Consider the following 104315-nt stretch of genomic DNA (forward strand, 5'->3'; position numbering starts at 1 on the left):
CCGCGGCCCCGCGCCCCCCCCCCCCCCCCCCCGCCCCCCCCGCCGGGGGCGGGGCGGCCCCGGCGTGGTGCCGGGGCCGCCCGGGCTTACGGGGTGCGGCGGGCCGGTGCGGAGTGCGAGGGGGGACTGGCGGGCGCCGGTTGCTGCGGGGCGGGTCGGGCCGCGCGCGCCTGGAGGCGGTGCACGGCCTGCTGGTAGAGGGCCTCGTCGAAGACTTCGGGGTCGCAGTTGACCGTGTATCCGGCCAGGAGCAGGGCGGGGATGGCGCGGTTCGCCAGGTGTTTCTGCTCCTCGGCACCGAGGTGGTCGGGCACGGTGTGCCAGATGTAGAGCGGCTCGCCTGTGGGGTATTCGTGGCGTTCGAGGCCGAGCTGTTCCAGCAGGTCGTGGAGGCCGGCGGGGGCGCCGGTGGGGGTGTCGGCGTGGATGGTGGTCGTCAGGGCCTTGATGTAGATCTCGACGTCTGTGCCGTACTCGTCGGCCAGATTGGCCATACGTTTCTTCTCCGGGGTCAGCGGCGGCGGGAAACCGGGGGCTGTGCACGGCCCGCTGCCGGTGTCGGGGCCGGTGCGGTCGCTGGCGGCTGCGCCGGGCGGGCGGCGTGGTTGCGGGCGCGCAGGATGACGCGGGCGGCTTCGCTCAGGGAGTTGGCCGTGCTACCGAGCCGTGCGATGGGCTCGGGTTCGTCGCCGAGCGCGGCGCCGTGGAGATCGCTGGCGGAGATCCAGGCGCGGACGATCACTTCTCTGGTCAGGGGCAGCAGCCCGTGCACGGGGGCCGCGACCTCGGTCAGGACCTCGGCCACCTCGCTGCTGGTCTCGGCGGCCGAGGCCCGCTCGGCGAGTTGGGTGAGGTAGCGCAGGGCTGCGTCACGGTCGCCGTCGGGGGTGGCCAGCATGTTCAGGGCGGGGTCGAGGTGGACGCTGTGGCCGGCGGCGAGCAGGGCGTGCGAGGCGGTGGTCGCCTTCAGGCGCTGCTGCTCGATGGGCAGGCCGTGCGGAAGACGGTGGTAGTCCCCGCGGGGTCCGGGAGAGGTGAGGAAGCCGCCGGTCCGCTGAAGGATGTCTGCTGCCTGCTCGGTGCCGCCGATGGCCACGACCAGTCCGGTACGGGGGTCCTTGGTGATGGTGACGTACTCCAGGACCCAGAAGTCGGGCTCCGTCTGGTTCATCGCGTCCTGGCGGTGGGTGTGCGGGTGCCGGTGGGGGCCGGCGGCATGGAGGCCGGGGCAGAGGTGGGCGCGTGGCGTCCGGCGGGGTGCTGGAGGGCGGTGCCGATGCCGAGCGCGTCGAGCTGCGGGCCGATCTCGCGCAGGGCGCGGGCCTGGGCCTGGGTGTCGTCGCCACTCAGGCGGTAGATGCCGCTGCGCGGGTCCTGGATGAAGCCGTGGGCGGCGAGGATGGTGCCGGCCCGGTCGTCGGCGGGGGCGGTGGCGACGCTGCCGTCCGGCTGCCAGGTCAGGACGACCCGGTCCGGCTGGGAGGGCTGGATGCCGTCCAGGGCGTTGTGCCTCACCTGGGCGAGCGCACGGTCGTAGCGGACGAGCAGATCATTTGCGACCTGCTCGGCGCCGAGGAACGGGTCGTCGGTCAGGGCGATGCCGTTGGGCTCGGGGACGCCGCGGTACGCCTCGTCCGGCAGGGCGTGCGGGGCGACGGCGGCGAGGAGGAAGCCGTCGCGTTCGTCGTGCCGGTCGATCAGGACGAGCTGGGCGCCGTCGGGGCGGCTGAGGACGGCTGCCTGCTGCAGGGGGTGTCCGGCCAGGGAGGCGGCGACCAGGTTCAGGTCCCAGATGCGGTCGGTGAGTTCGGCGAGGTCGTCCTTGTCGTCGCCCGTCAGGTGGGTGCTGGTCCAGGTGTCGGGGAGTTCGCCGGCGAGGACGTCGGCGTAAGAGGCAAGGCGCTCGGAGTTGACGTGGTCGTGCATGGTGTCCTTGGGCAGTTGAAGGGGCTCAGCGGCGCAGGCGGGTGGCACCGACGGGTGGCGGTGCCGGGGCCGGCAGGGCACGCGGCGGGGGCGGGCAGGCGCACACCGCGGAGCGTTCGGTCTCGTGGTCGGGAACCTGCTCTGAGCAGGCGCGGCGGCCGGGGTGAGGGGCGTGCCGGTCGGCCAGCCGTCCGCGGGTGTGCGCGAGGTCGGAGCGGATGACGCGGACGTATGCGTCGGCGAGGTAGCGCAGGCGCCCGGCGGTGTACGGATCGCTCGCGTCGCCGAGGCCGTCGAAGAACTCCGCCAGTGCGCCGAGGGTTTCCTCGAACCCGGCGAGGATGCCGTCGTGGGGCGCGGTGAGTTCGGTGAGGATGTCGGCTGCCTCGGTGGTGTCGGTGGCCTCGCGGAGGCGTTCGGCGAGGTGGGAGACCGAGGCGCCGAGCGTGGGATAGGCCGCGGGGCGGGCTTCGGTGTCGAAGGGCTCGTCGCAGTCGACGTGGTACCCGACGGCCCGCAGGCGCCCTACGGCATCGGTGGCGAGACGGGACTCCTCGTCCTCGGTCAGGCCGGCGGGGGCGCGGTGGTAGTTCTCGTGGAGGCGGACGACAGCGACGAATCCCGCGCGCTGGAGGATGCTGTGTGCCTCAGCGTCGCCCCCGCGGGCGAGGAGTTCGCCGGAGTGCGGGTCACGGCGGATGTCCAGGAAGCGGCCGGTGGTGCGGGGCAAAGAGACGTTTCTCCTACGGAGATCGGTGGGTGGTGCGCCGGGCCGCGGCCGGTGCGGCGGCGGTCCGGGGCTGGGCCAGATGGGCCGCAGTGGCGTCCAGGTCCTGCTGAATCGCATGGAGGCGGCGGGCGATCAGCTCCAGACGGTGTGCCGTGTCCGTGCCGGCAACCCCCGGTTGGCGGGCGATCCGGTAAGCGGTGTGCTCGACCAGTCCGCGGACCGTGGCCAGCGGGCCGGCCTGTTCGTCGGCGAGCTGCGTGAGGACGCCGGCGAGCTGCGCCGATGCGGTCGGGACCGTACGGGCAGCGGACCACTGCGTGGTGCCGGTGCGGACGGGGATCAGGTTCAGGTCCTGCTCTATGCGGCGCGCTTCATCCGCAAGCCGTCGCAGGATGTCGGCGGGAGGGATGCGCCAGGTACCGTCGAGGTGGATCAGGTTGGCGATCAGATCCAGACGTCCGGGCTGGCCCTGGACAGCGATCCACCGCCAGCCGTGCTCTGCGGCGCCAGGTACCTCGATACCAGCGGCCCGTGCGAACCGGTGGGCGGTTTCGGACCACTCGGGGCCGGTCAGCTCCCGGTCGTCCGGATGGAGCCGGACGTCGAGATGGAGGATCGCGTGCCGGTCATCGTCCGGGCTGGCAGCGAACGGATGCTCCAGGTACGGATCTTCGAGGTGCTCGGCCCACTCAACGGACGTCCAGGTCCTCTGCTCGTCGTCCGGGGTGTAGTAGTCCAGGCCCGGCCAGTGGGCGACCACGGTGTACTCCGTCAGACCCTCGTTCGGGGAAAGGGGCCGCCCGAGCGCCTCGGCCAGCGGCTCGCGCGGCGAGTGGGCCCTTGCATGCAGGCGGGGGATCACGACGGCACCCCACTCGACGCGCGGGTGGGTGACCGGTGCTGATAAAGGTCGCGGGCTGCACAGAGCAGCGAGCGCTCGCGCACCAGGTCGGCGTGAACCGAAATGTCTCCTGGCGGAAGACAGTCGATCGCCCTGTCGATGGCGCTCAGCCCCTCGTCGTACCGGCCCAGCCGGCGCAGGGCACCCGCCGTGCGGAAGAGGACGATCGGATCGGTGCCGGTGGCGAGGGCGGGCCGCAAGCTGAGGGCCAGGAGACGCTCCGCACCCTCGTCCAGGTCCTGGCCGAGCCACAGCCCGTGCAGCAGGACGTGCAGGGTCTTGGGGTGCTCCTCGGCCATGGCGAGGACCTCGTCCATGACCATCAGGCCCTCGGGGCGGGACTGGCCCAGCAGCGCGAAGGCATACAGGGCGCGGGTGTAGCAGTCCAGCGGCTGACGCGCGGTCTGCGCGAGCTGTTCGACGAGGCGCTGGAGGGTGGGGCAGCGGAAGTCGAACCGCAGGGCGCTCAGGTACAGATGCGCCAAGGTGCGGGTGGTGATCGGATCGCGGTTCGTTGCGAGGACATCCTCGGGGGACAGCAGGCCCAGGACGCTGCGGCCGGTTGACCGTGCCGCCCAGGCGGCGTCCGCGCACACCTCGGATGAGGTCTTCCAGTCGGCCCGGATGCCGTGGAGGTCTTCGGCCAGGTGCAGCGGCCAGGAAGGATCGTCCGCAGTTGCGGTGGCTCGGGCCCTGGCCTTGTGGAGCGCAGCGGCACGGTCGGGGCGGTTCGTGGGGGGAGTCACCGGCCGCCCCTGGTGTCTGCGGTGTGCACGAGCTGGCCCAGGGCGGTGGTGGTGTACCAGCCGCAGTCGATCAGCTCGTCGCGGCCGGCGAACCGCGTAAGGAGGGCGTCTTCCATGGCCCGCAGGTAGATCAGGCAGTCCGGGCAGCGGCGCGAGAGGTGCACGAGGTAGCGGGGGTGAGCGGTGACGTAGGACTGGGCACCCCCGGTGGGGTCACGCAGTCGCCATCCGTCCTCGTCGGTGGGGGTGTGCCAGGAGGGGGCGACGATGCGCATGGAGTCTCCCCACAGTTCTCCGCCGGCCACCCCCTTGAGGACGACGACGGTGTCCCCGGCCTGAAAGTGGGCGTGAGTGATATCTCGGGTGGGAGTGAGCGGGTCGGGGGTGAGGGCGGTGACGGGGGTGGGCTGATGGTCCCAGGACGGAGGGAGCACGCGGTTCCTTCCACGCGATGGCTGTCGGGGTGGGAGCATCAATAGTCCGGAGGAACGCCGGTTTGGCTAACCGGCGTTTCCCGGCTATGTTGCTCCGCCGTCAGCGGAACGGGTTCTCCGTCCCGCGGTCCGTCTCGGTGGCTGCGTCGAGGAGTTCGAGCAGGTCAGTGCCTTCGGAGTCGCGCTGGTCGATCCACCATCCGGCACGGGTTATGGAGCGGGCCTTTTCCTCCAGCTCCGCCCAGTCCGCCTCGTCCCAACTGCCCTCGATGACCAGGGCGGTGTGCGCGGCCATCATCAGCTGATGGCGGGAGCGCTCACCCCAGTCCAGGGCCTTGGCCGGGCCCTCCAGTTGCGGCATGTCGAACTGCTTGGCCCAGGTGGCGGCTGCCTCCTGCTCCTCGGCGCGCTTCTCCGCGAGCCACTTTTCCTTGGACGCGGAGTCGGCGTCGCGCGTCGCCTTCCAGCAGTCGGTGCAGTCCTTCGACGCGAGCCAACGGGCGAAGCCGGCCCGCTTGTCGGCGGGGCGGTTGGACAGGTCGTGATCTACCCGGTGGGAGCAGGCGTGCTCCACGGTCCAGTGCGTACTCACCCCCGGGGTACTCCGTTTGATGGGCGTTACGTTCGAGGTCGGGCTGCTGGTCTGGGGCTTCAAATCGAGTGCCTTTCGTTGACGGTTGGGGTTGCACGAGTCATGCGGCGGACGGGGGTGGTCTGGAGTGCTTGGCGGTGGTCTCGGGGACGCTTCCGCCTTCTGCCGCGTCGTCTCAGCGGGTCCTGCGGATGGCGTCTGTGGCCGCCTTGGCGATGGCGGCGGGAGCGCTGGAGGGCTGGGGCAGGTGCAGCAAGGTGGTCCCCGGCAAGTGGCGGGATTCCGCGGTGAGGGTGAGCTGGAGTACGGCGCAGCCGGCGGTCGTGAGCTGCTTGACGCGGGTGACGGCTTGAGCGGTTTCGTCGCTGCCGTAGTGGGCGTCGGTGACGATCACGAGGAGGCGGCCGGCGCCGGGCCGGCTGAGTTCGAGGCCGTGGTCGAGTGCGTCGATGGCGTTGGCGAGGTTGTGGTGGCCGCCGGTGGCATCGAACGTCGTCACGCGCTCTGGTGCTCGGTGGGTGGGGCGGGTCAGTGCGGTCAGGTGCCTGTCGTAGGCGATGGTGGCGGTACGGGAGTCGGGGTCGGTCAGGGCTGCTGCGCGTGCCACGATCCAGGCAGCGGAGGCGACGGGCTTGCAGGCGGCACGCATGGAGCCGGAGACGTCGACGGCGATCCCCACACGCAGTGGTGGGGTGGGGGAGTTCCGGCGGCGGGTGTGGGTGAACGGTTCCGCTGTGGGGACCGACCCGGCCGCGCGCTGAGCGTCGCGGGCGAGGGCCGCGCGCATGTTGAGGCGGCCGGGCGGGGTGGGGCTGGTGGTCCGCTCCTCGGTCCGCTCGCGGTAGGCGGCGGCACGCAGGGCGCGGCTCAGGCGCGCGGCGGCACTCTGCTCGGCGGCGGTGGGCCTGCGGGTGCCGGTGACCGGGTTGCCGGAGGGTGCCGGTGTGCCGTCGGGGTGGACGGTGGTGCTACGGGCGTTGAAGACCGACTTGGCGGTGGCGGCGGCTTTGCGTCGCTGGCGGGCCCGCTGGGCGCGGTCCTGAGCCTGCGCCTTGGAGCGCGACGCCATGGCGTTGGCCGCTGCGTCCTGTGCCGCGAGGTCGGCCGCGTCGGTGGCTGCCGCGTGGTCCATGACGACCTTCACGGCGCCGGACAGCAGATCGGAGAGGCCCTCCGGCACGGGCAGGGCGGGGGCCGCGGCGTCCAGAGCGTCGCACCACTGTTGACCGTGCGCGAGCATGGTCGTGGCGTCGTGGTCGGCGCACTGGTGAGCTGCGGTCCAGATGCGGGTGAGGGTGGCCAGCAGGTCTTGGCCCAGAACCTTTTCGCACAGATCGGCGACGGCCCGGGTCTCGCCGGCGTCCAGGATGCCGACGTCACGGCGGCCAAGGATCAGGGCCGCCGCGGCGGCGGCCTGTCCGATGCCCTGGAGGGTGGGGTGGGCGATGTCGGGCATGACCAGGGTTCGGGCACTGGTGCGCAGGTACGTGCGGTCCGTGGGCCGCGTGATCAGGTGCGCGCCTTCGACGCGGCTCTCCTCCAGCAGGAGCGCGGCCTCGACGACACGGGGGTCGGCTCCGGCAGGCTGTGTCCACACGGAGTGGGCGGCGTGCGCGGCCTCGTGGACGAACACTCCCCAGGCGGCGGGATACCGCTCCTCGTCGCCCACGATCCGCGGATGGATCTCGTGGGGCTGGAGGGGTGCGAACAGGCGGGCGTCGAACTCGACCTCGCCCAGCGTGGGGAAGTAGGCGGCCGGTGCGCCGCTGCGCGTGCCGGGGCGGCAGGTGACGAGGAGGTCCTGGCGGCCGGAGAGGGCGACCAGCCGGTCGCCGAGTTCGGCTCCCACGCGCAGCCACGCGGCCGGGGAGGAGCGGGGTTGGGCGGGCGGGGCGCCGTCGTCGTCCCAGCGCGCGAGGTCGGCGTCGTCTTCCGGCGTGGACTGGATGTGGTGGTGGGCGCTCATCGCGGGCGGCCCCGGTGTGCGGAGCCGGTGCTGCCCGGAGGCTGCCGGGCGGCTGAGGCGGGGAGCTGCTTGCCGAGGGTGAGAGGTGCGATCTTCTTGATGCCGACAGCCTTCGTGACGGCGTCGGCGACGGCGTCGCGATCCTCCACAGGAGCGATGCCGACGAGGTTCGCGAGCGCGGCTTTGGTGCCGAGGACGGCCTCGGTCTTCTGGTAGCTGAGCAGTTCTCGCAGTTGGGGGGCCCAGCCCAGCTCGCCGAGTTCGACCTGCTGGGCGAGGTGTCGGGCGACCCGGACCACCCGGGCATCGATCCTCAAGGCCAGGGCGAGGTCGTAGTCCGTGCCGATCTGGATCTGCACGCTGAACCGGCTCGCGAGCGCCTCCGTCAACACCGCCCCGTGGACGCCGGGATTGTGGCCCGCCACCACGTAGAAGCCCGGCTCAGCCTTGATGGTCTCGCCCTTGTGGGCCTTGACCTGGATCTGCCTGCGCCCGTCCATCGCGGGATACAGCGCCGCCAGGACCTTCGGTGAGATCAAGGTGGCATCGTCGATCAGCAGGGCGCGGCCCTCGGTCATTGCGGTGACCAGCGGACCGTACTGGAAGACGTAGGCTCCCGCGTCGTCCTGTGTGTACTCGCCGATCAAGTCGCCGACCGTGGTGTCGCCGTCACCGGCGACGGTGAGCAGGTCCGGGAACGCCGCCTCGACCAGACTCGTCTTGCCGGTGCCCGGAGGGCCGTAGAGCAGTACCGGCACGTCGGCGTCGCGCAAGCGGTTCAACGCCTCGACGTCGGGCAGATCGGCCAGCTCGCGGGGGTGGTAGAGCTGGCCCCCCGCGCGGCGGATCGGGCCGGTCTGCCTGGGCGCGGCTGCTGCGGTGTAGGTCGTACGGGCTGTGGCTGCCTGGGCGCGGGGAGAGTGGGTGCCCGGTGGGCTGATCACAGCCCTCTGCGCGGCTTCGGCGGTTTTCGCGTTCGCGCGGAACTGCGGTTGTCCGGTTCCGCTTTGGTCGGCCTCGCCGCGTCGCACCAGGGTGAGGGCGGCGTTGCGGACGGCGCCGTGGGAGTGGCCCAGCTGCCTGGCCATGTCCCCTATGGTGAGCTTGTCCGCCGGCCGGTCGGCCAGCAGTCGGGCCACCTTGGCCCGTAGTTCGCCGCCCTTGGTGCGCGCTGGTCTGGTAGGCCCGGGTGTGGTCAAAACGAGAACCCTTCAACAGGTGTGGGTGGGGGCGGGGTGGGCGATGCGCTAAAGAGGCCGGCCGCTCTCGGAGGAGATCACGGGCTGTGCCGACATCGGCGACCGGGCCAACCGGGGCGTACCGTGGGCGCTCACCGGCCGGCCGAGTGCTCGGTCCAGGTGCACGGGACGGCCGGCGACGAGCAGCTGGCTGGTTGCCGGGCAGCCCCGTGCGCCTGCTCCGTACCGGGTTCCGTCGCTCGGCAGGCGCAGCCGGGCGTTTCTTCGAAGCCGTCCTGGAGCAGGATCCGCCGGGCGGCGGCGTTGTAGCCGGTGGTGGTGATCTCGCCGGTGATGGTGTGTCGGATCGGAATGAACGGCTCTGCTGGTGCTTCGGGCAAAGCGGATGTCCTATCGGTGGCGGGCGGTCGTGCTGGCGCGGGGCGGCGGCGCGGGCGGTGTGGTGTCCACGGCCGGGCGCGGGCGGGTGCGCGGCACGGGGGTGCGGTGCGGGGGCAGGACGGCGACGGTCGCACCGAGGTCCTCGGCTGCCTCTTCGACTTCGCGGGTGAGGAACTCGATCTGCCGGCCCAGCGCTGAGAGGCGGGCGGCGATCTGGCGGCCCTGCGCGGTTTCCAGGGCGCTGGCGAACTGGCTGGTCGTCTCCAGAAGTTCTTGCAGGCGGACCATCGGGCCGGCGGCGTAGCCGCGCTGGACAGCTCCCAGGAGAGCATTCGAGGCGTCACCGGCACTGTGGCCTTCGACGACGTCGCGGATGAGGTCCTGCAGGGACAGCTCCGGTGCCGGTGTCGGGCGGTTGAACTGGGAGATGTCCGAGCGCAGCACGCCGGGCGGGACCGGAGCGGGCAGGGCCTTGCCCGCCTCGTACTCGTGGGCGAAGTGCCCGATCACCTGCCAGCCCGGCACGCCCGGGTCGCCGCGCAGCGCGACCACGGTGGAGTCGTCGTCCTCGACCAGGTAAGCGAGGGTGATCGGCTGTCCGTCGGCGGCATACCACGACTCGGTCAGCTCCAGCGCACCACGTATCTGTGCGGCCCGGGCCCTGTCGGTCCACAGCTGCCGTTCCTCGTCGGTCAGCGGAGCCTGGTGGTGCCGGCCGTCGCGCTGGTCGGCGAGGTTGCTGGCGATCGGGCTGTGGTCCGCCCAGGCAGTGAGGTGCGGCCACAGAGCCGCGTGCTGAGCACGTTCGGCTGGAGAGCCGGGCGCGGCCGGCCGGTCGAGGGCCCGGCGGATCTCGGCGGCGGACGATGCCAGGCCGTCCAGGACGGCCCGCCACCCGGTCAGGTGCCGGGCGGGCGGCAAATCGTCGAGCGCGAGTCGGGCGGCATCGAGGAGAGCCTCGGCGTGCGGGGCGAGGTGGGTGGCGTACGCCTCCACCGCCGCCTTGTCACGGTGGGCTCGTGCGGCTGCGGCGGCGTCTGCGTGGACGGTGCGGCCGTGGCGGTCGCGTGTCATGTCGAGGGCGGCATCGGTCTCGCAGTCGATGACGGCCATCCGCCGCCGGAAGTCGCCTGCCTTGCTGGCCAGTTCGGACGCCGTCGGCAAAGGACTGTCGGGGGCCGGGCTGTTCGTGGGTGTCATCGAGACCGCCCGTCGGCTGCGGCCGTCAGGTGGACGGTGGGAGCGTAGGTGGGCTTCGGCGGGATCGGCCGGGCCGACGGAGGGGAGGTGGTGGGCGGGGTGGAGCGCTGCGTCGTTCGGCCGGCGGCGGCCTGGGCGAGCCTGCTGCGGCGCTCCTGGAGCCCGTGGGGCCGGACAGGGCGCGGCGGACCGGCGGAGAGGGCCGGATTGAGGCGGATGTCGGCCTGCACGGTGTAACCGTGGCGGCGCAGGTCGTGGACGGCCTGGCGGGTGCGGCGGACTCCGTCGCGCTCGGGCTCGCTGAGGCGGTACAGCCCGGGTTCACCGGGAACGGGCTCGAACTGCTCGCGCTCCAGGAACCAGTGGGCGAGGTGCTGGGGAATCGAGGAAGTGAAGGAGGCGACGAAGCCGTGTTCCTTGTGGTCGCCGAAGGAGAAGTGGGTGCCGGGTTGCAAGGGGGCGAAAGTCTCCAGACTTGTCGGGGGGAACGGTCAGTGGCTGCGGTACGCCGGCCGGGCCGCAGCGAGGGGGCGGGCCGGGGCTGTGACGGGGAGGGCCGGGCGGCGGTGGGGTGCGCTCAGGCGGGCCTGGCGCAAGAACGCGTCGCCGTCGGTGAGCCACGTCTCGATCGCCGGCCACGCGCGTGCTCGGCGCTCCTGCTCCGGTACGGCATCACCGTGGATCTCGTCGAGCAGGGCTTCGGCATCGCTCACGGCGTCGGCCAGACGGGCGAGGGCTGTAGCGTCGTCGGGCCACGGGCTGTTCGCGGGCCGGCACCGGTCGAGCAGCGTCGGGGCGTGGTCGACGACGGTCAGGAAACGGCGCCAGGCGTGGTCGAGGAACAGCTCCGTCGAGGCGCCGAGGGCGGCGGCGCTCAGCGGGGTGGCGTCGCTGTAGCGGCCGGAGGCGTTCAGGGTCTGCCAGGTGTCGTGCTCGGAGCGGATGTCTGCGAGCACGGCGGCGATGGCCGCCGTCTGGCGGGCATGGACGGCCTGCTCGTAGGCGGGGAGGTACCGGTCGGTGAGGGCCTGGGCAGCCCGTCCGGGGAACGGTGGCAGGACGATGCTGCGCGGGGCGTGGGGATCGCCGTAGCCTCCTTCGAGCCCTTCCGGTGAGAAGGCGCCTACCAAGTAGTCGAGTTGCCGGCCGGGCCGCTCGATGAACAACAACGTGGTTCCCTGCGCCGCGTCGGTGAGGACCGCGGCGTAAGGGACCCGCTCGCTTCGGACGGCGCGACCGAGTTCGCCGCCGTCCCAGATCCACGGGACCAGGTCTTCCTGCCAGGCCGGGTGCGCATAGACCTCGACCGAGGCGTGCCACTGGCCGGGCAGCAGGCGTGCGAGATCACGGGCGGCGTCGCCGATGTACCGCCGGCTGCTCGTGTGCACGCTGGCGCGGTGCTGCTTCGCGCAGGTGACCAGATCGACCACGGTGGTCTGGGTGCCGTCCGCGGGCAGGTGCCAGACGCCGTCGTCGTCCCGCTGGAAGCCGCTCTCGGTGAGGGCTGTGTGCGCCCGCGGGTACTGCTCGCCGGCGGCGATGGCGACGATTCCGGACTCCCGGCTGTGCGACAGGATGATTTGGGCCTCAGCCACGGTCCAGGTCCTCGCCGCCGCGCAGGCTGCGGCCGTAGGCCCAGGCGTGTTCCCGGGCCGCCGTCTCCAGCTGGTCGTATCCGTTTTGGGCCGTCATCTGCCCGGGGTGCTTGCGGTAGCGGTACACAGGGACCGGCAGCAGGATTCCGGGTGCGAGCGTGGTGACGCCGAGGGCCGCGCAGTAGTCCTCGCCCTGGACGAGGCCGCCCATCGGCGCTGCGCGCACGAGGTCGGTGCGGGCGAGGATCGTGGTCGGCCCGATGGGGATCGTGTCCGTCGGCGTCTTCCAATAGGTCCACACGTCGCCGGCCTCGTGCCGGCCGGGCGGGGTCGGGCAGCGCCACAGACGGGTCGAGCCATCGGGGTGCTGGTCCTCGCTCCAGCCCGCGCACCAGCCGACTCCGGTGGATTCCAGGATGTCCAGCCGTACGGACATGGCGTCATCGGTGAACTGGTCGTCATCATCGGCCCAGTTGACGTAGGGGGTGCGCACGTGAGTGAGGGCCAGATTCCTGGCGCAGGCGGCGCCGACCGGCCGGGGCAGCGTCAGTGTGCGGATGCGGGAGTCCTGCGCGAGCGCGGTCGGCAGGCGCTCTGGTGTGGTGCCGTCGAGCGCGATCACGGCCTCCCACGGCACGGACTGCCGGGTGAGGCTGGCGTGCATGGCGGTCAGGTAGTCGAGGCGGTCGTCGCGCAGGCGGGTGGCGATGACGACCGTAATCAGGGGAGCGGGCAGGGAAGTCTCCGGCAATGAGGGGCGGTGCGGGTCAGCGGCGGGCAGCCGTGCGGGGCCCGGTCGGCGCTGCACCGGCAGCGGGCCGCGGTGGGCGCGCGGTGCGCGAGGTGGTGGGCGTCCGGCGTGTGGTGATGGCGGGCCAGTGCGCCGGGTGGTCGCTGAAGGGGGTGTTGGGGTCGGTGTCCCAGGCCACGAGGGGGCCCGTGCCTGTGTGAGCCATGCTGATCACTTCGATGCCCTGCGGATGCAGGATGTAGCCCCACGGCATGCCCAGGTCGCTGGCGGTGGTGTCGGTGACCGTCATACGCACCGGGGGCGAGCCGTCCGGAGTGATCAGGTGATCGAGGGTCCGGCTGGGCCAGTGTTCGCCGCCGGTCAGCGTGGCCACGAGCGTGGGCGGGGCGTCGTCGAGGAGATCGGTGCCGAGTTCGTCCCAGCCGACGGCGATGTCGTCGATGAGGTGCTGGGCCATGGCCTCGACGTCGCGTCCGAACTTGTACTGGTAGGCGGCCAGGAGGAGCGGGAGGTGGTTGCTGGGCACGCCGTCGAGCTGGACGTGGATGCCGCTGTACCCCGTGCCGGCGGTGGGGCGGGCGATGAAGGAGTGTGTGGACAGGGAGTTCTCCGGAGCGAGCAGGGGGCGGGGGATGTCCTCGGTGCCGTCGAAGTGGCGGGCGGGTGCGGCTACGCGCGGTGTGACCAGGAGGGGACCGGGGGGCCGGAGGCGTCGGTGCGGGCGCAGGTGTAGCCGATCAGGCGGGAGGGCTCGGCCTTCGCGGGGACGGTGGCGGCGTCGTTGCACACGAACGTGTACCGGATGGACATGCGGGGCACGTCGTGGAGCCAGGCCCGGTCTTCCTTGCCGGGGTTGATCTGCAGGCCGGAGTGCGCGACGGCGTCGGTCTGGGTGTGCGTGTGGGAGAAGAGGACCAGCGCGCCGCCGTCTTCCGTCTTGAGGGCGTAGGCGTCCGTGAAGCGGTTGTCGGCTCCGTCGAAGACGCTGGTGCCCTGGTCGCCGAAGCGTGTTGCGGCATCGCTGTTGACCTTGACCTGCCGCTTGCTGGCCTTGGTCGGCGCGAATACCTTGCTTCCGGTGTTCGTGCCTCCGGTGGTGAAGTTGTCCAGCACGGCAGTACGCAGCAGGTCGGCGTCGGCGGCCAGCTGCTTGTTGTCGTTGGCGGCCACGGCCGTCGCGTATCCCTCGCGGTCCAGGGCGACGTCGGGCAGCTTCTGGCTGTCGAGGTCGACGACGGACACCATCTCCCAACGCTTGTGCTGGGGCTGTTCGGCGAACACGGCCAGGCGAGAGGGGGCCTTGCCCTTCTCGCTGGAGAGGGCGGCAGCGAACCAGCGGTCCTGTCCGTCGGCCATGCGGGGGATGTACAGCTTGGCGCTGGCGAGGTCGTAGGACCAGCGCTCGTACGGCTCGCGGTCCTTGGCGGGGAGTCCTTCGGTCTCGGTGTAGTCCGAGACGGACATCGCGTACAGGGGTCCGTCCTCGACGGTGTCGAGGAGGCGCCGGTCGCGGTCCGCGTTGGCCTCGTTGTTGATCTTGGAATAGCGGGTGATGACGTCGCGGGCCTGAGCAGCGCTGAGAGCGGGCGCGGGCTTCGGGGCGGTGCTGGCGCTGGGCGTCTGCCGGGCCTGGGCTGGGCCGTCTTCGTCGGAGCAGCCAGTGAGGGCCAGGGTGAGGCAGGCGGCGCCGATGATCAGCGGCAGAGTACGGCGGGCGGTGCGGATGGAGGCTCCAAGGGTTCGCAAGGGGAAGAAGTCAGGGCGTGCGTCTGGTCGGTGGGGCGGCTTTCGGCGATGCCGGCGGGAGGACCCGTGGCGGGAGGGGTGACGGCTGGGCTGGGGGAACGTGTGAGTTTTCGTGGGGCAAGGCGGGGTGCGGTAGCAGCCTGAGCTGGGCGAGGCGGTGGTCGATCGCCTCGATCAGGGGTTGGGTGCTGCCGCCGTGGCGGGCTTCGGGCCGTTGGGGAGCACTGGGGTCGTTGGAGGGCGCCGAGTCGTAGATGACCTCGAACAGCGTCGGGTCGTCGGGGTGCTCGCGAGTGGCGATCCAGCCCTCCGGGTCTCCGGGCGGTCGCTCGGAGGGCGGGTCGTGCGGCGGACTGATGACCAGGTAGCTGTCGTCGGGGAGCGAGACGCGCACGTTGTAGGTGCTGAGGCCGAATTCGATGTCGCACTGCAGCCCGCGTGCCCGAAGCGGCGTGATGACGTGTGCGTGGCGACGCCACAGCTCCTGCCACCACGGCGTGTGCACGTTGCGGTGGTCGGGCAGCGGTGCGAGCGGTACCTGGCCGGGTTCTGGAGTGGTCGTTTCGTCAGCGGCCATGGTTCCTCCTGCGGCGGGGGCGGGGGCCGGGTCATAGGCGGCGCGCAGCCTGTTCAGACCGGCTTCGTCGGCGAGAGCGAGGGCGGACAGCGCCCGGCTGGCCGCTGTCATCAGCAGGTGCGAAGGCGATCCCTTGGCCGCGTCGCGGTTCTCCTGCTTCCACCGTGCTGCGGCGACGAGGTAGTCACTCAGGGCGCGCAGTGCGGGTTCGGCGGCGTCCAGGACGTGGTCGGTGACCGCGTCGATCTCCGCCGGGGTCCGGGCTGCGGCGAGGGCGTCCAGGTACGGGGTGAGGTCGGGCGCTGGCCAGGGCTGGTCGGGTAGGGGGTACGCGGCGCGGAAGGGCTGTGCGTCGCGTTGTGCCCACCGCTTCAAGTCGCCGCGGGTGGCGAGGTTGTACCGGGCGGCTTGGATCTGGTCGGCGTCGCGGCCGACGTTGTCGTAGAGCTCGAAGTCTGGGTCGCGGGGGATGATGCAGGAGTCCTTCGGGGCTGGTGCGGGCTGCGGGTCGTTGCGGGCGGACTGCACCGGGGTGGCGATCTGTTGCACGAGCAGCTCACGGCTCTGGTGCGGTCAGCGGTGGAGACCGCCAGGCCGGGACGGCGGTGGTTCCGGCGGTCCCTCCCGGCGGGTCAGAGGCGCAAGGAAGCGCTGGACGCCGAGGTGGTCGTCGAGTTCCTTGGCTGCGTCGCGGAGGGATTCCGAGGCACGCCGCAGAAAGGCTCGCGCTGAGGCGTGGTCGATGACCATGCGATTCGTGAGGTAGTGCCGGTCGGTGGGGTTGGTGGTCCGGGGCAGGGACAGGGCGGCCTCTGCGGTCTCGGTGAAGTGCGGGGCTGCGTGGCTGGAGATGGTCGCGGCCGTGGCGAGTTGCTTCAGGACGGTCCGGCCGGTCCGGGTGGTGTGGTGAGGGCTCCGGGCGAAGGCGTCGGCCAGGCGGAGGACCTCGCGTGAGAGGTCCTGCGCATCGGTGGCGTGCTGGAGCAGCGCGGTGTAGGACGGCGCGGCCGGAACGTGCCCGTTCTCGTCGAGCAGCTCCCACCGCTGGGCGGCGTCGTGCAGTTTGTCCTTCATGGCGTTGAGTGCGCCGATAAGGTGGAGCGCGTCGTCGCGCGGTATCAGGTCGCGTTGGAAATCGGGCTTCACGGGCCTTTTGCTCCTCAGTGCATACGGGCGTCGGTATCGAAGAGCGCCAATTCGTGGCTGTGCAGGAGGTGCTGCACGATGAAGCTCCGACCTGCGACTTTCCACAATCCGCGCCCTCGGTTGAGGTGGGCGATGGCGTCCATCTCGACGGAGGTCAGGCCGAGCAGGGAGGCTGCGGCGTGGAGCTGGTCGGTCTCCTGGCGGTAGATGATCCGGGTGGAGCAGTCCGCCAGGAGACCCTCGGCCAGGGCGCGGCCCTGTGATCCGGCGTCGCCAGCGGTGAGCAGGTCGGACAGCCGATGGATCACCATGAGGTTGGCGATGCCGAGGCCGCGGGAGAGCTTCCACTGGGCCTGCATGCGCTGGAGGAGGCCGACGTGCCGCATCAGGCGCCATGCCTCGTCGTACACGATCCAGCGCCGGCCGCCGCCGGGGTCGGACAGGGCGGATTCCATCCAGGCGCTCGCGCAGGTCATCGCGAGGACGAGGGCGGTGTCGTCCCCGGAGCCGCCGAGGCGGGACAGGTCGATGGTGAGCATCGGCGCATTCGGATCGAAGGCGACGGTGGAGGGGGCGTCGAACATGCCGGCCAGGTCGCCGTGGACCAGGCGCCGCATGGCGTGGGCCAGGTCGCGGGCTGCGTCGCCGAGTTGGCCCGACATCATCCCGGCGGACTCATCGAGGTCGGTCGGGTTGTTGAGGGTGGCGGCGATGTCGCCGAGAAGCGGGGTGCGGTGTGTGTCGGCGGCGCGGGTGACGACGGCGTCGAGGGCTACGTCCAGGGCGGTGTGCTCCATGGGCATCAGGTCCCGGCCCAGGACGGTCCGGGCCAGGGAGCCGAGCAGGAGCAGGCGCCGCTTGCGGATCTCGCCCACCCAGTCGGCCTCGGCCACGCTGTCCGGGCGCGGGGCTGCGTCCAGGGGGTTCAGGCGTCCGGGCAGTCCGGGACCGAGGGCGACGGACCGGCCGCCGAGGGCTTCCGCGACCGGCGTCCACTCGCCCTTCGGGTCGCACGGGACGTAGACGCGGTACCCGAAGGCGACCGACCGCAGCGCGAAGGACTTGGCCAGCGCGCTCTTGCCCTGGCCGATCACGCCGGCGAGCAGCAGGTTCGGGTTGGTGAACCCTTCGACCTTGCCGTACAGAGCGAACGGATCGAAGACGAATGACGCCTCGGCGTGGACGTCGCGTCCGATGTAGATGCCCTCGGCGCCGAGTCCGCCTTCGGCGAGGAAGGGATAGGCGCCGGCCGCGACGGCGGTGGTCATGCGGTGGGCGGGAAGTTTTAGCCGGTTCCCGCGAGCGGAGGCGGGCCCGGGACGTCCGCTCGGTGGGTAGAGCGGGGCGGGCATCTGCTGCTCGGGGCGGGTGCTTTCGCTCTGGTGGGCGCTGGCTTCCGCGCGGGCTTTTGCGGCGGCCTCGGCGAGCTGGCGGCGGGCGGCCTTGCGGCTGGCGCGGTCGGTGCCGTGGGGGGTGAACAGCGGGCTGGCGGACGCGCGGCGGGCGCGGCGGGCGGGCCGGTGGCTCATCGGGGGCCCCTCGATTCTGCGGGTGGTGCTCATCGCACGCAGGCCGTGGCGTGCGGGCGGAGGTCGGTGGGGGTGGTCTTGCGGCGGACGACGTGTCCGGCGGCGAGGTGGCGCTGGCAGATCGTCAGCACGGGCAGGCCCTCGGGAAGCCGCTCTGGATGGCAGGCGCTTGTCTCGGCGTCGGCCTGGGGTGTGCCGGGCAGCAGGTGGAAGGCGGCGTGGACTTCGGTGGTGGCCTGCCAGAGCCTGGTGTGGGCGGTGGCCAGGTGACGTCCGGCGGCCGGGTGCGGGGGCCGGGTGTGGTCGGCGAGCCGGTCCAGAAGCTGGAGCAGAGCGGTGAGGTGGGCGTGCAGTACATCGAGGTGCAGACGGTCCACGGGCCTGGGCGGGTCTGCGTCCGAGGGCGTGAGGGCGCGTGTGTGGTGGCGGATGCCGGCGCTCGCGGCGCGGAGGTAGGGGTGCGCGTCGTCGGGGCGCGGGGGAGAGGTCAAAGGTAGTGGTCCTTCCTGCCGGTCGGCAGGGTGGTGAAGGGGCGTCCCGTCGCGGGTGATCCGGAGTGCAGTGGGTCAGGGCGTGCACGGGCGCTGCTGGTTCACAGGGCGGTGCGGGCGAGCGGAAGCGCGGAGAGGGCGAAGGCGTCCGGCTGCTGGTAGTTGAGCCTGCGAAGATCGACGCCGGAGGTGACGGCGTGGGTCTCGATCTGTGCGCAGGCGGCGTCCAGGAGGGCGTCGGTCTCGGCGGTGACGGTGACCAGGCCGGTCAGGGCCACGTCCGCGTGCCCGGCGATGAGCTGGCGTTCGCGGGTCTTGACGTCGGCGTACTCGACGGAATCCTCTTCGGAGTCGACCTGCCCGCGGCGGGCGCGCTCGTTGGCGTCGGCGATGATCGCGGCCTTCTTGCGCTGGACGTCCCGCAGTGCGGACTCGAGCCCCTGCGGCACGTAGACAAGGGACAGGGTGCGGCGCACGCCGGCCGTGAACATGATCCCGTGCAGGAACCCTGCCCCCATCTCGGTGCGCGGCCAGTTCTCCACCCAGTACGTCGCGTGCCGCGCGCTGTCGGTGGCGAGGCGGTCGTACTCCTCGAACTGCACGACGGGACCGGCGGCTGCGGGGTCGGCCTCAGCGCGGCCGGTCTCGGACCACTGCTGGAGCGCGGCGAGCGCCTTGGGGTCGTAGGCAGTGCGGATGACGGCGGCGATCTCCCGCGCGCTCAGCCATCCGGTGACCATCAGGCCGGCGTTGCGGGCGGCCTGGGCGATGGAGGCGGTGGTCTGCTCCATGACGGTGAATGCCCCGGGCAGCCCTCCGCCGGCCTGGTTGATCAGGCGCCGGGCGGCCTTGAGGTCGAGGGAGATGGCGAGGTAGGTCTCGTGCGGAGCGGCGGCCGGGCCGGCCGAGGCGACCAGTTCGGAGTAGATCTGTCCGGCGACGGGGGTCTGGGGCTGCCCGTTCTGGGTCCAGTGGCGGGTGAGCGTGTCACCGCTGTCGGGCACGGTGCGCTCCAGGACCTGCACGGTGGCGACGTGCCCGGTGCGGGCGATACCTGCCAGCGCGCGCCCCCAGCTGCTCACGTTGTGGTTCTGGGTGGCTGGGTCGAGGAGGGCGAAGGCACGGCTGGTGACGCGGGCGATGGCGGTCAGGGTCTGCTGGTGCGGGTCGTGGACGGCGGCGGCTCCGTTGGCGGAATCGCCGGGGGTGACGACTTTGAGGGAAGCGGCGGTGCCGGGCAGATGGAGGAGGCCGTCCTGCCGGGGCCTGGTGACAGGTCGGGCGAGCCAGAGGGTCTGGCCGGTGCGGCGGCGGTGCGCGTACCGGGTGACGATCGGTGCCCAGTCGATGAGGGAGCGGCCGTGGCGGCGGATGGCGACGAGTGCGCCGGATGCCGCCCACAGCGGTGCCAGGGCAACGGCGCCGAGTAGCCCGGTGGAGATCACCGTCAGCAGCAGCAGGGCCAGTGTGCAGGAGACGAGAACGAGTTGGGGCAGGGAGAGGCCGAGGAGGATGCCGCGGCGGCTCCGGTGGGGGAACTTCACCGTGACCGGAGCAACAAAGAGGTCAGTCATGGGGGCGGGTCCTGGAGGCGCGGGTGGAGGCCGGGGGCGGGAGGTGGTGTGCACGTCCCGCCCCCGGGCGTCGGGCAGGGATCAGAGGCCGGTCGGAGGCGGCGGCGGTGCCGACCCGCTCGACGCGGCGTCCTGTGAGCCGGAGGACGGGGGTGCGCCCTGCGGAGGCGGTGTCGTTGTCGGCGGAGTGGTCTGCCATCCGCCGCCCTGGCCGGACGCGGCATGCGCGCCGGATCCGCCGGGTCCAGGGCTGCCTCCCACCTGGCCGCTGGTGTCGTCGGACACGCTGGTCGGCGCGGGCTGGACGGCTTTCTCCAGGCCGGACTTGACGGCATCGCCGCCGGGCGAGCCTCCCGTACCACCGCCCTGCGAACCGTCCTTGCCTTCGCCGCCGGTCGGGTCGGTGGCGATGTCGCCGGGGAATCCGCCGCCGTCGGGGCCTTGCGGTGCGGCACTCCCCATGGCGGCAGCGCCACCTGCTCCGGCTGCGGCGCCACCGGTTCCGGCGGTGGCTGCGGCTGCGGCGGCCTTGCGGGCGGCCTTCTCGGCGTGGGCCTTGGCGATCTGGGCCCCGGCGCCACCGGCACGGTGGATGGACTCGCCGTCGGTGCCGTCGGCCGCCCAGTGCACGAATTTGAAGACGGCGTACGGGCACAGCAGCACCAGGACCATGATCACGATGCCGGACATGACGTCGGCGAGCGCGGCGATGCCGTCATTGGCTTCGGTCTTGCCCATGGCGGCGATACCGAGGACGAAGATGACGGTCATCAGGAGCTTGGAGACGACGAGGGTGGCGGTGGCTTCGATCCAGCCCTTGCGCCAGCGCCGGGCGACTTCCCAGCCGCCGCCGGCGGAGGCGAAGACCGCGAGGGTGACCATGACGAGGATGCCGACCTTGCGGACCATCATCACGCACCAGTAGAGGAAGGCGCCGATGGCGGCGCCGAGTCCGGTGACGACCGGGACGAGCCAGCCGAGACCGGACAGCGCCCCGATTTGGCTGACCTTCACCACGCGGCGCACGGCCGATTCGATGTTCAGGTGTGCGGCTTTGAACAGGCCGTCGCTGACGGCGTCCACGACCTCGATGGCGACTGTGGTCAGGGCGATGGCGCAGAAGGCGAACAGGACTCCGGACGCGGTGCCCGTGAATGCTTGGGTAAGGGCTTGCCCGTCGCGTCTGATGGCGGCCCGGACCAGTTGCGCGCAGAAGGTGGCGACCAGCAGGACCAGGCCCAGCGGCAACAGCATTTCGTAGTTGTCGCGGAACCACCCGGCGTTCAGATCGACCTTGGTGGTGGTGTTGACGGCTTCGGCGGCCAGGTCGGCTGCGGCGGCTGCCAGTTCACCGGCGGACTTCGCCATCCAGTCACCGATGGCCTTGCCCGGGTCCGAGGCGAAGTCCACCGCGTCGCCGACGGCGCACAGTTTGTCCGCCAGGGGGAAATCACAGAAACCCACGAGGAGTTACTCCTTCTTTCGTGTCTCAGACGCGGGTCACTGCGTGACGCTCGGTGCGATGGCGGCCAGGGTGCAGTCGTGGTTCGGGCGGCACTGGACGGCCAGGGTCACGGCGCGTTCCTCGGCTCCGCCGCCGCCCTTCTTCCAGCTGAGGGTCTGCTTGCCGTTGACGGTGACGACGTAGATGTACGCCTCGGTGATCGCGGACGGATCCTCGGCCAGGGCCTGTTTGAACGCGCCGGGGTAGTGGCCTTCGGTGATGTGGGCGGTGGCGTGCTGGTCCTGGTCGGCCATCCGTGACCACAGCACGGGGTCGGGGACCTGGCCTGCGACCGAGGTCCAGTCGGCGTACTTGGTCTCGGTGGTCATCCAGGCGCGCATGCCGGCGAGTTGCTGGTCGCGGCTGGTGTCGCGGGTGTCGTAGGACCAGAGCATCTGGGCCGCTGCCTTGGCGTAGGCGACCGGCTCGGCGATCTGCGGCGGCTTGGGCACCGACCCGGACCCGGAGGAAGGCTTGGGAGCAGCCTCGGAGTGGGACGGGCCGCCCGTGGGAGCCGGTGGCGCGGCATCGGGAGTCTGCTGGCTGTTGCCACCGCCGGTCAGCAGGGCAACGACCCCGGCGAGGGCAAGTAGAACGGCGACAACGGTGGCGCCGATCGCGATGCGCTGGTTCGTCGACCAGCCCGAGCCGTACGAGGACAGCGAAGAGGAGGGGAAGCGTTTCCGCATCAGTGGACCTGCGATCCCAGGCCGGAGAAGAAGGCCACGATGCCGTTCGCGGCACCCAGACCGAGGGCGGCGCCGGCGGCGACGACGGCGCCCTTCTTCCCGTTGGCCTCGGCCTGGTGTCCACCGGTGTGGTGGCCCCAGGCCCATACGCCTAGCGAGACGGCGAGGGCGCCGACGACGGCGATGATCCCGAACATGTTGATGCTGTTGACCACGTTCTTCAGCACGGCGAGGCCAGGCAGCCCGCCGCCTTTGGGCGTGATTCCTGGGTCGTAGGCGAGCTGGATGACGCGGTCTGCGAGAGGGACGGACATAGGTGGTGCGAGGCTCCTTGCATACGCGGGCCCGGCGAGGCCCAACGGGAAGGTGAAAGCGGAGGGAGAGGCGAGCGAAGGGCACGGAAGTGGCCGCGTCAGCCCGGCCCGCCCGGGCTGACACCGGGCGGGGCGGCGTCAGAGGACGCGGCGGACGGCGAGAATGTCCCAGTCCTTGATCGGGGTGATCCGCACCGGCTTGGTGGTGCGTGGCGCCTCAATCACGAGGCCCTCGCCCATGTACATGCCGACGTGCTCAGGCCGTGCGGCGGTACCGCGGCTGAAGATCAGGTCGCCGGGCTTGAGGTGAGCGGGCGAGACAGCCTTGCCTTCGTTGACCTGCGTGTATGTGGTGCGGGTGAGCGTGATGCCAGCATGGGCGTACGCCTGCTGCATCAGGCTGGAGCAGTCGCAGCGGCCCATGGGGTCGGGGCCGTGTGCGTTGGTGCAGGATCCGCCCCACTGGTAGAGCGTGCCGAGCTGGTGCATCGCCCACTCGATGGCCTTACGGGCCTTCGGGTCGGCGTCCTTGGGGATCGAGTAGCCCTTGGGGACGCTCCCTTCGGGGATGCGGCCGAAGCCGGAACCGTCCTGGCCCGGCGCGCAGCCGGTCGTACTGGTCGACGGCTTCTCGTCCTTGTCATCCGTGGCATCCCCGGCGCCAGGGAAGGTCTTGACGATGGCGGCCTGCAACGCGGTGGCCAGGTTCTCCCACTGCGCGTACGCGTCCGGCAGGCCGGATTTCTGCACGGCTTGCGCGGCCTGGGTGACGGTCATCTGCTGCCAGCCGTCCACCTTGAGCAGGTGCTTGTAGAACTGCTCGCTCGCGTAGGTTGGGTCGCGGATCTGCTGGGCGCGGCCCCACCCCTGGGACGGACGCTGCTGGAAGAGACCGAGGGAGTCGCGGTCCCCGTAGCCCAGGTTGCGCAGCCGGCTCTCCTGCATCGCCGTGGCGAGCGCGATGATCTGTCCCTTCTTGGGAACGTCGAGCGAGAGGCCGGCGGCCACGATCGTCGCCGCGTTGGGGACCTGCTCGGCGGGCAGGTCCAGGCCCTCAATGTCAACGTCCCTGCCGGACGCGCCGTCGAGAATCTTGGTGACCTGCTCGGCGACCTTGTCGCTGTCGATGTCGGTCAGGCAGTTGCTGAAGGAGCTGCTGCTCTGTACGGCTTCGGCGGAGGAGGCGAGCATCATGCCGGCGCCGGCGAGCAGGATCGGGGAGAGGAAGACGACGCCGATGCCGGCGGCGAGTGCCTTCAACCCGAGCGGACCGCTCGCCGGTCAGCGGGTTCGGGCATGGATGGGTGGTCAGACGTCATGAACGAGTCCTTCGGGATGTGGTGTCCGGCGTGCCGCGTTCGCGAGGCGTGGTGGAAGGGCGCGGCAGCCGGGGTGGGCGATCGGAGGCGGGCCGGTGCGGGGGAGTTGCCGCTCGCTCCGCGCGGCCGGCTGTGAGCTAGGTGTGCCGGGGCAGGGGTATCTCCATGAGGTGTGGCGAGGATGTAGCCAGCGGCGGTGTGCGCCGGGCGGTTCAAAAACAGTAGGTGCGGATCGGCGGTTGACCAAAAAGCTCGGCGTGAGGTGCCGAAAACCGGTACATCGGTAAGGGTTTCTTGGTCGTCGGCGGATTCGCCTCTACAGTTTTTTGACTCCCCCTCGCCCTCCTCGGTCTGCGGCCACGGGCTTCTGCATGCCCGGTTCCGGCCCGCGAGGACGCTTGTGCGAGGCGGTGTTTCCCTCCGCGATTTCCGCACCCGAATAGGGGTTCCTCTTTGCCTTTTTCCCTGCACCAGGGCGACGCTCTGGCCGTTCTCTCCGGCCTACCGGACGGCTGCGTCGACTCCGTCATCACCGACCCGCCGTACAACAGCGGCGGCCGGACCGCGAAGGAGCGCACCACCCGCTCCGCGAAGCAGAAGTACACCTCCGCCGATTCCAAGAACGACCTTGCCGACTTCACCGGCGAGAACATGGACCAGCGCTCCTATGGCTTCTGGCTGACGCAGATCATGACCGAATCGCACCGGCTGACGAAGACCGGCGGGACCGCGCTGCTGTTCACCGACTGGCGCCAGCTCCCCACGACGACGGACGCGATCCAGGCGGCCGGGTGGCTGTGGCGGGGTGTGCTGGCCTGGCACAAGCCGCAGGCCAGGCCCCAGAAGGGCCGGTTCACCCAGAACTGCGAATTCATCGTCTGGGCGTCCAAGGGGCCGATCGACGGCTCCCGGAACCCGGTCTACCTACCGGGTATGTACTCGGCTTCGCAGCCCTCGGGGTCCAAGCGCCAGCACATCACGCAGAAGCCGGTCGAGGTGATGCGCGAGCTGGTCAAGATCAGCCCCGAAGGCGGCACGGTCCTCGACTTCTGCGCCGGCTCCGGCTCCACGGGCGTCGCCGCCCTGCTGGAAGGCCGGGACTTCATCGGCGTGGAGAAGACCGAGCACTACGCGGCGATCGCGGCCGACCGGCTCACCGAGACGATCCGCGCCACCCTCACCAAGGACGACGTGGTCCTCGCCACCTGAGCCGCGTCCTCTCCTGCCGCCAACGCAACCGGCTCCCTGCTGAGCCGCCGGCGGAGCACCGCCGGAGCGGACGTGCAATTTCACTGCCCGGTCCGTGCAAGGACGCCTTCGCCTTTCTCCCAACCCGTGTCTCGTAGGAGGCTGAACTTTCAATGTCCGAATCCGCAAGGCCGTCTGACGATGGGGAGCTGGAGCCGGTTCGTATTCCGGATCCGCAGTTGGAGGGAATCGAGGCGAGCGTGCGGCGGCTCATGGAGCAGTCGGCGCAACAGGCTCAGCAGCTCGACCACCTCGCATCCGCGCCGGCGCCGAGCGGGTCACCGTTCGCCGCGTTCGGTATGCCGGGACTCGGCGGGCCTCCGGCCGCCGTTCCGCCGGAGCCTCGCCCGATCCTGGAACTCGACGGGGAGGAACGGGAAGACGAACTCGACGCCCTCTCGGACTGGGTCGACGACTTCTTCCTCCCGGTCTACGGAGCGGAGGTCACCACCGCGGCACCTTGGTGCCTGCAGTGGCAGGAGCACGACGACGTCGTGGCCTGGCTCCACGCCCTGTGGCTCGCCTACCAGCAGCACAAGGACCCCGAAGCCGGGCTCTCCGGCCTGTTCGTGTGGCACCGCGACTTCCTCACCCACGCCGTCGCCACGATTCGCGCGCCGGGCGGACCGCTGTCGGCCTGCATGACCTCCCCCGACCGGCCCGCTCACCGTCTCCTGCCCGGCCCGCCGCCGTCCGTGCGCACCGAGACCGCGGCCACGGCGGATGGCGCCGGCACTGCCGAGCCGGGCGAGCCGACGCCATGACCGCGGGAGCGGGACAGCCCGCCTTCGGACTGAGCTTCGACCCTCGCGCGCTGACCGATCTCCTTCAGGCCCCCAGCGATATCCGCGACCTCACCCTCGCCTACCTGCAGGAAGTCGTGAACGCCCAGCGCTTCGGACAGCGCCTCGACGGCGACCTGGAGGGATTCCGGAAGCTGTTCGTGGACCGCCGCAAGGACTGGCGCGTCGTCTACGGCGTCCGCCCGGCGCCCGCGGAATCCGCCCACCCCAAGGAGATCCACGTCGTCGCGGTACGGCCGCGTGCGGGCAACGACGTCTACGACGAGGTCGGCCGCCGCCTGGGGATGACCCGCCGGCCGCTGAGCGCTCGGACGCACGCGGCCCGCTCGCGTTCCCCGCAGCTGACCACCCGTCCTCCCAAGCCCCGGCCTGGTCCGCCGCCTGCCGCACTGCCGGGCCTGCCCCGCCCCGCACCCAACCCCGCGCACCATCCCACCCGCTGAACGCACGGAGCGCCGCCCATGCCCCCTCAACCCGCGCCGACACCCACCCGGCGTGCGGTCACGCAGCTCGACCACCGCCTCGAAGCGGTCACCGGCCACGACATCGACACCCTGTGGACCTACCGCGACCGCGGCGCCCTCGACGACCCGCACGCCCAGCTGGTCGACCGGCACCGCACGCTGGCCAGCGCCCAGATCGGCGTCACCTTCTACCTCAAGCTGCTCAACCGTCTCACGAGCGGTGAGTTCCCTGTCGACGGTGCCCTCTTCGTACGCATCGACCGCACCGTGGACCAGCTGGAGGAAGCCGCCAACGCGCGCGACGCCGCCGCCCAAGAGGTGCTCGCCGCCCTGGAGCCCATCGAGGCCGCCGCCGCAGCATCGACGCCCGACGAAGGACGACTCTCGACCGACGACCGGGCGGCACTGCTCGCCATCGCCGGCGGTGCCAAGCTCCACGAACACCTGCTGACAGGCCGACTGTCCGTGACCGCCTCCTCCGGCACCCGCATCCCCTATCCCCAGATGCAGCAGCTGGAACGCGCCGGCCTCACCGTCCGGGACACCAGCCACCCTGTGCACGCCGGCCAGCCCGTCTCCCTCACCGACGCCGGGCGAGCCGCACTGCTGGACGCCCGCCGGACTCCTGCAACGCATGCGCCGACGAGCCCGGCTCGCCCCGGTGCCCCGCCGTCCACTCCAGCGAAGCGGCGCTGAACTGCACCGATCCACCGAAAGGCTCTTGTTGTCCCCCACCGAACCGGCGCCGGCCCGGAAGACCATCCCCCACGTCGACTTCGAGCTGGACGACCTCGACTCCGACGAGGAGAGGTACCTCGACTTCTACCGCAAGGTCGCTGTCCACGAGGACATGCTCGTCCCCCTCGCCGAACACCACGACGGCCCGAACAGCTACTACTTGCTGTTCGACCGAACCGCCACCTGGGGACGCCCCGGCATGCCCCAGGTGCTCGCCGTGCATCTGCAACGGGACCACGAGAAGCGCATGTTCAGCTTCGAGCACGCTCAGCTGCCGCTGCCCGCGATGGCGCAGTCCTGGCTCATCCACCGCGGCTGCCCGCCCGAAGCCATCGGCCTCCACCCCGAACTGGGCCCGCCACCGGCGGACGAGGCCACGCGAGCACTAGAGCGACGCCTCGTCGGCGACGGCGACCACTACGCCATGGGCTACTCCTACACCAGCGACGACCCGGACGACATGGTCATCGTCGTGGTACTGCGTGCACAGGACGAGCAAGTCCCCAGCCCGTTCCGCGTGGTGGTCGAGGAGGTCGATACCGAGACGTGGACGCACACCCTGCGGGAGGGCGGCTTCGACACGGCCGGAGAGGCCCTGCAGTGGTGCGACGACCGCCTCACCGGCAAGGCCGGGCCGCTCCCGCCGGTCCGCCCGGCAGTCACCCCCAGCCGCCCGGCAGGTGTAGCGAAGGCCCCTGCCCCGCATCCGCCCGGCCGCTCTCGCTGAGCGCTGTTCCAGTCGCGGGCGGCGCAACATAGCCGACGATCGCCGGTTAGCCAAACCGCCGATTCTCCGGACTCTTATACAGCCGCCGGGGACAACTCCCGCGGCCACTTCCCCGCATTCCCTGCGCCTTCACGGAGGTTTCTTCCGCATGCGCTCCACCCGAATCGCCATATCCGCGGCGATGCTCGGCACGCTCGCGCTGCCGGCGCTGTCCGCCACTCCCGCCAGCGCCGCGACCGAACCCACCGCAGCAACCGCCACCCCTGCCGTTAGCTGCCACAACCTGCCGCCGCTCCCGTACACGGTGCACACCAACGCCGTGACCATCCGGTCCAAGGCCAGCTCGAAGTCCACCGCGCTCGGCGTGCTCTACAAGAGCCACAAGTTCAGCGTGTCCAAGAAGAGCGGCAACTGGCTCTACATCACGGACAAGACGACCGGCGTCAAGGGCTGGGTCTCCGGCACCTACGTCTACCGCGACGTCCGCATGTGTCTGGACTGACTGGATCCAGCACGTCCCGCCCAGCGGCGGGGGCATCGAGTACAGCCGCCCCTCACATTCCGCAGGCACCGGCCTTTCCAGAACAGGAGATCCCTTTTGACCGACGGCATATCCGAGGAGTCTGCGGATGTCGTGGGCGTGCTCACCGAACGGATCGAGGCCCGCTTCGGCATGGGCATGGACCAGTTGAAGGCCGCGGTCGCCGCCGCTCCGACCGCGAACCCCGACGCCACCGACGTCGTCAAGTGGCACGGCCTTCTCGTCGAGGCCCAGTCCGTGCTGGAGCGCGCAGAGGACGACCTCCTCGCCGCCCTTGAGACCCAGCCCAGCGAGGTCGACGACCCGACGATGGGCCTCGCCCATCGGGTGAACGCCGCCGTCACCACCCGCGACGGCCGGGCCATGGTCGTGCGGTGGCTCCTCGACCCGGACGCCCCGGGAAAGAAGGACCTCGCCGCAGAGCGCCTGGCCCGCATCCGGCCCCGAAGCGGCCCGGCAGTGCAGACCAGCGCTCCCCATCGTCCCGCAGGGACACCCGCGCCGGCGTCGGCGTGGCGGCCGGCAAGGTTCGCCCGATGAGCCGGGACAAGGCCAGCACCATGGACACCGACCTGCAGAAGGTCTTCGGGAACCCGGTACCCGAGCTGTACGAGGCTGCTGCCGGCCACGATGCCTCACCCGAGCTAGCCCGTGCCCTGGAGCTGCGCTCGTTCCTGGCGCTCACCGAGGAGCAGGTCGCCCGCGTCCGCGACCGCGTCCATGCCGACATGGACCCCGAGCGGGACATGGGCGAACTGTCGGCGGACAAGCTCCGCTTCGACGCGCAGTGGCTGGAAGCAGCACTGGAGGCCCGCGACGGCTACCGCGCAGCCCTCGGCGAGCTGCTGCGCACCATGCCCCCGCCTGCAAAGCAAACCCGGCCCGCTCGCACGGCACAGCTCAAGGCCACCGCCACCCTGCCCCCGTCTGCCGCCCCGGCACCCCAGCGTGCCGGGGCGGCCCGGGCCCGCCGACCGTGAAAGCCCCCGATTGCCCCACCTCACGTCCACCGACATAGCCGACCGGATCGAGGACCTGTACGGCGCACCGCTCGCCGACCTCGAAGCCCATGCACAGGACCAGCCCCCCGGCATGCTGTCCGCCCTGCTCGGCATGCACGGCGCCCTCGCCCTGGCCGAGCGCAGCATCGACTTCCACCGCGACCAGCTGGCCCGGCTCGTCCACCCCGAGCGGCAGATCGGCCTGCACGAGGTGTCCCACCTCCTCGACGGCACCCGCCGGCTCGCCGAAGCCGTCGCCGTCCGCGAGGCCCAGGCCACATCGGTCGCAGCCGTCCTGCAGAGCCTGGCCCGCGTCCCGGCCCCGACGTCTGCCTCTCCGACTCCCGCGCCGCCTGCTCCGGCCGCGCCCCTTATGGCGCAGAGCGCGGCGCACAGCCGCTGACCCGACCCCCAGGCGATTCCCCCTTCTTTCACCCAGGAGTTCCTCCCTTGGCCATCACCGCTCTGCCCCCCGATGCCGACGCCGACATCGCCCGGGTCACCGAGGCCCTCGCCATGATCACCCCGCGCTGGAACGTGAGGATCCTGCTGGCCCTCTCCGGCCCGCCGCTGCGCTACAGCGAGTTGGCGGCCAAGGTGTCCTGGCTGCAGAACGGCCAGCTCCACCCCAAGTTGAAGTCGTTGTGCGACGCCGGTCTCGTCGAGCGCACCGAACACACCGCACGGCACGTCACCTACGGCCACACCGAGCGAGCCACTGCCCTGCTGCCGATCCTGCCGATGATCGTCACCTGGGCCGAAGAGCACCTGGAGAAGGCGGAGCGCCCGCTGGCCGCGATCGAGCAGATCGAGGACAGCCTCACCCTGCTCACCCGGCGCCATGCTGCCGCCATCCTGTGGGTGCTCAAGTCGCGTAAGGAGGTCAGTGGCCGGGTTCTGGCCCGGATCGTGATGCCCAGCAGCGACTGGACCAACATCTATCCGCCGTTGCGCCTGCTCGTTGCCGACGGTCTGGCCGATACCGAGGGAAACGGCCGGCCCTACCGGCTGTCCGCCGCCGGCGACGCCCTGGGCCCCGTCCTCGGCACGCTGTCCGCCTGGTCCGCCGGGCAACCCCTCGACCAGGCAGCCAGCCACCCCGTCTGGGGGCAGCCGCAGGCCAAGAGCGCGCCGAGGCCGTGGGTCAGCAGCCCGTCACGGCCGGCGCCCGTGGCGCTTCCACCTGCTCGGGCGGTTGGGTCGTCCCCGGTGTGGCACCACCGCGACCTCTTCTCGCACGCTGCCACCGGCCGCCCGACGGCAGCCATCCCGGCGGGAGGCCCGCGCCGATGAGCACTTCCTTCCCCCCTGCCGAAGCGCGCCAGGTCATCGACCTGCTGGCCTCACGCTCCTTGATCCGTCTGATCACCGAGATCGACGACAACGGCGCCATACCGCCGCGACGGCTCGCCGGCACCCTGCCCGACCTTTCCGCGCACCAACTGCGCAGTGCATCCGACACGGCCCGTGCCCACGGCCTCGTCCGGGTCGCGTCCGGCGCCGGTCTGGAACTCACGGACTCCGGGATGGAACTGGCCGACTTGTACGACGCGCTAGCCCGGTGGGCGCGGCGTCACTCGGCCCCCGCCGCCGTCTGCGAGTTCAGCAGCCGCATCCAGCACGTTCTCGGCCTGCTGGCACCCTCACTCACCCCCGGGAACGCCGACCGCCCCGCACCCCTGCCCGACGCGCACCCGATCAGCGCGGAGGCTGAGGCGGACCTAGCGCGCGTCCGCACGCACCTGATCCAGTGGCTGGCCGGCAACCCCCAGGTGACCAGGGCCGAGCCCGAGCGGGCCGCGTGAGCGCAGCGGTCACACCCCGGCACGCACGCCACACGGCAGGGCTGATGAGCAGCATTTACCTGCCGCGCACGGCGGACGCGTTGGCATTCGCGATGTCCACCTACGGCATCCCGTTGCTCGTTCTGGCCACGACTGGATCCGCCGTACTGACAGGGGCCGCCTTCGCCCTGGAGTGGATCCCGCGCCTGGCAGCGTTCGGGTGGGCCGGGCCGATCGTCGACCGACGCGGCGCCTCGGTGGTCTTCCACCTCGCCTCCCTGGGACGGGCGCTGGCTCTCGCCGCCGGCGCTGTCCTGCTGTACCTCTACCCGTCCGGTGCTGCGGCGAGCGTGACGGTGATGGTGCTGGCGGCGGCGACCGGTGTGCTCACTGAGTTCAGCTACATCGCCGTCGAGACTGCAGGTGCCGCCGCCGGCCGCCGAGCGGGACCTCGGGCTCACCGTGTCCAGGCTGCCCTGCTCGGCATCGACCAGACGGCGACCTTGGCCGGACCGGCGCTCGCCGGCGTGCTGCTGCTCGCCGGGCCGCCGTCGATGCTCGCGGTGGTCACCGTGCTCTCGCTGCTTGCCGCGCTGCTCGCCCTGCGCACACCGCCCTCACCCGTGGCCCCGGCCCGCGCGCCGAAGGGACGGCCCGGCGCCGGGCTCGTCACCGGGTGGCGCACCATCCGCGCGCTCCCCGCGCTCGGCTGGTTGGTGGCCGGGCTGACCCTGTCCAACCTGTCTATCGGCCTTCTCCAGGCAGCCGGTCCGGTGATCGTCGTCCAGCACTTCGGGCAGTCCACCACGGCCGTCGGCCTGGTGTGGTCCGCCGCAGCGGCGGCCACTTTGGTGGCCGTCACCGTCTGTCGGTTCGCGTTGGACCGCCTGGGCCTGTGGCCGGTGGGAGTCGCCTGCTCCGTCATCGCTTCGCTCGCCTGTCTCGCAGCCGCCCTGGCCCCCGACTACCTGTCCTACCTGGTCATGGTCGCAGTCCTGATGGCAGCCGATGGCGGCTTGGCGGTCGTCCTGCGCACCCTGCGCTCCCGCCTGATCCCCCCGGAGGCATTCGGCAGCACCCTGTCGGCCACCATCCTCATCCTCCTGCTGCCCTTCCCCCTCGCCGGCGTGCTCACCGCGCTCACCCCGCCCGACGCGCTGGGCCACGTCATCACCGCCTGTGCCGCCCTGCAAACCCTCGGCCTGTTCTGCGCCTTCGCCCGCCTGCGCACCGACCCTGCCCTGCGCGCCTGACCCGGCTGTCCCGCCCGTGGAGGACCCCTATGACCATCGCCGCCCTCGGGTCGCACCGAGCGACCGGCCGCACCATCACCGAGCAGTTCCACGCCTTCGACGCCCGCAACCCGCACGTGTACCGATCCCTCGAACGCATGGCCGCCCGCCGCCTGGCCGCCGGCGCCACCCGGATCAGCCTCAAGGACCTCTTCGAAGACCTGCGACGTCAACTCCCGTACGGCGTCGCCGGGCTGAACAACAACTTCACCGCTCTCTACGCCCGTCGCCTCATCGACGACCACCCCCACTGGTCCCACGCGTTCGAGCTGCGCCGGCGCCGCGCCGCCTGAGACACCCCCTTTTCCCTGCCCTGCCGTCCCTTGATACGGAGAATTCCCTCTTGCCCGCTCGCCCTGTTGTACTTGTCGTCGCTCCCGGAGATGAGAACTACCGCGGCTACTGCCTTGAGCAGGTCGCCGACGCCTACAGAGTCGTGCTGCTCACCGGCACCGAACCCTCGTGGGAGAAGCCACACATCACCGATCACGCCGTCGTGGACCTCAGCGATCCTGCCGCGCTGTTGGCGGGGGGCCGGGCCCTGGCCGCACGCCACGACCTCGCCGGTGTCATGACCTGGGACGAGTGGAGTGTGGTCCCGACCGCCCGACTCGCCCGCCAGCTCGGCTTGTCCACCACCTCGCCCGAAGTGATGCAGGGGTGCCGCAACAAGGCCACCGCTCGGTCGCTGTTCGCCCGCCACGGCGTGCCCTCGGCCGCTTCGGTGAGCGTGCGTACCCGGCAGGAGGCCGAAGCCGCCGCCGACCGGATCGGCTATCCCGTAGTGCTGAAGCCTGCCTCACACGCGGGTGCCATCGGCGTGCTCCGCGTCGATGACCGCGACCAGCTCACGGCCGCCTACCGGGCGGCCGAACGGACGGCCGGTCAGGGCACCGAGAGCACCAGCGTCCTCGTCGAGGAGTTCCTCGACGGGCCGGAGATCTCCGTGGAGTGTGTCACCTACCGCGGCGCCACCACGGTGGTGGCGGTCAACCGCAAGACCATCAGCCCTCCGCCGCACTTCGAGCAGCTGGCCCACAGTGTGGACGCCGACGACCCGCTCCGGGAGACCGTCGCGCCGGCCGCCCGGGCGGCGATCAACGCCCTCGGCATCACCGACGGCGTCAGCCACATAGAGATGCGCCTCGTCGACGGCAGGCCCCGCCTCATCGAGGTCAACGCTCGCCTGGCCGGAGACATGATCGGCCACCTCGTGCGTCTCGCCACCGGCATCGACCTGGTCCGTGCCGCCGCCGACATCGCCTGCGACCGCACCCCCGACCTCACGCCCACCAGGTCCTCGGCCGCCGCCATCCGGCTCCTCTATCCGGACACCTCCGGCACCCTCACCCACCTCACCTACGACGGGCCCCGCCCGACGTGGCTGGACCGGGTGCACTACCAGTGCCGCCCCGGTGACCAGCTCCTCCTCCCCGCCGACGGAGGAAACCTGTACACCGGCCGGATCGGCTACCTCATCACCACTGCCACCACCGGCCAGCAGGCGCGTGCACGCGCCGACCAGGCTGCTCGTGCCGTCACCGCGGTCCTCGACCGGACCTCCGGCCCCCGTAGCGCTGCGGCGTGAGCGCGGTGTCTGCGGCTGACCGGCATAGCCGGGCATTGCTGACCGGCTATTTCCTCGGCCTGGGGGCCATCATGGCGGTGTGGGGCGCCCGGATGCCCGCCGTGCAGCAGGCTGCCCACCTCGGCACCGCAGGGCTGGCCCTGGTCCTGCTGGCCGCCGCCGTCGGCATGGTCGCTGGACTGCAGCTCGGAGGCCGCTACGCCCGCCCGGCGCGGCTACCAGCCCAGCTCACCAGTGGGTCCATCGCCCTGGCCGGGTGCCTCGTCCTCGTGGGACAAGGCGAGAGTCTGTCCGCGTTGCTGCTGGCGGCTCTCGCGTTCGGTCTCGCGCACGGCGTCCTCGATGTGGCCGCCAACACTGCGGCCGTCCGCTGCCAGAACGCCTTCGGCCGGCCCATCATGTCTGGTCTTCACGCCGCCTACTCCCTCGGCGCCCTCGCCGGCGCCGCCCTGGCCGCCCTCACCGCCCAGGCCCCGCACAGCACACTCTTCACCGCAACAGGCGCCCTCCTGGCCGGGGCCGCTGTCGCAGCGGTGCCGGTCACCCGAAGCCTGAGCGGCGCAGAGCGACCCGCAATGCGCGCTGGCGCCGGGAAGCTGCCCCTGCTTTCGTCGCCGGGGAAGCTCTGGCTTCTGGCCGCCCTGGCCGCTGCGAGCCTGCTGGGCGAGGGAGCCGCCGCTGACTGGGCCGCCGTGCACCTGCACACCCTGGGCGCCCCGACGGCCGCGAGCGCCACCGCGTTCGCGCTGTACAGCGCGGCCATGGCGGCCGGACGGCTGACCGGTGACCGGCTCACCGCTGCCTTCGGCGCCCCGACAGTCGTACGGGCCGGAGCCCTTCTCGCCACGGCCGGACTCACCATCGGCGTCATCGGGAACAGCACCCCACTGGCGCTGACGGGCTGGGCGGTCTTCGGACTCGGCCTGTCCACCACCGTCCCCTCGCTCATCACCGCGGCCGGCGCCGGAGGCGCCAAGGCCGTGGCCACGGTCACCGCCACCGGCTATCTCGGCCTCCTCGCCGGCCCGGCCCTCATCGGAGCCCTGGCCAGCGCCACCACCCTGCCCACGGCCCTGCTGCTGCCCGCCCTCCTCGCAGCCGCCGTCGCCGTCCTCGCCCACCGCGCCCTGGAGAACACCACCCCTTGACGCCCACCACTGCCCACGCGGGCCTGGACGCCGTCATTCTCGACTACAACGGCGTCATCGGCCTGCAACCCACCACCGACCAGTGGCTCCGCCTGGCCCGCACCGCCCTGTGGCCCGAGGACGGCCTCCCCGCCTTCCAGAACGCCTTCTGGAACGCCCGCACCGCCTACGACGCAGGCCACCTCAGCGACCTCGCGTACTGGGCCACGGTCCTCGGCCACCACCCCGGTGCCCGCAGGCTGCGTGGACTCCGCGACGCCGATACCGACATGTGGACGTCCATCGACGATCACGTCATCGATGTTCTCCACCAGGCCCACGAGTCCGGGCTGCCGCTGGTCTTGCTGTCGAACGCACCCCGCCACCTCAGCGATGTCCTCGACCGCCGCCCGTGGCGCCGCCTGATGAGCCACGCCTTCTACTCGGCCCGGCTCCAGGTCTGCAAACCCGACCCGGCCGCCTACCAGCACGCGATGAACGCCACCGGCGCCGCAGACCCCGACCGCGTCCTCTTCGTGGACGACCGAGACGACAACTGCCATGCAGCCCGCCACCTGGGCCTGCGCACCCTGCACTACACCGGCCACCCCACCGACCTCGCAGCCGCCCTGCAGCCCCCGAACTGACCCGCTTCCTCCTCCCCCCCCAGGATTCAGTGCCCCACGACGACCACGACACCATCGACGGCGACGTCTACGTCTCCCCACGCCACCTGGCCCGCTCCACCGCGGTCAGCGACCCCGGCCTCGACCCGCTGCGCGACCTCGGCTGGGATCTGCACCACGACCACCTCGGCAACGCCTACCTCACGGCCCTCGACGGCAAGGTCCGCCTCGGCTACCTCCCCGAAGGCGACGACGACGGCCTGTGGCGCATCAACGCCTACAAGGACGCCTTCGGCCCACCGGCCTGGGGCGTCTGCTTCAACGACAGCGCGCCCACGGAGTTCGTCACTGCCTTCACCACCGCCCTCGCCGAGGCGTACCGGCAGGGCCCAGACCGCTACCTTGCCCGCCCGCTTGCCGGAAGCACCGACCGTGACCCGTTCCAGGCCGTTGACCCGCTCATCAATCGAGGCTGGTGCTTCGACCGCCCGGATCTAAGGACCTTCGCCATCACCGCACCCGACGGGCTCGCCACGCTGGAATACACCACCGGCGACCTCGACCCGGCGATCGAGCTGGAAACCCGCGACGCGCGCTGGCACCTGTGGGCCGGCACCTCCTCAGCTCGGCCCTACTGGTACGCCACGGCCAGCACCGACACCCCCGCAGCCCTTCTGCGAGCTGTGACCGAGGCCGTGGCCGACCCCGCACCCCTGCCTCGATGGCGGGACGACACTTCCAGCTACGTCAAGGACCACGCCCAGACTTCCCCGATCCACCCGCCCTCTCCGCCGACGCCCACCCCGCTCGACGTCCGGCGGGCCGCAGCGTCCCGCCGCCCGGCCGCGCTTCCCGCGGCCAGCGTTCCGCGCTGGAGCACCACCAGCCGACATGCCCTGCCCGGCCAACGCCGCTGACTCCACTCAACTCCGACCGGAGACGCTCGTGTTCCTGCAGGCTCCCGAGTTCTTCACCGAGCTGTGCCTTCCTTTCCACGAGCACGCCGTCGTGGGCAACACCTACTACGCCGCCCCCGTGCCGGGCACGCCGCTGCGTTTGCGGATTGACTTCACCCGCACCATCCACGCGGACACCTACGGCGGGCTGCGTGTCGCAGTCGTCCAACCGGAACGCGGGGAGATCGACGCGGTGGCACTCAGCTTCGTGGACCACGGAACCTTCCACCGCCGCGACGAAGCCACCAACACCCCTCCGAACACCAAGCAGTACGGCACCTTCGGCACCTACCACCGCCCCGGCCGCCCCCCGTGGGACGGAGCCGTCACCACCGGGCTGCGCGACGCCATCGAGCAGTACACGGCCGTCTGGTTCCCCGGCGCCTGGGCTGCCTCCGCGCCCAAGCGTGCGGCCGGCCCCACGCCGCGCAGCACTCCAGCTCCGCCGACCGTCCCCGCCGGGGCCCGCACCCGCTGAGCCTCGTCCCGATCCCCGCGCCACCTACTCAGCAGGAGCATCTCCTCGTGTTGCCCGACCCACCACGCGACCCCTTCAACAATCTCGACCCTGCCCAGACCGTGAGAGTTCTCCCGCGTCACCTCGCCGGTCCCGGCCAGGCAGACCTGGAGACGATCTGGGCCTTCCCCTTCGACGACGGATGGCACCTTCACCAGGGACTCGAAGGGATGGTGTTCGCCATCAGCCCCTGCGCCCGGCTGTGGACCCGCTTCGCTCCCAAGCCCGAGGAGCGAGGCGCAGACACGTGGACCATCGGCATGGACCGTGCCCCCTTCGGCCCGCGGGCCTGGGAGATCACCTTCGACGCCACCACCCCCGCCGAACTCCTGCGCGACGTCCACACCGAACTGCTCGACCTGTACCTCGAAGACCGCCACAGCGACAAGAACCACCTGGTCGAGGATCCGACGGCCCCGCACGAGGTGTACACGCCGCTCCTCACCCACGGCTGGAGCCACAGCGTCAAAACGGACGGTACGCAGACCTTTCTGCCACCAGAGGGCCTTGGCGGTGTGCGTCACCGGTACGCCACCACTGGGTCCGACGGTCCGGCCTGGCGGGCGTGGGGCGGATACCCGAGCGAGCCGCACTGGCAGGCCCAGTTCTCTGCCGGCGCGCCCACCACCCTCGCCGCGGCTTTCACCGCCTCGCTGATCTCCACCGAACCGCTGCACCGGGCCGTGAAGCAGATCCCCTTCCACACCCGTCGTCACCTCTACGTCGCACCGGCTGCAACCCCGCAGCCGCCCAGCCATCTGCCGCCCGCTCTGCCGTCCGCACCCCACCCCGCCGGCCGCGCCCGCTGACCTCCCCCGACCGATCAAGGAGTCCCCTTCCTCGTGCACGCACATCTCGTCCGATCCGCCGCCGCCATCGCCGTCGCCGCGGCCGGCACCCTCACCTGGGCACCGGCCGCGAGTGCCGAGCCCACCGAACCGACCCCCTCAGCCTCCGCCGCTGCCGAGACTCCGGCTGCGGACGCGGGCAGCGTCGAGATCACCACCAGGGACACAGCCGGAGACGCCCTGCCCGGCGCCCCCGGCGCCGTGTTCCTGCTGCTCGACTCCGCCGGCCAGGAAGCCGGACACGGGAAGACCGACGCACAGGGAAAGCTGACCTTCTCCGACCTCGCGCCCGGCGTCTACCGGCTCAAGGAGACGGCCTCCGGCAGCCCGCTCCACGAGGTCGTCGCCGACCAGGACGTCATCGTCACCCCCGGCGCGACCACCCGGCTGACGATCACCGATCCCTTCAAGGCCGCCAAGGTCCTCCTGCAGGCCAAGGACGACAAGACCGGCAAGCTCCTGTCCGGCGCGACCGTGAACATCGGCACCGGCACCTCGACGCTGCTCACCCTGACCACGGGAGCTAAGGGCACAGCCTCCGGAGAGCTGCCCATGTCGAGCCGGAAGGCCCAGTTCTGGGTCAAAGAGATCAAAGCCCCTGCCGGCTACGACCTGTACAAGCCCACCAAGACGTTCACCGCTGCTCCCGGCGACCCGGTGACCGTGACCGTCACCAACGCCAAGACCACCACGACCCCGAAGCCTGAACCCTCGGGTAAGCCCACGCACACGCCCACCGACACACCCTCCTCCAGCCCAGGCAAGCCGAACAGCGGTACGGACAGGGCCACGCCGTCCGTAACGGATAGCGACACACCGGAAACCGACACTTCCGCCATCGCAGCCACCCCGGTCGGCGACTCCACACCGAAGACGCCGACGGGCTCCCTCGCCCACACCGGTGCTGACGCCACGCCGTGGCTGATCGGCGGCGCGGCCGTTCTGATCGCGGCCGGTGGAGGCGCCCTCACCGTGGCACGCCGCAGTCGCACCGACAGCCACACAGAAGACAACACCGGGAGCTGACCGCACCCACCCTTCTTCACTACACGGAGCCCCCGCAGCCCCAGCTGGACACGCTGTTCGCGACCGCCAACAGCGTCCTCCTGGATGTGGGGGCCTCGGTGTTTGTGAACCGCCCCTCTATAATCGAACGTGTGAGCGATACTCCGTCCCGTCTGGAACTGCTGCAGTTCACGCGCCGCGTGGTCGAGCAGCAGGCGCGGGCGAGCCTTCGGCAGCTAGACCGGTGGATCGCCGATTCTCTGGGGCTTCGAGCTGTTGCCGCGGCAGAGATCTCACGTTGATGCAGCTCAGCGCCAGTGTCTGTGACTCTATCCAGCGCAACAGGTGTGGTGCTATCGCCGGATCGGGTGAGTTCAGCGAGTCTCCCGAGGGCCGTGGTTGAGTGCTCGGGTCAGTTCTCGGTTCGCGGCTCGTGACGCGTCGAGCTCATCGGTTCGCTCACCCAACTCGCCCTGCACATCGGCGAGTTGTTGTTCCAGTCTCGTGATCTGTCGTTGCAGTTGATCGACGTCAACGGGGGCGCCGAGTCCGGAGTCAGCCCAGGCTGATTGCCCCATTGACTCGGAGAGCCGTTTCTCCAACTGTCGGACCCGTGTCTGCAGGCGGGTGTTCCGCTCAAGAGCATTGGCCAGGTCCGCTTGGAGCGAGGCCCTGCTCACGGCGGCTTGGCGGCCTTCCGACGGCGGGGCCGCAGCGGCGGCATGGACGCGTTCGAGCAGGTCTCGGTGGCGATAGAGGAACGTGCGGTCCACTCGCGCCGTGCGGGCGAGCGAAGCGACGGTGATTGCCTCGTCGGCCCGCAGGGCGGCGTCGAGGGCCTTGAGGACGCGTTCGCGGCGCCGGGCCGAGTCGGCTCGGCGCCCCTCGATCATGCTGGTCATACGGTTCGCTCCGGGCGGATGTCGGGCAGGGGCTGGCGGATGCGGGGCATTCCGAGTGAGACGACTTGGCGGCTGCGGCGGACGAGGGTGACGGCCTCCTGGATCTTCAGGCGGTCGTCGTCGGTGAGGTCATCGAGGTCTTCCTTGAGACGGCGGACCAGGCGGCGGACTCGGGTGATCTCCTCGTCGGAGGGCATCGCCTCATCCCTCGCCCAACCGTCGGCGTGGGCGAAGGCGGCCAGGCGTTCGCGGTTCCGCAGCAGGTCGGCGAGGTATGCCTCCAGGTCGGGCAGGTAGGAGATGTCCGTGCGGAAGTGGCCGCAGCCGACGCAGCGGAAACGGACTGGGCAGTCATGGCCGCCGGCTGCGACGTTCGACGGTTCGGTGCAGACGCCGTAGGGGACGGCGACCTCGCCGATGGCCCGACGCGCGTGCTCGGAGTCGAGCAGGGCCTTGGCTGTGCGCCAGACGCGTTTGCCGTGCCGGTCGAATTGCATCGTCGTGACGCGGTCGACGGCTTCGCGCCGTCGCTCCTGACCGATCCGGTAGTAACGCTGCGTAGTGCCGAGCTCGGCGATGGTCCATCAGGACCTTGAGGACATCGACCGGGGTTCCGGCATCGGCATGCCGCTGGGCATAGGTGTGCCGGTAGGCGTAGAGAACAACTTTCGACTTGTCGAAAGGCAGCATCTTCGTCACCCGCTCGCCGTGGATCTCGACCATGGTGGGGACGAGGATCTCGGGAAGGGAAGTCACCCAGGCTCGGTGCTGGTCCCCGATCGTGTTGTGCGCCATCGGTTTGGTGCCATGCGGATTGGTCACCACGGAAGGCAGCAGCCGGAGGTCTTTGCTGGGAGTATGAGGGAATCGAGCCCTGGTTCGCTGCTGCTGCGTCACGATGAGGGCGGCTGTGTTTTCGGAGATGGGAAGGCGCCGCCCGTTTCTGAGTGCCTTGTGATTGTCATAGATCAGAACAGGCTGTCCATCGCCATCTTTGTCAAGGCAGTCCCAAGGTAGCTTGGCGATCTCGCCCGGGCGCCGACCGGTATCGATCAGCAGCTCAATCGCTGTGCGGTTCTGCGTGTCTGCAATCATGTCTAGGTGGGCGCAGATTTGACGCATCACCTCAAGCGGAAGATCCCGGCCAGCCTCAGTGTCCTCTGGGTCATCCGGAATATCTCCTTCGCGAAGACAGAAGTCGTCCGCCAGCCCGTGGAGGATCTGGCCCCGCTGCGTGAGACCCAGGGTCCGCATACGGCTAAGCAATCGACGGCAGGCACGGGCATCTTCGCAGTGGCGGGACGCTGCGATCTCCCCCCTCTCCCGGAGGTACCGCAGTCGATTGAGGAAGAGAGTGATGTCCTCCCTGGTGAGAAGACGCAGATCCGCACCGCTGTCAGACCGGTTGAGCCGCAAACTCTCGGAGAGACGGGCCACAGCATTGATCTGTCGCTGGACCGTTCCTGTGGCGGTCGGGCCCCGACGACGTGGAACGTCATCCAGAGCCCATGCCTTCGTTGCCTCGCGCAACCACGGTTGGGTGATCGCCTCGAAGTGCAAGCGGCCCTTCAGGCCAAAGACCGACCCGATCCAAGTGTCCTTTTTCCGTTCCGTTTCTGCCGATAGCCAGGCATGCGTGACGTGTTTGAGGAAGGTCGTGGCCCACCTTCTTGAGCTGCCCGAGAGATCGCCGCTATCCAACTGGCCGAGCGAGTCAAGTTGCTGTCGACGAACCGCGTCGCAGAGTGGCCGCAGCTGATAGTCATGCAGTTTCACCCCCGCAGCCAGGCATTCCTGCATCGCATAGAGGAACTCGGAAACGACATGGTCGGACAGGCCGCGCAGGTTGATGACGCCCTGTTCGGGGACGGCTGGTTCGGTCCGCCGCCAGGCATCTTCGTCCACGGGGCGCCGTTTGCGCCATCGATGCTCGTGCGCGCGGCAGTAAGGGGGAGCCTCTCGGGCCCGGTCACGAAGGCATGCCTCGACCAGGCAAGGGCCAAACGCCCGCAGAGGCTGAGCCTGCGGGCTTCGGATGAACTCTTCCAGTGACAGACGAGAGCGATTGCACTGAAGACGATGCACATAGCACAAGCGCCCGGGGGCCGTCTCCCAAGGTCGAGCGCACTTGGGGACATGGCAGTTGGAGACCCCGATTCCTCGCCATCGCCGTCCGACTGTAGCCACGAACACCTCGAACGTCAGCCCGCTTTTTTCCCACCTCCTCCCACACCCACCGCACAGCCCGTGATACTTGGCGTGTTGCAGTCGCTGCTTGCAGTCGGATAGTAGACAGGTCGTGGCACCGACAAGCGGGTGGTCAATGGGGAAGACGACAATCCTGACTGCGGGATCCCAGCCCACCATGGTCAGGAATTCCGGGGTCACTTTCTCCATCAGATCCCGGGCGGATTGCCCACGGTCCACCGGAGAGTGGGAAGCACTGAAAGCCTTCACTTCCTCACCCCGTCGATCACAGTCCGTGAAGAAGGAACCCGCTCAACGGCTGCACGCAAGCGGGACGGTTTGGGGTGCAGGTAGGGCCGGGCTGAATTCGGGTGCTTCTGTCCCAAGAGAGCCTGTACCTCATCGAGAGTGCCACCAGCGTCACTGACGTTGCTGGCCATGGCATGTCGACACATGTGCGGAGCGATATTCCGCCCGAGTCCAGCCCTCTTCGCCAGCGACTCGACGAGCTCGCCGATCGCGTCTGGGGTGACGGGCGAGCCATAGGGCGGGCGGAAGAGATTGACCAGGATGAAGTCGCTGCCGCCGGCGCCGAGCAGCCCGTGCCGTTCAAGCATGTATTGGTCGAATGCCTGCACCACCAGGAAGTCCACGGGCAGGGCGTGCGACTTCCGGGATTTCGACCATGCATTGTTGACGTTCTGGCGCCGGACGACATGAAGGTGGGCGCCCTCAATGTCGCAGCCCAGCGACCGGGAGTCCATCAGCAGGTGGGCATCCGTCCGCCGCAGGCCCGCTGCCTGGCCTCGACGGAGGCCCACTCGGGCCAGTAGCAGGACAATCAGGCGGTCCCGGGCTGATCGGCAGGCCAGAAACATGGCCACGATCTCCTCGTCGCTGGCCCGGTCGACATCGGTCTCCGGCTCCTGGAGCCGATGGCGGGCCCGCAGCCGGTAGCGCAGACTGCTGTCCTCACCACGGGCCTCGGACGGCAGGTCGTTCGTGTCGCCGAGCTCGTAGATCTGTTCAAGGATCCAACCCGGGACGCTCTTGTTCACCACCCCGTGGGCGAGGAATCCGCGGACCGCAGTGAGTACCTTGTTGATGCGTCCATCGGTGCGGACCGGCTTCGAGCCGGGGCCCGGCACGACGACGCGGCGCTCGCCGCCGTTCCCGGGCGTCCACCGCAGCCAGAGCATGAACAGTCCCATATCCTGGGCCGCAGTCCCCCAGTCACGCTTGGTGAGCAAGCACCAGGTCAAAAACAGGCAGATGCTCTCCGCGTACGCCTTCGTCGTTGTCTCCGCGCGACCGCGGCCCAGCCGAAGTTCCCGCAGGAACCGATCCGCCTCGTCGACCGACACCAGGTCGTCGTCCACCACAGTCCAGTACCGGGTGCCTGAAGGCATCCGCACAGGGAAAGCACGCATCCGTACCTCTTCTCCACGAGCCAATCGCAACGATCCGCCGCAGAGCCACACCCCCCGAGAACCGTCGTAGCAGGCCCAACGAGGGGGCTGACCACGACGTCACACCACGGTTCCCGAACCCCCAGAGAACGCGGACGAGGAGCGTCGCGAGGCCGAGCGACGGCAGGCCGAGGAGCGGCGACTGCCGCCCCCGGAGTGGCTGATCGAGCGGGGCCTTGACCGGAGCAGCCTGGTGGCGGTGCACACGGGGGACTGCTGGGACCCGGGTAAGCGCCAGATGCCGGCGACGCGGGAGCAGGCACGCGACGCGATACGTCAGCAGGTTCCGGCGTGCTCGAAGTGTCGGCCGGACACGCGGCTGGGCCTGCTGGAGTAGTCCGGCGCGCGGGCGGTCCGGGCGGCGTTTGAGGGTGGCGGGGTGGAGTTCCCTGTCGACGTCGCCCTGGCCGAGCTGGTGCCGCAACTGCCGACCGGGCCGCGCTGGTGGTATGAAGTGAAGCTCGACGGTCACCGGACAGTTTTGTGGCGGCTGGCTGAGACGGTTCGACTTCAAGCGCGGTCGGGTCGGGACGTGACGACGCCCTGGATGGATCTTGCCGTGGCGGGGATGGCCCTGCCGCCTGGTGTCGTCCTGGACGGCGAGGCAGTCGTCGTGGTTGACGGGCAGGTGTCGTTCGAGGCCGCTCAGGCTCGGGCGGCTTCCTCGCCTGCACGGTCGCGGGAGCTGGCGGCGCGGCACCCTGCGCTGCTCATCGTGTGGGACGTTTTGTCGTTGCCCACCGGGGACGTGAGGGGGCGTCCGTATGAGGAGCGGCGCGCCTTGATGCTGGACATGGTGGCCGGGCTGCCGGAGGGGTCGCCAATCCAGGCAGTGTCGGCGACGGAAGACGTGGAGGTCGCCCGGGTCTGGTACGAGACGCTGACCGGCTCCGGTGTGGAGGGGGTGGTGGCGAAGTCGGGGCGGTCGCCGTACCGGGCGGGTCGGTCGTCGTCGTGGAAGAAGGTCAGACACGCGGAGACGATCGACGCGGAGGTGGTGGGGTTCACGGGGGCGGCGGGTCGGCCGCGGGCGCTGGCAGTGCGGTTGCCTGACGGCCGTGTTGCATTGTCTCAGCGGCTCGGGGCGCAGCTGGCCGCGCAGGTCGCGGCGGCGCTGGTCGATGTTGCCCCGGCCGCGCGAGGTCGGGCGGCCGGAGGCGAGTCGTTCACGGCGGCGGAGCCCGGACTACTCGTCGAGGTGCTGGCGGGGACGACGAGGCATGCCGTGGTCACCGTGACGCGCGTGCGGTGAGCTGCCGCGAACCAATCGGGAGGAATAGCTGGCCTTCAGCTCGGCGAAGGACCGCGGGTCCCAGCGCACGAACTCCTCGCTTCGGCGTGGGTGTGGGCACGCCACCTCTGAGCTGGGCCTCCGTTATCCACGAACGCGCGGACACCTCGTTACGCTGCGGCCGTGACCGAGCCCTCCCCGCTGCCAGGCGACCCCTCCGAGCTACACCTGCGCATCTCCTACGACGACGGACTCTGGGACACTCCCCAGGCGGACACGCTGGAGTGCTGGAACGTGGCCGTCCTGCACCGCCGACGCGCTCATGGTGAACATCACGAGCCGGTCAGCTCCAGCGGGTGTACGACTGCTGATTGCTCCTCGTGCACAGTCGAGGACGTAGTCGTCGGCTCCATGACGTTCTACCGGGTGCACCTCGACCGGGGCCGCAACGCCTACTGGGCCATGGAGGAGGAGTCGGAGGAACTGTACGAGACCGCGCAGGTCCTCCTTGATCCCGAGACGGGTTCTTTCACCGACGAAGTCAGCGAACAGTTGGAGTACGTCGGCTCAGCGCTGCTCGTCATGAATCGCGTGACGCTGGATCCGCCATGGCGCGGGCACGGCCTGGCGGCCGTGCTTGCCTGCGAGGTGATCACCCGGCTCATGGCCGGCTGCCGGGCCGTAGCCTGTTCGCCCGGCATCACCGATCTCAGCAGCCATCGGCTGACGGCCAGAGCCGAGTGGGACCGCGTGAACGCCAAAATCGCCCAGGGGTGGGAGAGCCTGGGTTTCCGTCCCTACCGGGACAATGTCTATCTTCTGTCTCCCGCCTCGCAGGATCTTGAGGAGCAGCGCGGTGCAATGCGCAGGCGTCTTGCCGAGCTCCGTGGCTCCTGGCGGGCTAGCGCTTCATGACCAGCCCGCCAGCGCGTGAGGCGAGCTGCCTGCTAACCCGGCGCCCTTCTCGGTCCGCAGGCAGTAGTGGATTCGCCTGCCGCAGAAATGCGGCAACTGGCGGGGGCGTCTACAGCCAGCTGCGGATATGGACCTTTGACGGCGTCGGGGCGACGTCGAGAGAAAGGAGGAAGCCAGCCGCTCTCCGGCGCTCCGATCCGCTGACTGGGGGTACCGATGATGCTTGTGGAGCGACCCAGAACTTCTGTTACCCGATGCCCGGAATGTCCGCCTAGGCTCGTCTGTGGAACGTGATCAAGACGATCGCCGACAAGGACGTGAGGGAGTGCGGAGCATGACTGAGAACACGCTGCGGGACAAGGTCGCCGTCGTCGGCGGTGGCGAGAAGAACCTGGGCGGGCTGCTCAGCAGGACGTTCGCGGAGGCCGGGGCGAAGGTGGTCGTGCACTACCACAGCTCTGAGAGCGACGCCGAGCAGACGGTCAAGGCGATCCAGGAGGCCGGAGGGCAGGCCGTCGCCGTCCAGGGCGACCTGACGAAGGTCGCCGACGTGCGGCGGCTCTTCGACACGGCCGTGGACACCTACGGCGGCGCCGACATCGCGGTCAACACCACCGGGATGGTGCTGCGCAAGCCGATCCTGGAGACCACCGAGGAAGAGTACGACCGCATGTTCGGCATCAACGCCAAGGCGGCGTACTTCTTCATCCAGGAAGCCGGTCGCCGACTGAACGGCCACGGCAAGATCATCAGTATCGGCACGTCGCTGCTGGCCGCCTTCACCGACGGCTACTCCACCTACGCCGGCGGCAAGGCGCCGCTGGAGCACTTCACCCGGGCGGCGGCCAAGGAGTTCGCGGACCGCGGGATCTCCGTGAACATGGTGGCCCCGGGACCGATGGACACACCGTTCTTCTACGGTCAGGAAACTCCGGAGCGGGTGGAGTTCCACAAGTCGCAGGCGATGGGCAACCAGCTCACCCAGATCGAGGACATCGTCCCGATCATCAGGTTCCTGGCCACCGAAGGCTGGTGGTTCACCGGTCAGACGATGTTCCCCAACGGCGGCTACACCACCCGCTGACCTCGTACCCCTCCCGACGCGGGCGACCCGTCCGGCCCCGGGCACGGCCGGGACACCCGCGTCGGCGCCTCGCGCGAAACACCAGGAGGTCGTGATGACCGCACATCCGAGTGACCCCGCGGTGGCCGCCTTCGTCGCAGCCGTCAACGCCGGCGACAAGGACGCCTTCTTCGCCGCGCTGACCGACGACGCCACCATGTCCGACGACGGCACCGACCGTGACCTCGTCGCGTGGGCGGAGCGTGAGATCTTCTCCTCGAACGGCCGCATGGACGTCGAGGACGTCTCCGCCGACGGCCGGACCCTGACAGCCACGTATACCAACGCCACCTGGGGCAGTATGCGCACGCGGTGGGCCTTCACCGTCACCAACGGCCGCATCAGCCGCTTCGAGACCGGCCAAGGCTGACGCGGTCTTCCTCTGCCATTGGGGGGTACGGGGCTCCCACGGGAACACCCGCCCGGGAGCACGGATTGCTCAGCGGCCCAGCTCGTGGCCAGGGGGGCGTGCCATGCCGGCCCAGCTCGCGGCCGGCGGGCGGGCTATCAGGCGGTACCGGGGGATGCGTGCAGTACGTCGTCTATGCCACCCACGCCGCCGATTCGCGCGCGACAGAAACCGGTCAATGACGACGGCCGAATGCGGAAGGAAGACGTGATGAGCGGCCAGGCTGACGTCGCCCCGACGGGACTGCTGCGGCGGGTGATGCGCGGGCGGGATCCTAGGGAGGAGCACCGCGCGGCTACGCCGCTGGAGCTGTTGTTCGACCTGACCTTCGTGGTCGCCGTCTCCCAGGCAGCGGCCCAGCTTCATCACGCCCTCGCCGAAGACCATGTCGGCTCCGGGCTGGCCGCCTATGCGGCAGTGTTCTTCGCGATCTGGTGGGCGTGGATGAACTTCACCTGGTTCGCCTCCGCCTACGACACCGACGATGTGCCCTACCGGCTGCTGACGCTCCTGCAGATGGCCGGCGTGCTCGTACTGGCATCAGGTGTGCCCGCCGTGTTCGAGGACGGTGACTTCACACTCGTCGTGATCGGCTACGTGGTGATGCGGCTCGCGATGGTCACTCAGTGGCTGCGCGCCGCCATCGAGCACCCCGAGGGCCGCAGCGGCGCACTGCACTACGCCGCCGGTATCACCGCGGTGCAGATCTGCTGGATCGCCCGCCTGTGGACACCCGACGCCTGGGCCTGGACCACCTTCCTAATCCTGGTCGCAGCCGAGCTGGCCGTACCGGCATGGGCCGAATACCGGGGCCACCCCACCAGCTGGCACCCCGGTCACATCGCCGAGCGCTACAGCCTCTTCACCATCATCGTCCTGGGCGAGGTGATCCTCGGCTCACTCGCCGCCGTCCGCTCCGCCGTGGCCGACCACGGCCTGTCCACCCCCGTTCTCCTGATCGCGATCGGCGGCCTGCTGCTCGTCTTCGCCCTGTGGTGGATCTACTTCACCGGAAACGAAGCGCGACTGACCACGCTGCGCACCGCCTTGGTCTGGGGGTACGGCCACTACGTGGTCTTCGCCGCGCTGGCTGCGATCGGCGCGGGCCTGGAAGCGGCGCTGGACGCCGCCGAACACCACGGACACCTCTCCACCCGGGGTGCCGGACTGTCGGTCGCCGTCCCCGTGGCGATTGCGCTCCTGATGCTGGGGGCACTGCACCGGGCCACCCGTACCGGAGCGGTGGGACACGCCCTGCTGGTCCTCGCCGGTGCACTCGTGGTCCTGGCTCTGGGCTTCAGCGCACCCGCCCTGGGAATCGGCGGCGCCATCCTGGGCATGGGCCTGGCGGTGGCCGCCACGCTGACAGCCAACCTCTTCACTGTCCGCCATCGATCCGAGAGGCGTTGAGGTGCGCCTGGACCTGAACAAACTCGACCACCTGATCGCCGTCGCCGAGGAAGGCAGCCTCACCCGCGCAGCCGCCCGGCTCCACCTGTCCCAGCAGGCCCTGTCCACCTCCATCCGGGCCCTCGAACGCGAAGTCGGAGTCCCGCTGCTGGAGCGCAGCAGCGCGGGCGTCACCACGCTGCCCGCCGGAGCGGCCCTGATCGAGGACGCCCGTGTCCTCAACGGCATGGCCCGCGCAGCCCTGCGCCGCGCCCGGCACATCGGACGCGGCGAGACCCAGGCCCTGCGTATCGGCTACACCCCCGCCGTCACCGGCGACGAACTCGTCACCCTGCTCGCACCGGTGACCGAAGCCCACCCCGACATCACCCCCGAGATCCACCAGCGCTACCCCTCCGAGCTGACCGCCGCCCTCCTCGCCGGCGACCTCGACATCGGACTGTGCCGCGCAATGACGCCCACGCACGGTCTGACCCGCACCACCCTCGGCCACCATCGCCTGCACATCGCCGTCGCCTGCGACCACCCCCTGGCCGCCCGCACATCCGTGACCCTGCCCGAACTCGCCCATGAGACCTTCCTGGTCTGGGGCACCCCCGGCCGCTCCGGCTACACCGACCTCCTCATCGACCACTGCCGCAACGCCGGCTTCGAACCGAACAGCGAACGCACCGCCCGCCAAGGCACACCCCCCATCACAGCAGTCATCGGCACCCGCAACATCGCCTTCGTCACCACACCACCGGGCCCCGCAGCGGGCGGCAAAGCGCACGTCCTCACCCTCGAACCCCCCATCCACGCGCCACTCCACGCGCTCTACCTCCCGCACACCACATGCCCCAGCCGCACCACCTTCCTCACCCACGTGAGGATCTAATCTGGCTCTATCGGTGCGCCTGGACCCACTCGTAGGCCCGCCGGGACCGGTGGCGGGAGGGCCAAGTCGGCGAGCTGAGTTCACGCCCGCGGGGTGGCGCGATCTGCTCCACCCGGAAACCTGGCCCTCTTCGCGAAGTAATCAGACCATTGTCTTGCGCCACGGCGCGGCGGGGTCCGAGAGCGTGTCGAGGATCAGCTCGCACCAGGTCACGGCAGCATTGACCGTCAGGCGGGCATGACGCACTCCAAGCCCAGACGGTGCGCTCGCCTGACCGTGACCGCTGCCGAAGCCCTGGTTGCGCAGTTCGGCGACGCCGACTGCGATGTTCACCGAGCCCGAAAGGATTCTCTTCACGGCCTTGCTGCCGTCCGGCCCATCAGGAGCCGAGCCAGCGTCGAGCTTCAGCGACTTCTGGACCGTGCTGATCAGGGCCGGGAGCGCGGCGTTCCGGTCGACCTCGATGTTCAGCTCCCCAAGGGCGGTCTTCGCCGTTGCCTCGATGAGCTGCTTGGCCGCGCCGATGGCCCCATGGGGATCGGTGGTCAGGTCCCTCCGAATGCGCTCCAACTCGATCGTGATGCCGGAGGCGTCGCTCAGGGTGCTGAGGTCGCGGACCAGCACTGGCGGGTTGGACCAGGAGATCCTCCCCTCCTTATCGAGAGTGAAGCCGTCCCGCTCCAAGCGGACCCTGATGTCGTCAAGCCACTTAGGAGTTCCCTGATCGTCCGGGTTCCGGTACGCGCGGATGAAGTCCTCGAAGACCAGGAGTACACGTCGAACCTGGTTCGGATCCGACCAGTCCACACCCTCCGCGTAGAGCATGAATTCAGTCCGCCGCTGGCCTGAATCCTGGTACTTCAGCTCATCTGGCGGGATGGGCGCGAACCCGTGGTCCTCCCACAGTTCGGCGACAATCCGGACGGTCAGGTCCGTGGCCAGAGAGCGGAAGGCGTTGCGGGTCGCCGGGCTCACCAGCTCCCGCCGTGCGGTGACGGTCATGGTCTGAAGATAGGAGCAGACCCTGACACCGTCACTGTCTTTTCCCAAGGTGATGTCTGATCCATGCCGAGCCTGTCTAGCCAACCAGTCTGTGGTTGTGGCTGATTTAACCGTTGGTCGTGAGATTCGGCCACGGAATCTGAGATGCCACACTGTCGACGGACGGCAGTTCGCCGGGGGCAGACAGGAATGTTCTGGGAAAGACTGGCCAACGGGCGCGAGGGCATGTCAACGTAGACGACCTTGCAAGAAACCCCAGGTCAGAGAGGTGATTGCTCGTGACCGTAGCCCCTGCGGGCCCCGGTTTCTCCACCACTGTCGAGGCCCTGCGACTGCGGGAGTGGCAGCTCGGCCCCGGTCAGCCGACTCTGGTCCTGGACCAGTTCTCGGCCGAGGACTTCCACCTGATCGTTGATGATCGCGCGGACGTGCACGTCAGCTCCAAGGACGGCCGGTTCTACCTCGGTTGGTTTCCGCACGGCCGACCCGGCACGGACGGCGAGGGGTGGAAGATCGCTGTCACCGGCACCGCTCAAGTCCGCGGCTACCACATGTCGTTCGACACCGAGACGCCGGCCGACATCGTCGCCGCCACCGTGGCGAGGGTGCTGCAGACCTCACGCCGCCTCTGACAGCGCGGCCACCGATACATAGCGCCCGTCCTATAAGCGCTGGCGGTGCCGTAGGCCGGCCCGGCTCCACCGCCCCCGTTTCCCTCGAACCCCAGGAGGCTGTCCGTGACGTCCCCGGAGATGACCGTCGGCGATCTCATCGATCTGTTGTCCGGCTGCGACCGGAGCGCTCCGGTCCGCCAGGCCATGAACCCGTTCTTCCCGATGGCGCACCGCTTGGCGCAGGTCCTGCAGTCGGTCGACGAGACCGGCCAGACCGTCGTCTACCTCGCCGAAGGGCAGGACGAGGACGCACAGCTCGGCCACCTTCCGCCGGAGGTCGCCATCGCCCTGACGTGGCAGGGCCCCGTCCAGGCGCCCCCGCGCCGCCCTCGCCGCCGTGCCGGCGGCAACTAGACACGCACCGAGCCCTTGGAGGCGCCCCTGTACCCCGACCTTCCGCCCGACCCGTCCGCCCCGCGCGGCGGCCAGCCCGCGTTCTGGGTCGGCCCCCGGCACCTAGCCGGTGACGACGGACGCCTCTACGACGTCGTCGCCGACGCACTCGCCGGCCTGGGCTGGACGAGCCTGACGATCGTCCGCGGACGGCACGAGCCGGACGAGGAACCGGAGGACCGCCAGGTCCTGCGCAGCACCGTCCTGCACATCAGCCCCGACGCCTTGCGTTGGGCCCAGTGGGGGCTGGCGGACGAGCCGTTCCACCTGGGCGGGCTGCCGGTCGCCTGGCAGATCTCCGCTCGCGCCGAGGCGAGCAGCCCGCTCGCCCAGTGGTCGGCCTACTTCACCCGTGACGTCCCCGGCGAGGCGGTGGTCGACTTCCTCGTCGCGCTCGACGCAAGCAACCAGCCTGCCTCGGCGCTCGCCGGACCCGAGCTGGTCCTTGACGCTGTCGCCGCCCACGGCTGGTTCCGCGACATCGACCAGCCCGAGGCGGCGGCGATGGACCCGACGTTCACCTCGCACATCAGCCTGGGGGAGGTGCCGCCCCTCATCCAGGACGGCGACCTACGGGCCCTGTCCGCCGGGGACGACGAGACGAGGCCGGCCGGATGGCAGGCGTGGGCCGAGCCCGTACTCGGCGCCCCGCTTCTGTGGGTGGCCTCGTTCGCCGCCAGTGTCCCGCACGATCTCGTCGCCGCCTTCGCCGCCTCCCTCAGCTCGACCGCACCGGTCCTGCGGCGGGTCCTGCCCGAGGCCACCCAGGAGCGCCTCCTGCGCGCGCCGGCCATTTAACGTCCCGCGCACCCCTCTCGACGATCGCAGTCCGGCATCCTCCCAGTTGGGGGTGCCGGACTTTCTTGTTTCACGGGCGAAGTGGCCGGTCGGGTCGTTAGTGCTTAGCCCATAACGCACTGCTGCCCCCGACCGCGACGGTCGGAGGCAGCAGCGTGACGTGCACGCAGGTCAGCTCGTTGCCGTGGCCTTGGCGAGGGCCTTGTCGAGGTGGCGGTCGACGAGGGCCGGGGAGCCGGAGAGGACCAGCAGCAGGTTGCCGTCGCGGATCGCGGTCTGCTTGACCACGGTGCTCCGGCCCCCGGCGATGTACGTCAGAAGCAGGCTCCACTGCTCATCACCGCCGACGCTGGGCGCGGGCAGCTTCTGCGAGGTCACGTCGACCTGGGTGCCACCGGCGACGACCTGATAGGCCGGGCAGCCTGTCATGGCATCGAAGATCCGGCCGGTGCCGTCGGAGAGCTTCTTCACGCTGTCGCTGTACAGCTCCTCGGAGATCTCCGAGGAGCTGTAGCCGTAGGTGAAGTCCGCCTTCGCCTTGTGCGGGAAGGCGAGTGTGCCGCCAGTCGCCGCGTCACCGCCCAGCTCGCTCAGGGCCGGGCAGCCGAGGACGGTGACGTCATCGTGCTGGGCCGGACGCTCCGGCTGGGGAAGGTAGCCGCTGCCGAGGTCGCGCGGGTCGAGCAGGCGGGACTCGAGCGCGGCCGAGGAGAGCGCGGCCGGCTCCTGGGCGACCTCGGTCGGCTTTCCCGTACGGGAGGAGGCGGTCCGGTGCTTGGACCCGGGGGTGTCGGTGGAGCAGGCGGGCACGGCGAGGAGGGCGGCGGTGATGTCGAGTGCGGTGGTGGCGACGCGAACGCGCATGACGGAACTGACCCCTTGGTGCTAGGCGACGGGTGGTCAGTGCGGGCCCGCGGGCCCGGTGGGGTCGTAGGAGTGGTGGTCAGTGCCCGAGGTGGCGCAGGCAGTCCTCGAACGTGGCGTGCGTCGAGTCCGCCGGCCCGGAGTGCCGGTTGTACCAGGCGGTGTCGATGCGCGTCTCCAGCTGCTGGTGTCCGGCCCGGCAGCGCAGCCAGATCTCACCGCGGGTGGAGAGGATGAGCCAGTCCCGGTACGCGCCGCACTCGGCGCAGGTGGCCATCTCGCCGTCGAGGACCAGGGGCTGCTTCCACGGCATCATCTTGCCCTCGACCTGGTCGTGGCTCGGCACCCGCAGCTCCGGCGGGAGGAAGTCGTCCACGATGGCGGTCGGCTCGGCGGGCTGCGGCTCGGGCGCCGGCACTCCGATGCCGGGCGGGACCTGTCCCTGCATCTGCGCGTGCAGCTCGGCGAACCGTTTCTGAGCTTCGCTCGGCCCCTTGGCCCTGCGGCGTATTCGGTGAAACACCCTGGCGTCCTCCTCTACCTCGGCACCTCGTCCTGCGCGTCTTCATGATCGTGCCCCACGCCGTCGGCGGTTTCAATTCACAACGTCCACAGTCCCTTCGGCCAGGTCAGCACGGGTGTGGCCTCTCGGCTGCCCGGGTGACGAGGAGGCCACGACGCATGTCTCGGTACGGCACAGCGGCGATCCGGGGAGCCTGCGTGCCGTCTGGTGTACTTATCGGGCCTGACGCGGTGACTCCTCTCCGCTGCGCCGCCTGCCGGGCGTGGAGGGCCTGGTCGTCGCCCTGCGCGTCGCGGACCGGTTCGCTGCGGTGCTGGTCTCGGGAAGCTGGGAGGCATCGGCGGGCAGGTCGGCTGTCCGTCGCATCCGCCATACGAGCACGTCGCTGATGGAGTCCGCGGTGCCCAGTTCGCGCCGAGCGGCAACGTCGGGCAGGAGGGCGGCCGGGTTGTGGCCGGCGGCTTCGGCTTCCGTGATGGTCGCGGCCAGGGCGTACCAGCCGGGTTCGGCGAGGATCTGCTCGGCCAGTTCCGGGAGCGCCTCGCGCAGCAGCGCGGTCTGCCGCTGGAGCATCGGCCGGCTCAGACGTCGGCCGCGCTGGTATAGCACACCGAGCGGCTGGGCCGAGGCGGCCTGGTAAGCGGTGCGCAGGTGTTCGGCGGCTCGGGTGGCGGCCTCGGCCTGCTGGGCGTGGCCCTTCCGGGCGTGCCAGTGCGCGGTGGCGGTGATCAGGAAGAACAGCATGTCGATCGCCATCGCCGTGGTGGCTCCGTCCTCACCGCGGCCGAGGGCCGGGCCGCCCTGGACGAGGTCGCGGGCGGCCTGTCGCAGGGCTCGATCGTGCCCGCGTACGGCGCGGACGTGAGAGCGCGAGGCCCGTTCGAAGGCCGTTGCGGCGTCGTGCAGTTCGCGGCGGGTGTGAGCGGCGGACGTCTTCGCGAGGGCGTCCAGGACCTCGCCGACCGCGGCGATGTGGGCGGCGGCGACCCCGTCCTCGCCGTGGTCGCCGACGAGCACGGCCTGCCACACGGCCGATGCCGTGCCGCGGCGCGCGGAGGCCGGACTGCCCGGCCCCGTACGAATCGCTTCGTCCCGCCGGGCCGCAGGGACATCCTGCGCATCACCGGACCACCGCTCGCGGATGCGAGGCAAGGACAGGTCGGGAGCGAGGCGCGCGCCGGGGTAGAACACCGGTTCGCCGTCCTTGTTCAGGTCGTCGGGCAGGGCGACCTTGTATCCGAGCAGGTCACCGGAGGGCGCGGCGCGCTTGCGGATCAGCAGGCCGGCGGCGGCGAGGCGGTCGAAGAACTCCTCGTCGCTTCTCGCGCCGGCCACCGCACGCCGCACGGATTCCCGCAGTTCCTCGCGGGCGGTGCGCTCGCGGCCCTGGCGCTGGGCCTTGTGGCGCTCGGCGCTGGTCGGTCGTTGCGCTGCGGTCCCGTCCCCGGTGCTGAGCTGCTTGAGCCCGTACTCGGTTTCGATCAGGCGGGCTTCGGCCTGGGATCGCTTGGCGTCGTTGTTGAGTCGGGGGCGCCGGCCGTCTTCGCGGACGAGCGTGGCGATGATGTGGATGTGGTCGTCGGCGTGGCGCACGGCTGCCCAGCGGCATCCCGCCTCGTCGGCGGCCGGAGCGATGCCGGTCGCGGCGACCATGCGTCGGGCGATCTCCCCCCATTGCTCGTCGGAGAGAACCGGGTCGTCGGGTGCGGCCCGGACGGATAGGTGCCAGACGTGCTTGGCCGGGCGGCGCGACTCCGCGAGCGTCTGGACGGGCTGGTCCAGGAGCTGCTGCAACTGTCTCTTCGTAGCTTGAGGATCGCGACCGGGGTCGGGAGCGAAGCTGTCCCATGCCGCCACGAGATGCGGATCGACGTGCTCCTCATGAGTCCCTTTGCCGTAGAGGTAGATGAGCAGGCCAAACGTGTTCGAGCCACGCTTGTGGACGCGAGGGATCAACCGGTTCGCCTTTCGGTGTCGAGGTAGTGCTGGATGAAGGCGTCCACGCGCTGGGTGGCGCGCTGGACGGCGCCGAGTACGGCTTCGGCGTAGGGGACGTCGGCACCGGAGTTGGCGGCCTTAGCTACCTGGTTGACGTTGTTGCCGATGTGGCCGAGGTGCCGGCGCACAGCGAAGAGCTCGTTGTGGACTTCTCGTTGGGCGGCGATTTCCGCCGCCGTACGGTCGAGATCGTGGGCGGCTTTGAGAGCGGCGTGGGCGAGGAAACTGGCGACGCTCATGTGGCACACGGCGGCTGCACGAGCTAGGAGTTGGTACTCGTCGTCGTTCATGCGGCAGCTGGGCTGGCGCATGCGCTTGTTCTCGTCGCGCAGGCGCTCACGCTGTTGCACATGCGGCTTTGAAGGGGCGGTGTGCGTGCAGTGCGCACTGTGGCAGGCGTGCTGGTCCTGCCCCTCGGGATGCGAGCCGCCCTCGGTCGCATCCTCACGGATCGGCGCCCCCCGGTGCCGTTCCGCTCCCGCCACTCCAGGGGCGGGGAACGCAAGAGCATTGCTCCCCTCGGGAGCAATGCTCTTGCGATAACTTGCTCGCCCCGAGACCGAGTTGGAGCCGCGATCAGGTTCCGGGGTGGTGCCGTTCTTGGGTGCGTTCGTCATCGGGATTCGGGCCTCGTAGAGCGGGTGCGTTGCTGGATGGTTGCGGCCAGCGCGAGAACTTCGGCTGGGCTGGCAAGGACGCGAACCGGTCTGTTGGGACGGTCCTGGACGAGCCACTGCCCGGTCGGCGTGAGGACGACGGCGTGGAGGAGTTGCCGGCGGACCAAGACGTCCGCCCAGGCACCGGCCTCGGCGGTGGTGGGCCCGGAAAAGCGAGGGGGACGAGGAATCATGGCGTACCTCCTAAGCGGGGCGGTGGCCCGGCGTGGAGCTGGGCCACCTTTACGGATACGGGCCTTGTGCTGGGATTTGCCGGTTCAGCCGCATTCGGGGCAGCGTCCGACGTGGCTGTTGAGCGCGCGGGCCATCCGCTGTTTCGCCGAGGCTGCCTGCTTCGCGCTGGACTTCGCCGCCGGCCTGCCCGCATGCCGCTCGGAGTGAGCGAGCATGAATCCGATCTCGCGCTCGTACTCGGCGCGGACCGTCTTGAACTGGTGGCAGGTCTTCATCGGGCGGTGCTCCTCGTCGTCGTGATGTCCCCGTTCCGCAGCTCCTGGAGGACCAGGCCGAGTCGGTCGTTACCGACACCCGTCAGGCCCTGGCGGCGGATGATTTCGCGCAGCTGCACTCGGGTGATCGCGCCGTTGCCGTCCCGTTCGAGCAGAGCCGGCACATGGGGACGCACCTCACGGACAAGCTGGCGCTCGGATTCACCCAGCTCGCGTGCCTGGCGCTCCGTCTGCGAGCGGGACCGTGCACGCTTGTCCTTGTTCTTCGTCCGGGAGGTCCTGGTCGGCTTCCGGCGAAGCGGGACCTTGTGTCCTCGGTCCTGGGTGGTTTCGGTCCCGGACTGTGGGGCGGTCGGTCCTCGGTCCTGGGTGGTTTCGGTCCCGGACTGTGGGGCGGTCGGTCCTCGGTCCTCGGTGGTCTCGGTCCCCGACTTCGTGATGCCCGGTCCCCGATGAGAACCCGGGTCCTGAGCTGCCACTTCTCGCGTGCTGTGGTCGGTCCTCATGGCCGCTGCGTCCCGCGCTGCGGCTCCCGGTCCGGCGAGCACGGTCCCTGGGACCGCACCGTCTTCAGAGGGCTTGGTTCCCGCGAACGTTCCCGTTGCGTCGCCCTTGGTCCTTGCGTCGACCTCGGCTTCCGGGTTCTCGGGGACGGGGCCCCGAGGAGCCCTCGCTCCTCGGTCCGGGACCGGCTCGTCGGAACCGTCGGGACTGGGGACGGGGACCGGCACATCCGATGTCGGCTGTACGGGGACCGTGGCCGCCGATGCGCTGCTGTGCGCCGGGGACCAGGGAGAAGGGAGCGGGACCGTGGCGAGCGCCAGCGCGTGTCGCCGAGCGGCGAGCTGGTCGAGCAGCTGCGCCCGCTGGAGAGGGTCGGTGCCGACCGAAGCCCTGCCGACCGCCTTCGACAGGCGTCGCGTCAGCCGCCGGCCGCGACGGCTCTGCTGCTGCTCGGGTGTGCGCTCGGCGAGGCGGGCGGCGAGGGTGACCGCACGGGCGGTGGCCCGGTCCCGGGTGATCTGCGCTGCGTCACGGTCCCGCGCGGCAATGCCCAGGCGGGACAGCAGCCGCTCGCGTGCCTCCCGGCCCAGGACGGCGAGCAGTCCGTTCGAGGCTGCACCCGGGGTGCGCAGGCGCAGTTCGATGCCCATGGCCAGGTGCCACAGCATCGCCGCCATGACCGGTCCGACGAAGGCGCGGACCGTGCCTCCGACGGGGCCGCTCTCGGCGTAGGCGGGGATCACCTGCACCGTGGTGATCACCCAGACCAGCGTGCCCGGCAGGCCAGGAGCGCCCTGGACGGCGAGGTTCTGCCGTGCCATCAGCGCGGTGGCGAACAGGGCGAGTTCGGCGGCGGCGAACATGCCGGCGCGCTCGGCGGTGCCGGCCATGTCGAGGTAGTCGGCCGCGAAGCGCCAGCTGGTGTCGGCGCTGTAGGCGGTGCAGCCCAGGGCGGCGACGGCGGCGACCTTGACCGCCGGGCCGCCGAGACGTTTCCGCGGGCGGGTTCCCCGGCGCCGGATCGCCCAGGCGGTCAGCACGAGCGCGAGGGCGGCGGGCACGACGGCGGCGAGGAGGAGAGGGAGGTCCGAAGTAGCACCGAAGGCGAGGACAGGGTGGGTCATGCTGCCTTTCCGAGAGGGGCGTGCGCCGAGGTCGACGCCGCCGGGCGGCCTGTCGGCTGCTGAGTGCCGGGAGCTGCGGGCGCGGGGGTGCCCTTGGCCTTGGAGGTCTTCTTCCGCTTCTTCCTGGAGCGGGGCACGCCGTAATTGCGGTCCCGGTCGAAGACCTTGTTGGCCGCTTGCCGGAGCAGGTCACGGGCGTGCTTGTGGCTGATCTGCAGGGCGGCAGCGAGCCGGTCGGGCTGCCAGCCCCGGACGTAGGCGTGGTCGATGACCACCTGCCGCTCGGCTTCCGTCAGGTGCACGTCGCGTCCCTGGAAGAAGGCGGTCACACGCCGGTAGTCCAGGCGCCGGTGCAGGTTGTCGTGCAGCGGGCGCCGCTCGGCTTCAGTGAGCCCGCCCCAGACGCCCTCCTTGAGGACGTTCTCCAGAGCGAAGTCCAGGCACGCGCGGCGTACAGGGCACCAGCCGCACAGCTCCTTCGCCTCCGCGATCTCCTCGTGATCCCGGGGCCCGGGGAAGAACACGGCGTCGGCGTCCTCGACGTCCATGCCGTGGCACGCTCCGCGGACGTGCCAGCTGGTGTCTGCGATGCCGCGCAAGCCGGTGGCCGGCGCGTCGTGGGTGGTGATGCGGCGCAAGGCGAGTCTCCGATGTGCTGCCACACCGGCCGGCTAACGCAGTGCCTGGCGGGTGCGGCGTCGGGCGCCGGCTGCGGCGCGTGGGCGTGCGCCGCATCCGGTGCGGGACGGTGAGGTTGCGGCGGTGCAGCAGACGGGATGCACGCGCCGGAGGCTCCGGTCAGGCCAGGGCGGGCTGCTGGGCCTGCTCGGCGTGCTGGGCCTGCTGGGCGGCGAGATCCACACGGCCGGGGTGCGGGGTGGCGCGCGGCGTGATGGCGCGTACCCCGTCGTTGGGGCCGATCCGGCGGCGCCGGCACGGCTCGCCGACCGGGGCCAGACACCACTCGCATCGCACGCTCAGGGCATCGGGCAGCCCCTGCGCGACGGCGGCTTCGCGTGCTGCCCGGGCGGGCCGGAACGGTGCGAGAGCGGCGCGGGCGGCGGGCGGTATGCAGGAGCCGATCTGGTCCAGCCGAGCCTGCAGCCTCGGGTTGATCCCCTCCTGGCTGCTGGTGATGGCCGGGGCATACGCGGGCTGCGCTATGCCGGCGGCGACGGCACGGCGGGTGCCGACCAGCTCTGCGGTCCAGGCGGCCTGGTCGTCCGGGTCCGCGGACGGTGTGGGGTCCCAGTGGAGGGCCAGGCGGTTGCGCCGGTAGCTCTCCCAGGGGCGGACCACGTCGGCGGGTTGGATCTGGTACGGCGAGGTGCGGTAGTGCTGGCGGGCGGCGATGCGGGCGTCCCAGCCGTGCGGGGTGGCCATCGGCACGTCGCCGAGCAGCTCGTGCCACTGGGCGAGCTGGTCGCGGGCCTCGCCCTCGTCGGTGCGGATGCTGCGGGGGTCGAGTCGGCCGATGTAGGCCAGCAGGGCGGCGATTTCGCGGCGGTCCACGGTCAGCCCTCCGTTCCGGTCGGCTCGTCCAGGGCGGCGAGAAGGGCGGCGGTGTGCTTCTCGGCCCGCGTCATGCCACCGGGCGCGGCGGTGTTCTGGCCGGGCACGGCGTAGAGGTTCGGGCGGTTGGGGGCGTGTTCCCGGGTGATCCAGGCTCGCCAGTCGGCAGCCCAGGCTTCCGCCGGCCTCGGGGCGTGGGCCGCCCGGTGGGCACGCCACTTCGCGTCGGCGGCCTGCAGGCCATGCTCGCCGAGGCGGTCGAGGTGTCCCTGCCGGCGGGCCCAGGTGTGGGTGGCGGGGTCGACCTGCCACTCGGCAGCCGGGAGGACGGCAGCACCACCACTGCTGTACCTCCGGTTCAAATTAGGTTCACTACGGTTCTGTGTGCCGGTGGCCGGTACATCGCTGTGCCGGTGGCCGGTACGCCGCTGTGCCGGTTTCCGCCTGGGCCTGCCGGTTTCCGGTACTGCCGGTTTCCGGACCCTGGCGGGGGATTCCGGCACCTCACGCGGGCGGATTCCGTACCGCCGCAGGGCCGACAGCCGGAGCTTGGCAGGGCCAGCGGGCTCGTCCGGCACTGCCGTCTCGCCCGTTTCCTCCCGCTGCTCTCGCAGCGCCTGTGCGACTGCTTCGGCGGCGAGCGGCAGGCGGTAGACCGTGCTGCGCTGCGGGCCCACCAGGTCGTCGAGCTGTTCCAGCTCGCCGGCCAGGACGAGGCGTTCGATGGCTTCGCGCACCGTGGAGACCGAGGCGTGCGTGCGCTTGGCCAGGCTGGACAGGGAGGCCCAGGAGATGCACTGGTCGTCGGCCACCCGGTCGGCGATCGACAGCAGGACCAGACGCGCGGCCCCTCGGCTGGAGCTGTGCTCCCACACCCACTCGCGAGCTTCGCTGCTCATCGGCCGCTCCCGGCAAGCGGGCGGGCGGGGCGGCCCGCGGGGGCCTGGATGGTGCGGTCCGGCTCGGGGCGCTGAGGCGCCGAGGCGGAGCTAGCTGCCGCGCAGGCCGGACGGTAGGGCCTTTTGCGCAGGGCGGAGCGCATGCAAGAATCTCCTTTGGTGTTGCCACGCTGAGACGCCCCGTGGAAGGGATCAGCGTGGTGATGGTGGCGATCTCCGCCCTTGCCGGGGCGGTACAGCCGTTAAGCGTCCGGCGTCCGGGAGTTGCCGCTCTCGGGCGCCGTCGCTGTGTTCTGGGGCCTATGAGGCCCGGAGGTTGTGCACGTCATTGCTCCTGTGCTCGTCCGTGCGGGCGGTCTGCCCGGCGGGGGACGACGAACATACGCACGGCTCCGCGTCAAGGTCCAGAGTTGGTTCTTAAACCCTGTAGAAGTCGCGTGAGCTGCTGCGACGGGGGTGGAGCGAGCATGGGCGAGTCCTAGCGCGTACGTAGGTCACGACGGCCGGGCAAGGAGCGCTTACCGCACCCCGCCGGCGTCACATCACTTCAGTGAAGCTGTGTTCGAAAACCTACGCCAGAGTGATCCCAGTCTGTCAACACTGAAGTGAAGCCTCTCAGCCTTTGGTCCTGGGAACTACACTGCAGTACAGTCCGGAGTCGGCGTCTAGATGAGAGGAGTCGGTGATGGTGGAGTCCAGCGGGCCGGCGGAGGCGCCCGGCGGCGCGGCCGACGCTCGGCGCTCATTCGCCGACAAGCTCAACCACCTGTTCCAGACCGTGACGAACCCGGAGACCGGCAAGCGTTACACCAATGCCGAGGTCGCCCGGGCGATCTCCGTGTCCGAGAGTGCGATCTCGCAGCTGCGGACCGGTGCGAAGCCCAACCCCACCTACACGACGGTGGAACGACTGGCCGGCCACTTCCACGTCAAAGAGCAGTACTTCTTCTCGGACTACGACGCCGAGGAGGCCGAGAAGGTGCGCGCCTCCATGGAACTCATCGAGGCCGTAGCCGACAGCGACGTCCGCGGCCTTGCGCTTCGAGCCAACGGCCTCTCGGCGGACAGCTTGAGGATGATCACGGATGTGATCAATCAGGCGAGACGGTGGGAAGGGCTCGACAAGCCCGGGCAGTGATGTGACCTCACTCACCTGCTGGGTGGATTTGACTGGTATGCCGCGCATGGATCTTCAAGATCGCCTTGGGCAACCATCTGTACCTATGCAAAGCTCCGCTAGAACCACGCGGAATGGTGGGTTCCGGTTAGCGCAGGCCGTGTCAGCGCTCATTCGGGGGCTACAGCAAGGATCTCGTCCATGTTCAAGCGGCAATTCGCGCGCAGAGAGGCGCAGCTGAGGCGACTGTGTGAGGAGCAGTTGCGGGGGATCGAGATATCCGATCCCTACGCGGTGGATGAAATATGCCGGCAGCTCGCCGTCAAGCGTGGCCGCCCCCTGCACCTCCACGAATTGCCTGAGACCGGAGGGGCCAACGCTCCCTGCGGAATGGTCCTCTCGTTCGACCACGGGGATTACGTCTTTCACGTCGCGGCTACCAGCGAGCGGCATCGTGCACAAATCGTGCGCCACGAGCTAGCGCACCTGCTGCTCGGGCACGCCGGGAACAACGAGAGCGTCGTCAGGTCTCTACTGGGAGTCCTGCCTGACGGGGTCGACCCCTCTGCCGTGCTCTCCGCTCTCGGCCGGACGAGCTACGACAGCGAGACCGAGTACGACGCCGAAATGGCCGCCTCCTGCCTGGGAGAGCTCTTTCACGATCTTGCCCACTCGGGCCGGGAACGCGGTCGGTCCGGTGCCGTGGCGCGGCTCGACGACGCCCTGGTCCACCCACGGAGGAACCGCCGCTCATGAGTACATCCACCCTCATCGCCGGCGTCCTCTGGCTGGTGGCTCTGTGGCGGCTGCCGTCCCTCCGGCACTCTCGCAAGCAGCGAAGTCTGGCGCTGACCCTGGTGGCTCTCGCAGCTGCCATGACGTTCGAGGTTCCGCCGGTCAAAGAGGCAGTCGATGCCGCCGTCGGCGCAGACGCCAGGCTGTCGCCGCTGCTGAAGCACCTGCTCGGCGTTACCTCGGCGGCATATCTGCTCGACTTCGTCATCGCAGTCGTTCGACCGCAGGGCCTGGCAAGTCGCACCCGGCTGGTGGCCGCCGGCGTGACGTTGCCCCTCATGCTCGCCTTCTACGCCCTGGCCAACTGGACGTCAGGAGGGCCCGTCAGGCTTGGGGAGGGCCGTGGCGCCCTCTTTCCCGTCCTCTACATGACGGTCTTCACGCTGTACATCGGCATCGCCATGGTCGTCGCTACATGGCTGTTCCTCGGCGGCGTACGTCACAGCCGGACTCTCCTGGGGAAGGCCGGCCTCGGATTTCTGGGCTTGGGAACCCTGCTCGGAAGCCTGTACGCCCTCCAGCGCATCGTCTTCGTGACGGTTCAGCTTGCCTCCGGCACCAGCTATCCAGCTTTGGAGAACCTTCTCTCCACAACGCTCAAGCAAGCCACCGTCCTGTCGGTCGCCGTCGGCGTCTGCTTGCCTCCTCTCTCCGTCGCCGTGGAATACGTCGCCGCGTGGAGCACCCTGCGGAAACTGCGTCCGCTCTGGGTGCAGCTCACGGAAGCAGCCCCGTATGTGGTGCTGGCGACATCTGTAGGCAGGTGGCGTGTCCGCTTCCGGCTGGAACGGTGCGTCATCGAGATCGAGGATGCCTGCCTGGCGCTTCGCGAGTACGTGTCAGTCGACATGCACGCAAAGGCCCGGAGGTTCGTCCGTCAGGAAGGGGTCGCTGCGCAACTCTCTGACGCAGTGGCGGAAGCCTGCTGGTTGCGTGCAGCCGTCCAGAGCGCACGAAATGGGGAACGGCTGCGGGGAGTTGAATATCCACCCCTCGGCGTCACTGGCCGAGACAGAGCGAGCGAACTGTCATGGTTGCGCACCGTTGCCCGCGCGTACCTCTCCTCGCCAGTCGTTTCCGAATTCGTCCGGAAAGAACATTCGTCCGTTTCCCACGAGCAGGGCGCTTCGGAAAGGATCTCCTCAGATGACAACTGATGTCCGCCCCAGCGAGTCGCGGCTGGCCCGCCGCATTACAGACTGGCTTGAGCCGAAGAACTGGATCATCGCTGTCACGCTGCTGGTCGGCTGGCACACCGCAGAATGGACAGGTGTTGCTTGGGGTGTGGTCGGCGCCCTCTTCGCGGCCGTCATCCCGATCACCTTCATCAAGTACGGCATTCGCAAGGGTCACTGGGGCGACAGACACGTCGGAGCGAAGCCAGCACGGCTAGTCGTGATGGCCGTCATCCTGCTCTCCGTAGCCACCGGCATCGTCCTGATGCTTGTCGCGGGGGCGCCGCGCACCATGGTTGCCCTCATCGTCTCGATGCTCGTGACGCTCGCGATTCTCACCGCGATCACCTTCGCCTGGAAGATCTCCGTCCACCAGGCCGTGTCCGCAGGTGCCTGCGCGATGCTCGTGCAGACCTACGGCCCGTGGATGGCCCTTGGCTTCCTGTTGGTCGTCGTCGTCGGCTGGTCCCGCGTCGAGCTGCGGGACCACACACGCAACCAAGTGATCGCAGGCACCATCCTCGGCACCATCGTGGCCGCAGCCGTCTTCCACCTGGCGCGCTGATCCGAAGGAGGGGCGTGGTTGAGAGCGGCCGCTACGCCTCCCAGGTATCTCACCCGGCTTTCGGGCCCCTGCACCGGCTCGCGGGCCGGCAGGATCGGGTTTCAGTGCTCGTAGGACCAGGCCCGTCCGGTCTGCCGGTACTCGGTCACGGAGATGGGCTGCACTCCGGGGCGCATCCGGGCTGTGTACAGGTGGCCGTCGAGGTGGTCGATCTCGTGGTGGACCAGACGGGCGAGGCCGCGTTCGTAGTCAGTGGTCACGGTCGTCCCGTCGAGTGTCGTGGTCTCGACCGTGATCCGGAGGGGGCGAGGGACGAGGCCGCGTACGTCGAAGAAGCTCAGGCATCCCTCGTACTGGTCGTCGGTCTCCTGCGAGGCGGCGATGACCCGGGGGTTGAGCAGTACGATCGCGCCCGCTCCTGGCTCGGCGGGCTGGACGACGGCCGCGGCCCGGCGGATGCCGATCTGTGGGGCTGCAATGCCCATGCCCTTGGCGAACGTGTGGACGCCTGCGATGCGCGCCATGGAGGTGAACAGGCTTTCCACGGCTTGCTCGGCGGCCTCACGTTCGGCAGGGAGTGAGAAGGGGCGTGCTGGCTCGGCAAGGACGGAGGCGCCTTCCTGGACTACGCCGAGGTTGCGCATCTGCTCGCTGGGCCGCATCTCGTTCACGAGAACTCCTGTTGATTCGCGTCGAGTTCGCTCGGCCAACCGCGGTTGCAGTGGACATACGACGGGGTGCGCCGCTCGGGGTGCCGGTCATGCGGGCCAGGCGTTAGCTCGGCAGCTAGCGTGGCGTTGCCAGACATCCGCTGCGACTGTTGAAGCGTCCCGTATGGCCTGATCCAGAGGGTCGGGGATGCTGCCCCGTCCGAGGCCGGCGGAGGCGACTGCAGTGGAGAGCGTTCTGCGCTCGTCCTGGCTCAGCCCTTCGCGGCACACAGAGTGGGCCAGGACGTCTCGTGCGATGTACCCGTCGGGATGCGTCGTCGCTTCGCTGGTGAGGCGGTGCATCAATTCGGCTTGTCGGGACTCTGGGGAGAGGTCGAGCACAACCAGTCCTACACGAGAGCGGAAGACGGCAAGGTCGGGGGCCGAGCCGAGAGCCAGGTAGTGCTGCACCATCTTGTTGATCGGCTCGACTGGCTGCTCGTCGGCTGCCCTGTGGCAGAGGACGGCAAGGGCTGCCGCGACGGCGTGCTCCCATGGCTCCACCAGGGTGCTCTCGTGTAGGAACTTCAACGCATCGCTGGGCTGCTCGCCGAGGCAGCGGACGAGCACCTCGACTTGGCGCCCGTCGAAGAGGCGCTTTCCCACGCCCCGGTGTTGCCTACTGTGCGCCCGGGCGTAGTCCCATTCACCTGCTGCGACGAGGGCACGGGTTCCGTCGCCGAGGAGTACGGCCCACAGCCATTGGCATACCTGTTGATGGTCGGAAGCCGACTTCGTGAGGCGTTGGAAGGACGTGGCGCGGTCGTCGATGACCGCTTCCGTCTTCGATCTGACTGCTCGGTTCAGGGAATCGAGCAGATGATACGCGCCAGTCCCGTCGCCGTCGCGGATGCGCAGTCGGGCCAGGTTGACCAGAGGTTCCAGGGCGTACCGGGCTTCCTGCGCGCCCAGGGGCTGGGCGCGCAGGACGGCCTCGGCGTGGCGCCAGCACAGAGAGCGTGCCAGGTCCGGCATGCCGCAGTCGCTTGCGATCAGTGCCGCCTTGTTCAGGGCGACGGTTGCGGAGGTCACGTTGTCGTCGCGCTCGGCGGCGGCAGCGAGGTCGGTGATTTCGCGGATGCGTTCAGCGAGAGGCGGGCACGCTGGACGTGGACGGGCAACGAGCGGGAACCGCTTCGCTATCTGGCTGACGTCCATGTCACTGCCATTCGATGACGATGCGGTTCAGCGGGTTGTCGAAGGTGAAGCGGCCGGGCTTCGGGGCGAGCGGGGTCGCGTCGAGCGGCTGAATCTCGAAGCCGACGTCGAGCGCTCGGAAGTGCTGGTCCCAGGTGCGGATCTGGTCCGCGACGTCCCCGGCGAGGGCCTCGGCGTCGGTGCCGTGGCCGATGACGCCGAACTCGTACAGGGTGGCGCCATCGGGGGCCTTCTTCGCGTAGGGGCGCCGGGTGAGGTAGGTGAGCGTGCCACCCTCGAAGACCGCGGTCGAGGACGGGTAGGGCGCGGTGACCAGTCCCTTCTCGATGGCTTCGGGCTTGGCGGGCATCCGGCTCAGGCCGTTCGGCATGGCGCAGGCGAGCCACAGCTCCAGGTACTCCGCCGATTCCGGGCCCCGGAAGGTGACGTCCGTCCACGCCTCGGCGCGCGGCTGGCGGAAGATGTCGCGCAGGGCGTCAGCGTCGACCTTCTGGTCTCCGTTGGTGACGAGGGTGACGGTGTTGTCGGGGTCCAGGGGAACGAAGACGCGCGGGTCGTCGGCGATTCCCCGGCGCAGCGGCATGAACGTGTTCATCTGGCTGCCGACGCTGCGCCAGGCTCCGTCCTGGTTCTCGAAGGCGATCGAGCGGGAGACGCTGCCGCGCAGGCGTAGTGGTGTGAGGAGTCGTCCGCCGGGGGCGAGCTGGTCGAGCCAGGCGTGCGGAACGCCGTGGGCGCCGACGGTGGCTTCGATCCGGTCGTACGGCGCGTTGGAGGCGTGGCCCACGGCTCCGTCTCCGAGGACCACTTCGACGTTGTGGATGCCGGCGGCGGCCAGCCCGCCGCGCGCTCCGTCCACGATGTCCTCGTCCACGTCGATCGTGGTGACGTGTCCCGTCTCGCCGACGAGGTAGCCGAGGAGTCCGGCGTTGAAGCCGGTGCCGGCCCCCAGCTCCAGGATCTTCTGGCCGGGCTGGACGTCGAGTTGTTCCAGCATCATGGCGACGATGTCAGGCTGGGAGGCGCAGCTGATGGAGCGGCCGGATCCGTCGAACTTCGTGTCCACGGGTGTGTTGCCGTACGCCTTTTCTAGGGGGGCGTTGGGGACGAAGAGGTGGCGGGGTACGGTCCGCATGGCCTCCTCCACCCGGGGCGTGCGCACGCACCCGGTCTCGACCAGGTGGTCGATCAGCTGGGCGCGCAGACGGTCTGCGGAGGGGGCTTCGATGGTGTCACTGTTCACCCCGTTGACCGTAGTGCTCGCCGTCCCCTCAGCTCGGGTGGACGCGGTGTTGTCGCTCGTTCCCATGACTACCTCTTTCGCGAGTGTTGACAAGGTGCGCTGGTCCTGGGCGGGGAGGCCCAGGCGGTTGAAGTGGAAGATGCCGTGGTGGGCGATCACGGCCCGCAACCCTCGTTCCAGGCGGCCCTGACGGTTGAGGTCCGCGAGCTGCTGGCCAAACCACTCGAACGTGGCTATCCACTCGGCCAGCGGCGCGAGTCGGCCCTGGGTGACGCTGCGGCTGGTGGTGCTGACGTCGACGGTCATCAACCGGTGGACAGCGGCCCGGTGCCGTTGCGGACCGCAGACCTCGTCGCCGGGGCGCTCGGCCGCGATCCTCGCCCAGACGTCGCCCTGCTCGTACCAGTCGAGACCCGCCGCGCGCATCGCCACGCTGAGCAGGAGCACCGCCAGCTCGCGGCGGCCGAGCTGGGGGCCGCTCACTGTCCGCTGGCGGTCCGCCTTCTCCAGCAGGTGACGGCTGTCGTAGTGGAACAGGGTGTGGCCGATCTTCATCGCGGCGGGGCCGCCGAAGGCTGTCTCTTCCGGCTCGTAGATGCCTCGCGTCCAGGAAGCGAGGACGCCGGCGTCGACCAGCTCGTCCAGGGCAGCGTCCAGGGCCTTCGCCGTGTCCGGGCCCGCGGCCCGGTACCGCAACCGCCACCAGGGGAACTTTCGCAGGAAGGACCACTGGGCCAGTTCCGACTCATGGGCGATCAGCACTGGGAGTAGATGCTCCACGGCGGTGGCCTCCGCGCGGCTCCAGTCGGTGAACCGGATGAGGCGTTGCGGCCATTCGTCCGCTGCCATGTTTCCTCTTCTCGTCGGCTAGTTGATCAGGAAGCAGGTGTCCCACCCGGACGCGGACGGCGTTCCGGTGTGGAAGGAGTGCAGGGCGAGGGCGGTGCCTGCGGCACCTTCGAGGAGCCCGATGTCGCCGCCGCCGGGAGGGTTGATTAGGGAGTCCGCCAGGGCGCCGGGCGTGGTCTCGGTGATTGGTGCCAGGAGCCGGGGCAGGCATTCGGTGAGGCCGGGAGTGAGGGCGTCGGTGGCAGCGAGTTGTGTGATGTGCGCCAGGCCGGCGAAGCCGTGGCACAGGGAGACGTCCACGGTCGCGTCGAGTTGTCCGGGGTCGGTCATGGCGCGCAGGAGGGCGAATTCGGCGGCGTGTTGGCGCGCCGGGTCCTTGAGGGCGATGGCGGCGAGCTGCTGGGCGCGGGCGAATCCTGCGGTGCCGTAGCACCAGGACGGCCGGGATGGTCCGGGGCCGATCGTGCCGGAGCGTAGTTGCTCACGGGTGATCCAGTACGGCCACCACGGGCCGGCGGGGCCGTCCTGCTGCCAGTGGTCGAGCCAGGCCAGGATGCGGGTGATCGCGTCGAGGTGGCCCTCGACGGTGACGCTGCGGCGGGCTGCGAGGGAGAGCACAGCGAGGGGGCCGCCGATGCCGTGGGCGACGCCGTTATTGGCGTGCCCTTCCGGATATTCCGGGGAGATCGTGCCGGAGGGAGCTAGGGAGCTCCACCAGCCGGGCAGAACTTCCCCGTCCTGCTTGACCGGCTCGGTCAGGCGGACCAGGTAGGTCAGGATCTCGCGGACGACGTCGGTATGGACGTCGCGGTGCAGCAGGAGCCCGCCCAGCCCGCTCAGGCCGCGGATCGCGTCGAACTCCGCCAGCGCGGGCATCTCGCCGCGGTCCATGCGTGCGTGGGCGTCCGCGAGCCGGTCCCGGATCGCCTTCGTGACGTACCGGTCGAGGGCGTCCAGGGCGCGGGCGTAGCGTCCGGGGCGGTCGGCGGCGGCGTGCAGGGCGAAGGCGAGCGCGGGCGCCCCGTAGTAGAGGTGGCTGTCCGGGCCGCCGACAGCGGGTTCGGCTGCGGCGCAGGCGAGCCAGTCGTGGGCGCGCTGCCACGGACCCAGCTCGGTGCGGGCCCGCTCGATGTGCAGCAGCGCGACACCGACCGCGCCGTGCGCGAGCGACTGCGGCCACCAGCCCTGGCGGTGATGCAGCCCCCGTACATCCTGCGGCGAGGCAAGCCGCTCGGCGATCGTGTCGGCGGCTGCCCGCGCGCTTTCACGCAGATTCATGGTGATCTCCTCGGTGAGTCCAGGCCATCGCGGCGGCGTGGGCCAGCCGTACGCACATCCGCTCGTCGTCCTTGTCGATGCCGGCGGCGCGGATGTGGTGGGCGTGCAGCAGCGAGTCGAGAACGACGTCCGGGTCGATGCCACCGAACGCGTCCAGCTTCTGCCGGTAGCGGGCCAGGGCCGCGTCGCGCTCGCTCCAGGCGCTGGCGATGGCGTCGCCGCCGGGAGCCGCGCGCAGGGCCGCCCAGCCGTCGGCCGGGTCGGCTAGGCGCAACGCCTGACCGCGCACGGTCCGGTCCATAGGGCGCGGGTCAGTGATCCGGCCGTGGGCAATCAGCCAGTTCATGCCGGCTGCGGTGCTGCCGGTGAAGGCGGCGGCGACGGAGACGAAGTTCGCTGCGGCGAGGACCTGTTGGTGCGGACGGGAGCTTTGGGCGAACTGGACGGCCAGGGCTCGGGAGTCAGCGGCGAAGACGTCCTCGGCCAGGCCCATCAGCGGCCCGGGGCCCCACCGGCCGGTCTCCGGATAGGAGGTCGCGAACTGCATGTCGGTGAGGAGCCCGGCACGGCGCAGTCCGTTCGCCCAGGCGCTCACGCGTTGTGCGGTGAGGGCGAAGTCCTGCTCGCTGGGGACCGCGATGCGCAGGCGCAGGTGCCAGCGGGGATCGCGGTAGCGAATGTACCACCAGGTCGGCGGCGCGTCCCACTGGCCGAGCAGCGCGGGCAGGTGGTCGGCAAGGATCTCGGGCTGCCGTTCGACGTGCCCGTACAGCTTGACCAGCAGCCAGGAGGCGGCGCCCGGAAGGTGACCGTGGTCGCGGGTGACGAGCTGGTCCGCGGTGACGGGAGGGACGGCCGGCCACTGCGGCGGGCGGACGGCCGTCATCGGGGCGATGATCTCGTGGGACCGTCCGTCGAACCAGCCTTCCTCGGATTCCGCTTCCGTCAAGATCACCGATTCATGAGTGTCCAGGTGGGCGCGCAGCAGCGCGAGGTGCGCGCGCTCGGAGAGGTCCAGCGGCAGAAGCTGGTCGCCCTCGGCCAGCGCGACTTCGTCCGGAACTCGGCGGCGTGCGCGCCACTCGTCGGCCGCCTTGTGCCACTCCCCCCAGGAGGCGCGGCGGTCGGGCAGCTCCGACCGGTTCAGTCGCCACCTCGCCGGAGAGAGGATCGCGCGGCCGTAGCGCACCCGCGGCAGGTACGGCAGTGCGGTAGCGGACGCCCAGGGGAAGACGGTCAGGACGGCGGTCTGGGCCCGGCTGATCTCGGTGAGGAAGCGTGCGAGCGGCGGCGTGTGGCCGCGCAGGTCCAGCGCGTGCAGCGTCATGGGGTCCAGCAGGCAGGCGCGGGAGAGGGAGACGAGGTAGAGCCTGCGGCGGTCGCAGCCCACGGCGAGGTCGTCGAGCGGGATGGTGCGCGCGTCGACCGGACGGTGCTCCGCCAGGCTGATGACGGCCGGCAGGAGTTCTGTAACGCGGGTGACGTTGGTGTCGCCCCGGTCGAGTGGGGTGAAGGAGACCTGCGTGGGCACCGCGCCGGGCGTGTTGACCGGCAGCTCTTCCAGCATGACGGCCATGCGGGCCTGATCGTCTGATGCGAGCAGCCCCAGGCTGCGGCCGATCGTGGTGCCGATCCCGCGGGACGGGGCGATGCTGTGGAGAACGAAGTCTCCACTCTCCAGGGCCTCTTGCGAAGCGGCACGGATTCGAAAGCGCAGCTCCGTGTGGGCCGGTACCTGCGGGGCGTTGCGATCTCCGACCGTCAACGTGCGGATCAGGTCCTCGTCCAGGCGGATCTCGTCGCGGCCGTCGAGGACGGCCGCTTGGGCGAGGGAGAGCAGCCGCTGTTCACGGGCGGTCAGGGCCTCACCCTGTTCAGGTTGCGCATCGCGGTATCCGACCGGGAACCCGAGGCCGACATCGGGGTCCACCAGGTCCCGGACCGGGACGAGTGAGTTGATGCCGTACCGCTCGAAGAATCGGTTGTGGAAGTCCTTCCATGCCGGAGTGCCGAAGGGGTACGCGCTCAGCCGGGCCAGCACCGTGGCGGCCTGCTCCGCCTCGCGGGCAACCTGTGGGGGCAGAGTGAGGGAGCAGTCCATGCGAAGGTCCAGCGTGAACGGCTGAGCCTTGACGCTACTCAAAGCGGTCATTTTCCGACGTAAGGCGGTACGCAGGTGCCGGCCGTCCGCCGGGGCCAGGACCTGGTTGTGCCGGGCGATGGCGTCGCGGACCGTCCGCAGGTCGGCCACGAGGTCCGTGGCTGATGAGGCGGCGGCTGCTTCGGCCTGCTCGACCAGGTGGTCCAGGGCGTCGAGGGTGGCAGAGGGCGCGTGCAGGCTGCTGATGAGCACACCGCGTTCGACGAGGCTGCTGACGAGCCCTTCCACCCGGTCCGCGGGAACGTCGGGGAACTCGCTCCTCATCAGTGCGACCACCGCATGGACGGGGACGGGCGAGGCGGTGGCATCAACGGCGATACGTACGGCGCTGGTGTACCGGAGGGACACTTCGGCCGCTGGGCTGCCGTCGGTACGGCATGAACGGGGCGGGTAGGGCACGATCAGCCGATCGCCCCGTACGAAGATGGTGTTGTTGGCCATCACATGAAGGTGCCGCAGGAGTTCAGGATCTGCTTCCAGACGGGCGACCAGGTCCGCGATCCAGTCGCCGTCGGCGCGGATGACGGGTCGATGCCACTCACCCCAGGACCATCCCGGTCGTTCCCCGAACGAGGCGGGCGCGATACCGGCGAACAGACCGTTCGGGGTCGCCCGGCCCGTCATACGCAGCAGGTACCGCATGACCGACACCACTGCGCGGCGCAACTGACGGGTCTCGGGACTGGCCACCGAGCACAGGGTCTGAACCTGCTGCGCGAGCAGAGGGCTGGCCTGCTCGATGGAGTCGGCGGCCTCGGACAGCGACCAGACGTCGCGCAGCCACGTCTGCCACCGCACCTCGCAGTCCGGGGTGTCGTCGGTGAGGTCCGGCCACGCGGGAAGCCGCAGCCTCGAGGAACGGGCGGCGCGCACCAGCGCAGTATCCGCGCACCGGTACAGCGGGCCGTCCTTCCGGGAACCCATGCACCCTCCCTGGTTGTGGTGTGTTGGGGTGGGTGCCAGCCCGCGCGGCGCAAGGCCGCGCGGGCTGGCAGATCAATGCGCCGAGGTCAGGCCACGTTGGTGGCGCAGGACCCCTGGCAGCTCGGCTTGCAGCCGTCGTCCGTCAGGTTGATCACCGTGGCGGAGCCGTCGCCGGACTCCAGGACGCTGATGTCCAGGTCGAACGCGTCACCGCCCGCCGTGGCGGCCGGGGACTGTGCCTGGCCCTTGATCGTGTTCGCGTTCATGGGGGTGTCTCCCTACTCGTCGTGCGGTGGAAGATGATCAGGCCACGTTGGTGGCGCACGGGCTGGAGCAGGTGCTGCCGCAGCCGTCGTCGGTGAGGTTGATCAGCGTGGCGGAGCCGTCGTCGGACTCCAGGACGCTGATGTCGAGGTCGAATTCGTCGTTCTGCATGTGGTGATTCCTCCGTTGTCGTGCGCGGCTCCGATCGAGCCGCGAGGGACGTGCCGCGTGGGCGGCGCCGACAGGACATGGGCGTCGTGCCGGTGGTCTGGTGTGGTCAGGAGCCGCTGGAGATACAGGCGTTGCCACCGCAGGTTGAGCCGCAGCCGCCGTCGGAGGCGATACACGCCCCGACCGTGCCACCCGATTCGATGACGCTGATGTCGAGGTCGAACGGGTCCTGCGCGGCAGAGGCCGAGGCGGTCCTCATGCCCTGGTCGGTCACCCTGGGAGTCACGGGAATCCTCCTGATTGGTCCGGTGGAACACTTCGATTCGGTGTGTTGCGGTACGGCCGACCCCGGTGGGCAACAGCTGTGTGGCCTGCGCCAGTCGGGTCCTCGCCGGCCACCTCTTCAGACACGAGAACTGCTGTCCGGAAGAGGAATTGGGGACGGGACACGGAAGTCCGAAAGGTGAACCGAGATACGCCGTCAGGCTGCCGCGGGCTGCGCTTGAGGATGGTTCTTCGCGGCCTGGTCCAGCACCCGGGTGAAGTGCTCGGCCCGCTTGTCGCCCTCGGCCTCCTGAGCGCGGAGGTCGCCGAAGCGCTGCCAGTAGCGCCGGCAGACGTCACTGCTCATGACCATCTCGGCGTAGAACGGCAGCTGTCCGTCGCGGACGCGGCCGAGGCAGTGTCGGAGGCTGAGGGCGCAGATGAGTCGGTTGGCCGACATGAGCTGCATGTACTCCTCGGCCTTCATGTCCTCGGGCTTCCACAGCTCGGCGAGGTCGGCGTTGGTGGACACCCGGTTCAGCCAGTCGAGCTGGTTGCCCGCGAGGAGCGCCTCGTGCCGCTCGGCCTGGTGCCGTGCGTTCTGCCTGAGCCGGGCGGCTCCGACCACGGCGGTCGTGAGGGACAGGGCAACACCGGCAGCGAGGACGGCGGTAGGGAGCTTCATCGATCAACAACCCTTTCGCAGAGCGGATGTGCGGCATGAAGGCCGAATGGTGGGGACCGCGGTGTTCCGCTTGTTCACGCGGCCTCCGCGAGGACGACGCTCGGGACTTCATCGGTAGAGCCGTTAGGCATGTACCGGCTACGCACCGTCTCCAGTGCGACAGCGATCGGCGGCAGACCGACCGTGGCCCTTCGTTTGTCGACGGATCCCGGCGCGCGCAGTGGGCACAGCTCGATGCGGTCGGAGCTCAGCAGGAGCTGGGTGCCGTACTCCTGGTCCTGGCCGGTGTTGATGAGGGTGCGGTCGTGTAGGTGTGCCCAGTGGTGGACGAGCGCGTCGCCGACCTCGACCGCACGTCCGAGTAGGATGGTGGCGGCGCGCTGGAAGACGAGATCGTGGTCGCTGTGCAGGGCGATGCTCCAGGCGGCTCGGGCAGCAGCAGGGCCGACGAGGCGGTGGCCGGGCCACTCGTATTCGCCCAGGACGCGGTGCAGAAACTTGGCGTTGGCGTAGTCGGTGTGCCGACCACGGCCGAGTTGGACGCCATCGAGCTGGTTGCGCACGCGTGTGGCCCGGTGCGCTGCCGATTCCGTGGCGCGGGCGATCAGCTCGCGGGCGATGTCGGGCCGCTGCGGCTTTTCGGTTGTCACGTGCTGCTCCCTTCTTCCGCGGCAAGATGGGGAGCTTGGGTTTGGCAGCTGATTAGTGTGCTGAGTCGGGGGCGGTGCTCGGCGGCCAGTTCGAGGCGGGCGACCCGGTCCCCCTCCCGTCCCGGACCGGAACCCCGCACGTCCCAGCCCATGTCCGTGAGCCGACGCAGCAGGGCGGCGATGGGTTCGGCTTGCAGGGTGTGGCCTGCCAGGATTTCGGCCCGTACGAGCGGGAGGCTCTGCCGGGCGGCGAAGTCGGAGGCCCACAGGGTGATCAGCCGGGTGATGTCGTCGGGCTGCTCGGGCAGGGTGTGCACTAGGCCCAGGCGGAGGCAGGGGCCTTCGCCCCAGCTGAGTCCGGGGTCGCGCGCGGGGACCATGCAGGCGAGCAGCTTTCCGTCCTCGAACAGACCGGCCGACGTCGTGTGCGGGTCGCGGAACAGGGCCGGCACGTCGGCTTGGGCGGGCACGGGGAGACCGCGCAGGGTGAGCCAGCGCTGCCGGTCCTGCACGAGGGCAGCGGCTTCCGCGCGCTCGGCGTCCGTACGTAACCTGCGCACCGCGTACACGGCGCCCGGGTACTTCGCTGCGAACGAGGTGGAAGCCGGAGCCTCCTCGTTGGCCAGGGGAGTGGGGGGCCTTCTCACTGGCTCGCTCCGCTCCGCGCCGCCGGGTCGGTCGGCAGCAGCTTCCAGCCGTGGGCAAGGATCACCAGGTGGGTGGTGTCCCGCGCGCCCGTGTCGGCGAGGAGTTGGTCGAGTGCGGCGCGCTGGTCGGCGGGGGCGAGCTTGGCGGCGACGGCGATGTCACGGGGGTCGCTGTGCTCGGCGACGGCTCGGAGCAGCAGCCGCTGGTCCGGGGTGAGGGATGGCGCTGGCCGGTCCGCCGTGGGTGAGGCCACCTGCTGGGTGGTGAACAGGCGGTGCACGATCACCGGGGGCTTGCAGCGGGGCGGGCAGTGCAGGCTCTCACGGATGTCGCGCATGTACTGGCGGACGGTCACGGCCGACAGGCTGGTCTCTGCCGCAATCTCCTTGGCCGTGAGGCCGTTCGCGAGGTGCTGGGCGACGCGCTGCAGGGTCGGCGTCAGGGGCGTGATCGGTGCGCTGGTCGTCACGGGCGGGGTCACGGTGTCTCTCTCGGCTGAGTGGATGGTCACTGGGAGGGGTGCCGCCGGTCCCCGCGGGGGACGGGGGCCGGCGGCACGGGCCCGTGCGCGGCGGTGGGGAGTCACGGGGTGCCGCGCACGGGGGCTCATGCGGCGGTCGGGTCGGGTCGTGCCCAGGCGGCTTCGGCGGCGAGGCGCTCGGACCACTGGAAGTGGTCCTCTGCGAAGGCGGCGTCGGCCAGGCGGATGCGCTGGACTTCGCCGGTTCCGGCCGGTGGGTAGGTGTGCTGGATGTCGCGCCACAGGCGCTGGACGATGTAGTCGCCATCGAGGGCGTGGGCGCCGTGCAGTTCCATGGCGTCCTGGGCGGACTGGACGGCCCACTGGTGGCCGAGGTATTTCGAGTTGATCAGGTCGGCGTCGCAGGGCAGGCCGTGGTCGAGGAGGTGTACGGCCTGGTAGGAGAGGATCCGGGCGGCGCGCAGGCGGGCTTCCATGCCGCCGACGCGGTCCCGCAGGACCGGCAGGTCGGACAGGGCGCCCTGGTAGCGGGGGCGGGTCTTGAGCCTGGCGGTGGTGGTGTCCACGACGGCTTCGTGGATGCCGAGGCTGACGGCGGCCAGGTTGGGGCGGCCGTAGAGGATGCTGCTGCTCTGGGCCACGGCCAGTCCCTGGCCGATCTCCCCGACCACGTTGTCGGCGGGGACGCGGACGTGATCGAGGTCGAGGCGGCCGGCGGAGAAGCCGTGCAGACCGAGCCCGGCACGGTGGTCGGAGACGGAAAGTCCGGGGCGGTCGGCTTCGACCATGAACGCGGTCAGCGCCTGCGAGGTGCTTACTCCCGGCCTTGCGGTGCGGGCGACGACGAGGTGGGCTCCGGCGAGGTGGCTGTTGCCGATATGGATCTTGCTGCCGGTGATCACCCACTCGTTGCCGGCGCGTTCGGCGGTGGTTTCGATGCCGCCGATGTGTCCTCCGGCGAGCGGTTCGGTCACGGCGATCGACAGCAGCACGGACCCGTCCGCGACCCGGGGAAGCCAGCGGCCCTTCTGCTCGTAGGTGGCGAAGTGCAGCAGAGCGCCCACGGGGATCAATGTGGCCTGCAGGATGGCCGCGGCAGCCGCCGAGACCCGCGCGATGCGGTGGACCAAGACGGTCCTGGCCACGTGTCCGGCGCCCAGCCCGCCGAAGACCGCCGGGACGGTGACGGCGAACCAGCCCCGTGCGGCCATCAGGTCGGCGACCTTGCGCTCCACCCTGCCCGGAGCGGCCTCCATCCGCGCCACGCGCGGCGCGACGTACTCGGCCGCGAAGGCGTCCGCCTCCTGCCACAGCAGATCGTGGCGGGCGGTGAGGTAGGGACGCAGCGCCGGTGGAGGCGTGGTGGGTGTGGCGGACATGGTCTCCCTCTCCCTGGATGAAGGTCGCAACGCGTGGAGCGGCCGGGGAACGCCTACGGCTCCCGGGTGGGAAGTTGTGGAACGGCCTAGCGGACGGGGGCGCGGACGATGTGGTCCATCACCTGTGCACTGGCGTTGATGACGATGTCCCGCAGACGACGTGCCTCGGCCAGGGGCCGCTTCTCGGGGTCGATCACACACACCGTGCCCAGCACCGTGCCGCTGTCGTGGATCAACGGAGCGCCGAAGTAGGAACGGATCCCGACGGCGTCGACCACCGCGTTGCCGCTGAAGCGCGGGGACGCGTGCACGTCGTGCAGCGGGAGGGCCTTCCTGCGGGCCATGACCTCCGGGCACCAGCCGTGGTCCCGGCTCATGGTGCGGCCGACGATCACGAACCCGCTGTCCGCCGGCGGCTGGTGCAGCCCGACGAAAGTCTGCTCCTCCAGGAACAGGTTGACGAACCCGTACAAGAACCCGGCCTGTGTGGCCATGTCGCGGGCCAGCTCGTCGAAGTCCTCGTTGGCCACCGGGGGCACGCCCAGGCGGTTGAGTAGCTCGTAACGCTGAGCCAGCTCCAGCGACTGCTGAGGTCGCTGGCTGGTGAGGGCGGTGCCGGGCGGGGTGAACGGGCCGGGGGTGGTGTCCCGCATGTCGCGCCGAGGCAAGGACCGGGCGGGCGGGGCAGTCTGCGGCGTGCGGTAGGGGTCGCTGGGGTGCTGTGACATCAGACGTCCTGGAGGGTGGTAGAAGGGGTGTGACCAGCGCGATTGGTGGTGGCGGCGCAATTGACGGCGTGGTCGACGAGGGCCAGCAGAACGCCGGCGACGTGATTCGTGTCGCGGGCGTCGCAGGTGACCACCGGCACGGCAGCGGGGAGTTCGAGAGCGGCGCGGACCTGCTCGGGGTGGTAGCGGTGCGCCCCGTCGAATTGGTTGACCGCGACGACGAAGGGCAGGCCGATGTCCTCGAAGAAGCTGACGGGCGTGAAGCTGCTCTCCAAGCGGCGGGTATCGACCAGGACGACCGCGCCGACGGCGCCGCGGGAGAGGTCGTACCAGAGGTCGACGAACCGGTCCTGGCCCGGCGTGCCGAACAGAAACAGTTCCAGCGGCACGGGCGCATCGGGCAGGCTCAATCGGCCGAAGTCGAAGGCGACCGTGGTGGTCCGCTTGGACGCCAGGCCAGCCAGGCTGTCGACGTCCGCGCTCGCCTCGGTCAGGTACTCCTCCGTACTCAGCGGCGTGATCTCGCTGACGGCGCCCACTGCGGTGGTCTTGCCCGCGCCGAAACCGCCGGCAATCACGATCTTCAGCACAGTCGGCGCACCGGCCTGCGAGTGCGGCGAAACCGTGGACGGGTCATCCGGCCTGGGGATAGGCGACGGCATCAGGCCACTTCCTCTTCAAGCCGACGGAAACGGCTGCCAGCATTTGGATAGACGGACCGGACCCTGCGCCGGTATCGGCATAGGACTGGGTCAGGGGGACGACGAGGGCGCCGGCGTCCAAGAGGTCGGAGACGAGCACTTTGACGGCGGTCACGGGCCGGCCGAGGCGACCCGCCAGCTCGACCACCGACCGCCGGCGCTCCCGGCACAGGGCGAGAATCTCCCCGCACTCCTCGGCCTGCGCCGGGCCCGGCCTTCCCTGCCCGGCCTCCAGGACGGTTTCCAGAGCGAGCAGGTGCCGCGGCTTGGTACGCCCGCGCGTCACGGCGTAGGTCCGCACGAACGCCGACTCCTCGGCCGCGCGGCCGTACGTGGTCACCGGACCTCTCCGCCCGTGCCAACGCGGACGGGGATCAGCATGTACGGGGCGAACTTCTGGACCAGGCGCCCCATCTCGAAGCCGACGGTGCCCACATCGGCGTCCCTGGTGGCGATGACAGCGAGGATCGTGTCCACCTCACCGCGTTCGGCACCGGGATGGGTGTCGAAGGCCGCGCTGCGCCCGGCGCTCTGGACGAAGAACAGGCAGTCGTCTCGCTCGATGATGACCTGCCGGGCCGGCCTCTTCTTGTGGCTGGGGCCGGTGATGTTCGCCGCGAGGGAGGCGACCCCGCTGAAGGCGGCCGACAGTTCGTCCGCCCAGTCCTTGTCGACGTCGCTGTCCAGCAGCCGCAGTCCGTCGCGCGAGAGCAGGACGGCGTGCGTGACGCCCGGCGTCTCGGAGGCGAACTGACGCAGCAGCCAGGCCATGCTGTCCCGCTGTCCGCTTGTCGTCGCGGATGCGGGCGTGCCGTCGGTCACGTTGTTCATCGCGGGGTCAGTGCTCATGGGGATCGCTCCAGAAGGGGGAAGGGCCAGTGGGTGTACTGGGCCGCCGGGAACGCGGAAGAAGCGGGTCAGGGGGTGGGGTCTTCTGTCGAGGCGGGAGGGGGACTGGCGGTTCCGCCGGCCTGGAGGCCGCTGCGGAAGGCGGCTGCCAGCCCGGGCGTCGCCGCGGACACGGGGGCTTGCTCCCGCTCCTGTGGCGGACGGAAAGGTTCCGACCGACGCGTGCGCGTGGGAAGAGCGGGCGCCGCGTCGGCCGAATGACCCGCCGAGGTCGATGCCCCAGCGGAGACGGGGCGTGCGACCTGCCCCACCCCTGCGGCGGCAGGAGCCGCGGCCACCTGCTGCGGCTGCTGCCCGGACATGCGAGCTTCCTCGGGCTGCGGCGCACCCGCGTCCTCGACCGATGGAATGGCTACCAGGAGCCGTGCCGGTATGACGACCAGGGCGGTGGTGCCTCCCGTCGCGTTCTCCTGCAGGAGGACGGACAACCCGTGTGACTGGGCGATCTTCGCGGCGACCAGCAGGCCGAGCTGTCCAGCCCGGACCTGGCCGCTGACGTCGACCTCGTCCGGGGCTTTGAGCAGGTCGTTCATCTGTGCCCGCGTCTGCGGGTGCATGGGAATGGCGCGGTCCTCGACCTCGATGGCCAGCCCGTGTGGCACCCGCTGCGCGCGCACCATCACCCGCGTCGCTGGATCCGAGCACTCGCAGGCGTTCTCGATCAGCTCGGCCAGCAGGTGCGTCAGGTCCGGCCCCACATGGCCGGGCAACCCCAGCTCGGCGCCCACGGATCCGGCCGCGACGGCCACCCGCGGATACTGCACAACCTCGGAGACAGCGCCACGCAGGGCCGTCGTGACGGGAACGGGCCGGCGCACGCTGCGCAGGGACTGCCCGCCCAGGACCGCCGTGCTCTCGACCTGGCGGCGCATCCGCGTCACGAGGTGATCGATCTCGAAGATCTTGGCCAGCAGCTCCGGGTCGTCGGTCAGCATCTCCAACCGGCTCAGTGCCTCAAGAGCCTTGCTGACCAAGGCATGCTCGCGCATGGCCAGGCGGCGAAGCACTTCCAGGAGGACCACGGACTGGGACTCGTCGTGCACGCGGATCAGCGACATGATGGCCTGCGCCTGGAGGGCACTCAACGCGTTGTCGATCCCGGCGTTCGGGGTGGACGACTGCGCGGTGTGCGGGTCCGGCAACGCTGGACGTTTTCCGCGGCACAGCTCGTCCGCCGACCACTGCACCGACTTCTCAACGGCTGCCGCTGCCCTTGCGACCGCGTTCAGCGCTGCCGTCTGGGAATCCGCCACCGCCGACTGCACGGCGCTGGCGACGCTGTGCGCTCCGCGTGCTGCCACCGCGACGACCCCCGCTAGTCCGCAGACCAGGCCGGCCAGGACCCAGCCGGGGCCTACGACGGACCCCGACCGGAGAGCGAAGGCGGCGAGCAGCAGCGCGGCGAGGAGTGCCAGGGGCAGTGCCACGGCGCGACGGGCGAGGTACAGCGTGGTCGCGTCGAGCGGGGGCCGCCGTCTGCGGTGGCCGGTAGCGGCTGGCCGTGCCGGGAAGGCGCTGTCAGGCATGGGAATCCTCGTCAGGGGTGGGGTGGCTATGCGTGCTGCGGCGTCAGGTCGGCGGTGGACTGGCGCGTGCTGCGGGGGGTTGAGCGGGGTGCGGGAACCGCGAGCGCGGCGTGGTGGGGGGAGGACTGCGTCGCCATCTGCTGAAGGAGCAGGGCGCTTTGGATCAGGCCCATGTGGCTGAATGCCTGCGGGAAGTTGCCGAGCTGGCGCTGCTGTACGGGGTCGTACTCCTCCGCCAGGAGCCCGAGGTCGTTGCGCAGAGCCAGGAGGCGTTCGAACAAGGCGCGGGCCTCGTCGAGGCGGCCGGTCAGGGCGAGGCCGTCGACGAGCCAGAAGTTGCACAGGAAGAAGGCGCCCTCGTCGCCAGTCAAGCCGTCCACCCCGACGTCCTCACCGCAGGTCGGGTACCGGTACACGAGCCCGTCGTCCGTGGAGAGTTGACGACGGACCGCATCCACGGTGCCGATCACGCGCGGGTCATCGGGCGGCAGAAAACCGGTGCGGGGGATGAGCAGCGTGGCGGCGTCCAGTTCCTGCGAGCCGTAGGACTGGGTGAAGGTGTTGCGCACCGGGTCGAAGCCCTTGTCGCAGACCTCCCGGTGGATCGCCGCCCGCAGCTCGACCAGTGGGGCCCGGTCCATGTCGAGCGCGCCTGCCTCGGCCAGGCGAATGGTGCGGTCGACCGCCACCCAGGCCATCACCTTGGAGTGCACGAAGTGCCGGCGGGCCCCGCGGATCTCCCAGATGCCCTCGTCGGGCTCCTGCCAGCGCTGCGCCAGGTGCTCGATGAGTCGCTGGTGCAGGACCGCGGTGTCGGCGCAGTGGGCGACTCCGCTCTGGTGCGCGAGGTACAGGGTGTCGATCACTTCGCCGTACACGTCCAGCTGCAGCTGGTCCGCAGCCCCGTTCCCGACCCGCACCGGCGAGGAGGCTTCGTACCCGAGAAGCCAGGGAAGCTCCCGCTCCCGCAGGTCACGCTCCCCGGCGATCCCGTACATGATCTGCAGGTTCTCCGGGTCCCCGGCCACGGCCCGCAGCAGCCATCGCCGCCATGCCTGTGCCTCCTGCCGGTACCCGGTCCCCAGCAGTGCGGCAAGCGTCGTGGCGGCGTCGCGCAGCCAAGTGAAGCGGTAGTCCCAGTTCCGGTCGCCGCCGATCTCCTCGGGAAGCGACGTGGTCGGCGCCGCGACGATCCCGCCGCTCGGCCCGTAGGTCATGGCCTTCAGCGTGATCGAGGACCGGACCACGGCCTCGCGATAAGGCCCGTTGTAGGCGCACTCCTGCGTCCAGTCCTGCCAGAAGGCGAGCGTCTCGGCGAGCGCCGCCTCCGGGTCGGGAACGTCCGGTGCGGGGGCGTGGGACGGGCACCAGCTGAGCACGAACGCCACGCTCTGTCCCACTCCGACGGTGAACACACTCACGACGACGCCGTCCTTCTCCACCTGCGGTACGCACGTGTCGAGCCAAAGGGCGTCCCCGCCGGCCTCCGCGACCATGCGCCCACCGACCTCGTGGATCCACGGGCTGACGCTGCCGTACCCCGGCCGAGGACGCATGGCCGAGACCATCTCCACTTCGCCAGTCAGGCCCTCGACGATTCGGATTACCTGCGGGGCCCCGTCGCGCGGCGGCATGAAATCCAGGACGCGGACCGAACCCGTCGGGGTACGCCACAGCGATTCGAGAACGAGTGAGTCACCGCGGTACCGGCGTTCAGCTGCTTTCCCGGAGCCGGACCGGCCTGCGGACGAGGCCGGGGCGATCTGCCAGGAGCCGTGCTTCTGCGTGCCGAGCAGACCGGCGAACACGGCTGGTGAGTCGAAGCGGGGCAGGCACAGCCAGTCCATCGAACCGTCGTCACAGACGTGGGCGCTGGTCTGCGTGTCGCCGATCAGGCCGTACTGCTCGATGCGCGGAAGCCGATGCATTGTGTGGATCTCCGTGAGCCCCGCAGGTTCGGGGCCGTATCGGGGCCGTCGCAGCGGCCGGGAACGGTGGGCGGTAGGTAGGTCCGTGTTCGCCAGGTGGAGAGGGAGCGTTGCCGGGCGGCGGCAGGTGCTCGGCGGCTCGTGCAGGTTCGGCCGCCCGCTCGCCGCGAAGCATTAGCCAGGCCGTCGGCCCGAGGACCAGAGCGATGACGACGGCACCGGTCACCGTCATGTCCGCGGCACCGAAGCGGCGAAGATCAGGCAGGCCAGGGCGAGACCGAAGACGGTGCCGCGCAGCACGTTGAGCGTTGGCCTCGGCCAACGCCGCCCGTCCTCCCTGCTGTTCGGTCCAGGGCCGCCGCTTTCCACGTAAGCCGTCAGTTCCTGGGTGGCCTTGGCGAGCCTGACCAGGTGCACCCGGCTCGACACATAGCCCTCGGGATGCTGTCGGAGCAGAGCCGCTGCGCACGCAGCAGGGCGGGAACATGCGGTGCGGTCCGTGCGCCCAACTGGGCAATGTGGCCGCGCAGAAGGCGAACGAGGTCCTCACGTCGGCAGCGCTCTCGGGTAGTGGCGAATCTTCGCCCAGTACCAGCGTCACCGTCTCCGACGCGACCACCACGTGATCGCGCTCCGGCGCCGGTGCCGCGGTGACGGGCGCTTGCCGCCCGCGACCGCCCACGAGCTGGCTGCCATCTCGGCGAGGGTCCAGCGAAAGGCGCATGCCACAACTCCTGTTCGGATCAAGCCAAAGTGAGCCGAGATCGCCCGTCGGAGGCGTCGGTCGGCGTGCGATGTGAGTGATCTGGCCGCTACGTTGAGCGAACCGCGAATCCCGTTCGAGGGGTATGCCTTCGCGGACGGGAAGGCCGCCAAAGGCGCCAAAGATCATTACGGAACCGAGGGGCAGTCGATGGCCCGTGACCGCAACGTCGCCCTTGCCGCACTCCTGCGCGAAGCAGGCTGGTCCCAGCCGCAAGCCGCCGCCGCCGTTGCCCGCGTGGCAGCGGAGTGCGGAGTGCGTGAGCTGGAGGCGATCTCCCGCTCGCACATCTCCATGTGGGTGCTCGGCACGAAGCCGAGTGGCAGAGCGCCGCATATCCTGCGTGAGACGCTGTCCCGCAGGCTTGGCCGCCGGCTCTCCCTGGCCGACCTCGGGCTGGAAGAAGAGCCGACAGGCACGACCGACACCGGATCCGACTGGAGCGTCGACCCTCTGACCGCACTGGCCGAGCTGGGAAGCGACGATCTCGACATGCACCGACGCAAGCTGCTGGCCACCGCCGCCTACTCCGCAGCCGGCTTTGCCCTGCCCACCACTTCGTGGTGGGCAGCCGCCCCCGCCACAGCGGCGAACCGCCGACCGTCCTCCTCGCGCTCGGTGACCCAAGCCGACGTCGACGACATCCGCGACCTCACGGTCTACTACTCCGCGCGCGACCAGCAGCGAGGCGGCGCAACCGGCCGCAAAGCCCTCGCCAGCCACCTGCTCGACGAGGCGGTGCCGCTGCTCGGCGGCCGATTTCGCACAGATCAGCTCCGCCGCGACACTCACTCCGCCGTCGCAGAGATGACGTACCTCGCTGGCTGGATGGCCTTCGACGCCGGCGAACACCGCACCGCCCAGCGCTACCTCACCATCGCCGCCCGGATCGCGGCGGAGGCTGGTGACGGACCGCTCGGTGGCCACGTCTTGCGCGCCCTCGCTCACCAGGCCGTCGACCTCGGGCACCCACGCAGGGCGCTCGCTCTCGCCGACGCCTCGATGAATCGCGACCGCTACGGCCAGGCCAGCCACCGCGAGAAGGCGCTGCTGGCGATCGTGCACGCCCGCGCGCTCGCGGCTGACGGCGACCGCTCCGGAACCCTCGCGGCCATCAGCCGCGCGGAGCGTGACCTCGCCCGCGCCGACACCACCGAGGCGCCGGCCCGCGTCGGCTTCTTCCAGGAAGCCTCCCTCGCCCACGAGACGGCCTGCGCTCTGCGCGACATAGGTCAGCCCCGCGACGCGGAGATCCACTTCAAGCGGAGTGTGGCCACGCGCCGGCGCCAGCAGTTCGCCCGCACCCACAGCGTGACGCTCGGCTACCTCGGTGCAGTCCAGGTGCAGCGGGGAAACCTCGACGAGGCGTGCGCAACCTGGAACGAAGCACTCGACGCCATGACGGGCGTCCAGTCCGGCCGGGCACGTGACGTCATCGTCCGAATCCAGAGCGACCTTTCGCCCGTCCGGCAACGCGGAGGCCGCCATGTCACCGAGCTGGACTGCCGGGCACGCGGCATGCTCCGGGCCATAGGCTGATCGCGACGCGGACGTTCGATGCCCCGTGGCAGCCCGCGGACCAGCATCGCCCGAGGAGAGGAACCAGTACCGGTGACGACGTACGAGGTCGAATCGATCGCAACGGTCGTCGGGGGCCACACCCGCGTTCAGGACGACTACCAGGGCGGAGTTGAGTCGGTGATCCGACTCAACGAGGCGTACCCCCTCGAAACGTTGCAGGGAATGAACGAGTTCTCCCACCTGACTGTGACGTGGCGCTTCCACCTGGCACAGCCCGAGGACGTGCAGCTCCACGCCCGCAGCCCCAGGGGTAACGTGCAGTGGCCAGCGACCGGAACCTTCGTCCACCGAAACCATCGGCGCCCCAACCAGTTGGCTGTCAGCTACCCGAGGTTGCTGAGCGTGGACGGCCGCGACCTTCTGGTGACCGACCTCGACGCAGTTGACGGGACGCCGGTGATTGACCTGGCCCCCTACTTTCAGGAAATGGGGCCCCGGGGTTCCGTCCGTCAGCCCGCCTGGCCGGGCGAGATGCTCGCCGACTACTGGCGCGACCCAGCGGAGCGCCCGGGGGCAGGCTTGCCGTAACTCCACGAAGCTGCAGCCCGTGCGGGCGTACTTCGCGCCCTGCCCGCGGGGGTGCGGAAGGTAGATCAGGAAGTACGAGCGACCTCGCTGACGTCGCCCTCCCAGAAGGGGTCTTGTGCGAGGGTCGTGCCCCAACCCGAAGCTGTCATTCGATTCTTCCGAGCGCAGAGTCGCTGACGTTGAACCGCCGTCGGCCTTCGCGTCGGCGCCGGGGAACGGCGGCGAGTGTCGGCACATGATGGTGGTCCTTTCTGGTCTCGTCAGAGGCAAGGAGATTGCGACTACGCGGAGTGCAGGATCGTGACCCAAACGTCTTTGCCCTGGGCGGTGGGCGAGCAGCCGTATCTGTCGCTGAGCGTCTTGATCAGCATCAGGCCGCGACGGCCCTCGTCGTTGTCGCCTGCCGGGACGGGGGCTGGGAGCCAGGGGCGCGGGTCACTGACGCACAGGAAGATTCCGTCGGGGGTCCGGGTGAGGACGACCTTCACTGGAACCGAGGACTCATCCTCCTTGCGGGCGTGCTGGAAGGCGTTCGTCAGTAGCTCGGACGCAGTGAGAGTGACCCTCCAGTTGAGTTCGGTCAGGCTCCACAGACGGAGGCACGCACTGACGAGGTCACGCACGCCCGAGACGGCAGCGGCAGTCAGAGCGACGTCGATTTCGCATGCTCCGGAACGCGTCCGGACCGCAGCGCTTGTGCCGTCGGTAACGGGCTGTTGAGCCTCCATCAGGTCTGCCTTCACGGGGAGTCCCTCGTTCGACGAAATCTCTCCAACCGGCGCCGGATGCGGTGTGTACTGGGGCGGCGGCCGTGAGCAACCATTGAGCCAGGCTGGCAGGACCGCGTGCAGATCTTGATACGGAAACCTCGATCTTCCGTTTCGCGAGCGAGGAACAGCCCATGCCAAGACCCGAGAAGCAATTGACTCCGGACGCGTCCCCGCGTGACTGGTTCGGCCATGAACTGCGGACCTGGCGTAAGAAGCGCGGCCCTCTCACGCACGCCGAGTTGGGCACGAAAGTGCAGGTCAGCGGTTCACTCATTGAGAAGATCGAGAAGGGGACTGCTACCTGTTCGAAGGACTTGGCTGAGCGCTTGGACGAGGTCCTGCAGACGGGGGGAGTCCTCACCCGGGCGTGGGGGATGGTGTTCGGGCAAACGGAAAAAGCCCGTCCTGAAACGGAAAGTGCACCCCCTGGCAGGGCGGAGGTGCCGGTTCAGGTCCATGAAGGCCGCATCCTGGGCAGAGGTAGTACAACACCTGCAAGCGGGAGCCCTGCCTCTGTGGACCGTCGCGCCTTCCTCGCCACGAGCGGCCTTGCCGCCATCGCCCCCATAGACCTCGTCCACCTCGTGACCCCAGCAGCCCCCCGGGAGATCCCGACTCAGATCCGCCCGCGCGAGATCAGGCAGCTGAAGTCGCTGGCCGATGTCATCCATCGTCAGGACAACGAGTACGGAGGCGGCGGCGCGGTGCGTGAACTCGCCCGCGGCGCCATCATGTGGGGAGCCTCCCTGCTGCCAGTGCGCTGCCCCGAGCCCTTGCGGCCTGAGCTCCTGGCCTCTGTGGCTCGGTTAGGGATTGTCGTCGGCGCCTCGCACTTCGACGCGTACGCCCACGACGATGCCCGAGTCAGCTTCCGGCTAGCCGCTGAGTGCGCGGAAGAAGCCGGGGAGTGGCATCTGCGCGCCAAGACGTACTCGTTCATGGCCCGGCAGGAAATCTGGATCGGAGATCCGGATACTGGCCTAACCCACGCAGAGAAGGGGTTGGTGCGCTCCGACCGACTCAGCGCCACCGAGCGTGCCATGCTGCACACCGCACGCGCCCGCGCCTTCGGCAAGATGCGCGACGTAGCCAACACCCTGCGCGCGGTCGGAGAAGCCGACGCCGCGTTCGAACAGTCCGACCCGGCACAGGATCCGCCGTGGATGGCCTACTACGACTACGCCCAGCACCACGGCGACACCGCCCACGCGCTGTTCGACCTCGCGGTCCACGCGGACCAGGACCCCGGGCAGGCGGCCCGCCGCTTCGAAATCGCGGTTAAGGGTCATGGCAACGCCTTTGCCCGCTCGCGCGCCATCTCCGAGACAAAACTCGCTTCCCTGGTCATGGCCAAAGGCGACGATCCGCGGCACGCGGTCGTACTCGGCCACCGAGCGCTGGACGACGTCGGCAAGCTGACCTCCTGCCGGGCCGCCGAGGACCTGCGGGAACTCGCCCGGTTCGCAGGCCGACACCGGAACCTCCCCGAGACCAGCGACCTGCGCGAGCGCATCGCAGCTACGGTGCAGGCGTGACTACTTCACCCACGCCCACCCAAATACTTGAGGAGGCGTGCCACGCCGTTGGCCTCGACGCGACCAACGCCCAACCGATACGGATCGCCGAGAACGCCATTTGGCGTCTGCCCGGGGGAATGGTGGTGCGTATCGCCCGGCCCGGCCAGTCCGCCGCCGCAACGCGCGAGGTTCAGGTCGCCCGCTGGCTGGCCACCCAGGGCGTGCCCGCCGTACGCGCTCTGGACCTGCGGCAGCCGGTAGCAGCCAGCGGGTACCCGGTGACGTTCTGGGAAGAGCTGCCGCCACACGAAATCGGGACCGTTACCGACGTCGTCGTGCTCCTCAAGCAACTGCACGCCCTGCCGAAACCAGACCTGCCACTGGGTGAGCTGGACCCGTTCGTCCGGCTGGTTGAGCGCATCGACGCAGCGAGCACGATTTCTGACGAGGACCGGCTGTGGCTGAAGGGCCGGCTTGAGGATCTCAAGCAGCAATGGGTCTCGAGGCCGAAGGGCCTGCCGGAGTGTGTAGTCCACGGGGATGCATGGGTCGGCAACGTGGCGCGCACGGAGGCCGGCCCGTTGTTGATGGACTTCGAGCGCGCTTCGTTTGGCCCACCGGAATGGGATCTCGTGTCGACCGCAGTGAAGCTCACCACGACCGGCGCGGTGTCTGCGGAGGAGTACGCCGCGTTCTGCGAGACCTACGGCGTTGATGTCACGGAGTGGGAAGGGTATTCAATTCTGGCTGGCGCGCGAGAGTTGCGGATGACGACGTACGCCGCGCAGCACGCCGCCACACGCCCGAAGTGGCGGCGCGAGGCGCAGTACCGCATCGACTGCCTACGCGGCCGGGCAGGGGCACCGCCGTGGCGATGGAAGGCAATCATGTAGCCGCGGACAGGCCGACAACCAGATACTCAGGCAGGGGCGGGGTCGGTGTTCGGCATGTGAGGACATCAGGTGGGCCGAGCGATCAGCACTGGCCCATCGAGCGGCCAGGCCGTTTGGGCACAGCCCGGAGTCCATCCTCTTCCTGCCTCGGGGAGTAGCACTGCTCGCAGCTTCGCGCTCCTCCAGGGCGTTGCATCCGGTGACGCCAGCGAAGCACATCGACCGCTGGCGCGGGGCGGAGAACACGGTGGCGAGGTGGATCAGGACCTCGGTCTCGTAGCAGTCGGGGCACTGGGCGACATGGGTGCCTGGTCTGCAGTCGGCAGCCGTGATTTCGGTGCTCAGCCAGGTGTGGTGGCAGGACCGGCAGGACAGCGGCCCAGGAACGGAGCCGAGAAACACGGCCCGCCAGGCGTACAACGGACACTGCGCGGTGACATCGCGTGCGCTTCCCCCTCTAGGTGCTCCGCCGACCGCTTGCCTTCTCGAACAACTAAGCCGTAGGTCATTCCAGAGCGCTGACCCCTCTGAGAAGCATGCGAGTCGAGGGACTGGGTCGCACCAAGAGAAACAGCTGCAGTACTGGTGGTGATCTGCGCCGCCTTCTTCTTGGCCGGGTGCTCATCGCGGCTCCGGATCGCAGGACAGGAACTCGTAACGACTCGTCGCCGGTGATTCATGGGTAGGTTCTGGCGCTACACGCCGCGGTACCTCGTCGGCGGCGGCTGCCTTTCCTTATTCGCCCACGGCAGAAGAGAAAGGCGCTGGAAAGGGTGGAAGTCGCCGTAGGGGTATGTCAACGTACAACACCCTGAACCGTGTGGCCGGTCGACCCGTCCCCGACGTAGCGAGGAGCTCACCCTGTCCGCGAACGTTGCCGATGCGTCCGCCTTCTCTTGGCCCCACCAACGTACGCGACGCACTCAGAGCATGGATCGCGTGCGGACGGCTAGCGCAACATAGACGACGATCGCCGGTTAGCAAAACCGGCGATCGTGACGATCCTCGAAGCATGTTCACGTGCGCGGCTGTGCTGGCGGTGGAGCTGCGCGCACCTGCAGATGCCGCTCTGTGCCATGGCGCGGAACGGCGCTGGTCTGCTGCCAATCGTATGAGCCAAGTGCCTAGTCGGCGTAGGCCACGCACAGAAGGAGAGTGAGTACCTCCTGTCCGATCCGATCAAGAAGCTCCCACCCAACTCGAAGGGGCAGGTGCGATACCGGTTCGTGGTCGACGTGGGAGTCGACCCTGCTACCGGAAAGCGCAGACAGCTGACTCGTACGTTCGCCACGCTCAAGGAAGCGAAGGTTGAGTACGCGCGCATCACCAACCGTCGCCAGGAAGGGACGCTCGTTCCTCCTAAGCAGATCACTGTCAATGAGTGGCTAGATCGGTGGCTGGCCATGAAAGCGGATGATCTGGAAGAAACCACGATCTACAACTACCGGATTACCTTGGATCGGGTTCGCGGGAAGTTGGGTCACATCCGGCTCCAAGAGCTCACGGAGGAAGACGTAGAAGAGTGGATGCATTGGGCGTTGAGGTATGGGCGCGCACGCGGCGGAAAACCTGGCACTCCGCTCGGGGTGACCAGTGTGGAAATGAGCCTTGCGCGATTGAAGGATGCCTTGAATCGGGCAGTGACGCGGCGGCTGCTGACCATGAATGTGGCCCAGCACGTCACAATTCCACGTAGGGCGCGTAAGGAGGATCGGAAGAAGAAGCAGGAAGTGAAGCCATGGAACGTCCAGGAAGTCCAGATGTTCATTCACGGCGTCAGGACGGAACGGCTCTATGCTCCCCTTCTGCTGTCCCTCATGGGTCTGCGTCCTGCTGAAGTCTGCGGACTTCGATGGGAGGACGTCGACTTGGACAATGCCACGATCACCATAGCCAACACCCGGACGATGATGGGGAATCGATACGTCGTGGAAAAGGACACCAAGTCCATGGCCGGAGAACGTGATCTTCCTTTGCCCGGTCCAGTACTGAGGGCCCTCAAAACGTTCAAGGCTCTCCAGGCCAAGGAGAGGCTCGTCCTCGGTGAGGCTTACTCGGACTCCGGATACGTCGTGGTGCACGAGACCGGGGAGGCTTTCACGATCAAGCAACTCCGCAGGCGCGCGTACCGGCTCATGGAGGTCCTTGGCCTGCGCAGAGTACGTCTCTACGACGCTCGTGCCTCCTGCCTCACTTTCCTTGCCAACAACGGCGTGCCGGATCACATCCTCGCCCGGTGGGCCGGGCACACGAACGTGAAGACCACGAAGAAGTGGTACGTGAAGCCAGATGTGGAAGACCTCCGCGAAGCCGCCACTACATGGGACGGCCTGCACGGTGAGGCGGAGGGCCGCGGGTAAGTTCGGCGGCGTTTCCCAAGGGTGGTTTTCAGGTGGTGATCGGAGCGGCCCGAAAGGTTTCCCGCTACGTTGTCCCGTCCTTCGGGACGGCATCACATGCTTTGCTGCAAACTCGGGACAGCTGGCAGCTGTGCTGATGGAGGAAGCAGCGCGACGACGTGAGGACCGAGCGAGAGCGCGGCCAGCGGGCCACGCTGCGTCAGGCGCGCGTACACGCTGAGAGGCTCAGCCTCGATCGACGAGGCCGTCGGCAGTGCCCGACGAGTCGAGCCGCGGGTGCATCGAGCCGCCGGCTTCCCCGGGCTGTGTGAGATTTCGTGAGACGTGAGAGGGTCTGGGGCGTGAGTGAGACAGTGCCGAACACCCTGCAATACCGCTTTGACGGGCCAGAAGACGCCCCGGTCCTGATCCTGGGTCCCTCACTGGGTACCACATGGCACATGTGGGACCGGCAGATCCCCGAGCTGACGCAGCAGTGGCGGGTCCTCCGGTTCGACCTGCCCGGGCACGGGGGCGCCCCGGCCCACGCGGCGAGCTCCGTCGCCGACCTCACCGCGCGGCTGCTGGCCACCCTCGACGGGCTCGGCGTGCAGCGCTTCGGCTACGCCGGCTGCGCCTTCGGCGGCGCCGTCGGCATCGAGCTGGCCCTGCGCCACCCGGAGCGGCTCGCCTCCCTCGCGCTGATCGCCGCCTCGCCGCGCTTCGGCACGGCCGACGAGTTCCGGCAGCGCGGCGTGATCGTCCGGACGAACGGGCTGGACCCCATCGCCCGCAGCGCGCCCGACAGATGGTTCACCGGCGGGTTCGCCGCGGCCCAGCCCGCGATCACCGAGTGGGCCGTGCAGATGGTGCGGACCACCGACCCGGGCTGCTACATCGCCGCCTGCGAGGCGCTCGCCGCGTTCGACGTGCGCGGGCAGCTCGGCCAGGTCGGCGTGCCGACCCTGGTCCTCGTCGGCTCCGACGACCAGGTCACCGGCCCCGCCGAGGCCCGCACCCTGGTCGCCGGCATCCCCGACGCCCGTCTCGCCGTCGTCCCCGGCGCCTCCCACCTGGTCCCGGTCGAGCAGCCCGCGGCCGTCACCGACCTGCTGGTACGGCACTTCCAGACCGCCTGGCAGATCGCCCCCGACGCCTCCACCGGCCAGTCGGCCATCCCCGGCACCCCCGTCACCCCCTCCGCCCCGGCGGTCCACCCCGGAGCCCCGGCGCCCGGCGTCCCGGCCCCCGCCGCCGTCACGGCGGCCCCCGTCCAGCCCGCCCTGGCCGCCGTCCCGGTCCCGCCCGGACCCGCCGCCCCCGGACCCGCCGTCCCCGGACCCGCCGTCCCCGGACCCGCCGTCCCCGTGCCGTCGCAGAACGCCCCCGTGCCGCCGCAGGGGGTGCCCGTGCAGTCGCAGGCCGTCCAGGCGTCGCCGCACACCGGGCCCGTCGCCGAGATCGCCCCGGCCGCCGCGCCCCCGCACACGCACGCCCAGGGGCGGCCCGACCCGTACGACGCGGGGCTCAAGGTCCGCCGCGAGGTGCTCGGTGACGCGCACGTCGACCGGACGCTGGCGCAGGCCGACGACTTCTCCGGGGACTTCCAGGAGTTCCTCACCCGGTACGCGTGGGGCGAGATCTGGGACCGGCCCGGCCTGGACCGCCGCACCCGCAGCTGTGTCACCCTCACCGCCCTCGTCGCCGGCGGTCACCTCGAGGAACTGCCGCCCCACCTCCGGGCCGCCCTGCGCAACGGGCTCACCCCCGCCGAGATCAAGGAAGTACTGCTCCAGGCGGCCGTCTACTGCGGCGTACCGGCCGCGAACGGCGCCTTCCGGGTGGCGCAGCAGGTCATCCGCGAGGAGACCACGCCGCCGGAGTGAGGGGACGCCCGGGAGCGAGGGGACGCCCGGGACCGTTCGCGCGCCGGTGAGGCACGGCGGCAGGATGGAGGGATGAAGCTCACCAAGAAGTCGCACGCCTGCGTCCGCCTCGAGAAGGACGGGCGGACGCTCGTCCTCGACCCGGGCGGATTCAGCGAGGAGGACGCCGCCCTCGGCGCGGACGCCGTCCTCGTCACGCACGAGCACCCCGACCACTTCGACGAGCTGCGGCTGCGCGCCGCGATGGAGGACAATCCGGCCGCCGAGGTCTGGACGCTGAGGGCCGTCGCGGAGAAGATCTCGTCGGCCTTCCCGGGCCGCGTGCACACCGTCGGCCACGGCGACACCTTCACCGCCGCCGGCTTCGACGTACAGGTCCACGGCGAGCTGCACGCGGTGATCCACCCGGACATCCCGCGCGTCGGCAACATCGGCTTCCTCGTCGACGGCGGCACGGTCTTCCACCCCGGCGACGCCCTCACCGTCCCCGGCCACCCGGTCGAGACGCTGATGCTGCCCGTCATGGCCCCCTGGAACAAGATCTCCGAGGTCATCGACTACGTCCGCGAGGTGAAGCCGCGGCGCGCCTACGACATCCACGACGCCCTCCTCACCGACCTCGCCCGGCCGATCTACGACCGTCAGATCGGCCAACTGGGCGGCTCCGAGCACCTGCGGCTGACGCCGGGGGAGTCCGTCCGGGTGTGAGCCGCATGCCCCCGGGCCGCAGACCCTCGCGTTCGCCCCGCACCCGCCCCGCACCCGCACCGGGCGCGGGGCGGACTGTCGGTGCCGGCCGGTAGGTTGGGGAACATGCGCATCGCCACCTGGAACGTGAACTCGATCACCGCCCGTCTGCCGCGGCTGCTCGCCTGGCTGGAGAGCAGCGGCACCGACGTGCTGTGCCTCCAGGAGGCCAAGGTCGCCGAGGAGAAGTTCCCGTTCGACGAGCTGCGCGAGCTGGGCTACGAGGCCGCGGTGAACGCCACCGGCAGGTGGAACGGGGTGGCGGTGCTCTCCCGCGTCGGCCTCGCGGACGTCGTCAAGGGCCTGCCCGGCGACCCGGGCTACGAGGGCGTGCAGGAACCCCGCGCCGTCTCCGCGACCTGCGGCCCGGTCCGCGTCTGGTCGGTCTACGTGCCCAACGGCCGCGAGGTCGGGCACGCCCACTACGCCTACAAGCTCCAGTGGTTCGAGGCGCTGCGCGCGGCCGTCGCCGGCGACGCGGCCGGCACCCGTCCGTTCGCCGTGCTGGGCGACTACAACGTGGCGCCGGCCGACGACGACGTCTACGACCGGGCCGCCTTCGAGGGCTCCACCCACGTCACCCCCGCCGAGCGCGCCGCCCTCGCCTCCCTGCGCGAGACCGGCCTGTCCGACGTGGTCCCGCGCCCCCTGAAGTACGACCACCCCTACACGTACTGGGACTACCGCCAGCTCTGCTTCCCCAAGAACCGCGGCATGCGCATCGACCTGGTCTACGGCAACGAGCCGTTCGCCGGGGCCGTCACCGACGCCTACGTGGACCGTGAGGAGCGCAAGGGCAAGGGCGCCTCGGACCACGCGCCGGTCGTGGTCGACCTGGACGTGTAGGCGTCCCCTGCCCCCACCCCGGCCCGCGTGCCTGTGGTGCGCACGGCGGTACGAATGTCAGTCTGGGGGGATGCACTTCCCCTTCCTGGGCAGGCGGCGCGAACCCTTCCGGGTCCACGACCCGGAAGGCGTCGCCGAGCTGCTCGCCGACTGTGAGCTGCTCCGTTCGCAGGCGTCGCGGGAGGGGATCCGGCTCGACGACTCGGAGGCATCGTTGGCGCGCCTGGACCAGATGCTGCCGCGCTGGCGTACCGACGAGGAGATCCTGCTCTGGCTCGGCAACGACGCCGGCCTCTACCTGGGCACCGTGCTCGTGCGCACCGTGCCGGGCGCCGTCTGGGGCATCCGGTCCGACGGCCGGCCGGTCGTCCGGCTCGCCTCGGGCCGCGAGTTCGACGTGGTGGCCTCCGGCTGCGCCTGGGCCGAGGACGGCGTCCCCGAACTGTCCCAGCTGTACGCCGAGATCGCGGAGGCCTGACAAGGGAAGGCGCGTCCGGGCCGGGGCTCACGCCCGGTGCGACGTCGGTGCCGGAGCCGGCGGCGGACTCGTCGCCGCCCGGGTCACGTCCCCGACGAGTTCGACCACGTCCGGGCCGTACGCCTGCGAGTTGACCACCTTCAGCAGCAGCACGAAGGGGTTCCTGCCGTACTTGCGCGCCAGCCGCTCGTGGTGCCGGGCGAGGTAGCGCGTCGCGGCCTGGTTGGTGATCGCCCGCTGGCCGCAGAACAGGAACACCGGGCGGGCCTCGGGCCGGTCGCCGGCGGTGAGGCGGGCCAGCAGGACGTACTCCGTGACCCCCGGGTCCATGCGGTAGCGTTCGCCGCCGATCTGGAACGCGGCCCGGTCCGGGCCCGGTTCCGGGGCTATGTTGATCCGCACCCCGGGCAGCATGGCCGCCATGTGGGCCAGCACCCGCTGATTCGACCCGGGCCCGCCCACGCAGAACTCCGTGCGCTCGCCGAGGCCCTGGTGGACCGTGTCCTGCGTGACCACCTGGACGTGCGCGCCGCAGTCCTTGACCAGCGCGGAGAGTTCCAGCAGCGCGAACACGTCGAAGCGGTGGACCGCCGGCTCGGACGCGGCCGGGTCCCGGTTGACGACGAGCAGCGACTCGGAGTTCGCCGGCAGCCCGAAGAAGGCCTGCTTGCGGCGGAGTCTCCGCTTCCACAGGTACGTACGAGCGAGCCAGCCCAGCGCGGCGCTGATGCCGGCCGCGATCACGCCCAGGACGATGTTGCGTACGTCGTCGGTCATGGGCGCGCATGCTAGCGGGCCACGGCGTACCGATGCCCGCCAGGTTCATGACGCGGCCATGACGATGACCTAAGCTGCCCGGACGGCCTTTCCCTGGAGGTGCGGATGCGTCACCCTGTCGCACGGAAACTGACGGTCCTGGTGGTCTCGGCCGCCGTGGTGTCGACGCTGGCGGCCGCGCCGCCCGCAGCGCAGCACAGACCCGCCACTCCGAAGACCCCGGTCGCCGTCGGTCACGGCGGCGCGGTCGCCAGCGTCGACCCGGACGCCTCCGCCGCCGGCATCGAGGTGCTCCGCAAGGGCGGCAACGCCGTCGACGCGGCCGTCGCCACCGCCGCCGCGCTCGGCGTCACCGAGCCCTACTCCGCCGGCATCGGCGGGGGCGGCTACTTCGTGTACTACGACGCCAGGTCCCGTACCGTGCGCACGATCGACGGCCGCGAGACCGCGCCGCTGACCGCCGACGAGACCCTGTTCACCGAGAACGGCAAGCCCGTTCCCTTCGCCGAGGCCGTCACCAGCGGCCTCGCCGTCGGCACCCCGGGCACACCCGCCACCTGGCAGACGGCACTGGACAAGTGGGGCAGCCGGAAGCTCGCCACCGTGCTGGAGCCCGCCGAGCGCCTGGCCCGGCACGGCTTCACCGTCGACGAGACCTTCCGCTCCCAGACCGCCGCCAACGAACAGCGGTTCCGCCACTTCCCGGACACCGCCGAACTCTTCCTCCCCGGCGGCGAACTCCCGGTCGTCGGCTCCACCTTCAAGAACCCGGACCTCGCCCGCACCTACCGGGAGCTGGCCCGCGAGGGCGTCGGCGCGATCTACCACGGCGAACTCGGCGAGGACATCGTCGCCACCGTCAACAAGCCGCCCGTGGACCCGGACTCCGGCTGGAACGCCCGCCCCGGCGACCTGTCCGCCGAGGACCTCGCCGCCTACGAGGCCAAGCTCCAGGCGCCCACCCGGACCTCGTACCGCGGTATGGACGTCTACTCCATCGCCCCCTCCTCCTCCGGCGGCACCACGGTCGGCCAGGCCCTCAACATGCTGGAGCGCACCGACCTCTCCCAGGCGGACGAGGCCCGCTACCTGCACCGTCTCATCGAGGCGAGCCGTATCGCCTTCGCCGACCGCGGACGCTGGGTCGGCGACCCCGCCTTCGAGGACGTGCCGGCGAGGGAGCTCCTCTCGCAGCGGTACGCCGACTCGCGCGCCTGCCTGATCAAGGACGACGCGGTGCTCACCAGCCCCCTCGCGCCCGGCGACCCCCGCCGCCCCGCCCCCTGCGCGGGCGGCGGCAAGGCGGCGCCGACGACCTACGAGGGCGAGAGCACCACGCACCTCACCGTCGCCGACAAGTGGGGCAACGTCGTCGCCTACACGCTCACCATCGAGCAGACCGGCGGCAGCGGCATCACCGTGCCCGGCCGCGGCTTCCTGCTCAACAACGAGCTGACCGACTTCTCCTTCGCCCCGGCGAACCCGGCGGTCCACGACCCGAACCTGCCCGGCCCCGGCAAGCGCCCGCGCTCGTCGATCGCGCCGACGATCGTCCTGGACAAGCACCACAAGCCGGTCGTGGCGGTCGGTTCACCCGGCGGCGCCACCATCATCACCACCGTGCTCCAGACCCTGACCGGCTTCCTCGACCGCGGCCTGCCGCTGGCCGACGCCATCGCCGCACCGCGCGCCAGCCAGCGCAACGCCGCCCGGACCGAGCTCGAACCCGGCCTGTACGACAGCGGGTTGCGGGCGGAGCTGGAGGCGCTCGGGCACGCCTTCAGGCTCACCCCGGAGATCGGCGCGGCCACCGGCGTGCAGCGGCTGCCGGACGGCAGGTGGCTGGCCGCCGCCGAGAAGGAACGGCGCGGCGGCGGCTCGGCCATGGTGGTCAGGCCCGCGCGGTAGCGGCGGCGCGCGTCACACCTCGGGGGCGGGCTGCTGCGGCGTACGGAACGCCAGCCGCCCGTCCTCGGCGTCGACCGTGACCCGGCCGCCCTCCCGGACGCGGCCGTCGAGCAGCAGCCGGGAGAGCTGGTTGTCCACCTCGCGCTGGATGGTGCGGCGCAGCGGCCGGGCGCCGTACTCGGGCTGGTAGCCGCGTTCGGCGATCCAGTCCACGGCCGCGTCGGTGAAGTCGACGGTGACGCCCTGCGCGTGCACCATGCGGCGGGTCTCCTCCAGCAGCAGGCTGGTGATCTGCCGCAGCTGTTCGCCGCTGAGCTGGCGGAAGACGACGATCTCGTCGATGCGGTTGAGGAACTCGGGCCGGAAGTGCTCGCGCAGCGGGCGCAGCACCTGCTCGCGTCGGGCCTCCTCGTCGGCCTCCGAGCCGCCCGCGCCGAAGCCGACGCCGGCGCCGCGCCGGGTGATCACGTCGGAGCCCAGGTTGCTGGTCATCACGACGACCGTGTTGGTGAAGTCCACCGTGCGGCCCTGCGAGTCGGTCAGCCGCCCGTCGTCCAGGACCTGCAGCAGGATGTTGAAGACGTCCGGGTGGGCCTTCTCCACCTCGTCGAGCAGCAGCAGCGAGTACGGGTGCCGGCGCACCACCTCGGTGAGCTGGCCGGCCTCCTCGTGCCCGACGTAGCCGGGCGGGGCGCCGACCAGGCGGCTGACGGTGTGGCGTTCCTGGTACTCGCTCATGTCGAGGCGGACCATCCGGTCCTCGCTGCCGAACAGCGCCTCGGCCAGCGCCCGGGCCAGCTCGGTCTTGCCGACGCCGGTCGGGCCGAGGAAGAGGAAGCTGCCGATGGGCCGGTCCGGGCTGGAGAGCCCGGCGCGGGAGCGCAGCACCGCGTCGGAGACCACGCGTACGGCCTCCTCCTGGCCGACCACCCGCTCGTGCAGGTGCGCCTCCAGTCCCAGCAGGCGGTCCTTCTCCTCCTGGGTGAGGCTGCTGACCGGGATGCCGGTCTGCCGGGACACCACCTCGGCGATGGACTCGGTGCCCACCACCAGGTTCAGTCCCTCGTCGGCCTCGGTGCCGGCGCCGGTCTCGGCGATCCGCTGCTTCAGCTCGGAGATCCGGTCGCGCAGCTGCATCGCCTGCTCGTACTGCTCGTCCGCGACGGCCTGGTCCTTGTCCCGGACCAGCTGGTCCAGCTCGCGCTCCATGACCCGTATGTCCGTGCCCTTGGTGCGGGACTGGAGCCGGACCCGGGCGCCGGCCTGGTCGATCAGGTCGATCGCCTTGTCCGGCAGCCGGCGGTCGGTGAGGTAGCGGTCGGACATCTCCACGGCCGCGACCAGCGCCTCGTCGGTGTAGCGGACCTGGTGGTGGGCCTCGTAACGGTCGCGCAGGCCGCGCAGGATCTCGACGGCGTCCGCGGTCGTGGGCTCGGGGACCAGGATCGGCTGGAAGCGGCGGGCGAGGGCCGCGTCCTTCTCGATGCGCCGGTACTCCTCCAGCGTGGTGGCGCCCACGATGTGCAGCTCGCCGCGGGCCAGGGCCGGCTTGAGGATGTTCCCGGCGTCCATCGAGCCGCTCTCGCCGCCCCCGCCGGCGCCGACGACGGTGTGCAGCTCGTCGATGAAGATGATCAGCTGGTCGGAGTGGGCGCGGATCTCGCCCACGATGTTGTTCATCCGCTCCTCGAAGTCGCCCCGGTAGCGGGTGCCGGCGACCACGCCGGTCAGGTCCAGGGCGACCACCCGCCGTCCGATCAGTATGTCGGGCACGTCGCCGTCGGCGATGCGCTGGGCCAGCCCCTCGACGACGGCGGTCTTGCCGACGCCGGCGTCGCCGATGAGCACCGGGTTGTTCTTGCCGCGACGGGAGAGCACCTCGACGGTCTGCTCGATCTCGTCCTCCCGCCCGATCACCGGGTCGATCCGGCCCTGCTGGGCCAGGTCGGTGAGGTCGCGGCCGTACTTGTCGAGGGTCGGCGTGTTCGTGGCCCGCGCCTGCTCGGGACGGGCCTTGGCACCCTCCGGCGTCTCCGTGGGCAGGCCCGAGGGCGCGAACCGGGCCGCGTTGAGGATGTGCCCGGCTGCCGAGTCCGGGTTGGCGGCCAGGGCGCTGAGCACGTGCTCGGGGCCGATGTAGCCGGTGCCGGTCGAGCGGGCCATCTCGTGCGCGTCCAGCAGGGCGCGCTTGACGGCCGGGGTCAGGGACAGCGAGGTGGGCGGCGGGGCCTCGCCCGGCGCGTGCTGCACCGGGCCGGTCCGCTCGTCGATCTGCGACGCCAGCGCGTCGGGATCGGCGCCGGCCCGGCTGAGCAGGCCGCGGGTCGGCTCGGTGGCGAGCGCGGCCCGCAGCAGGTGCTCGGTGTCCAGGTCCCGGCTGCCGTGCTCGGCGGCGTACTGGGCGGCGCCGCGCACCAGCTCCCGGGCGGGCTGGCTGAGCAGCCGCCCGATGTCGATCTGCCTCGGCCTGGGGCCGCCGAAGAAGCGCGCCAGGAATTCCGCGAACGGGTCGCCCTCCGGGCCCATGAAGCCGCTGCTCATCGTGTACGGACCTCCGCTGCATCGCTGATCGACGTGCCGGGGCCGGGTAACCCGGCCGGGGCGCGGTCATGCCCAACATGACACGTTCTGTTCCGCCGGGCATGTCCGGACCCCGGGCGCGCGGGCCGTCCGCGGGGGTGTTCCCGGGCGGGTGGGCCGCGCGTGCCGGGGGCCGCCGGCACGCGGGATCGCGGGATCAGGGGGCGTCCCGCGGCGTCGGGGGAGTGCCCCCGGGCGAGGGGGCGCGGGTTCCGGTCCCACCGGCAGGTCCGGCCCCGTCGCGGAGTGCCCCGGGGCGGGGAACGGCGGCGGTGCCGCCCCGTGGTCACGCCTTCGGTGTCACAGGTTCTCCCGCGAGGTCAGGACGCGCGGGCCGCTCCGCGTGATCGCCACCGTGTGCTCCACGTGGGCCGCCCGCGAGCCGTCGTTCGTGCGCAGGGTCCAGCCGTCCGGGGCGGGGTGGTAGTCGTCCCGGCCGCTGCCGATCAGCATGGGCTCGATGGCGAGGACCATGCCGTGCCGCAGGGGCATCCCGCGTCCGGGCCGGCCCTCGTTGGGCACCCCCGGGTCCTCGTGCATCCGCCGGCCGATGCCGTGGCCGCCGAAGTCCTCCATGATCCCGTAGCCGCCGGCCCGGCACACTGTGCCGATGGCGTGCGCGATGTCGCCGATGCGGTTGCCGACGACGGCCGCCGCGATGCCCGCCGCAAGGGCCCGCTCGGCGGTCTCGATCAGCGCGAGGTCCGCCGCCCGCGGGGTGCCCACGGTGAAGCTGATCGCCGAGTCACCGGCCCAGCCGTTCAGCGTGGCGCCGCAGTCGACGGAGAGCAGGTCGCCGTCACGCAGCCGGTAGCCGTCGGGGATGCCGTGCACGATCGCGTCGTTCACCGACGCGCAGATCACTCCCGGGAAGGGCGTCGGCGCGAAGGAGGGCCGGTAGCCGAGGAACGGCGAGCCCGCCCCGGCCTCCCGCAGCACCTCGCGCGCCACCGCGTCCAGCTCCAGCAGGGACACGCCCACGCCGGCGGCCTGCCGTACGGCGGTCAGGGCGCGCGCGACGACCTGGCCGGCCTCGTGCATGGCGTCGATCGATGTATCCGTCTTCAGTTCCACCATGCCAATTACTATACCGGTATTTGAATAGGGTCCGACATGGAGGAGCGGTATTAGAATGACGCCATGGTACGCACCCCCCTGACCCCCGAAGAGCGCGAACGCGGCGAGCGGCTCGGCCGGCTGCTGCGCGCGGCGCGCGGCCCGCGGAGCATGACGGAGGTCGCCGCCGAGGCCGGCCTCTCCGCCGAGACCCTGCGCAAGATCGAGACCGGACGGGCGCCGACCCCGGCCTTCTTCACGGTGGCCGCGCTGGCCCGCGCGCTGGGCCTGTCCATGGACGAGCTGGCCGGGCGGTGCGACCTCACCATGGTCTGAGACCCGCCCCGGCCGCCCCACGCGCCCCACCGCTCACCCACCGGGGTGCGAATGCCGTCCGGCAGCGCGTCGTGACGACGATGGTCTTGGCAAGCTCGCCCAGGAGGCTTACGTTCGTCCCTCTACGGCCCGCTCTACGGGCGTAGAGGCTCTGACGTCGCGTCGAAGGAGCAGCTCATGGCCAACGTCGTACGTGCCGCTCTGGTCCAGGCCGCCTGGACCGGTGACACCGAGTCCATGGTGGCGAAGCACGAGGAGTACGCCCGCGAGGCGGCCCGGCAGGGCGCCCGGGTCATCGGCTTCCAGGAAGTCTTCAACGCCCCCTATTTCTGCCAGGTCCAGGACCCCGAGCACTACCGCTGGGCCGAGCCCGTGCCCGACGGTCCCACCACCCGCCGCATGCAGGACCTCGCGCGCGAGACCGGCATGGTGATCGTCGCCCCCGTCTTCGAGGTCGAGCAGTCCGGCTTCTACTACAACACCGCGGCCGTGATCGACGCCGACGGCACCGTCCTCGGCACCTACCGCAAGCACCACATCCCGCAGGTCAAGGGATTCTGGGAGAAGTTCTACTTCCGCCCCGGCAACCTCGGCTGGCCCGTCTTCGACACCGCCGTCGGCAAGGTCGGCGTCTACATCTGCTACGACCGGCACTTCCCCGAGGGGTGGCGCCAACTCGGCCTGGCGGGAGCGCAGTTGGTCTACAACCCCTCCGCCACCCACCGCGGCCTCTCCGCCCACCTGTGGCGCCTGGAGCAGCCCGCGGCGGCCGTCGCCAACGAGTACTTCGTCGCCGCGATCAACCGGGTCGGCCAGGAGGAGTACGGCGACAACGACTTCTACGGCACGTCGTACTTCGTCGACCCGCGCGGCCAGTTCGTCGGCGACGTCGCCAGCGACACCAAGGAGGAACTCGTCGTCCGCGACCTGGACTTCGGCCTCATCGACGAGGTGCGGCAGCAGTGGGCCTTCTACCGCGACCGCCGCCCCGACGCCTACGAGGGGCTGGTGCGGCCGTGACCAAGGACCTCCTCTCCCGGCACCGCGCCGTCCTGCCCGACTGGCTCGCCCTCTACTACGAGGACCCGCTGGAGATCACCCACGGCGAGGGACGGCACGTCTGGGACGCGGCCGGCAACCGGTACCTCGACTTCTTCGGCGGCATCCTCACCACCATGACCGCGCACGCCCTGCCCGAGGTGACCAAGGCGGTGAGCGAGCAGGCCGGGCGGATCATCCACTCCTCGACGCTCTACCTCAACCGGCCCATGGTCGAACTCGCCGAGCGCATCGCCCAGATCTCCGGCATCCCCGACGCCCGCGTCTTCTTCACCACCTCCGGCACCGAGGCCAACGACACCGCCCTGCTGCTCGCTACGGCGTACCGGCGCAGCAACACCATCCTGGCGATGCGCAACAGCTACCACGGCCGCTCCTTCAGCGCCGTCGGCGTCACCGGCAACCGCGGCTGGTCCCCGACCTCGCTCTCCCCGCTCCAGACCCTCTACGTCCACGGCGGCGTACGCACCCGCGGCCCCTACGCCCACCTGGACGACCGGGAGTTCACCGACGCCTGCGTCGCCGACCTCGAGGACCTCCTCGGCCACACCCGCCCGCCCGCCGCGCTGATCGCCGAACCCGTCCAGGGCGTCGGCGGCTTCACCTCCCCGCCCGACGGCCTCTACGCCGCCTTCCGCGAGGTCCTGCACGAGCGGGGCGTCCTGTGGATCGCCGACGAGGTGCAGACCGGCTGGGGCCGCACCGGCGACCACTTCTGGGGCTGGCAGGCCCACGGACGCAGCGGCCCGCCCGACATCGTCACCTTCGCCAAGGGCATCGGCAACGGCATGTCGATCGGCGGCGTCATCGCCCGCGCCGAGATCATGAACTGCCTGGACGCCAACAGCATCTCCACCTTCGGCGGCACCCAGGTCACCATGGCCGCCGGCCTCGCCAACCTCACCTACCTGCTCGAGCACGACCTCCAGGGCAACGCCCGCCGCGTCGGCGGCCTGCTCATCGAACGGCTGCGGGCCGCCGCCGCCCAGGTGCCGCACGTGCGGGAGGTCCGCGGACGCGGACTGATGATCGGCATCGAGCTGACCCGGCCCGGCACCGACGAGGCCGACCCGCAGGCCGCCTCCGCCGTGCTGGAGGAGGCCCGCGCGAACGGGCTGCTCATCGGCAAGGGCGGCGGCCACGACACCAGCGCCCTGCGCATCGCCCCGCCGCTGACCCTCACCGTCGCGGAGGCCGAGGAGGGCGCCGCGATCCTCGAACGCGCCCTGCGAAGCCTGTGACGGCCGCGCGCCGACCCGGACGAACCGCGTAGGTCCGCGACCGCCGGGGGGGGGGGGGGGGGGGGGGGGGGGGGGGGGGGGGGGCGGGGCCCCCCGCCCCCCCCGCCGCCGCGGCGGGCGGCTCGTCGGGAGGGGCGGCCGGCGGTGCGGCGGCCTCCGAGGGGCTGGGCGCGCCGGTGAAGGCAG

At 70.3% G+C, this 104315-nt stretch carries 111 protein-coding genes; 48 read left to right on the plus strand and 63 right to left on the minus strand.

The annotated features are described in order from the left end of the window. Window positions 1-86: 86 nt before the first annotated feature. The 26 genes from ACFYOJ_RS19235 to ACFYOJ_RS19360 all read right to left on the minus strand — a co-directional run bounded on the left by ACFYOJ_RS19235 (window position 87) and on the right by ACFYOJ_RS19360 (window position 23251). Window positions 87-494: a hypothetical protein gene (locus ACFYOJ_RS19235; RefSeq protein ID WP_061441605.1), complete on the minus strand. Its 408-nt coding sequence runs from the start codon at window positions 492-494 to the stop codon at window positions 87-89. 17 nt (window positions 495-511) lie between these two features. Beyond that, window positions 512-1171 carry a hypothetical protein gene (locus tag ACFYOJ_RS19240; RefSeq protein WP_061441604.1) on the minus strand — a complete coding sequence of 220 codons (660 nt, stop codon included), beginning with the start codon at window positions 1169-1171 and terminating at the stop codon, window positions 512-514. After that, the gene (locus ACFYOJ_RS19245; protein ID WP_061441603.1) at window positions 1168-1926 is read right to left on the minus strand and encodes a hypothetical protein; all 759 of its coding nucleotides are present in this window, start codon (window positions 1924-1926) and stop codon (window positions 1168-1170) included. Before ACFYOJ_RS19245 ends, ACFYOJ_RS19240 begins: the two co-directional genes overlap by 4 nt. Window positions 1927-1951: 25 nt before the next feature. Then, window positions 1952-2656: a hypothetical protein gene (locus ACFYOJ_RS19250; RefSeq protein ID WP_061441602.1), complete on the minus strand. Its 705-nt coding sequence runs from the start codon at window positions 2654-2656 to the stop codon at window positions 1952-1954. A gap of 13 nt (window positions 2657-2669) precedes the next feature. Beyond that, a complete protein-coding gene (locus ACFYOJ_RS19255) occupies window positions 2670-3518 on the minus strand; it encodes a hypothetical protein (RefSeq protein WP_061441601.1) in 849 nt (282 codons plus the stop codon). Beyond that, window positions 3515-4303: a hypothetical protein gene (locus ACFYOJ_RS19260; RefSeq protein ID WP_061441600.1), complete on the minus strand. Its 789-nt coding sequence runs from the start codon at window positions 4301-4303 to the stop codon at window positions 3515-3517. Before ACFYOJ_RS19260 ends, ACFYOJ_RS19255 begins: the two co-directional genes overlap by 4 nt. After that, the gene (locus ACFYOJ_RS19265) at window positions 4300-4737 is read right to left on the minus strand and encodes a hypothetical protein (protein WP_107475947.1); all 438 of its coding nucleotides are present in this window, start codon (window positions 4735-4737) and stop codon (window positions 4300-4302) included. The genes ACFYOJ_RS19260 and ACFYOJ_RS19265 overlap by 4 nt, the downstream gene beginning before the upstream one ends. Before the next feature lie 100 nt (window positions 4738-4837). Continuing rightward, complete coding sequence (locus ACFYOJ_RS19270) at window positions 4838-5329, minus strand: hypothetical protein (protein WP_233520692.1); 492 nt, start codon at window positions 5327-5329, stop codon at window positions 4838-4840. Window positions 5330-5504: 175 nt separating this feature from the next. Next, window positions 5505-7295, minus strand: coding sequence for a hypothetical protein (locus ACFYOJ_RS19275; protein WP_061441598.1), 1791 nt, complete (start codon window positions 7293-7295; stop codon window positions 5505-5507). After that, the gene (locus ACFYOJ_RS19280) at window positions 7292-8434 is read right to left on the minus strand and encodes an AAA family ATPase (protein WP_165687160.1); all 1143 of its coding nucleotides are present in this window, start codon (window positions 8432-8434) and stop codon (window positions 7292-7294) included. The genes ACFYOJ_RS19275 and ACFYOJ_RS19280 overlap by 4 nt, the downstream gene beginning before the upstream one ends. Window positions 8435-8625: 191 nt before the next feature. Beyond that, the gene (locus ACFYOJ_RS19285) at window positions 8626-8847 is read right to left on the minus strand and encodes a hypothetical protein (RefSeq protein WP_061446791.1); all 222 of its coding nucleotides are present in this window, start codon (window positions 8845-8847) and stop codon (window positions 8626-8628) included. A gap of 37 nt (window positions 8848-8884) precedes the next feature. Beyond that, the gene (locus tag ACFYOJ_RS19290) at window positions 8885-10075 is read right to left on the minus strand and encodes a hypothetical protein (RefSeq protein WP_107071644.1); all 1191 of its coding nucleotides are present in this window, start codon (window positions 10073-10075) and stop codon (window positions 8885-8887) included. Then, window positions 10072-10530: a hypothetical protein gene (locus ACFYOJ_RS19295; protein WP_061441596.1), complete on the minus strand. Its 459-nt coding sequence runs from the start codon at window positions 10528-10530 to the stop codon at window positions 10072-10074. Before ACFYOJ_RS19295 ends, ACFYOJ_RS19290 begins: the two co-directional genes overlap by 4 nt. Before the next feature lie 36 nt (window positions 10531-10566). Next, window positions 10567-11670 (minus strand): hypothetical protein, encoded by a 1104-nt coding sequence (locus ACFYOJ_RS19300; RefSeq protein ID WP_061441595.1) that lies wholly within the window; start codon window positions 11668-11670, stop codon window positions 10567-10569. Continuing rightward, window positions 11663-12394, minus strand: coding sequence for a glycosyltransferase (locus tag ACFYOJ_RS19305; RefSeq protein ID WP_114532544.1), 732 nt, complete (start codon window positions 12392-12394; stop codon window positions 11663-11665). Before ACFYOJ_RS19305 ends, ACFYOJ_RS19300 begins: the two co-directional genes overlap by 8 nt. 43 nt (window positions 12395-12437) lie before the next feature. Beyond that, window positions 12438-12947, minus strand: coding sequence for a hypothetical protein (locus tag ACFYOJ_RS19310; protein WP_165684259.1), 510 nt, complete (start codon window positions 12945-12947; stop codon window positions 12438-12440). Between the two features lie 143 nt (window positions 12948-13090). Further along, entirely contained in the window at window positions 13091-14167 is a 1077-nt protein-coding gene (locus tag ACFYOJ_RS19315; protein WP_107071643.1) for a hypothetical protein, read from the minus strand. 10 nt (window positions 14168-14177) lie between these two features. Then, window positions 14178-15293, minus strand: coding sequence for a hypothetical protein (locus ACFYOJ_RS19320; RefSeq protein WP_233520690.1), 1116 nt, complete (start codon window positions 15291-15293; stop codon window positions 14178-14180). A 24-nt stretch (window positions 15294-15317) separates the two neighbouring features. After that, window positions 15318-15890 carry a hypothetical protein gene (locus ACFYOJ_RS19325; protein WP_181849637.1) on the minus strand — a complete coding sequence of 191 codons (573 nt, stop codon included), beginning with the start codon at window positions 15888-15890 and terminating at the stop codon, window positions 15318-15320. A gap of 14 nt (window positions 15891-15904) precedes the next feature. Further along, window positions 15905-17419 (minus strand): VirB4 family type IV secretion system protein, encoded by a 1515-nt coding sequence (locus ACFYOJ_RS19330; RefSeq protein WP_061441577.1) that lies wholly within the window; start codon window positions 17417-17419, stop codon window positions 15905-15907. Between the two features lie 29 nt (window positions 17420-17448). Further along, window positions 17449-17910: a DUF6238 family protein gene (locus ACFYOJ_RS19335; protein ID WP_061441576.1), complete on the minus strand. Its 462-nt coding sequence runs from the start codon at window positions 17908-17910 to the stop codon at window positions 17449-17451. Window positions 17911-18011: 101 nt separating this feature from the next. Then, entirely contained in the window at window positions 18012-19484 is a 1473-nt protein-coding gene (locus tag ACFYOJ_RS19340) for an SCO6880 family protein (RefSeq protein WP_114532540.1), read from the minus strand. An 81-nt stretch (window positions 19485-19565) separates the two neighbouring features. Then, on the minus strand, window positions 19566-20948 hold the full coding sequence (locus ACFYOJ_RS19345; RefSeq protein WP_061441574.1) for a hypothetical protein: 1383 nt from the start codon (window positions 20946-20948) through the stop codon (window positions 19566-19568). Between the two features lie 36 nt (window positions 20949-20984). After that, the gene (locus ACFYOJ_RS19350) at window positions 20985-21677 is read right to left on the minus strand and encodes a hypothetical protein (protein WP_061441573.1); all 693 of its coding nucleotides are present in this window, start codon (window positions 21675-21677) and stop codon (window positions 20985-20987) included. After that, the gene (locus tag ACFYOJ_RS19355) at window positions 21677-21991 is read right to left on the minus strand and encodes a DUF6112 family protein (RefSeq protein WP_054100372.1); all 315 of its coding nucleotides are present in this window, start codon (window positions 21989-21991) and stop codon (window positions 21677-21679) included. Before ACFYOJ_RS19355 ends, ACFYOJ_RS19350 begins: the two co-directional genes overlap by 1 nt. Before the next feature lie 138 nt (window positions 21992-22129). Beyond that, the gene (locus ACFYOJ_RS19360; RefSeq protein WP_061441572.1) at window positions 22130-23251 is read right to left on the minus strand and encodes a C40 family peptidase; all 1122 of its coding nucleotides are present in this window, start codon (window positions 23249-23251) and stop codon (window positions 22130-22132) included. Window positions 23252-23763: 512 nt separating this feature from the next. On the opposite strand from ACFYOJ_RS19360, the gene ACFYOJ_RS19365 reads away from it, so the two are divergent. From ACFYOJ_RS19365 to ACFYOJ_RS19465, 21 genes are all read left to right on the plus strand, one after another. After that, the gene (locus ACFYOJ_RS19365) at window positions 23764-24519 is read left to right on the plus strand and encodes a site-specific DNA-methyltransferase (RefSeq protein ID WP_061441571.1); all 756 of its coding nucleotides are present in this window, start codon (window positions 23764-23766) and stop codon (window positions 24517-24519) included. Window positions 24520-24770: 251 nt separating this feature from the next. Further along, window positions 24771-25322, plus strand: a complete 552-nt coding sequence (locus tag ACFYOJ_RS19370; RefSeq protein ID WP_061446786.1) for a DUF4913 domain-containing protein — start codon at window positions 24771-24773, stop codon at window positions 25320-25322. Beyond that, complete coding sequence (locus ACFYOJ_RS19375) at window positions 25319-25804, plus strand: hypothetical protein (RefSeq protein ID WP_054100375.1); 486 nt, start codon at window positions 25319-25321, stop codon at window positions 25802-25804. The genes ACFYOJ_RS19370 and ACFYOJ_RS19375 overlap by 4 nt, the downstream gene beginning before the upstream one ends. Window positions 25805-25822: 18 nt before the next feature. Next, entirely contained in the window at window positions 25823-26521 is a 699-nt protein-coding gene (locus ACFYOJ_RS19380; RefSeq protein ID WP_114533916.1) for a hypothetical protein, read from the plus strand. A 25-nt stretch (window positions 26522-26546) separates the two neighbouring features. After that, window positions 26547-27290: a hypothetical protein gene (locus tag ACFYOJ_RS19385; protein WP_114533914.1), complete on the plus strand. Its 744-nt coding sequence runs from the start codon at window positions 26547-26549 to the stop codon at window positions 27288-27290. Between the two features lie 181 nt (window positions 27291-27471). Further along, window positions 27472-27792: an SH3 domain-containing protein gene (locus ACFYOJ_RS19390; protein ID WP_061446785.1), complete on the plus strand. Its 321-nt coding sequence runs from the start codon at window positions 27472-27474 to the stop codon at window positions 27790-27792. Between the two features lie 96 nt (window positions 27793-27888). Beyond that, entirely contained in the window at window positions 27889-28371 is a 483-nt protein-coding gene (locus ACFYOJ_RS19395) for a hypothetical protein (RefSeq protein ID WP_061441568.1), read from the plus strand. Next, entirely contained in the window at window positions 28368-28811 is a 444-nt protein-coding gene (locus ACFYOJ_RS19400) for a hypothetical protein (RefSeq protein ID WP_061441567.1), read from the plus strand. Before ACFYOJ_RS19395 ends, ACFYOJ_RS19400 begins: the two co-directional genes overlap by 4 nt. A gap of 10 nt (window positions 28812-28821) precedes the next feature. Next, window positions 28822-29235 carry a hypothetical protein gene (locus tag ACFYOJ_RS19405; protein ID WP_181849708.1) on the plus strand — a complete coding sequence of 138 codons (414 nt, stop codon included), beginning with the start codon at window positions 28822-28824 and terminating at the stop codon, window positions 29233-29235. A gap of 47 nt (window positions 29236-29282) precedes the next feature. Continuing rightward, a complete protein-coding gene (locus tag ACFYOJ_RS19410; RefSeq protein ID WP_114533912.1) occupies window positions 29283-30125 on the plus strand; it encodes a helix-turn-helix domain-containing protein in 843 nt (280 codons plus the stop codon). Beyond that, window positions 30122-30637 carry a hypothetical protein gene (locus ACFYOJ_RS19415; protein WP_061441564.1) on the plus strand — a complete coding sequence of 172 codons (516 nt, stop codon included), beginning with the start codon at window positions 30122-30124 and terminating at the stop codon, window positions 30635-30637. The genes ACFYOJ_RS19410 and ACFYOJ_RS19415 overlap by 4 nt, the downstream gene beginning before the upstream one ends. Window positions 30638-30681: 44 nt before the next feature. Further along, window positions 30682-31869, plus strand: coding sequence for an MFS transporter (locus tag ACFYOJ_RS19420; RefSeq protein ID WP_289625165.1), 1188 nt, complete (start codon window positions 30682-30684; stop codon window positions 31867-31869). Window positions 31870-31898: 29 nt separating this feature from the next. After that, entirely contained in the window at window positions 31899-32201 is a 303-nt protein-coding gene (locus ACFYOJ_RS19425) for a hypothetical protein (protein ID WP_054100383.1), read from the plus strand. A 50-nt stretch (window positions 32202-32251) separates the two neighbouring features. Further along, window positions 32252-33496: an acetyl-CoA carboxylase biotin carboxylase subunit family protein gene (locus tag ACFYOJ_RS19430; protein WP_061441562.1), complete on the plus strand. Its 1245-nt coding sequence runs from the start codon at window positions 32252-32254 to the stop codon at window positions 33494-33496. Continuing rightward, window positions 33493-34644, plus strand: coding sequence for a hypothetical protein (locus tag ACFYOJ_RS19435; RefSeq protein ID WP_061441561.1), 1152 nt, complete (start codon window positions 33493-33495; stop codon window positions 34642-34644). The genes ACFYOJ_RS19430 and ACFYOJ_RS19435 overlap by 4 nt, the downstream gene beginning before the upstream one ends. After that, the gene (locus tag ACFYOJ_RS19440; protein WP_061441560.1) at window positions 34641-35270 is read left to right on the plus strand and encodes an HAD family phosphatase; all 630 of its coding nucleotides are present in this window, start codon (window positions 34641-34643) and stop codon (window positions 35268-35270) included. The genes ACFYOJ_RS19435 and ACFYOJ_RS19440 overlap by 4 nt, the downstream gene beginning before the upstream one ends. Before the next feature lie 29 nt (window positions 35271-35299). Continuing rightward, window positions 35300-36166, plus strand: coding sequence for a DUF317 domain-containing protein (locus ACFYOJ_RS19445; RefSeq protein ID WP_061441559.1), 867 nt, complete (start codon window positions 35300-35302; stop codon window positions 36164-36166). 28 nt (window positions 36167-36194) lie between these two features. Then, entirely contained in the window at window positions 36195-36683 is a 489-nt protein-coding gene (locus ACFYOJ_RS19450) for a hypothetical protein (RefSeq protein ID WP_114533910.1), read from the plus strand. Window positions 36684-36730: 47 nt separating this feature from the next. Continuing rightward, window positions 36731-37531, plus strand: a complete 801-nt coding sequence (locus ACFYOJ_RS19455; RefSeq protein WP_061441557.1) for a DUF317 domain-containing protein — start codon at window positions 36731-36733, stop codon at window positions 37529-37531. Window positions 37532-37564: 33 nt separating this feature from the next. Continuing rightward, window positions 37565-38596 (plus strand): SpaA isopeptide-forming pilin-related protein, encoded by a 1032-nt coding sequence (locus ACFYOJ_RS19460; RefSeq protein WP_061441556.1) that lies wholly within the window; start codon window positions 37565-37567, stop codon window positions 38594-38596. A 131-nt stretch (window positions 38597-38727) separates the two neighbouring features. Beyond that, entirely contained in the window at window positions 38728-38877 is a 150-nt protein-coding gene (locus tag ACFYOJ_RS19465) for a hypothetical protein (RefSeq protein WP_181849710.1), read from the plus strand. A gap of 72 nt (window positions 38878-38949) precedes the next feature. Here ACFYOJ_RS19465 and ACFYOJ_RS19470 read toward each other — a convergent pair whose 3' ends face one another. The 4 genes from ACFYOJ_RS19470 to ACFYOJ_RS19485 all read right to left on the minus strand — a co-directional run bounded on the left by ACFYOJ_RS19470 (window position 38950) and on the right by ACFYOJ_RS19485 (window position 43043). Then, complete coding sequence (locus ACFYOJ_RS19470) at window positions 38950-39477, minus strand: DUF6262 family protein (protein WP_078884524.1); 528 nt, start codon at window positions 39475-39477, stop codon at window positions 38950-38952. After that, a complete protein-coding gene (locus ACFYOJ_RS19475; RefSeq protein ID WP_260824414.1) occupies window positions 39474-39926 on the minus strand; it encodes a transposase in 453 nt (150 codons plus the stop codon). Before ACFYOJ_RS19475 ends, ACFYOJ_RS19470 begins: the two co-directional genes overlap by 4 nt. Continuing rightward, a complete protein-coding gene (locus tag ACFYOJ_RS19480; protein ID WP_199560838.1) occupies window positions 39829-41382 on the minus strand; it encodes a tyrosine-type recombinase/integrase in 1554 nt (517 codons plus the stop codon). The genes ACFYOJ_RS19475 and ACFYOJ_RS19480 overlap by 98 nt, the downstream gene beginning before the upstream one ends. Before the next feature lie 548 nt (window positions 41383-41930). Beyond that, window positions 41931-43043 carry a tyrosine-type recombinase/integrase gene (locus tag ACFYOJ_RS19485; protein ID WP_233520686.1) on the minus strand — a complete coding sequence of 371 codons (1113 nt, stop codon included), beginning with the start codon at window positions 43041-43043 and terminating at the stop codon, window positions 41931-41933. Window positions 43044-43296: 253 nt separating this feature from the next. On the opposite strand from ACFYOJ_RS19485, the gene ACFYOJ_RS19490 reads away from it, so the two are divergent. The 7 genes from ACFYOJ_RS19490 (at window position 43297) to ACFYOJ_RS19520 (ending at window position 49098) form a co-directional block, all read left to right on the plus strand. Then, complete coding sequence (locus tag ACFYOJ_RS19490) at window positions 43297-43470, plus strand: DUF6233 domain-containing protein (protein WP_258566236.1); 174 nt, start codon at window positions 43297-43299, stop codon at window positions 43468-43470. 42 nt (window positions 43471-43512) lie between these two features. Beyond that, window positions 43513-44385: a DNA ligase gene (locus ACFYOJ_RS19495; RefSeq protein WP_061441552.1), complete on the plus strand. Its 873-nt coding sequence runs from the start codon at window positions 43513-43515 to the stop codon at window positions 44383-44385. Between the two features lie 162 nt (window positions 44386-44547). Continuing rightward, window positions 44548-45279, plus strand: a complete 732-nt coding sequence (locus ACFYOJ_RS19500; protein ID WP_114533908.1) for a hypothetical protein — start codon at window positions 44548-44550, stop codon at window positions 45277-45279. Between the two features lie 334 nt (window positions 45280-45613). Further along, window positions 45614-46363 (plus strand): SDR family oxidoreductase, encoded by a 750-nt coding sequence (locus ACFYOJ_RS19505; RefSeq protein ID WP_061441550.1) that lies wholly within the window; start codon window positions 45614-45616, stop codon window positions 46361-46363. A 94-nt stretch (window positions 46364-46457) separates the two neighbouring features. Next, window positions 46458-46772 carry a nuclear transport factor 2 family protein gene (locus tag ACFYOJ_RS19510; RefSeq protein ID WP_061441549.1) on the plus strand — a complete coding sequence of 105 codons (315 nt, stop codon included), beginning with the start codon at window positions 46458-46460 and terminating at the stop codon, window positions 46770-46772. A gap of 249 nt (window positions 46773-47021) precedes the next feature. Further along, window positions 47022-48221 carry a low temperature requirement protein A gene (locus ACFYOJ_RS19515; protein ID WP_061446782.1) on the plus strand — a complete coding sequence of 400 codons (1200 nt, stop codon included), beginning with the start codon at window positions 47022-47024 and terminating at the stop codon, window positions 48219-48221. Between the two features lies 1 nt (window position 48222). Continuing rightward, window positions 48223-49098 carry a LysR substrate-binding domain-containing protein gene (locus tag ACFYOJ_RS19520; RefSeq protein ID WP_061441548.1) on the plus strand — a complete coding sequence of 292 codons (876 nt, stop codon included), beginning with the start codon at window positions 48223-48225 and terminating at the stop codon, window positions 49096-49098. Window positions 49099-49239: 141 nt separating this feature from the next. Here the strand turns inward: ACFYOJ_RS19520 and ACFYOJ_RS19525 are convergent, their stop codons facing one another. Then, window positions 49240-50100, minus strand: a complete 861-nt coding sequence (locus ACFYOJ_RS19525) for an abortive infection family protein (protein WP_061441547.1) — start codon at window positions 50098-50100, stop codon at window positions 49240-49242. 278 nt (window positions 50101-50378) lie between these two features. Here ACFYOJ_RS19525 and ACFYOJ_RS19530 point away from each other — a divergent pair, with 278 nt between their 5' ends. From ACFYOJ_RS19530 to ACFYOJ_RS19540, 3 genes are all read left to right on the plus strand, one after another. Then, entirely contained in the window at window positions 50379-50732 is a 354-nt protein-coding gene (locus ACFYOJ_RS19530; RefSeq protein ID WP_061441546.1) for a DUF317 domain-containing protein, read from the plus strand. 105 nt (window positions 50733-50837) lie between these two features. Beyond that, window positions 50838-51128, plus strand: a complete 291-nt coding sequence (locus ACFYOJ_RS19535; protein ID WP_061441545.1) for a hypothetical protein — start codon at window positions 50838-50840, stop codon at window positions 51126-51128. A 15-nt stretch (window positions 51129-51143) separates the two neighbouring features. Continuing rightward, window positions 51144-51965, plus strand: a complete 822-nt coding sequence (locus ACFYOJ_RS19540; RefSeq protein WP_061441544.1) for a DUF317 domain-containing protein — start codon at window positions 51144-51146, stop codon at window positions 51963-51965. Between the two features lie 171 nt (window positions 51966-52136). Here the strand turns inward: ACFYOJ_RS19540 and ACFYOJ_RS19545 are convergent, their stop codons facing one another. The 9 genes from ACFYOJ_RS19545 to ACFYOJ_RS19585 form a co-directional block, all read right to left on the minus strand. Then, window positions 52137-52829 (minus strand): hypothetical protein, encoded by a 693-nt coding sequence (locus tag ACFYOJ_RS19545; protein WP_356552987.1) that lies wholly within the window; start codon window positions 52827-52829, stop codon window positions 52137-52139. A 79-nt stretch (window positions 52830-52908) separates the two neighbouring features. Beyond that, window positions 52909-53352, minus strand: a complete 444-nt coding sequence (locus ACFYOJ_RS19550; RefSeq protein ID WP_054100437.1) for a hypothetical protein — start codon at window positions 53350-53352, stop codon at window positions 52909-52911. A gap of 213 nt (window positions 53353-53565) precedes the next feature. Then, window positions 53566-55308, minus strand: a complete 1743-nt coding sequence (locus ACFYOJ_RS19555) for a relaxase/mobilization nuclease domain-containing protein (protein ID WP_107071641.1) — start codon at window positions 55306-55308, stop codon at window positions 53566-53568. Beyond that, window positions 55305-55700: a plasmid mobilization protein gene (locus ACFYOJ_RS19560; RefSeq protein ID WP_061446781.1), complete on the minus strand. Its 396-nt coding sequence runs from the start codon at window positions 55698-55700 to the stop codon at window positions 55305-55307. The genes ACFYOJ_RS19555 and ACFYOJ_RS19560 overlap by 4 nt, the downstream gene beginning before the upstream one ends. Window positions 55701-56284: 584 nt before the next feature. After that, a complete protein-coding gene (locus ACFYOJ_RS19565) occupies window positions 56285-56476 on the minus strand; it encodes a hypothetical protein (RefSeq protein ID WP_007491133.1) in 192 nt (63 codons plus the stop codon). Further along, complete coding sequence (locus ACFYOJ_RS19570) at window positions 56473-58104, minus strand: hypothetical protein (protein ID WP_355271186.1); 1632 nt, start codon at window positions 58102-58104, stop codon at window positions 56473-56475. Before ACFYOJ_RS19570 ends, ACFYOJ_RS19565 begins: the two co-directional genes overlap by 4 nt. After that, window positions 58101-58742: a WhiB family transcriptional regulator gene (locus ACFYOJ_RS19575; protein WP_061441539.1), complete on the minus strand. Its 642-nt coding sequence runs from the start codon at window positions 58740-58742 to the stop codon at window positions 58101-58103. Before ACFYOJ_RS19575 ends, ACFYOJ_RS19570 begins: the two co-directional genes overlap by 4 nt. A 160-nt stretch (window positions 58743-58902) precedes the next feature. Then, on the minus strand, window positions 58903-59616 hold the full coding sequence (locus ACFYOJ_RS19580) for a hypothetical protein (protein ID WP_061441538.1): 714 nt from the start codon (window positions 59614-59616) through the stop codon (window positions 58903-58905). Window positions 59617-59618: 2 nt separating this feature from the next. Further along, window positions 59619-60515 carry a helix-turn-helix domain-containing protein gene (locus ACFYOJ_RS19585; RefSeq protein WP_061441537.1) on the minus strand — a complete coding sequence of 299 codons (897 nt, stop codon included), beginning with the start codon at window positions 60513-60515 and terminating at the stop codon, window positions 59619-59621. A 685-nt stretch (window positions 60516-61200) separates the two neighbouring features. Between ACFYOJ_RS19585 and ACFYOJ_RS19590 the strand changes: the two genes are divergently transcribed. The 4 genes from ACFYOJ_RS19590 (at window position 61201) to ACFYOJ_RS19605 (ending at window position 64167) form a co-directional block, all read left to right on the plus strand. Beyond that, window positions 61201-61653 (plus strand): helix-turn-helix domain-containing protein, encoded by a 453-nt coding sequence (locus ACFYOJ_RS19590; RefSeq protein WP_007491144.1) that lies wholly within the window; start codon window positions 61201-61203, stop codon window positions 61651-61653. A gap of 180 nt (window positions 61654-61833) precedes the next feature. Then, window positions 61834-62388, plus strand: a complete 555-nt coding sequence (locus ACFYOJ_RS19595; protein WP_007491146.1) for a hypothetical protein — start codon at window positions 61834-61836, stop codon at window positions 62386-62388. Then, window positions 62385-63584 (plus strand): MAB_1171c family putative transporter, encoded by a 1200-nt coding sequence (locus ACFYOJ_RS19600; RefSeq protein ID WP_061441536.1) that lies wholly within the window; start codon window positions 62385-62387, stop codon window positions 63582-63584. The genes ACFYOJ_RS19595 and ACFYOJ_RS19600 overlap by 4 nt, the downstream gene beginning before the upstream one ends. Further along, the gene (locus ACFYOJ_RS19605) at window positions 63574-64167 is read left to right on the plus strand and encodes a phosphatase PAP2 family protein (protein ID WP_054100449.1); all 594 of its coding nucleotides are present in this window, start codon (window positions 63574-63576) and stop codon (window positions 64165-64167) included. The genes ACFYOJ_RS19600 and ACFYOJ_RS19605 overlap by 11 nt, the downstream gene beginning before the upstream one ends. 101 nt (window positions 64168-64268) lie before the next feature. On the opposite strand, the gene ACFYOJ_RS19610 is transcribed toward ACFYOJ_RS19605, so the two are convergent. The 19 genes from ACFYOJ_RS19610 to ACFYOJ_RS19700 form a co-directional block, all read right to left on the minus strand. Further along, window positions 64269-64829, minus strand: a complete 561-nt coding sequence (locus ACFYOJ_RS19610; protein ID WP_233520842.1) for a peptide deformylase — start codon at window positions 64827-64829, stop codon at window positions 64269-64271. 96 nt (window positions 64830-64925) lie between these two features. After that, window positions 64926-66035: a hypothetical protein gene (locus ACFYOJ_RS19615; RefSeq protein WP_061441534.1), complete on the minus strand. Its 1110-nt coding sequence runs from the start codon at window positions 66033-66035 to the stop codon at window positions 64926-64928. Between the two features lies 1 nt (window position 66036). After that, a complete protein-coding gene (gene fxlM / locus ACFYOJ_RS19620) occupies window positions 66037-68127 on the minus strand; it encodes a methyltransferase, FxLD system (RefSeq protein WP_114530920.1) in 2091 nt (696 codons plus the stop codon). An 18-nt stretch (window positions 68128-68145) separates the two neighbouring features. Then, window positions 68146-69405 carry a lanthionine synthetase C family protein gene (locus tag ACFYOJ_RS19625; RefSeq protein WP_061441532.1) on the minus strand — a complete coding sequence of 420 codons (1260 nt, stop codon included), beginning with the start codon at window positions 69403-69405 and terminating at the stop codon, window positions 68146-68148. Beyond that, a complete protein-coding gene (locus ACFYOJ_RS19630; protein ID WP_061441531.1) occupies window positions 69392-72490 on the minus strand; it encodes a lantibiotic dehydratase in 3099 nt (1032 codons plus the stop codon). Before ACFYOJ_RS19630 ends, ACFYOJ_RS19625 begins: the two co-directional genes overlap by 14 nt. Window positions 72491-72576: 86 nt before the next feature. Then, the gene (locus ACFYOJ_RS19635) at window positions 72577-72756 is read right to left on the minus strand and encodes an FxLD family lanthipeptide (RefSeq protein WP_054100455.1); all 180 of its coding nucleotides are present in this window, start codon (window positions 72754-72756) and stop codon (window positions 72577-72579) included. Between the two features lie 37 nt (window positions 72757-72793). Continuing rightward, window positions 72794-72925, minus strand: a complete 132-nt coding sequence (locus ACFYOJ_RS19640; RefSeq protein ID WP_011031314.1) for an FxLD family lanthipeptide — start codon at window positions 72923-72925, stop codon at window positions 72794-72796. Window positions 72926-73031: 106 nt separating this feature from the next. Continuing rightward, on the minus strand, window positions 73032-73211 hold the full coding sequence (locus tag ACFYOJ_RS19645; RefSeq protein WP_061441530.1) for an FxLD family lanthipeptide: 180 nt from the start codon (window positions 73209-73211) through the stop codon (window positions 73032-73034). A 195-nt stretch (window positions 73212-73406) separates the two neighbouring features. Beyond that, window positions 73407-73874 (minus strand): DUF6082 family protein, encoded by a 468-nt coding sequence (locus ACFYOJ_RS19650; RefSeq protein WP_054100456.1) that lies wholly within the window; start codon window positions 73872-73874, stop codon window positions 73407-73409. 74 nt (window positions 73875-73948) lie between these two features. Then, entirely contained in the window at window positions 73949-74524 is a 576-nt protein-coding gene (locus ACFYOJ_RS19655; RefSeq protein ID WP_114530919.1) for a DUF6624 domain-containing protein, read from the minus strand. Beyond that, complete coding sequence (locus tag ACFYOJ_RS19660; protein ID WP_114530918.1) at window positions 74521-75171, minus strand: hypothetical protein; 651 nt, start codon at window positions 75169-75171, stop codon at window positions 74521-74523. Before ACFYOJ_RS19660 ends, ACFYOJ_RS19655 begins: the two co-directional genes overlap by 4 nt. Then, window positions 75168-75641 carry a LuxR C-terminal-related transcriptional regulator gene (locus ACFYOJ_RS19665; protein ID WP_233520684.1) on the minus strand — a complete coding sequence of 158 codons (474 nt, stop codon included), beginning with the start codon at window positions 75639-75641 and terminating at the stop codon, window positions 75168-75170. The genes ACFYOJ_RS19660 and ACFYOJ_RS19665 overlap by 4 nt, the downstream gene beginning before the upstream one ends. Window positions 75642-75778: 137 nt before the next feature. After that, the gene (locus ACFYOJ_RS19670; protein ID WP_061441528.1) at window positions 75779-77032 is read right to left on the minus strand and encodes an acyl-CoA dehydrogenase family protein; all 1254 of its coding nucleotides are present in this window, start codon (window positions 77030-77032) and stop codon (window positions 75779-75781) included. 86 nt (window positions 77033-77118) lie between these two features. After that, complete coding sequence (locus ACFYOJ_RS19675; protein ID WP_061441527.1) at window positions 77119-77760, minus strand: GAF domain-containing protein; 642 nt, start codon at window positions 77758-77760, stop codon at window positions 77119-77121. Further along, on the minus strand, window positions 77760-78350 hold the full coding sequence (locus ACFYOJ_RS19680) for an ATP/GTP-binding protein (protein ID WP_054100460.1): 591 nt from the start codon (window positions 78348-78350) through the stop codon (window positions 77760-77762). Before ACFYOJ_RS19680 ends, ACFYOJ_RS19675 begins: the two co-directional genes overlap by 1 nt. Window positions 78351-78393: 43 nt before the next feature. Beyond that, window positions 78394-78801 carry a DUF742 domain-containing protein gene (locus tag ACFYOJ_RS19685; protein WP_061441526.1) on the minus strand — a complete coding sequence of 136 codons (408 nt, stop codon included), beginning with the start codon at window positions 78799-78801 and terminating at the stop codon, window positions 78394-78396. Continuing rightward, the gene (locus ACFYOJ_RS19690) at window positions 78798-79310 is read right to left on the minus strand and encodes a roadblock/LC7 domain-containing protein (RefSeq protein WP_061441525.1); all 513 of its coding nucleotides are present in this window, start codon (window positions 79308-79310) and stop codon (window positions 78798-78800) included. Before ACFYOJ_RS19690 ends, ACFYOJ_RS19685 begins: the two co-directional genes overlap by 4 nt. Window positions 79311-79378: 68 nt before the next feature. Further along, the gene (locus ACFYOJ_RS19695; RefSeq protein WP_114530917.1) at window positions 79379-80896 is read right to left on the minus strand and encodes an ATP-binding protein; all 1518 of its coding nucleotides are present in this window, start codon (window positions 80894-80896) and stop codon (window positions 79379-79381) included. Window positions 80897-80922: 26 nt separating this feature from the next. Beyond that, window positions 80923-82824, minus strand: a complete 1902-nt coding sequence (locus tag ACFYOJ_RS19700; protein WP_114530916.1) for a glycoside hydrolase family 15 protein — start codon at window positions 82822-82824, stop codon at window positions 80923-80925. Between the two features lie 913 nt (window positions 82825-83737). Here ACFYOJ_RS19700 and ACFYOJ_RS19705 point away from each other — a divergent pair. After that, window positions 83738-85126, plus strand: coding sequence for a Tat pathway signal protein (locus ACFYOJ_RS19705; protein WP_181849464.1), 1389 nt, complete (start codon window positions 83738-83740; stop codon window positions 85124-85126). A gap of 72 nt (window positions 85127-85198) precedes the next feature. Next, window positions 85199-85696, plus strand: a complete 498-nt coding sequence (locus tag ACFYOJ_RS19710) for an SAM-dependent methyltransferase (protein WP_061441523.1) — start codon at window positions 85199-85201, stop codon at window positions 85694-85696. Between the two features lie 281 nt (window positions 85697-85977). On the opposite strand, the gene ACFYOJ_RS19715 is transcribed toward ACFYOJ_RS19710, so the two are convergent. Beyond that, window positions 85978-86439, minus strand: a complete 462-nt coding sequence (locus ACFYOJ_RS19715) for an ATP-binding protein (RefSeq protein ID WP_061441522.1) — start codon at window positions 86437-86439, stop codon at window positions 85978-85980. A 158-nt stretch (window positions 86440-86597) separates the two neighbouring features. Here ACFYOJ_RS19715 and ACFYOJ_RS19720 point away from each other — a divergent pair, with 158 nt between their 5' ends. From ACFYOJ_RS19720 to ACFYOJ_RS19750, 7 genes are all read left to right on the plus strand, one after another. Further along, the gene (locus ACFYOJ_RS19720) at window positions 86598-88001 is read left to right on the plus strand and encodes a helix-turn-helix transcriptional regulator (protein ID WP_078884520.1); all 1404 of its coding nucleotides are present in this window, start codon (window positions 86598-86600) and stop codon (window positions 87999-88001) included. Further along, window positions 87998-88876 (plus strand): aminoglycoside phosphotransferase family protein, encoded by an 879-nt coding sequence (locus ACFYOJ_RS19725; protein WP_061441520.1) that lies wholly within the window; start codon window positions 87998-88000, stop codon window positions 88874-88876. The genes ACFYOJ_RS19720 and ACFYOJ_RS19725 overlap by 4 nt, the downstream gene beginning before the upstream one ends. A gap of 1226 nt (window positions 88877-90102) precedes the next feature. Next, window positions 90103-91236, plus strand: coding sequence for a site-specific integrase (locus tag ACFYOJ_RS19730; RefSeq protein ID WP_233520683.1), 1134 nt, complete (start codon window positions 90103-90105; stop codon window positions 91234-91236). A 341-nt stretch (window positions 91237-91577) separates the two neighbouring features. Beyond that, a complete protein-coding gene (gene pcaC / locus ACFYOJ_RS19735; RefSeq protein ID WP_356552978.1) occupies window positions 91578-93101 on the plus strand; it encodes a 4-carboxymuconolactone decarboxylase in 1524 nt (507 codons plus the stop codon). A gap of 72 nt (window positions 93102-93173) precedes the next feature. After that, on the plus strand, window positions 93174-93809 hold the full coding sequence (locus tag ACFYOJ_RS19740) for an MBL fold metallo-hydrolase (protein ID WP_356552976.1): 636 nt from the start codon (window positions 93174-93176) through the stop codon (window positions 93807-93809). 105 nt (window positions 93810-93914) lie between these two features. Further along, window positions 93915-94694: an exodeoxyribonuclease III gene (locus ACFYOJ_RS19745; protein ID WP_356552974.1), complete on the plus strand. Its 780-nt coding sequence runs from the start codon at window positions 93915-93917 to the stop codon at window positions 94692-94694. Between the two features lie 70 nt (window positions 94695-94764). Then, window positions 94765-95172, plus strand: coding sequence for a DUF6278 family protein (locus ACFYOJ_RS19750; protein ID WP_356552972.1), 408 nt, complete (start codon window positions 94765-94767; stop codon window positions 95170-95172). Window positions 95173-95199: 27 nt separating this feature from the next. Here ACFYOJ_RS19750 and ACFYOJ_RS19755 read toward each other — a convergent pair whose 3' ends face one another. Beyond that, window positions 95200-95949 (minus strand): hypothetical protein, encoded by a 750-nt coding sequence (locus ACFYOJ_RS19755; RefSeq protein ID WP_356552970.1) that lies wholly within the window; start codon window positions 95947-95949, stop codon window positions 95200-95202. Window positions 95950-96054: 105 nt separating this feature from the next. Here ACFYOJ_RS19755 and ggt point away from each other — a divergent pair, with 105 nt between their 5' ends. After that, window positions 96055-97857: a gamma-glutamyltransferase gene (gene ggt, locus ACFYOJ_RS19760; protein ID WP_356552968.1), complete on the plus strand. Its 1803-nt coding sequence runs from the start codon at window positions 96055-96057 to the stop codon at window positions 97855-97857. 12 nt (window positions 97858-97869) lie between these two features. On the opposite strand, the gene ACFYOJ_RS19765 is transcribed toward ggt, so the two are convergent. Both ACFYOJ_RS19765 and map read right to left on the minus strand, forming a co-directional pair. Further along, complete coding sequence (locus ACFYOJ_RS19765; protein ID WP_356552967.1) at window positions 97870-100398, minus strand: ATP-dependent Clp protease ATP-binding subunit; 2529 nt, start codon at window positions 100396-100398, stop codon at window positions 97870-97872. 339 nt (window positions 100399-100737) lie between these two features. Further along, complete coding sequence (gene map, locus ACFYOJ_RS19770) at window positions 100738-101514, minus strand: type I methionyl aminopeptidase (protein WP_356552965.1); 777 nt, start codon at window positions 101512-101514, stop codon at window positions 100738-100740. Window positions 101515-101577: 63 nt separating this feature from the next. Between map and ACFYOJ_RS19775 the strand changes: the two genes are divergently transcribed. The 3 genes from ACFYOJ_RS19775 (at window position 101578) to ACFYOJ_RS19785 (ending at window position 104129) form a co-directional block, all read left to right on the plus strand. Next, window positions 101578-101829, plus strand: coding sequence for a helix-turn-helix transcriptional regulator (locus ACFYOJ_RS19775; protein WP_356552963.1), 252 nt, complete (start codon window positions 101578-101580; stop codon window positions 101827-101829). A 177-nt stretch (window positions 101830-102006) separates the two neighbouring features. Then, window positions 102007-102849, plus strand: coding sequence for a nitrilase-related carbon-nitrogen hydrolase (locus ACFYOJ_RS19780; RefSeq protein ID WP_356552962.1), 843 nt, complete (start codon window positions 102007-102009; stop codon window positions 102847-102849). Further along, on the plus strand, window positions 102846-104129 hold the full coding sequence (locus ACFYOJ_RS19785) for an aspartate aminotransferase family protein (RefSeq protein WP_356552960.1): 1284 nt from the start codon (window positions 102846-102848) through the stop codon (window positions 104127-104129). The genes ACFYOJ_RS19780 and ACFYOJ_RS19785 overlap by 4 nt, the downstream gene beginning before the upstream one ends. Window positions 104130-104315: the final 186 nt, after the last annotated feature.

It is taken from the genome of Streptomyces sp. NPDC006384 (assembly GCF_042870695.1).
Taxonomy (GTDB): Bacteria; Actinomycetota; Actinomycetes; order Streptomycetales; family Streptomycetaceae; genus Streptomyces.

Coding starts and splice junctions, on each gene's coding strand:
- ACFYOJ_RS19235 (WP_061441605.1), bottom strand. CDS start 494: ATGGCCAATCTGGCCGACGAGTACGGCACAGACGTCGAGATCTACATC.
- ACFYOJ_RS19240 (WP_061441604.1), bottom strand. CDS start 1,171: ATGAACCAGACGGAGCCCGACTTCTGGGTCCTGGAGTACGTCACCATC.
- ACFYOJ_RS19245 (WP_061441603.1), bottom strand. CDS start 1,926: ATGCACGACCACGTCAACTCCGAGCGCCTTGCCTCTTACGCCGACGTC.
- ACFYOJ_RS19275 (WP_061441598.1), bottom strand. CDS start 7,295: ATGAGCGCCCACCACCACATCCAGTCCACGCCGGAAGACGACGCCGAC.
- ACFYOJ_RS19290 (WP_107071644.1), bottom strand. CDS start 10,075: ATGACACCCACGAACAGCCCGGCCCCCGACAGTCCTTTGCCGACGGCG.
- ACFYOJ_RS19330 (WP_061441577.1), bottom strand. CDS start 17,419: ATGAGCCACCGGCCCGCCCGCCGCGCCCGCCGCGCGTCCGCCAGCCCG.
- ACFYOJ_RS19340 (WP_114532540.1), bottom strand. CDS start 19,484: ATGACTGACCTCTTTGTTGCTCCGGTCACGGTGAAGTTCCCCCACCGG.
- ACFYOJ_RS19350 (WP_061441573.1), bottom strand. CDS start 21,677: ATGCGGAAACGCTTCCCCTCCTCTTCGCTGTCCTCGTACGGCTCGGGC.
- ACFYOJ_RS19355 (WP_054100372.1), bottom strand. CDS start 21,991: ATGTCCGTCCCTCTCGCAGACCGCGTCATCCAGCTCGCCTACGACCCA.
- ACFYOJ_RS19370 (WP_061446786.1), top strand. CDS start 24,771: ATGGAGCAGTCGGCGCAACAGGCTCAGCAGCTCGACCACCTCGCATCC.
- ACFYOJ_RS19375 (WP_054100375.1), top strand. CDS start 25,319: ATGACCGCGGGAGCGGGACAGCCCGCCTTCGGACTGAGCTTCGACCCT.
- ACFYOJ_RS19380 (WP_114533916.1), top strand. CDS start 25,823: ATGCCCCCTCAACCCGCGCCGACACCCACCCGGCGTGCGGTCACGCAG.
- ACFYOJ_RS19390 (WP_061446785.1), top strand. CDS start 27,472: ATGCTCGGCACGCTCGCGCTGCCGGCGCTGTCCGCCACTCCCGCCAGC.
- ACFYOJ_RS19400 (WP_061441567.1), top strand. CDS start 28,368: ATGAGCCGGGACAAGGCCAGCACCATGGACACCGACCTGCAGAAGGTC.
- ACFYOJ_RS19415 (WP_061441564.1), top strand. CDS start 30,122: ATGAGCACTTCCTTCCCCCCTGCCGAAGCGCGCCAGGTCATCGACCTG.
- ACFYOJ_RS19420 (WP_289625165.1), top strand. CDS start 30,682: ATGAGCAGCATTTACCTGCCGCGCACGGCGGACGCGTTGGCATTCGCG.
- ACFYOJ_RS19425 (WP_054100383.1), top strand. CDS start 31,899: ATGACCATCGCCGCCCTCGGGTCGCACCGAGCGACCGGCCGCACCATC.
- ACFYOJ_RS19470 (WP_078884524.1), bottom strand. CDS start 39,477: ATGACCAGCATGATCGAGGGGCGCCGAGCCGACTCGGCCCGGCGCCGC.
- ACFYOJ_RS19505 (WP_061441550.1), top strand. CDS start 45,614: ATGACTGAGAACACGCTGCGGGACAAGGTCGCCGTCGTCGGCGGTGGC.
- ACFYOJ_RS19510 (WP_061441549.1), top strand. CDS start 46,458: ATGACCGCACATCCGAGTGACCCCGCGGTGGCCGCCTTCGTCGCAGCC.
- ACFYOJ_RS19515 (WP_061446782.1), top strand. CDS start 47,022: ATGAGCGGCCAGGCTGACGTCGCCCCGACGGGACTGCTGCGGCGGGTG.
- ACFYOJ_RS19525 (WP_061441547.1), bottom strand. CDS start 50,100: ATGACCGTCACCGCACGGCGGGAGCTGGTGAGCCCGGCGACCCGCAAC.
- ACFYOJ_RS19545 (WP_356552987.1), bottom strand. CDS start 52,829: ATGCGCGTTCGCGTCGCCACCACCGCACTCGACATCACCGCCGCCCTC.
- ACFYOJ_RS19565 (WP_007491133.1), bottom strand. CDS start 56,476: ATGAAGACCTGCCACCAGTTCAAGACGGTCCGCGCCGAGTACGAGCGC.
- ACFYOJ_RS19570 (WP_355271186.1), bottom strand. CDS start 58,104: ATGACCCACCCTGTCCTCGCCTTCGGTGCTACTTCGGACCTCCCTCTC.
- ACFYOJ_RS19585 (WP_061441537.1), bottom strand. CDS start 60,515: ATGAGCAGCGAAGCTCGCGAGTGGGTGTGGGAGCACAGCTCCAGCCGA.
- ACFYOJ_RS19590 (WP_007491144.1), top strand. CDS start 61,201: ATGGTGGAGTCCAGCGGGCCGGCGGAGGCGCCCGGCGGCGCGGCCGAC.
- ACFYOJ_RS19595 (WP_007491146.1), top strand. CDS start 61,834: ATGTTCAAGCGGCAATTCGCGCGCAGAGAGGCGCAGCTGAGGCGACTG.
- ACFYOJ_RS19600 (WP_061441536.1), top strand. CDS start 62,385: ATGAGTACATCCACCCTCATCGCCGGCGTCCTCTGGCTGGTGGCTCTG.
- ACFYOJ_RS19605 (WP_054100449.1), top strand. CDS start 63,574: ATGACAACTGATGTCCGCCCCAGCGAGTCGCGGCTGGCCCGCCGCATT.
- ACFYOJ_RS19610 (WP_233520842.1), bottom strand. CDS start 64,829: ATGCGGCCCAGCGAGCAGATGCGCAACCTCGGCGTAGTCCAGGAAGGC.
- ACFYOJ_RS19615 (WP_061441534.1), bottom strand. CDS start 66,035: ATGGACGTCAGCCAGATAGCGAAGCGGTTCCCGCTCGTTGCCCGTCCA.
- fxlM (WP_114530920.1), bottom strand. CDS start 68,127: ATGGCAGCGGACGAATGGCCGCAACGCCTCATCCGGTTCACCGACTGG.
- ACFYOJ_RS19625 (WP_061441532.1), bottom strand. CDS start 69,405: ATGAATCTGCGTGAAAGCGCGCGGGCAGCCGCCGACACGATCGCCGAG.
- ACFYOJ_RS19630 (WP_061441531.1), bottom strand. CDS start 72,490: ATGGGTTCCCGGAAGGACGGCCCGCTGTACCGGTGCGCGGATACTGCG.
- ACFYOJ_RS19635 (WP_054100455.1), bottom strand. CDS start 72,756: ATGAACGCGAACACGATCAAGGGCCAGGCACAGTCCCCGGCCGCCACG.
- ACFYOJ_RS19640 (WP_011031314.1), bottom strand. CDS start 72,925: ATGCAGAACGACGAATTCGACCTCGACATCAGCGTCCTGGAGTCCGAC.
- ACFYOJ_RS19650 (WP_054100456.1), bottom strand. CDS start 73,874: ATGAAGCTCCCTACCGCCGTCCTCGCTGCCGGTGTTGCCCTGTCCCTC.
- ACFYOJ_RS19670 (WP_061441528.1), bottom strand. CDS start 77,032: ATGTCCGCCACACCCACCACGCCTCCACCGGCGCTGCGTCCCTACCTC.
- ACFYOJ_RS19675 (WP_061441527.1), bottom strand. CDS start 77,760: ATGTCACAGCACCCCAGCGACCCCTACCGCACGCCGCAGACTGCCCCG.
- ACFYOJ_RS19690 (WP_061441525.1), bottom strand. CDS start 79,310: ATGAGCACTGACCCCGCGATGAACAACGTGACCGACGGCACGCCCGCA.
- ACFYOJ_RS19695 (WP_114530917.1), bottom strand. CDS start 80,896: ATGCCTGACAGCGCCTTCCCGGCACGGCCAGCCGCTACCGGCCACCGC.
- ACFYOJ_RS19700 (WP_114530916.1), bottom strand. CDS start 82,824: ATGCATCGGCTTCCGCGCATCGAGCAGTACGGCCTGATCGGCGACACG.
- ACFYOJ_RS19705 (WP_181849464.1), top strand. CDS start 83,738: ATGGCCCGTGACCGCAACGTCGCCCTTGCCGCACTCCTGCGCGAAGCA.
- ACFYOJ_RS19720 (WP_078884520.1), top strand. CDS start 86,598: ATGCCAAGACCCGAGAAGCAATTGACTCCGGACGCGTCCCCGCGTGAC.
- ACFYOJ_RS19740 (WP_356552976.1), top strand. CDS start 93,174: ATGAAGCTCACCAAGAAGTCGCACGCCTGCGTCCGCCTCGAGAAGGAC.
- ACFYOJ_RS19745 (WP_356552974.1), top strand. CDS start 93,915: ATGCGCATCGCCACCTGGAACGTGAACTCGATCACCGCCCGTCTGCCG.
- ACFYOJ_RS19750 (WP_356552972.1), top strand. CDS start 94,765: ATGCACTTCCCCTTCCTGGGCAGGCGGCGCGAACCCTTCCGGGTCCAC.
- ACFYOJ_RS19755 (WP_356552970.1), bottom strand. CDS start 95,949: ATGACCGACGACGTACGCAACATCGTCCTGGGCGTGATCGCGGCCGGC.
- ggt (WP_356552968.1), top strand. CDS start 96,055: ATGCGTCACCCTGTCGCACGGAAACTGACGGTCCTGGTGGTCTCGGCC.
- ACFYOJ_RS19765 (WP_356552967.1), bottom strand. CDS start 100,398: ATGAGCAGCGGCTTCATGGGCCCGGAGGGCGACCCGTTCGCGGAATTC.
- map (WP_356552965.1), bottom strand. CDS start 101,514: ATGGTGGAACTGAAGACGGATACATCGATCGACGCCATGCACGAGGCC.
- ACFYOJ_RS19775 (WP_356552963.1), top strand. CDS start 101,578: ATGGTACGCACCCCCCTGACCCCCGAAGAGCGCGAACGCGGCGAGCGG.
- ACFYOJ_RS19780 (WP_356552962.1), top strand. CDS start 102,007: ATGGCCAACGTCGTACGTGCCGCTCTGGTCCAGGCCGCCTGGACCGGT.